The sequence below is a fragment of the Rhizobium sp. FG96 genome, from assembly GCF_057808655.1.
Genome location: NZ_JBMDIL010000015.1, coordinates 1 through 115,343 on the forward strand (window position 1 = coordinate 1; position 115,343 = coordinate 115,343).

At 62.2% G+C, this 115,343-nt stretch carries 94 protein-coding genes, 1 tRNA gene and 1 pseudogene (1 of these 96 running past the window's edge); 49 read left to right on the plus strand and 47 right to left on the minus strand.

From position 1 onward, the window contains the following. Positions 1-387 precede the first annotated feature (387 nt). A tRNA-Val gene (locus ACODR6_RS25415) sits at positions 388-462 on the plus strand. 158 nt (positions 463-620) lie between these two features. Here ACODR6_RS25415 and ACODR6_RS25420 read toward each other — a convergent pair. From ACODR6_RS25420 to ACODR6_RS25430, 3 genes are all read right to left on the minus strand, one after another. Then, positions 621-6,092: a hypothetical protein gene (locus ACODR6_RS25420; RefSeq protein ID WP_203428025.1), complete on the minus strand. Its 5,472-nt coding sequence runs from the start codon at positions 6,090-6,092 to the stop codon at positions 621-623. Between the two features lie 668 nt (positions 6,093-6,760). Continuing rightward, complete coding sequence (locus ACODR6_RS25425; RefSeq protein WP_199628999.1) at positions 6,761-6,898, minus strand: hypothetical protein; 138 nt, start codon at positions 6,896-6,898, stop codon at positions 6,761-6,763. A gap of 142 nt (positions 6,899-7,040) precedes the next feature. Further along, the gene (locus ACODR6_RS25430; RefSeq protein WP_489025094.1) at positions 7,041-8,720 is read right to left on the minus strand and encodes a sulfatase-like hydrolase/transferase; all 1,680 of its coding nucleotides are present in this window, start codon (positions 8,718-8,720) and stop codon (positions 7,041-7,043) included. A 252-nt stretch (positions 8,721-8,972) separates the two neighbouring features. Here ACODR6_RS25430 and ACODR6_RS25435 point away from each other — a divergent pair, with 252 nt between their 5' ends. Both ACODR6_RS25435 and ACODR6_RS25440 read left to right on the plus strand, forming a co-directional pair. Beyond that, positions 8,973-9,170, plus strand: a complete 198-nt coding sequence (locus ACODR6_RS25435; RefSeq protein WP_130282132.1) for a CrpP-related protein — start codon at positions 8,973-8,975, stop codon at positions 9,168-9,170. A gap of 193 nt (positions 9,171-9,363) precedes the next feature. Beyond that, on the plus strand, positions 9,364-9,909 hold the full coding sequence (locus tag ACODR6_RS25440; protein ID WP_489025096.1) for a hypothetical protein: 546 nt from the start codon (positions 9,364-9,366) through the stop codon (positions 9,907-9,909). A 5-nt stretch (positions 9,910-9,914) separates the two neighbouring features. Here ACODR6_RS25440 and ACODR6_RS25445 read toward each other — a convergent pair whose 3' ends face one another. Beyond that, complete coding sequence (locus ACODR6_RS25445) at positions 9,915-10,613, minus strand: hypothetical protein (protein ID WP_112719692.1); 699 nt, start codon at positions 10,611-10,613, stop codon at positions 9,915-9,917. 208 nt (positions 10,614-10,821) lie between these two features. Here ACODR6_RS25445 and ACODR6_RS25450 point away from each other — a divergent pair, with 208 nt between their 5' ends. Further along, positions 10,822-11,379 carry a dual specificity protein phosphatase family protein gene (locus ACODR6_RS25450; RefSeq protein WP_489025098.1) on the plus strand — a complete coding sequence of 186 codons (558 nt, stop codon included), beginning with the start codon at positions 10,822-10,824 and terminating at the stop codon, positions 11,377-11,379. A 65-nt stretch (positions 11,380-11,444) separates the two neighbouring features. Continuing rightward, positions 11,445-11,942 (plus strand): MgtC/SapB family protein, encoded by a 498-nt coding sequence (locus tag ACODR6_RS25455; RefSeq protein WP_112719694.1) that lies wholly within the window; start codon positions 11,445-11,447, stop codon positions 11,940-11,942. Positions 11,943-11,975: 33 nt separating this feature from the next. Here the strand turns inward: ACODR6_RS25455 and ACODR6_RS25460 are convergent, their stop codons facing one another. Both ACODR6_RS25460 and ACODR6_RS25465 read right to left on the minus strand, forming a co-directional pair. After that, positions 11,976-12,155 carry a hypothetical protein gene (locus ACODR6_RS25460; RefSeq protein WP_489025100.1) on the minus strand — a complete coding sequence of 60 codons (180 nt, stop codon included), beginning with the start codon at positions 12,153-12,155 and terminating at the stop codon, positions 11,976-11,978. A 31-nt stretch (positions 12,156-12,186) separates the two neighbouring features. After that, positions 12,187-12,420 carry a hypothetical protein gene (locus ACODR6_RS25465; protein ID WP_199628992.1) on the minus strand — a complete coding sequence of 78 codons (234 nt, stop codon included), beginning with the start codon at positions 12,418-12,420 and terminating at the stop codon, positions 12,187-12,189. A gap of 401 nt (positions 12,421-12,821) precedes the next feature. Between ACODR6_RS25465 and ACODR6_RS25470 the strand changes: the two genes are divergently transcribed. Further along, positions 12,822-13,919, plus strand: coding sequence for a DUF475 domain-containing protein (locus ACODR6_RS25470; protein WP_489025102.1), 1,098 nt, complete (start codon positions 12,822-12,824; stop codon positions 13,917-13,919). Between the two features lie 102 nt (positions 13,920-14,021). Here ACODR6_RS25470 and ACODR6_RS25475 read toward each other — a convergent pair whose 3' ends face one another. From ACODR6_RS25475 to ACODR6_RS25500, 6 genes are all read right to left on the minus strand, one after another. After that, positions 14,022-14,189 (minus strand): hypothetical protein, encoded by a 168-nt coding sequence (locus tag ACODR6_RS25475; protein ID WP_165402725.1) that lies wholly within the window; start codon positions 14,187-14,189, stop codon positions 14,022-14,024. A 173-nt stretch (positions 14,190-14,362) separates the two neighbouring features. Further along, the gene (locus tag ACODR6_RS25480) at positions 14,363-16,255 is read right to left on the minus strand and encodes a HAMP domain-containing methyl-accepting chemotaxis protein (RefSeq protein WP_489025104.1); all 1,893 of its coding nucleotides are present in this window, start codon (positions 16,253-16,255) and stop codon (positions 14,363-14,365) included. 263 nt (positions 16,256-16,518) lie between these two features. Further along, complete coding sequence (locus ACODR6_RS25485; protein WP_112719699.1) at positions 16,519-18,036, minus strand: tripartite tricarboxylate transporter permease; 1,518 nt, start codon at positions 18,034-18,036, stop codon at positions 16,519-16,521. A 12-nt stretch (positions 18,037-18,048) separates the two neighbouring features. Then, on the minus strand, positions 18,049-18,540 hold the full coding sequence (locus ACODR6_RS25490) for a tripartite tricarboxylate transporter TctB family protein (RefSeq protein WP_112719700.1): 492 nt from the start codon (positions 18,538-18,540) through the stop codon (positions 18,049-18,051). Next, the gene (locus ACODR6_RS25495; protein ID WP_112719701.1) at positions 18,537-19,481 is read right to left on the minus strand and encodes a Bug family tripartite tricarboxylate transporter substrate binding protein; all 945 of its coding nucleotides are present in this window, start codon (positions 19,479-19,481) and stop codon (positions 18,537-18,539) included. Before ACODR6_RS25495 ends, ACODR6_RS25490 begins: the two co-directional genes overlap by 4 nt. A 319-nt stretch (positions 19,482-19,800) precedes the next feature. Then, complete coding sequence (locus ACODR6_RS25500; protein WP_489025105.1) at positions 19,801-21,726, minus strand: methyl-accepting chemotaxis protein; 1,926 nt, start codon at positions 21,724-21,726, stop codon at positions 19,801-19,803. Between the two features lie 419 nt (positions 21,727-22,145). On the opposite strand from ACODR6_RS25500, the gene ACODR6_RS25505 reads away from it, so the two are divergent. Further along, positions 22,146-23,105 carry an acetylxylan esterase gene (locus ACODR6_RS25505; protein WP_489025107.1) on the plus strand — a complete coding sequence of 320 codons (960 nt, stop codon included), beginning with the start codon at positions 22,146-22,148 and terminating at the stop codon, positions 23,103-23,105. A 7-nt stretch (positions 23,106-23,112) separates the two neighbouring features. Here the strand turns inward: ACODR6_RS25505 and ACODR6_RS25510 are convergent, their stop codons facing one another. After that, positions 23,113-24,177 (minus strand): ABC transporter substrate-binding protein, encoded by a 1,065-nt coding sequence (locus ACODR6_RS25510; protein WP_112719704.1) that lies wholly within the window; start codon positions 24,175-24,177, stop codon positions 23,113-23,115. A gap of 134 nt (positions 24,178-24,311) precedes the next feature. On the opposite strand from ACODR6_RS25510, the gene ACODR6_RS25515 reads away from it, so the two are divergent. From ACODR6_RS25515 to ACODR6_RS25585, 15 genes are all read left to right on the plus strand, one after another. After that, positions 24,312-26,225, plus strand: a complete 1,914-nt coding sequence (locus ACODR6_RS25515) for an adenylate/guanylate cyclase domain-containing protein (RefSeq protein WP_112719840.1) — start codon at positions 24,312-24,314, stop codon at positions 26,223-26,225. A gap of 26 nt (positions 26,226-26,251) precedes the next feature. Next, positions 26,252-26,929 (plus strand): response regulator transcription factor, encoded by a 678-nt coding sequence (locus ACODR6_RS25520; RefSeq protein WP_199628985.1) that lies wholly within the window; start codon positions 26,252-26,254, stop codon positions 26,927-26,929. Next, positions 26,926-28,308, plus strand: coding sequence for a sensor histidine kinase (locus tag ACODR6_RS25525; protein ID WP_489025110.1), 1,383 nt, complete (start codon positions 26,926-26,928; stop codon positions 28,306-28,308). The genes ACODR6_RS25520 and ACODR6_RS25525 overlap by 4 nt, the downstream gene beginning before the upstream one ends. Positions 28,309-28,417: 109 nt before the next feature. After that, complete coding sequence (locus ACODR6_RS25530; protein WP_489025111.1) at positions 28,418-31,741, plus strand: transglutaminase family protein; 3,324 nt, start codon at positions 28,418-28,420, stop codon at positions 31,739-31,741. Positions 31,742-31,752: 11 nt separating this feature from the next. Next, entirely contained in the window at positions 31,753-34,167 is a 2,415-nt protein-coding gene (locus ACODR6_RS25535) for a circularly permuted type 2 ATP-grasp protein (RefSeq protein ID WP_489025112.1), read from the plus strand. A 4-nt stretch (positions 34,168-34,171) separates the two neighbouring features. Beyond that, a complete protein-coding gene (locus tag ACODR6_RS25540) occupies positions 34,172-35,050 on the plus strand; it encodes a transglutaminase family protein (RefSeq protein ID WP_489025113.1) in 879 nt (292 codons plus the stop codon). 113 nt (positions 35,051-35,163) lie between these two features. Beyond that, positions 35,164-36,126 (plus strand): Tad domain-containing protein, encoded by a 963-nt coding sequence (locus tag ACODR6_RS25545; protein ID WP_489025114.1) that lies wholly within the window; start codon positions 35,164-35,166, stop codon positions 36,124-36,126. 193 nt (positions 36,127-36,319) lie between these two features. Beyond that, positions 36,320-37,546, plus strand: coding sequence for a TadE/TadG family type IV pilus assembly protein (locus tag ACODR6_RS25550; protein WP_489025115.1), 1,227 nt, complete (start codon positions 36,320-36,322; stop codon positions 37,544-37,546). A gap of 276 nt (positions 37,547-37,822) precedes the next feature. Beyond that, the gene (locus tag ACODR6_RS25555; protein ID WP_489025116.1) at positions 37,823-40,285 is read left to right on the plus strand and encodes a glycogen/starch/alpha-glucan phosphorylase; all 2,463 of its coding nucleotides are present in this window, start codon (positions 37,823-37,825) and stop codon (positions 40,283-40,285) included. Further along, complete coding sequence (glgB, locus tag ACODR6_RS25560; protein WP_489025117.1) at positions 40,282-42,489, plus strand: 1,4-alpha-glucan branching protein GlgB; 2,208 nt, start codon at positions 40,282-40,284, stop codon at positions 42,487-42,489. The genes ACODR6_RS25555 and glgB overlap by 4 nt, the downstream gene beginning before the upstream one ends. A gap of 22 nt (positions 42,490-42,511) precedes the next feature. Further along, positions 42,512-43,774 carry a glucose-1-phosphate adenylyltransferase gene (glgC, locus tag ACODR6_RS25565; protein WP_130282166.1) on the plus strand — a complete coding sequence of 421 codons (1,263 nt, stop codon included), beginning with the start codon at positions 42,512-42,514 and terminating at the stop codon, positions 43,772-43,774. A gap of 3 nt (positions 43,775-43,777) precedes the next feature. After that, positions 43,778-45,220, plus strand: coding sequence for a glycogen synthase GlgA (glgA, locus tag ACODR6_RS25570; protein ID WP_489025118.1), 1,443 nt, complete (start codon positions 43,778-43,780; stop codon positions 45,218-45,220). Positions 45,221-45,226: 6 nt separating this feature from the next. After that, positions 45,227-46,858 (plus strand): alpha-D-glucose phosphate-specific phosphoglucomutase, encoded by a 1,632-nt coding sequence (locus tag ACODR6_RS25575; RefSeq protein WP_413710288.1) that lies wholly within the window; start codon positions 45,227-45,229, stop codon positions 46,856-46,858. A 10-nt stretch (positions 46,859-46,868) separates the two neighbouring features. Beyond that, the gene (gene glgX / locus ACODR6_RS25580; RefSeq protein WP_489025119.1) at positions 46,869-48,839 is read left to right on the plus strand and encodes a glycogen debranching protein GlgX; all 1,971 of its coding nucleotides are present in this window, start codon (positions 46,869-46,871) and stop codon (positions 48,837-48,839) included. A 90-nt stretch (positions 48,840-48,929) separates the two neighbouring features. Next, positions 48,930-49,415, plus strand: a complete 486-nt coding sequence (locus ACODR6_RS25585) for a MaoC family dehydratase (RefSeq protein WP_112719715.1) — start codon at positions 48,930-48,932, stop codon at positions 49,413-49,415. Between the two features lie 37 nt (positions 49,416-49,452). Here the strand turns inward: ACODR6_RS25585 and soxG are convergent, their stop codons facing one another. From soxG to ACODR6_RS25610, 5 genes are read right to left on the minus strand one after another with little or no spacing between them, the layout of a single operon-like run. After that, complete coding sequence (gene soxG, locus ACODR6_RS25590) at positions 49,453-50,001, minus strand: sarcosine oxidase subunit gamma family protein (RefSeq protein ID WP_489025120.1); 549 nt, start codon at positions 49,999-50,001, stop codon at positions 49,453-49,455. Then, positions 49,994-52,987 (minus strand): sarcosine oxidase subunit alpha, encoded by a 2,994-nt coding sequence (locus ACODR6_RS25595; protein WP_489025121.1) that lies wholly within the window; start codon positions 52,985-52,987, stop codon positions 49,994-49,996. The genes soxG and ACODR6_RS25595 overlap by 8 nt, the downstream gene beginning before the upstream one ends. Further along, entirely contained in the window at positions 52,984-53,322 is a 339-nt protein-coding gene (locus tag ACODR6_RS25600; protein WP_489025122.1) for a sarcosine oxidase subunit delta, read from the minus strand. The genes ACODR6_RS25595 and ACODR6_RS25600 overlap by 4 nt, the downstream gene beginning before the upstream one ends. A gap of 12 nt (positions 53,323-53,334) precedes the next feature. Further along, positions 53,335-53,736, minus strand: a complete 402-nt coding sequence (locus tag ACODR6_RS25605) for a hypothetical protein (RefSeq protein ID WP_489025123.1) — start codon at positions 53,734-53,736, stop codon at positions 53,335-53,337. Then, a complete protein-coding gene (locus tag ACODR6_RS25610; RefSeq protein WP_489025124.1) occupies positions 53,736-54,989 on the minus strand; it encodes a sarcosine oxidase subunit beta family protein in 1,254 nt (417 codons plus the stop codon). The genes ACODR6_RS25605 and ACODR6_RS25610 overlap by 1 nt, the downstream gene beginning before the upstream one ends. A gap of 181 nt (positions 54,990-55,170) precedes the next feature. Here ACODR6_RS25610 and ACODR6_RS25615 point away from each other — a divergent pair, with 181 nt between their 5' ends. The 4 genes from ACODR6_RS25615 to ACODR6_RS25630 all read left to right on the plus strand — a co-directional run bounded on the left by ACODR6_RS25615 (position 55,171) and on the right by ACODR6_RS25630 (position 58,888). Beyond that, positions 55,171-55,854, plus strand: a complete 684-nt coding sequence (locus tag ACODR6_RS25615; protein WP_112719721.1) for a response regulator transcription factor — start codon at positions 55,171-55,173, stop codon at positions 55,852-55,854. Beyond that, positions 55,851-57,203, plus strand: coding sequence for a sensor histidine kinase (locus ACODR6_RS25620; RefSeq protein WP_489025126.1), 1,353 nt, complete (start codon positions 55,851-55,853; stop codon positions 57,201-57,203). The genes ACODR6_RS25615 and ACODR6_RS25620 overlap by 4 nt, the downstream gene beginning before the upstream one ends. Positions 57,204-57,274: 71 nt before the next feature. Beyond that, entirely contained in the window at positions 57,275-57,835 is a 561-nt protein-coding gene (locus ACODR6_RS25625) for a class I SAM-dependent methyltransferase (RefSeq protein WP_489025128.1), read from the plus strand. 66 nt (positions 57,836-57,901) lie between these two features. Beyond that, positions 57,902-58,888, plus strand: a complete 987-nt coding sequence (locus ACODR6_RS25630) for a FecR family protein (RefSeq protein WP_489025129.1) — start codon at positions 57,902-57,904, stop codon at positions 58,886-58,888. On the opposite strand, the gene ACODR6_RS25635 is transcribed toward ACODR6_RS25630, so the two are convergent. After that, the gene (locus tag ACODR6_RS25635; protein ID WP_489025263.1) at positions 58,885-61,062 is read right to left on the minus strand and encodes a CHASE2 domain-containing protein; all 2,178 of its coding nucleotides are present in this window, start codon (positions 61,060-61,062) and stop codon (positions 58,885-58,887) included. The genes ACODR6_RS25630 and ACODR6_RS25635 overlap by 4 nt on opposite strands. A 268-nt stretch (positions 61,063-61,330) precedes the next feature. Between ACODR6_RS25635 and rpsU the strand changes: the two genes are divergently transcribed. The 5 genes from rpsU to ACODR6_RS25660 all read left to right on the plus strand — a co-directional run bounded on the left by rpsU (position 61,331) and on the right by ACODR6_RS25660 (position 66,055). Further along, the gene (rpsU, locus tag ACODR6_RS25640) at positions 61,331-61,543 is read left to right on the plus strand and encodes a 30S ribosomal protein S21 (RefSeq protein WP_003585885.1); all 213 of its coding nucleotides are present in this window, start codon (positions 61,331-61,333) and stop codon (positions 61,541-61,543) included. A 139-nt stretch (positions 61,544-61,682) separates the two neighbouring features. Next, complete coding sequence (locus tag ACODR6_RS25645; RefSeq protein ID WP_112719725.1) at positions 61,683-62,552, plus strand: tetratricopeptide repeat protein; 870 nt, start codon at positions 61,683-61,685, stop codon at positions 62,550-62,552. 24 nt (positions 62,553-62,576) lie between these two features. Beyond that, the gene (locus tag ACODR6_RS25650) at positions 62,577-63,641 is read left to right on the plus strand and encodes an NAD(P)/FAD-dependent oxidoreductase (protein ID WP_489025130.1); all 1,065 of its coding nucleotides are present in this window, start codon (positions 62,577-62,579) and stop codon (positions 63,639-63,641) included. A gap of 209 nt (positions 63,642-63,850) precedes the next feature. Next, a complete protein-coding gene (locus ACODR6_RS25655) occupies positions 63,851-65,509 on the plus strand; it encodes a sensor histidine kinase (RefSeq protein WP_489025131.1) in 1,659 nt (552 codons plus the stop codon). Positions 65,510-65,572: 63 nt separating this feature from the next. Beyond that, the gene (locus tag ACODR6_RS25660) at positions 65,573-66,055 is read left to right on the plus strand and encodes a DUF992 domain-containing protein (RefSeq protein ID WP_449098032.1); all 483 of its coding nucleotides are present in this window, start codon (positions 65,573-65,575) and stop codon (positions 66,053-66,055) included. A 76-nt stretch (positions 66,056-66,131) separates the two neighbouring features. On the opposite strand, the gene ACODR6_RS25665 is transcribed toward ACODR6_RS25660, so the two are convergent. The 6 genes from ACODR6_RS25665 to ACODR6_RS25690 form a co-directional block, all read right to left on the minus strand. Then, the gene (locus tag ACODR6_RS25665) at positions 66,132-67,526 is read right to left on the minus strand and encodes an NAD(P)(+) transhydrogenase (Re/Si-specific) subunit beta (protein ID WP_489025133.1); all 1,395 of its coding nucleotides are present in this window, start codon (positions 67,524-67,526) and stop codon (positions 66,132-66,134) included. A gap of 10 nt (positions 67,527-67,536) precedes the next feature. Continuing rightward, complete coding sequence (locus tag ACODR6_RS25670; RefSeq protein ID WP_112719730.1) at positions 67,537-67,935, minus strand: proton-translocating transhydrogenase family protein; 399 nt, start codon at positions 67,933-67,935, stop codon at positions 67,537-67,539. Continuing rightward, positions 67,935-69,083 (minus strand): Re/Si-specific NAD(P)(+) transhydrogenase subunit alpha, encoded by a 1,149-nt coding sequence (locus ACODR6_RS25675; protein WP_489025134.1) that lies wholly within the window; start codon positions 69,081-69,083, stop codon positions 67,935-67,937. Before ACODR6_RS25675 ends, ACODR6_RS25670 begins: the two co-directional genes overlap by 1 nt. 97 nt (positions 69,084-69,180) lie before the next feature. Further along, positions 69,181-69,405: an aa3-type cytochrome c oxidase subunit IV gene (locus ACODR6_RS25680; RefSeq protein WP_112719732.1), complete on the minus strand. Its 225-nt coding sequence runs from the start codon at positions 69,403-69,405 to the stop codon at positions 69,181-69,183. A 178-nt stretch (positions 69,406-69,583) separates the two neighbouring features. Beyond that, positions 69,584-70,336: an N-acyl amino acid synthase FeeM domain-containing protein gene (locus ACODR6_RS25685; protein ID WP_112719844.1), complete on the minus strand. Its 753-nt coding sequence runs from the start codon at positions 70,334-70,336 to the stop codon at positions 69,584-69,586. A 144-nt stretch (positions 70,337-70,480) separates the two neighbouring features. Next, on the minus strand, positions 70,481-72,778 hold the full coding sequence (locus ACODR6_RS25690; RefSeq protein WP_489025136.1) for a putative bifunctional diguanylate cyclase/phosphodiesterase: 2,298 nt from the start codon (positions 72,776-72,778) through the stop codon (positions 70,481-70,483). A gap of 323 nt (positions 72,779-73,101) precedes the next feature. Here ACODR6_RS25690 and ACODR6_RS25695 point away from each other — a divergent pair, with 323 nt between their 5' ends. Next, positions 73,102-73,641, plus strand: a complete 540-nt coding sequence (locus ACODR6_RS25695) for a TRAP transporter small permease subunit (RefSeq protein WP_112719734.1) — start codon at positions 73,102-73,104, stop codon at positions 73,639-73,641. Positions 73,642-73,662: 21 nt separating this feature from the next. Further along, complete coding sequence (locus ACODR6_RS25700) at positions 73,663-75,201, plus strand: TRAP transporter large permease (protein ID WP_112719735.1); 1,539 nt, start codon at positions 73,663-73,665, stop codon at positions 75,199-75,201. Between the two features lie 57 nt (positions 75,202-75,258). Here ACODR6_RS25700 and ACODR6_RS25705 read toward each other — a convergent pair whose 3' ends face one another. Then, entirely contained in the window at positions 75,259-76,365 is a 1,107-nt protein-coding gene (locus tag ACODR6_RS25705; protein ID WP_130282204.1) for a TRAP transporter substrate-binding protein, read from the minus strand. Positions 76,366-76,657: 292 nt separating this feature from the next. On the opposite strand from ACODR6_RS25705, the gene ACODR6_RS25710 reads away from it, so the two are divergent. After that, positions 76,658-77,428, plus strand: coding sequence for a gamma-glutamyl-gamma-aminobutyrate hydrolase family protein (locus tag ACODR6_RS25710; protein ID WP_489025137.1), 771 nt, complete (start codon positions 76,658-76,660; stop codon positions 77,426-77,428). Here the strand turns inward: ACODR6_RS25710 and ACODR6_RS25715 are convergent. From ACODR6_RS25715 to ACODR6_RS25725, 3 genes are all read right to left on the minus strand, one after another. After that, positions 77,425-78,387, minus strand: a complete 963-nt coding sequence (locus ACODR6_RS25715; RefSeq protein WP_489025138.1) for a 2-hydroxyacid dehydrogenase — start codon at positions 78,385-78,387, stop codon at positions 77,425-77,427. The genes ACODR6_RS25710 and ACODR6_RS25715 overlap by 4 nt on opposite strands. A 28-nt stretch (positions 78,388-78,415) precedes the next feature. Further along, the gene (locus ACODR6_RS25720) at positions 78,416-79,438 is read right to left on the minus strand and encodes a LacI family DNA-binding transcriptional regulator (protein ID WP_112719739.1); all 1,023 of its coding nucleotides are present in this window, start codon (positions 79,436-79,438) and stop codon (positions 78,416-78,418) included. 121 nt (positions 79,439-79,559) lie between these two features. Further along, entirely contained in the window at positions 79,560-80,072 is a 513-nt protein-coding gene (locus ACODR6_RS25725) for a MarR family winged helix-turn-helix transcriptional regulator (RefSeq protein ID WP_199628958.1), read from the minus strand. Between the two features lie 72 nt (positions 80,073-80,144). Here ACODR6_RS25725 and ACODR6_RS25730 point away from each other — a divergent pair, with 72 nt between their 5' ends. The 3 genes from ACODR6_RS25730 (at position 80,145) to ACODR6_RS25740 (ending at position 83,174) form a co-directional block, all read left to right on the plus strand. After that, positions 80,145-80,936 carry a creatininase family protein gene (locus tag ACODR6_RS25730; RefSeq protein WP_489025140.1) on the plus strand — a complete coding sequence of 264 codons (792 nt, stop codon included), beginning with the start codon at positions 80,145-80,147 and terminating at the stop codon, positions 80,934-80,936. 127 nt (positions 80,937-81,063) lie between these two features. Next, positions 81,064-82,185 (plus strand): CobW family GTP-binding protein, encoded by a 1,122-nt coding sequence (locus tag ACODR6_RS25735; RefSeq protein WP_489025142.1) that lies wholly within the window; start codon positions 81,064-81,066, stop codon positions 82,183-82,185. Then, a complete protein-coding gene (locus ACODR6_RS25740) occupies positions 82,185-83,174 on the plus strand; it encodes a WD40 repeat domain-containing protein (RefSeq protein WP_130282214.1) in 990 nt (329 codons plus the stop codon). Before ACODR6_RS25735 ends, ACODR6_RS25740 begins: the two co-directional genes overlap by 1 nt. 16 nt (positions 83,175-83,190) lie before the next feature. Here ACODR6_RS25740 and ACODR6_RS25745 read toward each other — a convergent pair whose 3' ends face one another. Then, entirely contained in the window at positions 83,191-84,156 is a 966-nt protein-coding gene (locus tag ACODR6_RS25745) for a serine hydrolase domain-containing protein (RefSeq protein WP_489025265.1), read from the minus strand. A 179-nt stretch (positions 84,157-84,335) separates the two neighbouring features. Here ACODR6_RS25745 and ACODR6_RS25750 point away from each other — a divergent pair, with 179 nt between their 5' ends. Beyond that, the gene (locus ACODR6_RS25750) at positions 84,336-85,292 is read left to right on the plus strand and encodes an NAD-dependent epimerase/dehydratase family protein (RefSeq protein ID WP_489025144.1); all 957 of its coding nucleotides are present in this window, start codon (positions 84,336-84,338) and stop codon (positions 85,290-85,292) included. A 45-nt stretch (positions 85,293-85,337) separates the two neighbouring features. Here the strand turns inward: ACODR6_RS25750 and ACODR6_RS25755 are convergent, their stop codons facing one another. Both ACODR6_RS25755 and odc2 read right to left on the minus strand, forming a co-directional pair. Further along, positions 85,338-85,928 carry a GNAT family N-acetyltransferase gene (locus ACODR6_RS25755; RefSeq protein ID WP_112719744.1) on the minus strand — a complete coding sequence of 197 codons (591 nt, stop codon included), beginning with the start codon at positions 85,926-85,928 and terminating at the stop codon, positions 85,338-85,340. Positions 85,929-86,015: 87 nt separating this feature from the next. Next, complete coding sequence (odc2, locus tag ACODR6_RS25760) at positions 86,016-87,149, minus strand: ornithine/lysine decarboxylase (RefSeq protein ID WP_413710305.1); 1,134 nt, start codon at positions 87,147-87,149, stop codon at positions 86,016-86,018. Positions 87,150-87,675: 526 nt separating this feature from the next. Between odc2 and ACODR6_RS25765 the strand changes: the two genes are divergently transcribed. From ACODR6_RS25765 to ACODR6_RS25775, 3 genes are all read left to right on the plus strand, one after another. Then, positions 87,676-88,569, plus strand: coding sequence for a LysR family transcriptional regulator (locus ACODR6_RS25765; RefSeq protein WP_112719746.1), 894 nt, complete (start codon positions 87,676-87,678; stop codon positions 88,567-88,569). Positions 88,570-88,671: 102 nt separating this feature from the next. Next, positions 88,672-89,313 carry a DUF1007 family protein gene (locus ACODR6_RS25770; protein ID WP_489025147.1) on the plus strand — a complete coding sequence of 214 codons (642 nt, stop codon included), beginning with the start codon at positions 88,672-88,674 and terminating at the stop codon, positions 89,311-89,313. Beyond that, entirely contained in the window at positions 89,307-90,386 is a 1,080-nt protein-coding gene (locus ACODR6_RS25775) for a nickel/cobalt transporter (protein WP_199628951.1), read from the plus strand. Before ACODR6_RS25770 ends, ACODR6_RS25775 begins: the two co-directional genes overlap by 7 nt. Positions 90,387-90,389: 3 nt before the next feature. Here ACODR6_RS25775 and ACODR6_RS25780 read toward each other — a convergent pair whose 3' ends face one another. The 4 genes from ACODR6_RS25780 to ACODR6_RS25795 all read right to left on the minus strand — a co-directional run bounded on the left by ACODR6_RS25780 (position 90,390) and on the right by ACODR6_RS25795 (position 92,828). Beyond that, positions 90,390-90,596 (minus strand): hypothetical protein, encoded by a 207-nt coding sequence (locus tag ACODR6_RS25780; RefSeq protein WP_112719749.1) that lies wholly within the window; start codon positions 90,594-90,596, stop codon positions 90,390-90,392. Next, complete coding sequence (locus tag ACODR6_RS25785; protein WP_489025150.1) at positions 90,593-91,282, minus strand: GNAT family N-acetyltransferase; 690 nt, start codon at positions 91,280-91,282, stop codon at positions 90,593-90,595. The genes ACODR6_RS25780 and ACODR6_RS25785 overlap by 4 nt, the downstream gene beginning before the upstream one ends. Positions 91,283-91,362: 80 nt before the next feature. Next, positions 91,363-92,085 carry a tellurite resistance TerB family protein gene (locus ACODR6_RS25790; protein ID WP_489025152.1) on the minus strand — a complete coding sequence of 241 codons (723 nt, stop codon included), beginning with the start codon at positions 92,083-92,085 and terminating at the stop codon, positions 91,363-91,365. A 104-nt stretch (positions 92,086-92,189) separates the two neighbouring features. Next, positions 92,190-92,828 carry a 2-dehydro-3-deoxy-phosphogluconate aldolase gene (locus tag ACODR6_RS25795; protein ID WP_112719751.1) on the minus strand — a complete coding sequence of 213 codons (639 nt, stop codon included), beginning with the start codon at positions 92,826-92,828 and terminating at the stop codon, positions 92,190-92,192. 151 nt (positions 92,829-92,979) lie between these two features. Here ACODR6_RS25795 and ACODR6_RS25800 point away from each other — a divergent pair, with 151 nt between their 5' ends. The 4 genes from ACODR6_RS25800 (at position 92,980) to trhO (ending at position 95,928) form a co-directional block, all read left to right on the plus strand. After that, the gene (locus ACODR6_RS25800) at positions 92,980-93,468 is read left to right on the plus strand and encodes a CYTH domain-containing protein (protein WP_130282226.1); all 489 of its coding nucleotides are present in this window, start codon (positions 92,980-92,982) and stop codon (positions 93,466-93,468) included. Then, positions 93,446-94,354 (plus strand): CHAD domain-containing protein, encoded by a 909-nt coding sequence (locus ACODR6_RS25805; RefSeq protein ID WP_489025155.1) that lies wholly within the window; start codon positions 93,446-93,448, stop codon positions 94,352-94,354. The genes ACODR6_RS25800 and ACODR6_RS25805 overlap by 23 nt, the downstream gene beginning before the upstream one ends. Positions 94,355-94,428: 74 nt before the next feature. Then, positions 94,429-94,923: a VOC family protein gene (locus ACODR6_RS25810; RefSeq protein WP_489025266.1), complete on the plus strand. Its 495-nt coding sequence runs from the start codon at positions 94,429-94,431 to the stop codon at positions 94,921-94,923. 75 nt (positions 94,924-94,998) lie between these two features. Continuing rightward, positions 94,999-95,928, plus strand: coding sequence for an oxygen-dependent tRNA uridine(34) hydroxylase TrhO (trhO, locus tag ACODR6_RS25815; protein WP_112719754.1), 930 nt, complete (start codon positions 94,999-95,001; stop codon positions 95,926-95,928). Between the two features lie 20 nt (positions 95,929-95,948). Here trhO and ACODR6_RS25820 read toward each other — a convergent pair whose 3' ends face one another. The 3 genes and pseudogenes from ACODR6_RS25820 to ACODR6_RS25830 all read right to left on the minus strand — a co-directional run bounded on the left by ACODR6_RS25820 (position 95,949) and on the right by ACODR6_RS25830 (position 101,605). Continuing rightward, complete coding sequence (locus tag ACODR6_RS25820) at positions 95,949-98,156, minus strand: bifunctional diguanylate cyclase/phosphodiesterase (RefSeq protein WP_489025157.1); 2,208 nt, start codon at positions 98,154-98,156, stop codon at positions 95,949-95,951. A 320-nt stretch (positions 98,157-98,476) separates the two neighbouring features. Next, positions 98,477-99,850: a GH1 family beta-glucosidase gene (locus ACODR6_RS25825; protein WP_489025159.1), complete on the minus strand. Its 1,374-nt coding sequence runs from the start codon at positions 99,848-99,850 to the stop codon at positions 98,477-98,479. Positions 99,851-100,008: 158 nt separating this feature from the next. Next, positions 100,009-101,605 (minus strand): annotated as a pseudogene (locus ACODR6_RS25830) (ABC-F family ATP-binding cassette domain-containing protein). Positions 101,606-101,852: 247 nt separating this feature from the next. Here ACODR6_RS25830 and ACODR6_RS25835 point away from each other — a divergent pair. Next, a complete protein-coding gene (locus ACODR6_RS25835; protein WP_489025268.1) occupies positions 101,853-102,260 on the plus strand; it encodes a DoxX family protein in 408 nt (135 codons plus the stop codon). A gap of 45 nt (positions 102,261-102,305) precedes the next feature. Here the strand turns inward: ACODR6_RS25835 and ACODR6_RS25840 are convergent, their stop codons facing one another. From ACODR6_RS25840 to ACODR6_RS25865, 6 genes are all read right to left on the minus strand, one after another. Next, on the minus strand, positions 102,306-102,671 hold the full coding sequence (locus tag ACODR6_RS25840; RefSeq protein ID WP_489025161.1) for a hypothetical protein: 366 nt from the start codon (positions 102,669-102,671) through the stop codon (positions 102,306-102,308). A gap of 115 nt (positions 102,672-102,786) precedes the next feature. Further along, complete coding sequence (locus ACODR6_RS25845) at positions 102,787-103,974, minus strand: Gfo/Idh/MocA family protein (RefSeq protein ID WP_199628942.1); 1,188 nt, start codon at positions 103,972-103,974, stop codon at positions 102,787-102,789. A gap of 172 nt (positions 103,975-104,146) precedes the next feature. Next, on the minus strand, positions 104,147-105,199 hold the full coding sequence (locus tag ACODR6_RS25850) for a sugar phosphate isomerase/epimerase family protein (RefSeq protein WP_489025162.1): 1,053 nt from the start codon (positions 105,197-105,199) through the stop codon (positions 104,147-104,149). Between the two features lie 248 nt (positions 105,200-105,447). After that, complete coding sequence (locus ACODR6_RS25855) at positions 105,448-106,395, minus strand: substrate-binding domain-containing protein (protein ID WP_112385616.1); 948 nt, start codon at positions 106,393-106,395, stop codon at positions 105,448-105,450. An 87-nt stretch (positions 106,396-106,482) separates the two neighbouring features. Then, positions 106,483-107,493, minus strand: a complete 1,011-nt coding sequence (locus ACODR6_RS25860) for an ABC transporter permease (RefSeq protein ID WP_203427975.1) — start codon at positions 107,491-107,493, stop codon at positions 106,483-106,485. Positions 107,494-107,566: 73 nt separating this feature from the next. Then, a complete protein-coding gene (locus ACODR6_RS25865; protein ID WP_489025164.1) occupies positions 107,567-109,090 on the minus strand; it encodes a sugar ABC transporter ATP-binding protein in 1,524 nt (507 codons plus the stop codon). A gap of 168 nt (positions 109,091-109,258) precedes the next feature. On the opposite strand from ACODR6_RS25865, the gene ACODR6_RS25870 reads away from it, so the two are divergent. The 3 genes from ACODR6_RS25870 (at position 109,259) to ACODR6_RS25880 (ending at position 112,916) form a co-directional block, all read left to right on the plus strand. Then, positions 109,259-110,290 carry a LacI family DNA-binding transcriptional regulator gene (locus tag ACODR6_RS25870; protein ID WP_112719763.1) on the plus strand — a complete coding sequence of 344 codons (1,032 nt, stop codon included), beginning with the start codon at positions 109,259-109,261 and terminating at the stop codon, positions 110,288-110,290. A 216-nt stretch (positions 110,291-110,506) separates the two neighbouring features. After that, positions 110,507-112,531 (plus strand): GAF domain-containing protein, encoded by a 2,025-nt coding sequence (locus ACODR6_RS25875; RefSeq protein ID WP_489025166.1) that lies wholly within the window; start codon positions 110,507-110,509, stop codon positions 112,529-112,531. Position 112,532: 1 nt separating this feature from the next. Continuing rightward, complete coding sequence (locus ACODR6_RS25880; RefSeq protein WP_489025168.1) at positions 112,533-112,916, plus strand: response regulator; 384 nt, start codon at positions 112,533-112,535, stop codon at positions 112,914-112,916. A gap of 66 nt (positions 112,917-112,982) precedes the next feature. On the opposite strand, the gene xylA is transcribed toward ACODR6_RS25880, so the two are convergent. Both xylA and xylB read right to left on the minus strand, forming a co-directional pair. After that, positions 112,983-114,293: a xylose isomerase gene (gene xylA / locus ACODR6_RS25885; RefSeq protein WP_130282251.1), complete on the minus strand. Its 1,311-nt coding sequence runs from the start codon at positions 114,291-114,293 to the stop codon at positions 112,983-112,985. A gap of 178 nt (positions 114,294-114,471) precedes the next feature. Then, a protein-coding gene (xylB, locus tag ACODR6_RS25890; RefSeq protein WP_489025169.1) for a xylulokinase crosses the window boundary here: on the minus strand, positions 114,472-115,343 show its 3' portion. It continues 583 nt past the right edge of the window; only the last 872 of its 1,455 coding nucleotides appear in the window; its start codon lies beyond the right edge, outside the window; the stop codon is at positions 114,472-114,474.

The window sequence follows — 115,343 nt, forward strand, 5'->3', positions numbered from 1 at the left end:
CTACGTTGACATCGTAGGGGTCACAGGTTCAATCCCTGTCACGCCCACCATCCGAAATCTCCACAAAGTCAAAGACTTAGAGAAGCGGTTCGCAAAGCGAAGAGCGGTTCGCTTTGTCGCGCGGAGAAGCCTGCCGCACGGCAAGGCTTGGCGATGGCAGCGATCGCCGCTCAGTTTCGCGGCCTCACGGCAGCAAGCTCCGCGGCCCTTCCTCGGCTCCTCAGAACGTTCGATATCGCGCATTTCAGCGTGCCAGGCACAATACCGGGCTCGATCCACAAATTCGATCGCGCCGCATCACATAAGCGCTTGCCAAGGCGCCAAAGGCTCGCTATCAAGCGCGCCGTTAAGGGCATGAATTCGCGACGGATTTATTGCCCATCGGATGGGCGTGTAGCTCAGCGGGAGAGCACTACGTTGACATCGTAGGGGTCACAGGTTCAATCCCTGTCACGCCCACCATCCGATCTCACATCCTCGACAATTCGTTTCGACGCCACGCGATGATCGCCGGTTCGCGCCGCGAATCGAAATCTGACTTCGGAAACGAAAAAGGGCCCGCAAGATTGCGGACCCGATTGCGATCAGCGGTGCTGGCGCACCCCTGCTCTGTCTAGCGCTCAGACGGCATTGTAGGCCGCGATCACTGCCGCCAGCTGGTCGTTGGTCATCGCCTCGACCTGCTGCGTCGTGAACGCATTTGCATGAGCGCTGTCGAGCTTCGAGATGTCATCGACGGAGAGGCCGGCAATGGCGCCGACGCTGATCGCCGAGATTTCGTCGATGGCGAACTTTGCCACATCTTCGGGCGCCATTGCGGCGATCTGCTCGGCGGTCAGCTTCGCCGTCTGCGACAGCGTCAGACCTTCGATCTGGGCAGGCGTCATGGCAGCGATCTGGCTGGGCTTCAGGCCGGTGATGGCGGCATCGCTGAGCTTGCCGATCTGCGCCGGCGTCAGATTGGTGATCTGAGCGGTGGTCAATGCCCCCACCTGCGACGGCAGCAGCGCGCCGAGCTGCGCATCGGTAAACTTGGCGAGCTGGTCCGAGGTGAAGTGCGTCATCTGCAGCGCGGTGACCGCCTTGAGCTGATCGGCGCTGAGCTTGCCGATCTGGCTGTCGTTCAGCGACGCGATGATCTCGTCCTTCAGGCCCATCATCGCCCGGGGGCTAATGGCACCGAAGGCCTCGTCACTCATCTTGGCGATATTGGCAAGCGTGAGACCCGCGACCTGGAGCGCCGTCAGGGCGCCCACCTGCGCCACCGTCAGGCCTGCGACCTGATCAGCGGACATTGCCGTGATCTGGCTCGCCTTCAGGCCGCTCGTGGCCGTGGGGCTGAGCTTGCCGATCTGGGCGGCAGAGAGGCTCGATATCTGCGTATTGGTCAGCGCCCCGGCCTGCGTTGCCGACAGGGCACCGATCTGCTCATCAGTGAAATTGCCAAGCTGCGCCGTCGTGAAGCCCGGCATCTGCGTAGGCTGCAGCCCGGCGATCTGCTCCTTGCTGAGGCTCGCGACCTGCTCGGTGCTGAGAGCCGCGATCGTGGCATTCGTCATGCCGGCGATCGCGGTGGCGCTGATCGCACCGATTTCATCTGCGGAGAACTTGGCGATAGCCTCGGGGCTCAATGCGCCGACCTGGGCCGCCGTCAGTGCCGCCGTCTGGCCCGCGCTCAGACCTTCAAGCTGCGCTGCCGACATGGCGGCGATCACCGAAGGCTTGAGACCGGCAACCGCGGCGCTGCTCAGCTGGCCGATCTGAGCCGCGCTGAGGCTGCCGACCTGCGTCTCGGTCAGACCGGCCGTCTGCGCCGCCGACAGCGCACCGATCTGCTCCTCGGTGAACTTGCCAAGCTGCCCGGCCGTAAAGCCGGCCATCTGCTGGGCGGTCAGTCCCTTGATCTTGTCAGGTCCGAGCGAAGCGAGCTCGTTGTCGCTGAGACCCGCGAGCACTTCAGGCTTGAGCCCGCCGATCGCGCTGGGGCTGATCGCGGCAAATGCCTCGTCGCTCATCTTGGCGATATTGGCGGCCGTGAAACCGGCGACCTGGGCGGCCGTCAGCAGCGCGATCTTGTCGGCGCCGAGAGCATCCACCTGATCGGCCGTCATTGCGGAGATTTGCGCCGCCGTCAGGCCGGCAATCGCCGCGCTGCTGAGCTGGCTGATCTGCGCCGGTGTCAGCGCCCCGATCTGCGCTCCGGTGAGCGCACCCGTCTGCGCCGCCGTCAGCGCGCCGATCTGCGCCTCGCTGAACTGGGCGATCTGCGCAGCGGTAAAGCCCGGGATCTGCTTTGTCGCGACCGCCTTGACCTGGTCCGTGCTGAGCTCGCCGATCTGGCTGCTGGTCAGCGCGGCAACCGCCTCATTCGGCAAGCCGGCGATCGCGGCAGGCGTGAGAGCGGCCACGGCTTCGTCGCTGAGCTTGGCGATATTCGCCGCCGTGAAACCGGCCGTCTGCGCCGCGGTCAGCACAGCCGCCTGGGCGGGCGTGAAGCCTGCCACCTGGTCAGCCGTCATGCCGGTGATCTGCGATGCCTTGAGACCGGCAACGGCCGCATTGCTGAGCTGACCGATCTGACCCGCGGACAGGCCATCGATCTGCGTATCCGTCAGCGCTCCGGCCTGTGCCGCCGACAGCGCGCCGATCTGTTCGTCGGTGAAGCGGGCGACCTGGGCAGGCTTGATGCTGGCAATCTGGGCCGGCAGCAGACCGGCGATCTGCTCCGGCGTCAGGTTGCCGATCTGGCTGTCGCTCAGAGCAGCGATGACTTCGCTCTTAAGGCCGGCAAGTGCCTTGGGGCTGATCGCTGCCAGTTCCTCGTCGGTGAACCGGGCGAGATCCGCCGCCGTCATCGCACCAAGCTGCGCGGCTGTCAGCGCACCGGCCTGAGCAACGCTCAAGCCCTCGAGCTGCGCATCGCTCATCGCGTCGATCTGCGCCGGTTTCAATCCGGCAACGGCCGCGTTGCTGAACTGGCCGATCTGGGCGGCGGAGAGACCGGCGATCTGGTCGTTGGTCAAGGCACCGGCCTGAACGCCCGACAGCGCCGCGATCTGATCGCCGCTGAACTTGCCGAGCTGGGACGGCGTGAAGCTCGCGATCTGCTGCGCGCTGAGGCCCTTGATCTGATCCGGGCTCAAGCTGGCGATCTGGCTGTCGGTGAGCGCCGCGATCGCCTCGCCCTTCAGACCGGCGATCGCCTTGGGGCTGATCGCGGCAATTGCGTCATCCGACAGCTTGGTGACATTAATAGCGGTGAACCCGGCCAGCTGCGCTGCCGTCAGGACGGCAAGCTGAGCCGCGGTCAGGCCCGCAACCTGGGCCGGCGTCATGGCGGCGATCTGCGCGGCCTTCAGACCTGTCACGGCCGAATTGGTAAGCTCTCCGATCTGCTCGCCGGACAGCCCGCCGATCTGCGGGGCCGTCAGCGAACCGGTCTGCGCTGCAGACAGCGCCTTCATCTGCTCGTCGGTGAAGGTGCCGAGCTGCGTGTCGGTGAAGGCGGTGATCTGCGTTGCCGTAAAGGCCTTGAGCTGAGTTGCGCTCAGCATCGAGACCTGATCATTGCTGAGCTTGGCAATCGCCTCATTCTTCAGGCCACTGATGGCCTTGGTGCTGAGGGCTGCGACGGCATCGTCCGCCAACTTGACGATATTGGTCGCGGTAAATCCGGCGGCCTGAGCCGCCGACATTACAGCGGTCTGCGCCGCCGTAAAGCCGGCCACCTGATCCGCCGTCATGCCCGAAATCTGCGTGGCCTTCAGACCGCTGACGGCAACGTTGGTAAGCTCGCCGATCTGGGCTGCGGAAAGCGTGGCGATCTGCGCGCTGGTGAGAGATCCGGCCTGCGCCGCCGTCAGCCCCTTGAGCTGCGTATCGGTGAACTTGCTGAACTGCTCGGGCGTGAAAGCGGCGATCTGCTTGGTTGTGAGAGCCTTGATCTGATCGGCGCTGAGATGGCCGATCTGGCTTTCGCTGAGCTTGGCGATCGCATCATTCGTCAGGCCGCTGATAGCCTTGGTGCTGATGGCCGCAATCTCGTCGTCCGTGAAGGTGGCGATATCCTCCGGCGTCAGCCCGGCGATCTGCGCTGCCGTCATCGCCGCGACCTGCGCCACGCTGAGCCCTTCGAGCTGCGTCGCGCTCATCGATGCGATCTGCGTTGCCTTCAGGCCGGCAATACCCGAGTTGCTGAGCTGGCCGATCTGGGCCGCACTAAGCCCGGCAATCTGCGTGTTGCTCAGCGATCCGACCTGGACCGCCGACAGGGCCTTCATCTGCGTTTCGGAGAACAGGCCGAGCTGTTCCGGCGTGAAGCTCATCATCTGCCTTGAGGTCAGGCCCTTGACCTGGTCGGCGCTGAGCTTGGCAATCTGCGCATCGGTGAGAGCGGCAACCGCCTCACCCTTCAGGCTGCCGATGACCTTTGCAGGAATGGCGGCGAATGCCTCCGGGCTCAGCTTGGCAATGTTGCCGGCACCGAAGCCGGCGATCTGCGAGACAGTGAGAAAGCCGATCTGGCTGGCCGTCAGCCCGGCGATCTGATCGCCGGTCATCGCCGCGATCTGCGTCGCCTTCAGGCCGCTGAAGGCGGCATTGCTCAGCTGGCCGATCTGGGTGGCGCTAAGGCCGCCGATCTGCGCGGTGGTCAGCGCCGCCGCCTGCGCGGCCGACAGGGTCTTAATCTGTGTCTCGGACAGCAATCCGATCTGGGCCGGCGTGAAACCGGCGATCTGCTTCGGTGTCAGCGCCTTGATCTGATCCGTGCTCAACCGGCTCAAGACCGCATCACTAAAGACGGGCATCACCTCGCCCTTCAGGCCGCTAATGGCCTTGGGACCGATAGCCACGACAGCATCATCGGACAGCTTGGCGAAGTTTGCAGCGGTGAAGCCGGCAACCTGGACAGCCGTCAGGACGGCGGTCTGCGCGGCCGAGAAACCGGAGACCTGATCGGCCGTCATCGCGGTGATCTGGGTCGCCTTGAGACCGGCAAGCGCCGTGGTGCTGAGCTGGCCGATCTGCGCGGCGCTGAGGCCGGCGATCTGTGCGTTGGTCAGGGCGCCGACCTGCACAGCCGTCATCGCGCTCATCTGCGCCGGGGAGAAGCCTGCAAGCTTATCGGCCGTGAACATCACGATCTGCTTCGACGCCAGACCCTTGATCTGGTCAGGGCTCAGCTTGGCAATCTGTTCGGCGCTGAGCGCGGCCACGGCTTCCGGCTTCAGACTGCCGATGACTTTGGCACCGATGGCACCGATTTCGTCCGGCGTGAACTTCTCGATATCTGCCGGTGTCAGGGCCGCCACCTGCGCCGCCGTCAACGCGGCCGCCTGAGCCACGTTAAGGCCCTCAAGCTGCGTTTCCGTCATCGCCGCAATCTGCGTTGCCTTGAGGCCGGCGATCGCCGCTGTGCTCAGCTGGCCGATCTGGCTGCCGCTGAAGCCGACGATCTGCAGCGTGCTCAATGCGCCGACCTGCGTCGCCGTCAGGGCGCCCATCTGAACGGCCGAGAAGGTGCCGAGCTGGGCAGCACTGAAACCTGGCATCTGCTGCGCCGTCAGCGCCTTGATCTGGTCGGCGCTCAGCTTGGCGATCTGCTCGTCGCTCAGCGCTGCGATCGTCTCGCGCTTCAGGCCGCTGATCGCCTGAGGCGTGATGGCGGCGACCTCATCAGGCGTGAACTTGATGATATCGTCAGGGCCGATCGACGCGATCTGCGTGGCGCTCAGCCCCTTGATCTGGTCGACCGTTAGGCCTTCGATCTGATCGGGGGTAAGGGATGCAATCTGGGTGGCGCTGAATGCCGCCAGCTGATCCTTGCCGAGGCTTGCGATCTTTGCCGCATCGAGCACGGCGAGCAGTTCCGGCTTCAGCCCGGCGATTGCGCTCGTCGAGATCGCGCCCAGCTGGGTCGAGCTGAGCGCCTGGATATCCTCGGCCTCAAGAGCCGCCACTTGATCCTTGCTGAGGTTCTTGAGCTGCTCGGGCGAAAGCCCTGCAATATCCTCTGCAGAGAGTTCCCGGATCGTCTTCGGCGACAGGGATTTGATCTGGCTGCTGGTAAAGGAGGAGATGATCGACGTCATGAAATTGCCCTGCCCCGGCGTTGGCGATTACATTTCTCTGTCTCTCACATCCCTGAAGCCCGCGCGCTCCAGCCACGACCGGAGCCTTCGCGCACCGCGCGTTGCTACATGAGGGGATGGTTCGACAGACTGCTTTGGAAGACATCGCTCGACGGAGCCGATGCCAGGACAGTGCACATAGAGCCGAGCCACGGTCCCCCAACCACGGCCTCGGCACGGCAATCGCAACATCGTTGCGCTCGAAGCCTCAATTTGCGAACTGCAAATCCAGGCGCACATACAACCAGCAATTACAACTTAATGTGCCGTTGTCCTGCTGGGATATGTGTCGCACTAAGCTTGCGCGAGGATGGAGAAACAACGCCCGATTCGTAGCGGCGAAAAATGCACAACCTAAGCGTACGGCCGACGGCTGTCGTCCAGCTTCTGGCAGCTTGTTTTGTCTTGATTATTAGCGGGATGAGAAACGCGCTGAAACCTAGCCGGCAAAGCTTGGATAAAAATCGGCAGCGCGGTGATGGGAGGGTTTCTCAGCAAAGTCAGGCGGCCCGGCCGCAACTCCTGACACCACGACAAAGCAATAAAAGCTCTGTCACACAGGGAAGCGTATCATTTACGCCACCACCCTGTATAAAGGCTTGCCCCCAAGCCTGCCCTCTTCGCCCAACTCACTTCGTAAGCGATGCGTCTTCGGTTATCGTCGTTGCTGCGGTTTGCAGATACGGGGTCTCAGGAATGGATGCGATGAAGAACATCGTAAACGCATAGACTGAGAACAGCGTCAGAGCCGCGGTCAATCGAATCATGCACTATCTCCTTATTCACAAGGAAGAGTGTGCGCCACTTTGCGTCTTTCCCAAACAGTTTTCTGAACGGCAGATGAACAAAAACTTGTTATGGGCAATTTTAACGATATTTTTACAACATTAGTGATGACGATTTTAGCCGTCAGCTGGCATCCAGAAGCCCTGAATTTGCTAGCTTTTTCAGGTGTTCATCGACAATCCCGCGGTCATTGCAGGTGTGATAGCGCCCGCCACAGGCCTCACTCAGTTCATTCAGGTTTCTGAATTTCGGCGAGATCGGCAGCCCCGTGGCGTTCAGAATTCGGGCCATGACGAAGGCGATGTCCTCCGCCTGATCGAGTTTTGCATAGTCGATAGCGACGCCGTAGCCCCTGACCGCGAAGTAGGTTTCGTAAACGGGCGAGCGGAAATCGGCGAACATGTTCTTCGCGGGATCGAGCGCCAGTGCGTAGCCGAGCGTCGCTTCGGACTGGTGATCGCCGAAATCGACTGCGACGCTGCGCCGCTCCGGCGCCTCCTCGGCACGTCGATCCAGAAACGCCTGCAAATCGGCGCGGGCAAGCGCCACGCGCCTGGCATATTCATTGACCTTCCGGTCATCGGCAAAGGTCTCGGCGGGCACGAGAGCCTGCGGCACCATTTCCTTGTCGTAGGGCGCATGGGCAAACATCGTCTCCATCGCCAGAAACAGCGGCCGCGTGTCGGTCTTGCGGTGCTCGGCAATCAGCTTTTCGGCAAAGTCGAAGTAGAGTTTGTCCCTCACACCCCATTCCGGCAGCGCCAGATCGGCGGCATCGAAGACCTCCTGGAAGCCGATCGAGCGCAGGAACGGTCCTTCGTTTACCGCATTATATTTCATCGGCATGATCGCCACGGTGCGATAGCCGCAGCGCGCCAGCATCTCCGGCAGCGCGCCTTTGATCTTGCCTTCGAGCAACTGGTTCACATAGGGCGCCTGCCAGCTGAAATCGGCGCTGGAAAGTCCCGTGAGCATCGAGAAATTGCTCATCCAGGTGCCGCCGCCAAAGGTTTCGACGAACATCGGCTTGATCGTACCGTCGCCGGAGCGGAACGTGTCGGCGATCTCGGGCGGGAAGCTGATCTCGGGAAACCGCATCGGCGACGCGTGGCTCTCCGACAGCACAAGATAGAGGTCGGCCCTCCCCACCTCCGGCCCGCATTCGACCGTATCGGCAAGCGCACCCTGCGTCTGGACGGCCCGCAGCTTGGCGGCCAGCGGCGGTTCACCGATCAGGCTCGGAAGATGCCAGAAGGACATGAAGAGCGACGAGGCGTTGAAGCCGAAGATGAACGGCGGATCGCCCGGCCGCGCCGTCGGATGTGCACCGATCGAGACGCCGACGGTCAGAAGCAGCGCCGGCAACCGGACGAGCACCGGCGCATTCCATGGCTTCTCAGCACGGAACAGCGCCCAGAGGAATGCGCCGGTCGCAACGAGCGCCAGCACCGCCCCAACCACCAGCGGCGTATAATACTTGATGAGGAACGCGAGGATCGCCGTATCGGTGCTGGTGAAGATGAAATCGAAAACGTGCAGCGAATAGCCCTTGAGCTTGAACTTCACGATCGACGCCGCCGTCTGCAACAGCACGATCGCCGCCGCGCCATAGAACGAGAAGACGGGGCGCCGCGAAAACAGGAAGAAGATCGCCGCGATCGCCAGCGTCACGGCGAATGTATAGGGCAGGAACCGCCAGCGAGTATCGAGGTAACGGATCAGCGCGAAAAACAATATCGCGGCAATGCAAACACATGCCGGATGCAACAATATCCGGATGATCTTCGATACGACCTTGCCCATCACGCCCTCTTACAACCCATAAAAATCTATAGTTGGCGTAACAGCACACATCCATCACAAGATTCTAATAAGGTTAAATTCGCACTGGATTAGACAGATAGAAGTTGCATTGGCGCATCACCGAGTGCGTCAAGGCTTTTTCGTGATTAATCCTGTGAATAACGGGGATGAGTTCGGCTTTTGTGGACATTAGCAAAGGGAAATGTTTCCTTGAACGGGTCGGCTGAGGGGCCGGTGGTTGAGGGCACGCATATGGAAATCGAAGAGCTGCTGAATATGCAGGAGCGGGGCATCCGCGACCGCATCCTGGGATGCCGGCTGAGTGACAACCCTATGTCGCACCCGGAATTCATGCCCATCTGGGACGCTGCAGCCCTCGAAACTTGGTACGCGCGTTATGAGGCATGGCGTTTTGGCTGGTCGATGGAAGACGCCAACCGCCAGCACTGAAGAGATAAAGAGGGCGGCTGCCGCCAAGGCGCCCCCGCTTCCTGGAACGGGCCGCGATCCCCTGTAGCGGCCCGTTTCATTTTTGCCTGCCATCTATCTTTGCGGGTCTCGAAGGCTTGAACAAAGCAAAATTCCGACACACAAACATGCCAGTCACAGATCAGACGAGCAGCATGACAGGATTTGCAACCTTATGAGACGACTGATTACCGCCGCGGCAGCCCTCTCCGCAGCCACCATTTCCGCCTTTGCCTTTGCCGGTTTGGCCTCCGCCCAATCCCAGAACTTTCCGAGCGCAGGCGTCACCACGCTGGCCGGCCGGTGCTCCAAGCTTGTCGTCGGCAAGCTCGATGTTTCCAAGCCCTGCAAGAACGAGATCGCGGCCGTGGCGCTGCCAAACGGCGACGTGACCTTCATCTTCACGGCACAGGGCAAGATGTTGGGCTTCCAGGGTGACGGCAAGGCTATCAAGCCGGCCTCGAACGGTAATGCCCGGATCCCGCTGACGCTGGTGACCACGGGCGTCGGACAGAAGATGACCGGCGAAGTGAAGGTTGCCGGCAGCTGCACCTTCGGCAATCCCTACGGCGGCAAGCCGGTTGCGATCGAATGCACTGCCGAGAGCAAGGACAGCACCTTCGCTGCCAATTTCCAGACTAACGGCAAGGCGCCGGTTCAGCCGAAGGCGCCCGCCGCAGCAGCAGCGCCTGCGCCCGAGGCCAAACCCGCCAAGAAATAATCAGATCAGGCGCACCAGGCGCCGCCGGCGCCTGGCTTGCGTGCCAGCCCCTCGTTCGTGAGCTGCGCCCCAAGCGAACGGCCGTCGCGGGAAATCACCCGCGGGGCGCCGTCATTGCCGCCCTTGCCGGCCGTATTCATGGTGAAGGGTCCGGCATTCAGGAACTTGAAGACACGCGATTTGGCGGCAAAGCCGAGACGCCGCTCGTTTTCGCAGCGCGCATTGGTGACATCTGGCACCAGCGCATCGGCAACGACGATCTTCTCGCCCTTGTACCAGAACACCCCGCCATCACCGACGCAGTTCACATGCTCGCCCTGGCCGCAATAGCCGAAGGCGGCCTTGCCGCTTAGCGTATCGGCCGGCGATGCCTTGACCGGCTGGGCGGCGGGCACGGGCACATCGGCCGGCGGCAGCGGACGCTGCGGCTGAGCGAGTGCAACGGCCGGCTTCGGCTCGGCAGTCCTCGTTTCCGCAGTCTTGGGCGCTGTGGCCTTGGGAGCATCCGGCTTGATTGCAGCCGTGATCGTCGAGACATCGGGTGCGCGGGCCAGCATCGGCTTCACGCTTTTCCAGTTGTCATGCGCATAGATGCCGCCGACCGTCAGAATGCCGATCGCCGCCCAGGGCAGGATGCCGCTGCCGCTGCTCTTGCTGCGTCCCGATGATTTGCGGCTACGGCCGCGAGTCGCTGTCTTCGCCATTGTCCCGAATCCCGTGAGTGGCCGGATTATTGGACGGCAATCCTTTCCGAAAGGTTGGCGAGCGACATGGCTATGCACACGCTTCTGCGGACGCTGGACAATGAAGCGGAACAAGGTCTATCTGAGAATAATATGCGTGCGGTCTGGCATCCGTCACATTGAGCCCCCATTTGGGTGGCTAGTCGCGCGCAAAAGCAACCGGTGTCTGATGCATTATCTGTCCTTCATAGCCTGGCCCGCAGGTGCCATCCTCGGATTGGCGGCCCTTGTCGGCGCGCATGCGGCACTCGGACAGGCGACGGGTAATTTCCATGAAGTGATCGCTGGAGAGCTCTACCGCTCAGCGCAGCCGAGCGGCGCCGATGTCAACGCCTACGCGAAGAACTACGGCATCCGCACCATCCTGAACCTGCGCAATGAAAAGCGCACGGAATGGTACACCGACGAACAGAAGGCGGCGGCCGACAACGGCATCGCCCTGATCGACTTCCCGATGTCTTCGTCGCGCGAACTGTCGATCGTGGAAGCGCAGAAGCTGGCAAAGATCATGGCCGATGCGCCGAAGCCGCTTCTCATCCACTGCGAACACGGCGCCAACCGGACCGGCCTTGCATCTGCAATCTATGTCGGCGCCGTCGAGAAGAAGAGCGAGACAGCCGCCGAGTTCCAGCTCAGCCCCTATTACGGCAACTTCGCCATCAAGGGCCTTGGCCGCTACGCCATGTACAGCTCCTGGGACAAATACGAAGAGACGATCGGTTTCTGAAGCCGAACAAAGGTGACCTGCCGGCGTTAGTCAGGCGAAGAATTCTTCGCTGGAGAACTGAAGCCATGGACCTGGTCTTTGCCGACATGTTTCCCGAGTCGCGCATCCACTATCCTGTTATCTTCGCCCGCCTGATCGGCGCGGTCATCCTTGGCGGCCTGATCGGCATCGAGCGCGAGGCCCGCGATCACCCCGCAGGATTTCGAACGCATATCCTGATCAGCCTTGCCGCCGCCCTCTTCGGCATCATCTCGATAGAGGCCGTGCATATGCCCGGCATTGCCGACGACCAGCAGGTCCGCATCGATCCGCTCCGCGTCATCGAAGCGGTCACGGCAGGCGTGGCATTTCTGGCCGCGGGAATGATCGTCTTTGCCCGCGGCCGGGTGAAGGGACTGACGACAGGGGCAGGCATGTGGCTGTCCGGCGCGATCGGTCTCGCCATGGGCTTCGGCTACTGGCCAATCGCCTTCTTCGCCACCGTGGCGGCTGTCTGCGTACTCTATGCCTTCGGCAAGATGGAAAAGCGCCTCTCTGCTTCCGACGAAAAAGATCACCACTAAAGAAAAAGCCCGGCTGGGCCGGGCCCATCTGCATCAATTGCGGATCGATCTTTCCTGGTCGAGGGATGGCGAAGCCTTCGGTTTCGCCTTGATGCCTTTCCAGGCAACGCTGCCTCTGCGCTCATCCTTGCCGCTGTCTTCGGCCGTGTGGATCATCCGCCATTCTTCTTCATGCTGGAGATAGATGTCCTGCGGCACAAGACGAGTGTCCATTCGCATATCACCTTTCATAGTGGCTACTGGCTTAGCGCTTGTTCTTGATGGCATCGGCGGCAATATCCGGGCCACCCTTGGAAAGATCGCTGCCGGTCACATGCGCGGGGACATGAACATCATGCACCGGCGATTGCGGCAGGGTGAGATCCACCTGATGCGGCGGCAGCACCTGTGCCTTCTGCATGCGGTTCGGGCGTGCCCGCTTCATGCGGTCGGCTGCCTCGGTTCTCTTGTCGGGGGAGTGGGTCGAAGTCTGCATCATCGGCCTCCTTATCATCGCACCCGCGATGCATCGCATCGCTCAACCTCATTCAAACGGCCGGGGCTGCGCAAGGTTCCAAAGAAAATCGTGCTGGGATCAGACGTCTTCCCTCTTGACTGCCTGTATAAGTTGATTACCTAAACGCTGATCTGTCGCCGCAGAGATGTGCGTGGTTGCCCCCCATGCGAAAAACATCGGCGACGGATAAACACTGGTGCCGGGCCCCTCTGGCGAGAGTTTTTACGGCGCTCTCGTGATGTCGGTACCGCCTGCAGAGAGCCGGCGGATTTTCAATCGATGAACAAGTTCACCATGCCTTTCGCGCATGCCCGTTCTGGCATGCCGCGTTCCTTCACGACACCCAATGTCAGAAACGATGTTCGCACCAATGAGGTGCGGCCATGAACCAGGCACAAAGCCATAAGTCGACCCTCGGATATTTCCGCTGGTCCTTCATCATCACCGCAGTCGGCCTGGCGCTCGGCGCCATTCTCGGCTGGCAATCGACTGGCACGATCGGCGGCATGGCGACCGTCTTCTTCATCTGTGCGGTGCTGGCGGTTCTGGAGATCTCGCTCTCCTTCGACAACGCCATCGTCAACGCCAACAAGCTGAAAGAGATGACGCCGGAGTGGCAGCATCGCTTCCTGACTTGGGGTATCGTCATCGCCGTCTTCGGCATGCGTATCGTCTTCCCGCTGGCGATCGTCGTCATCGCCGCCGGTATCGGCCCGATCGACGCGATCATCCTCGCCGCCCGCGAACCGGCCGAATATGCACGCATCATGAACGACGCCCACCTGCCGATCGCAGCCTTCGGCGGCACCTTCCTGATGATGGTCGGCCTCTCCTACTTCTTCAACCACGAGAAGGACATCCACTGGATCTCCTCGCTGGAGCGGATGATGTCGCGCGGTGCGGCCATCAAGGGCATCGAGATCGCCTTCGTTCTCCTGCTTATCCTGCTCTTCTCGTCGCTTCTGGAAGGCGAGGACGCCACCACCTTCGTCTATAGCGCCATCTATGGCCTTGTGACCTTCCTGGCTGTCGAAGTCATCGGCGGCCTGCTGGACGCATCCCAGAGGGCGATGAGCGAAGCCGCCCGCGGCGGCCTCGGCGCCTTCATCTATCTGGAAGTGCTGGATGCCAGCTTCTCGTTCGACGGCGTCATCGGCGCCTTCGCCCTGACGCAGAACCTCTTCATCATCGCCATCGGTCTCGGCATTGGCGCCATGTACGTTCGCTCGATGACGATCATGCTGGTCGAAAAGGGAACGCTGACGGAATACCGTTACCTGGAACACGGCGCCTTCTATGCGATCCTGATCCTTGCGGTGATCATGTATGTCCAGACGCTCTACCACATTCCGGAAGTCATCACCGGTCTCGGCGGCGCGACGCTGATCGGCATCTCGCTCTGGTCCTCGATCCGTCATAACCGTAAGGAAGCGGCCGAAGGCCTGGCGCACGGCCATCACGCCAAGAGCGTGGAAGCCTGATAACGAGACTGCGGCGGGGCATCAGCCGCAGTCACCAAGACAAAAATAAAGCCCGCGACCAACCGGTTGCGGGCTATTTTCATGCGTAGGTTTCAGCGGCGCTTAGCGGCGGATGTGATCGAACACATCGGCGTCGATGCCGAGCGTCTTCAGATGGCGGCCCTGCGGACGGCGGCCTGCATCGACTGCGGCGCTGACTGCATTTGCGGCACCGATGACGGCGAAGGCGCGGCCAAGGAAACCTTCACGGATGGACTTAACGTAGGACATTGTCTTCTCGCTTTAGCTTCATTATTGACTGCTCACACATGGTGCATCGCAACATCTACCACAAGTCGCGGAAATTCAGCGCTGCCATGCAAAAACGCCGATGCGGCGGCCGAAATGCAAAAGCCCGGCCACATGAGAGCCGGGCTTCGATCGCGTTCAGGCTGTGGTGAAACTCAGAATTCCGACCATTCCTGCTTCAGTGCGGCGTTGCCCGAAGTTGCGTAGCGCGCCGTACGCGGAGCCGACCCGCTGACAGCCCTTGCGGCAGGCGCAGCCGCCTGCTGCTGGCCGAGCCTGAACCTGCCGATCAGGTCGCGCAACCGGCCGCTCTCGGTGGCAAGTGTGGCACCGGCCGCACTTGTCTCCTCGACCATCGCGGCATTTTGCTGGGTCACCTGGTCCATCTGGTTGACGGCAGCGTTCACCTCGTTGAGGCCGAGAGACTGCTCGCGCGACGACGTGGCAATTGCCTCCATGTGGCGATTGATGACGGCAACGTGCTCGCCGATCGCCGTCAGCGCATCGCCGGTCTCACGCACCAGCCGCACGCCCGCCTCGACTTCGCCCGTCGAGGCGCCGATCAGCGACTTGATCTCGCGTGCCGCCTGGGCGGACCGCTGCGCCAGCTCGCGCACCTCCTGCGCAACAACGGCAAAGCCTTTACCGGCCTCGCCGGCACGCGCAGCCTCGACACCGGCGTTCAGCGCCAGCAGGTTGGTCTGGAAGGCGATATCGTCGATGACCCCGATGATGTTGGAAATCTGGCTCGACGACTGCTCGATGCGCTCCATCGCCCGGACTGCATCGGAGACGACGGCGCCAGACTTCGCGGCGCTCTCATTCGCCTGAACGGCAACGACCTTCGCCTCTTCGGCACGCTTCGACGAATTGGCAACGTTCGCCGTGATCTCGTCGAGTGCCGCCGCCGTCTCCTCCAGCGAGGAGGCCTGACGCTCGGTGCGCTGCGACAGGTCGTCGGCGCTCTGGCTGATCTCGCGGCTGCCGCTGTCGATCGACGAGGCGCTGGCGGAGACGGAACGCAAAACCTCGGCAAGCTGTGTCACCGAGCCGTTGAAATCGGCACGCAGGGATTCGAAATCTTCCGCGAAAGGCTGGTCGAGCTGGAAGGACAGGTCGCCGGATGCCAGATGCTTGAGACCATTTCCAAGGCCCGACGTCGCCTGCCGCATCTGCTCGGCCCTGATGCGATCGCTTTCGGCCGTGCGAAGCCGCTGCTCTTCGGTGAGATGGCGCTGCTCGGCCCCTTCCCGCTCCAGCCGCTTGTTGGTGACTGAATTGGCACGGAACACCTCCACCGCCGCCGCCATGTCGCCGATCTCGTCGGTACGCCCGGCAAAGGGAATCGCCGCCTCGTCATTGCCGCCGGCAAGTACGCGCATCGATGCCGTGATCGCCTCGATCGGCCGCGCAATACCGGCAATCGCAAAGACCACCGAGGCAATGAGGATGCCAAGGCATCCGGCAATCAGGCTGCAGGCGAATACCAGCGTCGACCGGAACACGTCAGCACCCTGCTGATGGATTTTCTCGGAGCTCGCCGTGTTGAAGTCGAGCAGTTCGTTCAGATGGGCGCTGGCATTGTTCATCGCCGTGCGCATCTCGCCGGAAAGCGAAGCCTTGGCCTCCGCATCCTTGCCTGCCGAGGAAAGCTCGACCATGTGTTCGGACGCCTTGCGATAGGCATCGATGCTGTCTTCGATAGACTTGATCAAGTCTGCGCCCTTCGGCGTCGAGATCAGCGGATGATAGGTCTCCAGCTGCTTCTGAAGCGCGCCGTTCCGCTCGGCAATCAGCGCTTCGGCAGATTTCATCTCCTCAGGCGTCGAAGCCAGGATGTGCTGCGAATAGGCGTTGTCGAGCTGGTAAAAGGCGCTCTCGATGCTTTTGCCCGTCGAGATCTTCGGGATCCAGTTCGTGGCGATCACCTCGGTCTGGCCGTGCAGCATGCTCATGCTGCTGATCGCCATCCATCCAAGCAATGCAAACATGATCGCGACGGCGGCGAAAATGGCAGACAATAACATCTTGATGCGGGGGCGCTTCATCGAATGATCCTAAAATGAAAATATGAAAGTATATGACATCAGCAATAGAAATACGAAGATGCGACATCATATACGATTCTTATGAAAGTAATGGCTGAGGGATTAAAACAGAATTAACTCTAAGAGGTCACCAATACCGCAAATTTCACTAGCGAAATTTATGGAATACAAAGCGGTCCATCCAATCATCTTGCAGTCAAAACGAAAAAACCGGCCCGCTTGCGCGGGCCGGTTGGCAGGTAGGGGTTAGTGGCGTCTTTTTGTTAGTCTTCGTTTGCAGCGAGCTGGGAAAGGACCTGCCCGCGCCCGCGCAACCGAAGGATCAGCGGAATGATGAAGGCCGCTGCCGCAACGAGCAGAAGGCCTGCCGCGATCGGCGACATCACCAGCGTCGTCAGGTCGCCCTGGCTGATCGACAGCGCACGGCGCAGCTGCTGTTCTGCCAGCGGCCCAAGGATCAGGCCGACGACGACAGGCGCGATCGGATAGCCGAAGAGACGCATGATGTAGCCGAGCACGCCGAAGGCGAGCAGCATGCCGAGTTCGAAGACCGACGGGTTGGCGCCGATGGTGCCGAGCGTCGCAAACAGCAGGATGCCGGCGTAGAGCCACGGCTTCGGGATGGTCAGCAGACGCACCCAGAGGCCGATCAGCGGCAGGTTCAGAACCAGCAGCATAGCGTTGGCGAGCAGCAGCGAGGCGATCAGGCCCCAGACGAGCTGCGGATTGGTCGCAAACAACAGCGGACCGGGCTGCAGGCCGTATTGCTGGAAGCCGGCGAGCATGATCGCAGCCGTCGCCGAGGTCGGCAGGCCGAGCGTCAGCAGCGGCACGAGCGTACCGGCAGCCGATGCATTGTTGGCAGCCTCGGGACCGGCAACGCCTTCGATCGCGCCCTTGCCGAACTCTTCCGGGTTCTTCGACAGGCGCTTCTCGGTGGCATAGGAGAGGAACGTGCCGATTTCGGCACCACCGGCCGGCATCGCGCCGATCGGGAAACCGATGACCGTTCCGCGCAGCCACGCCTTCCAGGAGCGGCTCCAGTCCTGCGCCGTCATCCAGAGCGAACCCTTCACGGCCTCGATCTTGTCGGCAACCAAATTGCCCTGGGCAGCGATGTAAAGCGTCTCGCCGATCGCGAACATCGCAACGGCAAGCGTCGTCACCTCGATGCCGTCGAGCAGATCGGGAATGCCGAAAGAGAGACGCGCCTGACCGGTCTGCTGGTCGATACCGACCATGGCCAGCGCAAAGCCGATGAACAGCGACGTCAGACCGCGCAGCGCCGAGTCGCCGAAGGCAGACGATACCGTGACGAAGGCAAGGATCATCAGCGCGAAATATTCGCGCGGACCGAAGACCAGCGCCAGCTTGACGATGTAGGGCGCGATGAAGGCGAGGCCGAGCGTCGCGATCAGCCCCGCGACGAAGGAGCCGATGGCAGCCGTCGCAAGTGCGGGTCCGCCGCGTCCGGCGCGGGCCATCTTGTTGCCCTCGAGCGCGGTGACGATCGACGAGCTTTCGCCCGGCGTGTTCAAGAGGATCGAGGTCGTCGACCCGCCATACATGCCGCCGTAGTAGATGCCCGCGAACATGATCAGCGAGCCGCCCGGGTCGAGCTTGTAGGTGGCGGGCAGCAGCAGCGCGACGGTCAGTGCCGGGCCGATGCCCGGGAGAACGCCGACAGCGGTGCCGAGCATGACGCCGATGAAGGCGAAGAGTAGGTTCATCGGCTGGAATGCAACCGCGAGACCCTGAAGAAGGAATTCGAAAGTGCTCATGGGGGCTGCACCTTAGAAGAACAGATGTTCAAGCCAGCCGGCAGGCAGCGTCAGCTGCAGCAGCTTGGAGAAGATCATCCAGACAATGAAACTGAAGACGATACCAACAGGGATCGAGATCCACAGCTGGCGCTTGCCGAAGCCGCGCGCCGTCAGGCCGAAGAGCAGGCCGGTAGCGATCGAGAAACCTGCGGTGCGCAGGAAGATCATCTGACAGGCCAGACCAGCGACCACCCAGAGAACCGGCGGAACTTCCTGGCGCTCGCGCTCCGGGAACTCGCCACGCCAGGCTTCCGCGACGGTCCACAGACCGAGAGCGGCAAGACCGAAGGCAACGAACTCCGGCACGGTCGCCGGACCGACGCGGTCATACTGCGCAATCGCGCTCAGATGAGACGCATCCCAGAATATCACGCCCGAGATTGCGAACAGAAAGACGGCAATAGCCAGCGCCGCCCAATCAGGGCGGCGCTTCGTTGCCGAGGGGGTGTTACCCTCGCTCATTTTACCAGTCCAATCTCTTTGAGAATGCCTTCGGTCGCCGAAACGTCCTTCTCGAGCTGAGCCTTGAACTCGTCGCCCGCGAGATAGGTGTCAGCCCAGCCCTTGGTCTTCAGCGTTTCCTGCCAGCCGGCAGACTTGTGCAGCTTTTCGACGTCGGCAGCGATAACCTTGACTTCCTCGTCCGTCAGGCCGGGAGCGGCTGCAACCATGCGCCAGTTCTGGATCGAGACGTCGGTGCCGGCTTCCTTCAGGGTCGGTGCGTCGATGCCTTCGAGGCGAGCGTCGCTCGAAACGGCGAGAAGGCGCAGCGTGCCGGCCTTAACCTGCGATTCGAACTCGCTGTAGCTGGAGATACCGGCCGTGACCTGGCCGCCGAGAATAGCGGCAAGTGCTTCGCCGCCACCGGAGAAGGCGATGTAGTTGACCTTCGTCGGGTCGACGCCCGAAGCCTTGGCGATCAGGCCGGCCGTGATGTGGTCGGTACCGCCGGCAGAGCCGCCGCCCCAGGAGACCGAGCCCGGATCGGACTTCAGCTTGGCGACAAGATCGGCCATGGTCTTGATGTCGGACGATGCGGGAACGACGACCGCTTCGTATTCGCCGGTGAGGCGGGCGATCGGCGTAACGTTGGCGAGCGTGATCGGCGCCTTGTTGGTCAGGATCGCGCCGACCATGACGTAGCCGCCGACGATCAGCGTGTTCGGGTTGCCGGCGCTCTGGTTGGCGAACTGTGCGAGGCCGATGGTGCCGCCAGCGCCCGGTACGTTCTGAACCTGAACGTTGCTGGAAATGCCTTCCTGCTGCATCACCGACTGCAGCGAACGGGCCGTCTGGTCCCAGCCGCCGCCCGGCGCTGCCGGAGCGATGATGGTGTAATCGGCCGCAACGGCCGGCAGCGCGATGGCGGCTGCAAAGAGAGTGGCGATAAATGTATGTTTCAAGACGTTTCCTCCTTGAGCGCGGGCTTAATGCCGCGTCATTGCTGTCAGGGATCGGGGGAAGCACGGCCGCCGGCGAAAGAGCGATCGATCGCAAATGAACGGCAAGTCCTCCCGAAACTTCCTCCGCCTCCACGGAGAAGAAGTGTCCGAAAGCACCACAAGAAGCTGTCATTTAGCTGACATCGCCCACCTATCCAGTGTCCGTTGACACTTTTTTGCCGCAATTCTTTCGCCCGGGCACCGAAACGGTAACGGCCGGCCCGCCTTTCAGCGGACCGGCCGTTCGATCGAATTGCGATCTGTTTTCAGACAGTTGGAATTAGAATTCCGACCATTCCTGCTGCACGGCGGCGTTGCCGTGGCTTCGATAGACCGGTGCAGCGGCCTTCGGTGCACTGCGGGCCATTGCAGAGGCCGTGCGGCGCAGAGCCTCGGCATCGGAAGCACCCTGATGGTGATCGCCGGCCAGCTTGAAGTTGGCGATCAGGTCGCGCAGGCGGACTGCTTCGGAGGCGAGCGTCGCGCTGGCGGCATTGGTTTCTTCCACCATCGCGGCGTTCTGCTGGGTTACCTGGTCCATCTGATTGACAGCGCTGTTGACCTCGGAGAGACCGGTCGACTGCTCACGGGACGACGTGGCGATCGCATCCATGTGCTGGTTGATCGAGACGATCAGCCCCTCGATGGTCTTCAGCGCATCGCCGGTCTCACGCACCAGCTGGACGCCGCCCTGCACTTCGACGGACGAGTTGCGGATCAGGTCCTTGATCTGTTTGGCGGCTTCCGCCGAGCGCTGAGCAAGCTCACGCACTTCCTGGGCGACGACGGCAAAGCCCTTACCGGCTTCACCGGCGCGCGCCGCTTCGACACCGGCATTGAGAGCCAGGAGGTTGGTCTGGAAGGCGATTTCGTCGATGACGCCGATAATGCTGGAGATCTGGTTCGACGACTGCTCGATCTTCTGCATCGCGTTGACGGCGTTGGAGACGACCTGGCCGGAGCGGGCAGCGCTTTCATTTGCCTGGATCGCCACCTGGCGGGCCTCGTCGGCACGCTTGGAAGAGTTCGAGACGTTGACGGTGATCTCATCGAGCGCGGCTGCCGTTTCCTCGAGCGAAGCGGCCTGCTGTTCCGTGCGCTTGGAGAGATCGTCCGCACCGCTGCCGATTTCGCGGGTACCGGTGCCGATCGCGCCTGCCGAAGAGGAGATCGCCTTCATCGTGTTGGCAAGCTGCATGACGGCGCCGTTCAGGTCCTGGCGCAGCGGCTCGAAATCAGGCGCGAAGGCTTCGTTGAGCTGGAAGCTGAGATCGCCATTGGCAAGGCGCTTCAGGCCAGCCGCAAGACCGGCGGTCGCTTCGCTGAGGCGTGCCTGGGCAGCGCTTTCGGCGTCACGCGTCAGCCGTTCGCGGTCGGCCTCGGCCTGGGCGCGGTTGGCTTCCGCATCGGCCTGCAGGCGCTGATTGTCGATCGCAGCCTGGCGAAACACTTCGACGGCCTTTGCCATCTCGCCGATCTCGTCGCCGCGATGGGCATCGGCAACCGTCATATGCGTATCGCCATTGGCGAGGGCGCGCATCGAACCGGTGATCCGGCCGATCGCATTGGCAATGCCGGCAATGCCGAAATAGGCTGCACCGCAGACGAGCAGCGCGCTCATGCCGAGAATGACGCTGAGCAGCAGCAGTGTGCGGCTGAATTCCGAACGGTTTTCGGCAGCGGCACTGGCGGCCAGTGCCTGGTTCGACTTCACGACCTTGTCGACGCTGGCGGCCAGCTCGTCGGCGATCGGGCCGAGATCCTTGTCGAAGGCATCGATTGCCTTCTGCTTTTCGCCGGCCTGGACGAGCGCAATCAGGTTGTCGCCCGCGGAGACATATTTGGAGGACGTATCGTCGATCGAGGCGAAGGCCTCACGCTCGGCGTCGGTATCGACCTGATCCTTGAAGTCGGCAACGGCCTTCAGCAGCGCTGCCTGCTTCGACTTGATCTTCTTCACGAAGCCATCCGGACCGCCTTCGGTGCGGCCCATGACGTAGTCACCGTAGGAGCCGCGCAGCGAGTAGCGCGCCAGCTGGATATCGGTCGCCTTCGAAACGCCCGGCAGATAGCTGGTCGCGAAGTCGTCGGCATTCTCGTTGAACGTGTTGAGGCTGCGCAGCGAAATAAAGCCGGTCAGGCCGAACAAGATTGCGATGACCGCGAATATCGCCACCATCGATGTTTTTACGTTTGGACGCTTCATGAAAAAGAACCTCTGAAAAAGGGGGCCCCGCGCTCTCGCGCTCCCCCGCCCCGTCATTGTGGAGAGATATGATTTGCAGCTTCATGCCGCCCGCACGGACATTCTGACGGCCCCGCGCAAGCCGTTTCATATCGAGAATAACCACCGGTTTTCGATTAATTTTCGCTAAATGCGACACAGAAAAAATAGTAATAAAAACAAAGAACTTGTAAAATCAGATGTAAAAAAGCGGCATTTTCGGCGACACTCGGCCAAAGTAAGTTTTTCTTAATTTCAGAGTAAAATTTTCTTTTGCGGGATCCGCATAAATATTATCACTTGAGAATATGCGTAAGTATAAATTCCCGCTCTCACCCAGCTTCAAAATAGCTGGATCAAAGCCGCTTGCGCACATCAGACTTTCGGGAAATGAATGTGCCATGAGCATCCCGAAGCAACATCCGTTTCCCTTCGATCCCACCTACGGCGCCACCCTGTCGGCGCTGCAATCGATCCGTCCGCCGGAAGCGCCCGATGGCTTCGATGCTTTCTGGGAAGAGCGCTACTCCCGGGCACTCACCATCGACCCGAAACCTGCCGTTTCGCGCAACGAGACCGGGCATGCCCGCTGGCACGTGCTGGATATCACCTACGCCTCGACGGACGGCGTGACGATCGGCGGATGGCTGCTTTTGCCGAAGCACGGACAGGTGCGCCGCGGCCTCGTCGTCGGTCATGGCTATGGCGGCCGCGATCAGCCGGATCTCGACATGCCCGTCGAAGACACCGCTGTACTGTTCTTCTGCGCCCGCGGCATGTCGCGAAGCGCCCATCCACCGATCCCGAATGAGGCCAGCGGCCATGTGCTGCATGGCATCGAGAGCCGCGACAGCTATGTCATCGGCGGCTGCGTCGAGGATATCTGGCTTGGCGTCTCGGCGCTGATCGCACTCTACCCTTGGCTCGATGGCGCAATCGGCTATTCCGGCGTCAGTTTCGGCGGCGGGCTGGGCGCCCTGGCGATCCCCTTCGACCGGCGTATCGACCGCGGCTTCCTGACTGTGCCGACCTTCGGAAACCGGCCGCTCTGGCTGCGCCTACCGACCGTCGGCAGCGCCGATTCCGTGCAGCAATATCAGCGCAAGCACGGCAGCGTTCTGGAAACCCTGCGCTTCTTCGATGCCGCAACGGCCGCAACGCGCATCCGCGTGCCGATGCTCGTCGCACCCGCCCGGTTCGATCCTGCCGTGGCACCCCCTTGCCAGTTTTCCGTCGCCAATGCTCTGCCGGGCGAGAAGGAGGTCTTCATCCTCGATGCCGGCCATTTCGACTATGACAGCGCGGCCGAACAGAATGACGAGCTGAGGGGCCGGACCGCCGCCTTCTTCAAGGGACGCTGAGCCGGACTTACTGTCGGCGCAGCACTTCGTTCCAATGGGCGATCAGCCGTGCCCGCTTCACCTGATCGAGATAGACCATCAAACCGGGACTGACCGGCACCGGCTTCAGCTGCGCGCCGAGCAGCTCCTGCATGGTGTTGGCAGTATTGTCGCCCGCCACCTCAGGGCTGACGGCAGGTATCTGCAGCTCGCGCGCCATGATCGTCTGCCCCTCCTTCGACATGAAGAACGAGAGGTATTGCCGCCCAAGCTCCGGGTCGGCTGCTGCCTGCGGCACCAGCCCGATGCGCGACATCACCACCGTGTAGTCCTTCGGCAGCACGATCCCGACATCCGGATGCCGGGCCGCCCAGTCAGCGGCATAGGAGCCGAGGATGTTGTAGCCGAGCACGAAACGCCCATCGGCAACGCGCTCAAGGATCGCCGAGCTCGTCGAGTAAAGCTTGACGCCCGCCGCGCCCATGGCGCCGATCACCGACCAGATATCGCCGAACTGCTCCTGGTCGCGCGCCATGAACAGGAAGCCGACGCCCGACCGCTCGATGTCATAGGTGCCGATACGGCCATAAACGGCGTTGCCCTTGCGCGTGAGGTAATCGACGAATTCGGCACGCGACGACGGCACCGCCTCATGCTTGAAGCTCGGCTTGTGATAGACGAAGACGGCGGGTTCGAAGGTCAGTGCATAGGCGGTGTTGCGCCAGTTCGCCCATTTTGGCCAGCGCCCGCTCATCGGCAGGTTGCTGACCTGCGCGTAACCGTCGTTGGACAGCTTCACCTGCAGGTCCATGGCCGATGAAAAGGCGAAATCCGCCGTCTTCTTGCCGGCATCGGTTTCCCGCACGATCCGGTCGTAGATCTCCCCGGTCAGCATATCCTCATAGCGGATCGCCACATCGGGATTGGCATGCTGGAACCCCGTTATCATCGGCTTGGCAAGCGGCTCGTCCAGCGATGAATAGACCGTCAGCACCCTGGCATCCGCCTTGCCCGATTTTGCCGGGTAGAAGGTCTGGTTGCCGTAAGCAAAGCCCGGACAGAGCATTAGTAAAAGAATGAAAAGTCTCCTCATGCCCCAAGGATTGCATGCGTGCAAAACGGGAGCAAGCGCCGATACTCTAGTCAAAGCGGCAAAATCGCAGTCGCCCCGCGACAAGAACTTCAAAAGAAGTTAAGCTAAATTAGACCGTTTTCATGGAGGGGATGTTGGAACGACGGCTGAGTGCAATACTCGCTGCCGACGTCGTGGGTTATAGCCGCCTGATGGGTATCGACGAGTCCGGCACCCTCCAGGCTCTCAACCGTCACCGCTGCGAACTGATCGATGTCAGGATCTCCGACTACAAGGGCCGGACATTCAAGCTGACAGGCGATGGAATGTTTGTCGAGTTCCAGAGCGTCGTGAATGCCGTTGCCTGCGCGGTCGAAATCCAGCGAAACATGGCGGCGCGCAACGAGGGCGTACCGAAGGAACAACGCATCGAATTCCGCATCGGCATCAATCTTGGCGACGTCGTCGTCCAAGATGGTGACGTGTTCGGCGATGGCGTCAACGTGGCGGCGCGGCTGGAAAAGCTCGCACAGCCCGGCGGCATCTGCGTGTCCGGCTCGGTGCGCGATCAGGTCGGCACCCGGCTGAATGTCGGCTTCGAGCTGCAGGGCGAGCATGCGCTGAAAAACATCAAGCAGCCGGTGCAGGTCTATACCATCGATATCACCAAGGGTTCCGGCAGCAGCCGCAGCGCCACCCAACGCCGCAACACCTGCTTCATAGCCGTCCTGCCCTTTACGAACATGAGCGGCGATACCGAGCAGGACTACTTCTCCGACGGCATCACCGAGGACATCATCACCGATCTCTCCAAGGTCTCCAGCCTGCATGTCGTGCCGCGCCACACAGTCTTCACCTACAAGGGCACTTCGGTGCGCATCAAGCAGGTCGCCCAGGAACTCGGCGTCCGCTATGTGCTGGAGGGCAGCGTGCGCATGGCGGGCACCCGCGTGCGCATCTCCAGCCACCTGATCGACACCACCAATGGCGACCACCTCTGGGCCGACCGCTATGACCGGAACCTGACCGACATCTTCGCCATCCAGGACGAGATCGCCAATTCGATCGTCGGCCAGCTGAAGATCCGCCTACTGCCGGAGGAGCGCAAGGCGATCGCCGAAGAGCCGACCGCCAATGTCGAGGCCTATACCTATTATCTCCGCGGCCGCCAGCTCTCCCATACCTGGACGAAATCCTATCTCGTCCTTGCCCGCCGCATGTTCGAAAAGGCCGTCGAGCTCGATCCCGAATATGGCCGCGCCTATGCCGGTATTGCCGATTGTGACGCCGCCATCCGCGACTGGGATCCGGATCAGGTCTCCGTCGAGCAGATTCTCAAGGCGAGCGCCCGGGCGCTGGAACTCAACCCTGATCTTGCTGAAGCCCATGCCTCGCACGGCTTGGCGCTGCATCAGAACGGCGAGGAGCAGCAGGCGATCGAATCATTCGAGCGCGCGCTGGCCCTCGACCCGAACCTCTATGAAGCGAATTTCCACTACGGCCGCTTCTTCTTCATGCGCGGCGACTATGCGAATTCGGTGCATTATTTCACCCGCGCCGCCCATATCCGCACCGACGATTACGTATCGCCGATCCATCTGATGAGCGCCTACCGCTCGCTCGGGCGCGCCGCCGACACCGAAAACTGGGCAAAGCTCGGGCTTCTGCGCGCCGAGCGCGCCCTCAATCTCAACCCGGAAAATTCCGGGCCGGCGCATCGCGGCGCGCTGGCGCTCGCCCATCTCGGCGATGCCGGCCGAGCCCGCAACTGGGCGGCCCGCGCCATCGCCATCGACCCGGATGATATCGTCGCGCAGTACAATCTCGCCTGCGTCTATTCCGTCCTCGGCGATGTGGACGAGGCGATGGTGCTCCTAGAAAGGCTGCTGGTGCGCAGCTCGATCTACCATATCAAATGGTTCGACAACGATTCCGACCTGGACAACGTCCGTACCCACCCGCGCTTCATCAGGCTGCGCGAGATTGCGCAGCAGGAAGAGGCAGCTCACCCCCGCATCAGCAAAAACACCGACAGCACGGCTGATGACAGCGGCACACCTGCCCTGTAATCTCCTTTCCAAAAAAGGAAACATCCGTGCGCATCCTGCTGACCGAAGACAATGTCGCGCTTGCCGATGGCCTGTCCGCGATCTTGCGCGGTACGGGGCATGCGGTCGATGTCGTGCATGACGGAGCCTCCGCCAATGCCGTTATCGCCGCCGAGAATTTCGATCTCGTCATCCTTGATCTCAACCTGCCGGAAATGGACGGCCTGGAAGTGCTGCGCAACATGCGCGCCCGCCAGAGCAAGGCCGCCGTTCTGATCCTGACCGCCCGCGGCACGCCGGAAGAGCGCGTCCGCGGCCTCGATCTCGGCGCCGACGACTACCTGATCAAGCCCTTCGATATCGCCGAATTCGAAGCGCGCGTGCGCGTTCTCCTGCGCCGCCAGGCCGGGCTGCATTCGGCGACCGTCATGTATGGTCCGGTTTCCTTCGATCTCAATTCCCGCACCTTCTCGGCAGCCGGCGTGCAAATCGATATCCCCGCCCGCGAACTCGGCCTGCTCGAAATCCTCTTCATGCGCGCCGGAAAGGTCGTCGCCAAGGAAGCCATCATCCAGTCGCTGACGGCCTTCGACGACGACATATCGGCCAATGCGATCGAGCAATATGTCAGCCGCCTGCGCAAGCGCCTCGCGCCCTATGGCCTGACGGTCAAGACGGCCCGCGGCATCGGCTACTATCTTGACAAACTGACCGAGGCCGCATGAGCGCTGCCTATTCGCTGCGCCGCAGACTGCTGTTCTGGCTGCTGATCTCCACCGCCATCATCGGAACGCTGGCGCTCGCCGATACCTATCGCGAGGCGATCCAGACATCGAACATCGTCTCGGACCGCGTGCTCGCCGGCTCGGCGCTGGCCATAGCCGAGCGTGTCGTCGTTGCCGAAGACGGAACGCTCGAGGTCGACATTCCCTATGTCGCACTGGAAATGCTGACCTCGGCCGCCCAGGACCGCGTCTTCTACCGCGTCGACGGCCCGCCCGGCGAATTCATCACCGGCTACCAGAACCTGCCGACGCTTGCCGATACATCCGGCGAGGTCGCGGGCTTCGCCGACGATACCTTCCGCGGCGAGCCGATCCGCGTCGCCACGCTCCGGCGCTCGGCCTCGACAGGCATCCGCTCCGTGCCCTTCGCCGTCACCGTTGCCGAGACCACCATCGCCCGCCGCCAGCTCGCCCGCGCCATCCTGCTGCGCTCGGCGCTGCGCCTGCTGTTCATGATCGCCGGTGCCGCCGTCATCGTCTGGATCTCGGTCACTGTGGCGCTCCGCCCGCTCTACAAGCTCCGTGACGCCATCGGCGAGCGCAGCCCAGACGACCTGCACCCGATCCGCCAGTCGGTCCCGACCGAGGTCGAGCCGCTCGTCGATACTGTCAACAGCTTCATGGTCCGCCTGCAATCGGCGCTCGAGGCGCTACGCAACTTCACAGGCAATGCCAGCCACCAGCTGCGCACGCCGCTGGCGATCATCCGCACTCAGCTTGCGCTCTCCGCCCGCTCCGCGACCTTGGACGAAGCCCATCAATCCGCGCTGAAAGGCGATCAGGCGGTCGCTCACGCCGAGCGCATCCTTGCCCAGCTGCTGCTGATGGCGAAGATCGATGCCGCCACCGCCAAGGAAGCGCTGACGGCAACGGCGATCGATCTCACCCCGATCGCCCAGGAAATCACCGGCGAGCTGATCCCGACCGCCGCCGAGGCGGGGATCGATCTCGGTTTCGAAGGCGAAGGGGCCGCGATGATCCGCGCCGAACCGTTGCTGATCGGTGAACTCCTGCGCAATCTCGCCGGCAACGCCATCGCCTATGCCGGAAAGGGCGCCGAGGTGACCGTCCGCGTTTGCCGCAACGGCGAGACGGTGGCGCTCGAAGTTGAGGACAACGGCCCCGGCATTCCCCCGGAAAAACTGGAAGCGGTGCGCCAGCGTTTCTCGCGCGGCAACGATTCGGGTGCCCCCGGCGCCGGTCTCGGCCTGCCGATCGTCGAGGAGATCGCCAATCTCTTCAATGCCAGCCTGACGCTTGCCAATGGTCCGGATGGAAAGGGCCTCAAGGCTTCGGTCACCTTCGCAAAACTGTCGTAAAGCCTTCCAGCCGTTAACCTTTGTGCCTTGCATTCTTTCGCTGCATTGCACACTATCGCCTTGGGAACAGCTAAGCCGCACAACGATGCGGCGCCGGATAAGGCGAAATATGTCGATCAAGGCCAGCATCTATCATCTGACGCACTACACCTACGACAAGCCGGTCCGCCTCGGGCCGCAGGTCATCCGCCTGAAACCCGCCTCGCATTCGAAGACCCGCGTTCTCAGCCATTCGCTGAAAGTGACGCCGTCGAACCATTTCGTGAACCTGCAGCAGGATCCCTACGGCAACTATCTCGCCCGCTTCGTCTTTCCGGAGCCGGTCACCGAATTCAAGATCGAGGTCGATCTGGTCGCAGACATGACCGTCTACAACCCATTCGACTTCTTCGTCGAAGAGGAAGCGACGAAATGGCCGTTCGATTATCCCGAGACCATCCGCGAAGACCTGTCGATCTACGTGAAGCCCGAGGAGCCCGGCCCGCGGCTCAAGGCGCTTCTGGAAACGCTCGACTACACGCCGGGCCAGCCGACCGTCGATATGGTCGTCGGCCTCAATGCCCGGCTGCAGCAGCAGATCGGCTACGTCATCCGCATGGAAGCCGGCGTCCAGACGCCGGAGCAGACGCTGGAAACCGCCAAGGGCTCCTGCCGCGACACCAGCTGGCTGCTGGTGCAGATCCTGCGCCATCTCGGCCTCGCCGCCCGCTTTGTCTCGGGCTACCTGATCCAGCTGACGCCTGATCTGAAGGCGCTTGACGGCCCCTCCGGCACCGAAGTCGATTTCACCGACCTGCATGCCTGGGCCGAAGTCTATCTGCCGGGCGCCGGCTGGATCGGCCTCGACCCCACCTCCGGCCTGCTCACCGGCGAAAGCCATATCCCGCTCGCCGCCACCCCGCATTTCCGCAATGCGGCGCCGATTTCCGGCGGCTATTTCGGCGAAGCGAATACCGAATTCGCCTTCGACATGAAGGTCGCCCGCGTCGCCGAGCATCCGCGCATCACCAAGCCCTTCTCCGACGAGAGCTGGGACGAGCTGAACGAACTCGGCGAGAAGATCGACCGCATTCTCGAAGCCGAGGATGTCCGGCTCACAATGGGCGGCGAGCCGACCTTCGTGTCGATCGACGACTTCGAATCCGCCGAATGGAACACCGCCGCCGTCGGCCCGACTAAGCGCGAAAAGGCCGACAGCCTGATCCGCAAGCTGCGGGAACGCTTCGCGCCCGGCGGCTTCCTGCATTACGGCCAGGGCAAGTGGTACCCAGGCGAAAGCCTGCCGCGCTGGACCTTCTCGCTCTACTGGCGCAAGGACGGCATGCCGATCTGGCAGGACCCGAACCTGATTGCTGCCGAAGGCACGGATACCGGCGTGACACCGGCCGATGCCGAACGGCTGATGACCGGCATCGCCCGCGAACTGGCAATCTCGCCGGACATGGTGCTGCCCGCCTATGAGGATCCCGCCGAGTGGATCGTCAAGGAAGGCAATCTGCCGGAGAATGTGGATCCCTCGAATTCGAAGCTCAAGGATCCCGAAGAGCGCAACCGCATCGCCCGCGTCTTCGAACGCGGCCTAACGGTTCCGACCGGCTACATCCTCCCCGTCCAGGCCTGGAACGCCCAGGCCGCCGGCCGCCGCTGGATGAGCGAGAAGTGGCAGACACGCCGCGGCAAGATCTTCCTCGTGCCCGGCGACAGCCCCGTCGGCTACCGCCTGCCGCTCGGCACCCTGCCCTATATCTCGCCCGCGCAATTTCCCTATATCCACACCGCCGACCCTTCGATCCCGCGTGAAGCGCTGCCGAAGGTGATGACGCCGCCCGGCCGCGCCATGCTGGAAGCCTCGCGCCACGCCGAAGAGGGCGGCCAGACCCGTGTCGAGCAGACGATCGGCGAGATCGGCGGCTCGGTGCGCACCGCCATGTCCGTCGAGCCGCGTGACGGCCGGCTCTGCATCTTCATGCCGCCGGTCGAGCGCATCGAGGACTATCTCGAGCTGATCGCCGCTGCCGAGCATGCCGCCCGCGATCTCGGTCTTCCCGTCCATATCGAAGGCTACTCGCCGCCGCAGGATGAGCGCATCAACGTCATCCGCGTTGCACCCGATCCGGGGGTCATCGAGGTCAACATCCACCCTGCCTCGAACTGGCAGGACTGCATCGACATCACCACCACCATCTACGAGGAAGCCCGCGAGACACGCCTCGGCGCCGACAAGTTCATGATCGACGGCCGCCATACCGGCACCGGCGGCGGCAACCACGTCGTCGTCGGCGGCGCCAATCCCGGCGACAGCCCGTTCCTGCGCCGCCCGGATCTCTTGAAGAGCCTGGTGCTGCAATGGCAGCGGCATCCCTCGCTCTCCTACATGTTCTCCGGCATGTTCATCGGCCCGACCAGCCAGGCCCCGCGCATCGACGAAGCCCGCCACGACAGCCTCTACGAGCTCGAAATCGCCATGGCGCAGGTACCGATGCCCGGCCGCGGCGTCGCGCCGCTTCCCTGGCTCGTCGACCGGCTCTTCCGCAACTTGCTGACCGACGTCACCGGCAATACACACCGCGCCGAGATCTGCATCGACAAGCTGTTCTCGCCCGATGGGCCAACCGGCCGCCTCGGCCTCGTTGAGTTCCGCGGTTTCGAGATGCCGCCGAATGCCCGCATGTCGCTTGCCCAGCAGCTCCTGGTGCGCGCGCTGATCGCCCGTTTCTGGATCAACCCTGCCGATGGCAAGTTCGTGCGCTGGGGCACCTCCCTGCACGACCGGTTCATGCTGCCGCATTTTGTCTGGGCCGATTTCCTCGATGTCCTCAACGATCTCCGCGAAAACGGCTTCGACCTCAGCCCCGAATGGTTCAAGGCGCAGCTGGAGTTCCGCTTCCCCTTCTGCGGCGAAGTCGAATACGAGGGTTCGAAGCTCGAACTGCGACAGGCGCTGGAGCCTTGGCATGTGATGGGCGAGGAAGGCGCGATCGGCGGCACGGTGCGTTACGTCGACAGTTCCGTCGAGCGCCTGCAGGTGCGGTTGGAGACCAACAACGCCTCGCGCTACACCGTCACCTGCAATGGCCGGACGGTGCCGCTGACGCCGACCGGCACATCGGGTGTCTCGGTCGCCGGCGTGCGCTACAAGGCGTGGCAGCCTTCGTCAGGCCTGCACCCAGTCCTGCCGGTCAACACCCCGCTCACCTTTGACATTTATGATACATGGTCGAAGCGTTCGATCGGCGGCTGCATCTATCATGTTGCCCATCCGGGCGGCCGCAACTATGACACCTTCCCGGTCAACGGAAACGAAGCGGAAGCCCGGCGGCTGGCGCGATTCGAACCGTGGGGACATACGGCAGGCGGCTTCATTCCGCGCGCCGAAACAGGTTCGCAGGAATTCCCGCTGACGCTCGATCTCAGGCGCCCGGCAGGACTTTAGGCTAGGTTTTAATGGGCAAGAAACCGGCAACAGAACGCAAGGCAGTCGAGAACCGCAGCGGCAACGATGCGATCCTCGATTATTCGCCATTGCCCGGCGTTGCCGACGAGATGGTCGACAACAACGGCGCCATCCGCCCGGTCTGGCAGCGCTTCCTCTCCGCCTTCGGCCGCGTGCCGAAACCCGAGCTTGCCGAACGCTTTGCCCGCGCCGACCGCTATCTGCGCGACGCCGGCGTCTTTTACCGCGCCTATGGCAACAAGGGCACCGGCGAGCGCTCTTGGCCGCTCTCGCACATCCCGGTCCTGATCGACGAGCGCGAATGGCAGCAGCTGTCGGCCGGTCTCGTGCAGCGCGCCGATCTCCTGGAAGCGATCGTCGCCGATATCTATGGCAACAATTCCCTCGTCCAGGAAGGTTTCGTGCCGCCCGGCCTGATCGCTTCCAACCCGGAATTCCAGCGCCCGCTCGTCGGCGTCAAACCGGCGAACGGCCACTACCTGCATTTCTGCGCCTTCGAAATCGGCCGCGGTCCCGACGGAAACTGGTGGGTGCTCGCGGACAGGACGCAGGCGCCGTCCGGAGCCGGCTTCGCGCTGGAAAACCGTGTCGCCACCACCCGCGCCTTCTCGGATGTCTATGCCGAGACGCCGGTGCACCGCCTCGCCTCCTTCTTCGGCGCCTTCCGCGATACGCTGCAGACGATGAAGCATTCGGGCGACGACCGCATCGCGGTTCTGACCCCGGGCCCGGCCAACGAGACCTATTACGAACACGCCTATATCGCCCGCTATCTCGGCTTCATGCTGCTTGAGGGCGAGGATCTAACCGTCGTCAACGGCCGGATCATGGTGCGCACCGTCGCCGGCCTGAAGCCGATCGGCGTGCTCTGGCGCCGTCTCGATTCCGCCTATGCCGACCCGCTGGAACTGAACCAGAATTCGCATATCGGCACGCCCGGCCTGCTCGACGCGCTCCGCGCCGAAACGGTGACCATCGTCAACGGCCTCGGCACCGGCATTCTGGAAACCCGCGCGCTGCTCGCCTTCATGCCGACCATCTGTCGCCGCCTGCTCGGCGAAGACCTGCGCCTGCCCTCGATCGCCACCTGGTGGTGCGGCCAGAAGGGCGAGCAGGAACATGTGGCGGGCAATATCGAAAAGATGGTGATCGGCCCCGCCTTCTCTCGCGCCCCGTTCTTCGACGACAACGGCGAATCCGTGCTCGGCTCCTCGCTGCGCGCCACCGCAAAGGATTCGATTTCCGACTGGTTGGGCAGCGACGGCCCGAAGCTCGTCGGCCAGGAAGTCGTGACGCTTTCCACCACGCCCGCCTGGGTGGACGGCAAGCTCACGCCGCGGCCGATGTCGCTGCGCGTCTTCGCCGCCCGCACCGCGAACGGCTGGCAGATCATGCCCGGTGGTTTCGCCCGCATAGGCGCCAGCGACGACGTCGAGGCGATCGCCATGCAATCCGGCGGTGCCGCCGCCGACGTCTGGATTGTCAGCGACAAGCCGGTCGAGCGCCACACACTTCTGCCGGCCGAAGGCAGCTTCACCCGCAACATGCCGGGCAGCCTGCCGAGCCGCGCGGCGGACAATCTCTTCTGGCTCGGCCGTTACATCGAGCGGGCCGAAGGAGCGCTGCGCATTCTGCGCGCCTGGCACGCCCGCTATGCCGAGGCCGCCGACCCGAACCAGCCGCTGCTCGCCGACGTCTCGGAATATCTGGCAGCCCTCGATATCGATACCGAGGAACCGGTGCCGGAAACGCTGCTGCGCAATATCGACAGCGCCGTCTATTCCGCCAGCAACATCCGCGACCGCTTCTCGCCCGATGGCTGGCTGGCGCTGAACGATCTCGCCAAGACCGCCCGCCGCTTCCGCATGACGGTGGCCGCAGGCGACGACGCCAGCCATGCGATGACCATACTGCTCCGCAAGCTTGCGGGCTTTGCCGGTCTCGTGCACGAAAACATGTATCGCTTCACCGGCTGGCGCTTCCTGTCGCTCGGCCGCTATATCGAGCGTGGCCTGCATCTGACACGGCTGCTCAGCCACATGTCCGGACCCGATGCGCCCGACGGCGCGCTCGACATGCTGCTCGAGATTGGCGACAGCGTCATGACCCACCGCCGCCGCTACAACGTCAACACCGCCCGGCTGACGGTGACCGACCTTCTGGCACTCGATCCGCTGAACCCGCGCTCCATCCTCTTCCAGGTGAACGAGATCCATCGCGAGGTGGAGCAACTGCCGAACGCTTTTATCAACGGCCAGATGTCACCCTTCTACCGCGAGGCGATGCGCCTGCATTCCGGCCTCGCCGTGATGACGCCGGAAACGATGAGCGTCGAGGTCTACAAGAAGCTGGAGCGCGAACTCGAAGCGCTCTCCGATCTGCTCGCACAGACCTATCTGGGGTGACGCCGTGCTCTACGACCTCTCGCTCCATATGGGTTACATCTATGACAGCCCGGCCTCCGGCGCCCGCCACATCATGCGGCTGATGCCGATTTCGCTGCCCGACCGGCAGCGCCTGATCGCCGGCTCGATCACCATTTCGCCGTCACCCGACGAGCAGTCGCATTTCACCGATTTCTTCCGCCACCCCTCCACATCCTTCCTGCTGCGCTCGCCGCACGAGACGCTGGATATCCGCATGCAGGCCCGCGTGCAGGTGGAAAGCCATTCGATCGCCGCCGACTTCTCGCCGATGCTGGCGGGCTTGCCGGGGGAAGTCGCAGCCATCTGGTCGCTCGACCCGGAATCGCCGCACCATTTTCTAGGCGACAGCCCGCGCCTCAACGAGACCAGGGCGATCTCGGATTACGCCCGCGAAAGCGCCGATGCATCGCGCACCGTGCTGCAGATCGCCACCGCCGTCTGCGCCCGCATCAACAAGGATTTCACCTACGACACCGAGGCGACCTCGGTGGACTCGACGCCGCTCGATGCCTTCGAGCTCAAACGCGGCGTCTGCCAGGATTTCTCCCATGTGATGATCCTGGCGCTGCGCAGCCTCGGCATCCCCGCCGGCTACGTCTCCGGCTTCCTGCGCACCATCCCCCCGCCCGGCAAGGAACGCCTCGAAGGCGCCGATGCCATGCATGCCTGGGTCCGCGTCTGGTGCGGCAAGACGCTCGGCTGGGTCGAGCTTGACCCCACCAACAACATCCCCGCCAGCACCGACCATATCGTCGTCGCCTACGGCCGCGACTACAGCGATGTGGCGCCGGTGATCGGCGTACTCAAGAGCTACGGCGGCCAGCGGGCGGTGCAGGCCGTGGATGTGGTGCCGCTGAAATAGACGCCCTGACAAAAATAGGACGCTTCGCTCTATTTTTACCGATCCCGTAAGGCAATTAACAACTTAATTGATGCAGAGATTGCTACTACAACCAGTTGGCGAGGTAGCAAAAAATGAAGCCGTCATCTTTCAAGCATTCGAAGCTTGCCGAATTAGTGAACGACCGCAGCGGCAATTTCGCGATGATGACCGGCTTGCTCGCCGTACCGCTTCTGCTCGCGGCCGGCATGGCCGTCGACTATTCCATGGCCGCTTCCGAGCGCACGAACCTCCAGCAGATCGCGGACGGCGCCGCGCTCGCTGGCGGAAAGATCTTTGACGGAACCAACCTCAGTGATGCAACCGCAGTCGCCAATGCATTCATCACCTCCTATTCGAGCAAGATGCCGAAGGATGTCGCTTTCAATATCACCGCGAACGGCCGCATTCTTCAGGTCAGCATAACCGGAACGGCCGCGACGTCCTTGATGAACGTCGGTGGTTTCAGCTCCACGAAGGTTGGCGTAACCTCGGCCGCGATCAGCCCATTGAAACCCGAGAAAGTCACCTTCACACCGACGAAGGCTCAGGGTTATTGGTATAAGCAGGTCTCGGTGCGCGTCGTCCGCGAAGGCAGCACCGCTGAATCCGTTCTGGCCACTGTGGAATATACCACGACGACCCATTCCAATAGCGGTATGGGCACGATGGTCGTGAAGCCGTCGTCGCAGATCGATCTGGGGAAATATACCAAGCTTGTCCTGCAGATGGACATCAAGAAGGACGGCTGCCCGTTGAAGCAGCGCGCCGTGGTCAACGGCAACGACGTTAAATGCGTCAACGACAGCGCCCAGACCTACAACAAATACGATGCGACGATGCGCACGGACAATCCGCAGACGACCAATTACCTCTTCGTCGATGGCAAACAGCTTCAGCAGGGTGTGACGCAACCCCTGGAAGCCTATTTCGGCTGCTCCAAGCCGCAGAGCCACGCCTGGGAAGATGGCGGCGGCTGGGATCGCCAGGACTTCTTCTACACGGTTTCCTCGGAATGCACCGCCGCCGATGGGGAATATGTCAGGCTTACTCAGTAACGAAGGCCATATATGTTAACGCGGCAATATCTCGATTGCCGCGAAGACAGTCCCGGCAAATGCTTTCGCAAGTAGTCTCTGTATCGAAATCTTGATACCGTTAAAATTCTAATAATTATCTTAGGACCTGTGGTAACAAGTCGTCTGTAAGTTTGAGGTCAGCATAAGTTTTCCTCTTGCTTCAGGTGACATGATGTCTACCATTTCCTCGCTGTGCTCTAGCGCAATGCATATACTGCGCGACCGATCCGGCAATTTCGGCATGATGACCGCCATTCTGGTCCCTGTAGCTCTTGGTGCTGCCGGTGTGGCAGTCGATATATCCAATACCGTTATCGCCCAGCGCCAACTCCAGGAATCCTCGGACTCCGCGGCGCTGGCCACGGCCGCGGCTCTTGCAGACGGAACGCTCACCATCTCGGGCGCGAGCGCTTTCGCGAAGGATTTCGTTGCCGGTCAGATGTCAAACTATCTTCTGAATAACAGTATCGCATCGACCGGCATCAAGGATGGCGTCACCGTTACCGTCAACCAGGCGACTTCCGGCAAATCGACGACTTACAATGTCAATATAACGACCGCATACAGCCAGCCGCTAAGCGGCCTTGCGAATTTCGTAGGCTACAAGTCGACAAGCGTCGGAGCGGCTAGCTCTGCTCAGAGCGGCTCGGGCCCGGATCAGAATGCCAGGAACGCGCTCTCCATGGTGCTGGCGCTTGATGAGTCGGGGTCCATGGCTCAAGACACCGACACGGTGGAAAGCAAAACCTGCACACGCACAAATAAAAAAGGCGAATGCAAGGAATACACCACAACCTATGTGTCCAAGATTGCCGCTCTCAAATCGGCTGCCGGGGCGCTGTTCGACGCCCTCGATGGAGCCGACAAGGACGGTGATCTGGTCCGGACAGGTGCGGTCTCCTATACCCACGTCGTGATGGGGCAAACCTCGCCGATCATGGCATGGGGCACGACCGCCGCTCGCAAATACGTAAACGGCATGCCGTCAAATCCAGCAGGCGGAACGGATGCCAATGGCGCGATGGTTATCGCTGATAATGCCGTAAAGAAAGCCACGGACGGCAGTGACGCTGAGACCAAGGCCCATGTTGCGAAGAAGAACATGACATCAGACAGGTATCTCGTGCTGATGAGCGACGGCGAGATGACGGGCTATAGCAACGTCTGGAACTCGTCTCTCGATCAGAAAGTTCGAGAAAAGTGCAACACGGCAAAGGCAGACGGCATCACGATCTTCAGCGTCGCCTTCATGGCGCCGGACAACGGCAAGAAGCTTCTTCAATATTGCGCATCGTCAGCTGGCAGCTACTACGAACCGAACACGATGGAAAATCTCGTCAAGGATTTCCAGAACATCGCTCAGACCGCCATGAAGACAACTACGCGTCTCACCAACTAACCCGCCCAAATCCTCCCAAAACAAAAGCCGCTCCGGAACAAACCGGGGCGGCTTTTCGTTGTCTGCTAATCCTCTGTATCAAATCGGGAAAATCGATTGAAATCAAGTCCCGGGGCGGAGGGGAATGTGAAGGTTTCGCAAATTTTTGCTTTGGTTAAATCGGCTGTTGCAAGTGCTTGGTAACGGTGCATAAACTGGCAGTATTCGTGTGTGTGACAAAGCGATTACCTCAGGCATAACATACTGAAATCCAATCAAAATTGGCGAGACCTGACGATGAACACAGCTTCCAAGCCGACCATCCCCTCCCCCGCTCCTCGCAGCTCCCGGCCTGAAATTCTTGCAGAAGAAATTATTGAGCGCCTCACATACCGCATCGGCAAGGATGCCAAAGTCGCCAAGCCGCATGACTGGCTGACCGCCACGATTCTCGTGGTCCGCGACCGCATCATCGACAAGTGGATGGACTCCACGCGCAAGGTTTACGCCACGGGCGACAAGCGCGTTTACTATCTATCCCTCGAGTTCCTGATCGGCCGCCTGATGCGCGATGCCGTCTCCAATCTCGGCCTGATGGAAGAGGTGCGCGATGCGCTGACCTCTCTCGGCGTCGATATCAACGTCATTGCCGGCCTTGAGCCGGATGCCGCGCTCGGCAATGGCGGCCTCGGCCGTCTCGCCGCCTGCTTCATGGAATCGATGGCAACGGTTGATGTCCCCGCCTATGGCTATGGCATCCGCTATGTCCACGGCCTGTTCCGCCAGCAGCTGGCCGACGGCTGGCAGGTCGAGCTGCCGGAAAGCTGGCTCGCCCACGGCAATCCCTGGGAATTCGAGCGCCGCGAAAGCGCCTATGAAATCGGCTTCGGCGGCGCCGTCGAAGTGGTCGGCGATCACGATGGCGAACCGCGCTACGTCTGGAAGCCCGCCGAGCGCGTCATCGCCGCCGCCTTCGATACGCCGGTGGTCGGCTGGCGCGGCAAGCGCGTCAATACGCTCCGTCTCTGGTCGGCCCAGCCGATCGACCCGATCCTGCTCGACGCCTTCAATGCCGGCGACCATATCGGCGCGCTGCGCGAGAGCAACAAGGCCGAAAGCCTGACCCGCGTTCTCTACCCGGCTGACGCGACGCCCGCCGGCCAGGAGCTGCGCCTGCGCCAGGAATTCTTCTTCTCGTCCGCTTCGCTGCAGGACATTCTGCGCCGCCACCTGCAGCAATATGAGGATTTCACCTCGCTGCCCGACAAGGTCGCTATCCAGCTGAACGACACACACCCGGCGGTCTCGGTGGCCGAGCTCACCCGCCTGCTCTGCGACGTCCACGGCCTCGATTTCGAGACCGCCTTCGATATCGTCCGCCGCACGATCTCCTACACCAACCACACGCTGCTGCCGGAAGCGCTGGAAACCTGGCCGATCCCGCTCTTTGAGCGCCTGCTGCCGCGCCACATGCAGCTGATCTATGCGATCAATGCCAAGGTTCTGGTCGAGGCGCGCCGCGAGAAGAACTTCTCCGACACCGAAATCCGCTCGATCTCGCTGATCGACGAAAGCGGCGACCGCCGCGTGCGCATGGGCAACCTCGCCTTCGTCGGCTCGCATTCGATCAACGGCGTCTCGGCGCTGCATACCGAGCTGATGAAGGTCACGGTCTTCGCCGACCTGCACAAGCTCTATCCTGACCGCATCAACAACAAGACCAACGGCATCACGCCGCGCCGCTGGCTGCAGCAGTGCAATCCGGGGCTGACGGGCCTGATCCGCGAAGCGATCGGCGACGAGTTCATGGACGACGCCGAGAAGCTGAAGCCGCTCGATAGATTCGCGAGCGACCCGGCCTTCCAGCAGAAGTTCGCCGCCGTGAAGCGCGCCAACAAGGTGGCGCTTTCCAATCTCGTTGCCAGCCGCATGGGCGTGAAGCTCGATCCGTCGGCGATGTTCGACATCCAGATCAAGCGCATCCACGAATACAAGCGCCAGCTGCTCAACGTCATCGAAGCCGTGGCGCTCTACGACCAGATCCGCTCGCATCCGGAGATGGACTGGACGCCTCGGGTAAAACTCTTCGCCGGCAAGGCGGCGCCGAGCTATCATAATGCCAAGCTGATCATCAAGCTGATCAACGACGTTGCCCGCACGGTCAACAATGACCCGGCCGTCCGTGGCCTGCTGAAGGTCGTGTTCGTGCCGAACTACAACGTCTCGCTGGCCGAGGTCATGGTTCCCGCAGCCGACCTTTCCGAGCAGATCTCGACGGCCGGCATGGAAGCCTCCGGCACCGGCAACATGAAGTTTGCGCTGAACGGCGCGCTGACGATCGGCACGCTCGATGGCGCCAATGTCGAGATGCGCGACAATGTCGGCGACGACAACATCGTCATCTTCGGTCTGCAGGCCGATGAGGTTGCCAAGGTGCGCAGCGACGGCCACAATCCGCGAGAAATCATCGAGAGGTCGCGCGAACTGTCTCAGGCGCTCGCCTCGATCGCCGGTGGCGTCTTCTCGCCGGATGACCGCAACCGCTACACCCAGCTGATCGACGGCATCTATTCGCACGACTGGTTCATGGTCGCCGCCGATTTCGACGCCTACGCCGCGGCCCAGCGCGAGGTCGACCAGATCTGGAATAACCAGTCGTCCTGGTACACCAAGACGATCAACAACACGGCACGGATGGGCTGGTTCTCGTCTGACCGCACGATCCGGCAATATGCCGACGAGATCTGGAGAGCCGGATGAAAACGCCGAAAGCCACCCCTGAGGTAAAGCGTCCCTGGGAAATTTCGGCAGACGAAATCGCGGCGATTCTCGCTGGCTCGCATGCAAATCCTTTTGCCGCGCTCGGCGTGCATCAGGCGGGTGAAAGCTATGCCGCCCGCTGCTTCATTCCGGGTGCGGAAGAAGTCACCGCCATGTCGCTCGACGGCACGGTCATCGGCGAACTGACACAGCTTCACCCGGACGGTTTCTTCGCCGGCCCGGTGAAGCTCACCAAGCAGCAGCCGGTCCGCTATCGCGCCCGCAAGGGCGATGCGGAATGGGCGGTCACCGATCCTTACAGCTTCGGCCCCGTCCTCGGCCCGATGGACGATTATTACGTCCGCGAAGGCTCGCATCTGCGCCTTTTCGACAAGATGGGTGCCCACTGGATCAAGCATGAGGGGGCACAGGGCATCCACTTCGCCGTCTGGGCGCCGAACGCGCAGCGTGTCTCCGTCGTCGGCGATTTCAACAATTGGGATGGCCGCCGCCACGTCATGCGCTTCCGCTCCGGCGCTGGCATCTGGGAAATCTTCGCCCCTGATGTGCCGACCGGCGTGCCCTACAAGTTCGAGATCCGCGGCAATGACGGCGTGCTCCTGCCGCTGAAGGCCGACCCCTTTGCCCGCCGCAGCGAGCTGCGCCCGAAGACCGCCTCGGTTACCGCGCCGGAGCTTCTGCAGGAATGGGAGGATGCCGCCCATCTCAAGCACTGGCGCGAGACCGACAAGCGCCGCCAGCCGATCTCCGTCTACGAGGTCCATGCTGGCTCCTGGCAGCGGCGCCAGGACGGCACGTTCCTGTCCTGGGACGAGCTCGCCAATACGCTGATCCCCTATGTCACGGACATGGGCTTCACCCATATCGAATTCCTGCCGATCACCGAACATCCCTACGATCCGTCCTGGGGCTACCAGACGACGGGGCTGTATTCACCGAGCGCCCGCTTCGGCGAGCCGGAAGGGTTCGCGCGCTTCGTCAACGGCTGCCACAAGGTTGGCATTGGCGTCATCCTCGACTGGGTGCCGGCGCATTTCCCGACCGACGAGCACGGCCTCGGCTGGTTCGACGGCACGGCGCTTTACGAGCATGAGGATCCCCGCAAGGGCTTCCATCCGGACTGGAACACGGCGATCTACAATTTCGGCCGCACCGAAGTCCTCTCCTATCTGGTCAACAACGCGCTCTACTGGGCCGAGAAATTCCATCTCGACGGCCTGCGCGTCGATGCCGTCGCCTCGATGCTCTATCTCGACTATTCGCGCAAACACGGCGAATGGATCCCGAACGAATATGGCGGCAACGAAAACCTCGAGGCCGTGCGCTTCCTGCAGGACATGAACATGCGCATCTACGGGGAACACCCCGGCGTCATGACCATTGCCGAGGAGTCGACGTCCTGGCCCAAGGTCTCGCAGCCCGTCCATGAGGGCGGCCTCGGCTTCGGCTTCAAGTGGAACATGGGCTTCATGCACGACACGCTGAGCTACATGAAGCGCGATCCCATTCATCGCCGCCACCATCACAACGAGCTCACTTTCGGTCTGCTCTATGCCTATTCCGAAAATTTCGTCCTGCCGCTCTCGCATGACGAGGTCGTGCACGGCAAGGGATCGCTGATCGCCAAGATGCCGGGCGACGACTGGCAGAAATTCGCAAACCTGCGCGCATATTACGCCTTTATGTGGGGCTATCCCGGCAAGAAGCTGCTGTTCATGGGCCAGGAATTCGCCCAGTGGAGCGAATGGAGCGAGGCCACCTCACTCGACTGGAACCTGCTGCAATACCGCATGCATGAAGGGATGCGCCGCTTGGTGCGCGATCTCAACCTCACCTACCGCTCGAAGCCTGCACTTCATGCCCGCGATTGCGAGGGCGAAGGCTTTGAATGGCTGATCGCCGACGATCACGAGAACTCGGTCTTCGCCTGGCTGCGCAAGGCGCCGGATCAGAAGCCGGTAGCAGTCATCACCAATTTCACCCCTGTTTACCGCGAGAACTACTCGATCCGCCTGCCTTTCGAGGGGCGCTGGCGCGAAATCCTCAATACCGATGCCGATATCTATGGCGGCAGCGGCAAGGGCAATGGCGGGCGCGTGCAAGCCGTCAATGCCGGTGGCACCATCGCCGCCACGATCACTTTGCCGCCGCTGGCGACGATCATGCTTGAACCCGAGACTTGAAGACTGGTGGGAGGAGTAGACTATGGTAGAGAAGCGCATTCAGCCACTTGCCCGCGATGCAATGGCTTACGTTCTGGCCGGTGGTAGGGGAAGCCGCCTGAAGGAACTCACCGACCGCCGAGCCAAGCCCGCGGTCTATTTCGGCGGCAAGGCGCGCATCATCGACTTCGCGCTGTCCAACGCGCTGAATTCCGGTATCCGCCGCATCGGCGTTGCCACCCAGTACAAGGCGCACTCGCTGATCCGCCACATGCAGCGCGGCTGGAACTTCTTCCGCCCGGAACGTAACGAAAGCTTCGACATCCTGCCGGCCTCCCAGCGCGTTTCCGAAACGCAGTGGTATGAAGGCACCGCCGACGCGGTCTATCAGAACATCGACATCATCCAGGACTATGGCGTCGAGTATATGGTCATCCTGGCCGGCGACCACGTCTACAAGATGGACTACGAATACATGCTGCAGCAGCATGTCGATTCCGGCGCCGACGTCACTATCGGCTGCCTGGAAGTGCCGCGCATGGAAGCGACCGGCTTCGGCGTCGTCCATGTCGACGAGACCGACCGGATCATCGACTTCGTCGAGAAGCCCGCCGATCCGCCATCGATCCCCGGCAAGCCGGAAAGCTCCTTCGCTTCGATGGGCATTTATGTCTTCCACACGAAGTTCCTGATCGATGCCTTGCGGCGTGATGCCGCCGATCCGAATTCCAGCAAGGACTTCGGCAAGGACATCATCCCCTATATCGTCAAGAACGGTAAGGCCGTCGCCCACCGCTTCGCCCAGTCCTGCGTCCGTTCCGATTTCGAGAACGAGCCCTACTGGCGTGACGTCGGCACGATCGAAGCCTACTGGCAGGCCAATATCGACCTGACGGCGATCGTTCCCGATCTCGATATCTACGACAAGTCCTGGCCGATCTGGACCTATGCCGAGATCACCCCTCCGGCGAAATTCGTCCACGACGACGAGAACCGCCGCGGCTCGGCAACGTCCTCGGTCGTCGCCGGCGATTGCATCATTTCCGGCGCCAGCCTCAACAAGAGCCTTCTCTTCACCGGCGTTCGCGCTAATTCCTATTCGAAACTGGAAGGCGCGGTCGTTCTGCCGAGTGTCAAGATCGGCCGCCGCGCCCAGCTGAAGAACGTCGTGATCGATCATGGTGTCGTCATTCCGGAAGGCCTCATCGTCGGTGAGGATCCCATATTGGATGCCAAGCGCTTCCGGCGCACGGAGAGCGGCATTTGCCTGATTACGCAGCCCATGATCGATAAGCTGGATCTTTAACATATGAAAGTTCTTTCGGTTTCGTCCGAAGTCTTCCCTTTGATCAAAACAGGGGGGCTCGCCGATGTGGCGGGCGCCCTGCCCATCGCTCTCAAGCGGTTCGGTATCGAGACGAAGACCCTCATGCCCGGCTATCCCGCCGTCATGCGGGCCATTCGCAATCCGGTCGCCCGCCTTCAGTTCGATGATCTCCTGGGAGAGCCTGCGACGGTTCTGGAAGTGCAGCACGAGGGTCTCGATATCCTCGTGCTCGATGCCCCCGCCTATTACGATCGCCCGGGCGGTCCCTATCTTGACCAGACCGGCAAGGACTATCCCGACAACTGGCGCCGCTTCGCCGCCCTGTCTCTGGCAGGCGCCGAGATCGCCGCGGGCCTGATGCCCGACTGGCGTCCTGATCTCGTCCACGCCCATGACTGGCAGGCGGCACTCACCCCCGTCTACATGCGCTACTACCCGACGCCGGAACTGCCGAGCGTTCTCACCGTCCACAACATCGCCTTCCAGGGCCAGTTCGGCGCCGAGATCTTCCCCGGTCTTCGCCTGCCGCCGCATGCCTTCTCCACGGAGAGCATCGAATATTACGGCCATATCGGCTATCTCAAGGGCGGCCTGCAGACTTCCTGGGCGATCACGACGGTCAGCCCTTCCTATGCGGACGAAATCCTGACGCCGGAATTCGGCATGGGTCTTGAGGGCGTCATCGCCAGCCGCCGCGACGCGCTGCACGGCATCGTCAACGGTATCGACGCCGATATCTGGAACCCGGCGACCGACCCCGTCGTCCACACCCATTACGGCCCGGCGACGCTGAAGAACCGCGCCGAGAATCGCAAGTCGATCTCCGAATTCTTCCGCCTGCACGACGACGACGCACCGATCTTCTGCATCATCAGCCGCCTCACCTGGCAGAAGGGCATGGACCTGATCGCCGCGACGGCCGATCAGATTGTCGCGCTCGGCGGCAAGCTCGCCATTCTCGGCTCCGGCGATCCGGCGCTCGAAGGCTCGCTGCTCGCCGCTGCCGCGCGTCACCCCGGCCGCATCGGCATCTCGATCGGCTATAATGAGCCGATGTCCCACCTGATGCAGGCAGGCTGCGACGCGATCATCATCCCGTCGCGATTCGAGCCTTGCGGCCTGACGCAGCTCTACGGCCTGCGCTACGGCTGCCTGCCGATCGTCGCCCGCACCGGTGGCCTCAACGACACGGTAATCGATGCTAACCATGCCGCGCTTGCGGCTAAAGTTGCGACAGGAATACAGTTTTCTCCCGTCACGGCTGAGGGTATGCTACAGGCCATCCGCCGCGCGATGACGCTCTATGCGGATCAAAAAGTCTGGACCCAACTGCAAAAGCAGGGCATGAAATCGGATGTCTCGTGGGAGAAGAGCGCCGAACGCTACGCTGCCCTGTATTCAAGCCTCGCCCCGAAAGGCAAGTGACAGAAAATGAACAAGTCCGTATCCACCACGCCCTACCAGGATCAGAAACCCGGCACCTCGGGTCTCCGCAAGAAGGTCCCGGTCTTCCAGCAGCCGAACTATGCTGAGAACTTCATCCAGTCGATCTTTGATTCGCTGGAAGGCTACCAGGGCAAGAGCCTCGTCATCGGTGGTGACGGACGCTACTACAACCGCGAAGTCATCCAGAAGGCGATCAAGCTCGCCGCCGCAAACGGCTTCGGCAAGGTCATCGTCGGCAAGGGCGGCATTCTCTCGACGCCCGCCGCTTCCCACATCATCCGCAAGTACAAGGCGTTCGGCGGCATCATCCTGTCTGCCAGCCACAATCCCGGCGGCCCCACCGAAGATTTCGGCATCAAATACAATGTCAGCAATGGCGGCCCGGCCCCTGAAAAGATCACCGACGCGATCTATGCGCGCACCAAGGTGATCGACAGCTACAAGATCGCAGACTTCTCCGACGTCAATATCGACCGCATCGGCAAGGAAGAGCTGCCGGGCGGCATGATCCTCTCGGTCATCGACTCGGTCGAAGACTATGCCGCGATGATGGAAGAGCTGTTCGATTTCGGCGCCATCCGCAACCTGATCAGCCTCGGCTTCCGCATCGCCTTCGATGCGATGAGCGCCGTCACCGGCCCCTATGCCAAGGAAATCTTCGAAAACCGTCTCGGCGCGCCGCTCGGCTCCGTCCGCAATTTCATGCCGCTGCCCGATTTCGGCGGCCACCATCCCGACCCGAACCCGGTTCACTGCAAAGAGCTCTACGACGAGATGATGGGCGACGACGCCCCTGATTTCGGCGCAGCCTCCGACGGCGACGGCGACCGCAACCTGATCGTCGGCCGCGGCATCTTCGTCACCCCGTCCGATAGCCTTGCGATCCTTGCTGCCAACGCCAACCTGGCGCCCGGCTATTCCGGCGGCCTCGCCGGCATCGCCCGCTCCATGCCGACCTCGGGCGCCGCCGACCGCGTCGCCGAAAAGCGCGGCATCGGCATCTACGAAACGCCGACCGGCTGGAAGTTCTTCGGCAACCTGCTCGACGCCGGCATGGCGACGATCTGCGGTGAGGAAAGTGCCGGCACCGGTTCGAACCACGTCCGTGAAAAGGACGGCCTCTGGGCCGTGCTGCTGTGGCTGAACATCCTCGCCGTGCGCGGCGAGAGCGTTCAGGACGTCGTCACCCAGCATTGGCAGACCTACGGCCGCAACTACTATTCGCGCCACGACTACGAAGGCGTCGATACCGATGCCGCAAACGGCCTGATCGACAATCTGCGCGCCCAGCTTCCGACGCTGCCGGGCAAGACCATCGGCAGCCTGACGGTCGAGAAGGCGGACGATTTTGCCTATCACGATCCGGTCGACAAGTCGGTCAGCGAGCACCAGGGCATCCGCATCCTCTTCAAGGGCGGCTCGCGCGTCGTCTTCCGTCTTTCCGGCACTGGCACGTCTGGCGCAACCCTGCGCGTCTATATCGAGCGTTACGAGCCGGATTCGAGCCGGCACAATATCGAAACGCAGGAGGCGCTGGCCGACCTGATCGCCGCCGCGGAGGCCATCGCCGACATCCGCAAGCGCACGGGCCGGGACGCACCTTCCGTCATCACCTGACCGGGGGCACATGCGGGCAGACAACAGGGCACAAGGCGGCGCCGTTCTTTTCGAAACCGGCGTCGAGTTCACAGTCTGGTCGCACCACGCCGCAGAGATCCAGCTCTGCCTTTTCGACAAGAGCGGCAACAAGGAAGTCGCGCGCCTGCCCATGGCGCGCGAGGACGGCCATTTCCATCGCCTCTTCGTCGACAACCTGAAGGAAGGCGCTCGCTACGGCCTGCGCGCCGATGGGATCTATTCGCCTGACAACGGCCTCTGGTTCGACCCGTCGAAACTCCTCGTCGACCCCTATGCCAAGGAGCTGGACCGGCCGTTCAAGCACGATCCGCGCCTGGGCATCTTGGGCGAAGACACCCAGGACCTGATGCCGAAAGCGATCGTCACCCGCGATCAGAAGGCAAAGCCCGGCAAGCCGCTCTTCCGCCCCGGTGGCTTCATCTACGAAGTGGCCGTCAAACCCTTCACGATCCTGCATCCCGATGTACCCGAAAAGCTGCGGGGCACTGTGGCGGCGCTGGCCCATCCCTCGATCATCGCGCACCTGAAGCGGATCGGCGTCGATGCGGTCGAGCTGATGCCGATCACCGCCTGGATCGACGAGCGCCATCTGCCGCCGCTCAATCTCACAAATGGCTGGGGCTACAACCCCGTCGCCTTCATGGCGCTCGATCCACGCCTCTGCCCCGGTGGTATGGCCGAGCTCAGGGATACGGTCGCCAAGCTGCATGCCGAAGGCATCGCCGTCATCCTCGACCTCGTCTTCAACCATACCGGCGAGAGCGACCGCTACGGCACGACGCTGTCGCTGCGCGGTCTGGACAACCTCTCCTTCTACCACCACCTGCCCGGCCGCAACGGCGAACTCGTCAACGACACCGGAACCGGCAACACCGTCGCCTGCGACCATCCCTATGTCCGCCAGCTGATCATCGACAGCCTCCGCCATTTCGCACTCGGCGCCGGAATCGATGGCTTCCGCTTCGATCTGGCGCCGGTCCTCGGCCGGACCGCCAACGGCTTCGAAGGCCGCGGCCAGACGCTGACCGCGCTCCTCGCCGACGAGGTCCTTGCCGACCGCGTCATGATCGCCGAACCCTGGGATATCGGCCCCGGCGGCTACCAGCTCGGCAACTTCCCCGCGCCCTTCCTGGAATGGAACGACCGCGTCCGCGACGACATCCGCTGCTACTGGCGCGGCGACGACTGGAAGACCGGGCCGCTCGCAACGGCGCTCGCCGGCTCCTCCGACATTTTCGGCCGCGATGGCCGGCAGGCGACCCGCAGCGTCAATTTCCTCGCCGCCCATGACGGCTTCACGCTGAAAGACCTCGTCTCCTATAACGGCAAGCACAACGAGGCGAATGGCGAGGCCAACCGCGACGGCCACAACGAAAACCATTCGTGGAACAACGGCGTCGAGGGCGAGACCAAATATCCCGACATCAACGCCAGACGCCGCGCCGACCTGATGGCGCTGATCGCAACGCTCTTCGCCAGCCGCGGCAGCATCATGCTGACGGCAGGCGACGAAGGCGGCCGCACCCAGCGCGGCAACAACAATGCCTATTGCCAGGACAACGAGATCACCTGGGTCGACTGGAAGGCGCTGGACGACGAGCTGATCGCCCACACGGCCTTCGTCTCCGGTCTCAGAAAGCGCTTCTCCGTCTTCTCCGAAAGCAACTTCTTCACCGGCAACGGCGATGTCGCCTGGCTCTCTCCGTCCGGTCAGCCGATGACGACGGGCGAATGGGAAACACCGAACCTTGCCTCCTTCGGCATGATACTCGCGACCCGGGACGGAACCGCGCGCAAGATCGTCCGGCTCGCCATCGTCTTCAACCGGTCGAACGATCCGCTTCCCTTCACACTACCGGCCGGATCCGGATGGCGCGAGCTCAGCCGCTCGGGTAGCAAAAAAGTGGCGGCGGCAGTAACCCTTCCCGCCCGCAGCGCTATGTTCTATCTGGAAAATTAGGCTTCCCGGCCATCCCCGGCGAATCCTTGTCGCAAACGTCATAAAGGCGCGATAAGGCTTCACGCCTGCGGCCGTTTTGACGAGGACTGAATGGGTAAGGAAATAGCACTCGCCGACGTGATGGGTCTCGTCGGCACCGAGACCGGCGTGTCCGACTGGATCACGGTAGACCAGACGATGATCGACGCCTTCGCCGGCGCCACCAACGATCATCAGTTCATCCATACAGATCCCGAACGTGCCGCCGCCGAAAGCCCCTATGGCGGAACGATCGCCCACGGCTTCCTGACGCTTTCGCTGCTCTCGGCGATGAATTTCGACGCCCTGCCGAAGATCCGCGAACAGACGATGGGCATCAACTACGGCTTCGACAAGATCCGCTTCATGTCCCCGGTCAAATGCGGCGCCCGCATCCGCGCCCGCTTCACCCTCGCCGACGCCCGCCTGCGCGGCGCAGCGATGATGATGACGACCTACGAAGTGACGGTGGAAATCGAAAACGAGAAAAAGCCGGCGCTGACGGCGACGTGGATTACCATCGCACAGTTTGATCCGAAGGACCGGCCGGAGGTCTAAGAAGGAGCCGCCGGATCACTCCGGCGGCAATAGCAATTTAATGCGCCGCGTCTTCCGCGCCGTCGGCGAGCAGGCCGAAGACGAAGTCGGCGAAGGAGCGCCAGCACTCGACGCGGAACGTATCGTCCTCGGTGCGGAGGATGACGATCTCGGCCTTGCCGAAGATGGTGCGCGAGCAGGCGCCGACAGGGAAAGCGGCAAGCGACAGGTCCTGCGGGCAGCCGGAGGCGAGAGCCAGTTCGGCGCCCGGGCCAGAGACGATGATGCCGACATTGCGATGCGAGACGTCGGTTGCCGAATGCAAGACGCCGGCACCGGCAAGCGCGCCCATCAGGTCGCCGCCATTCTCGTCGATTACGAGCCATTCGTCCGGCCCGATCCAGAGAACCGAGCGACCACTGGCACGGCCGGAGGTCTTCGGTGCGTTCGGGATGGTGACGCCGAGCGCCGAAGACAGGGCCGAAAGCGAAGCCTGCGGCGCACGCAGCGCAACGCGGGTGGCGTTTGCCGCGGGTGTCAGGCGCACGGCCCATGAGCCGCCCTGACGGCCGGCGAGAACGGATCTGCGGGTTGCGGTCTCAGCCATTGATCCGGCCTCCTTCCTTGTCAAAGAACACCATGTCAGTCACCTCGACGGCGATCGTCTTGTCCGGCATCGGGATATAGAGCGTCTCGCCCATGCGCGCGCGGCCACCGGCGACAAGCGCGAAGGCGATCGACCGGCCGCAATTTTCCGACCAGTAGGATGAGGTCACGTGGCCGAGCATCGTCATCGGCTTCGGCTCGTTCGGATTGGCGACGACCTGCGCGCCTTCTTCCAGAACGACCTTCGGATCCTTGGTGACGAGACCGACCAGCTGCTTGCGGCCTTCCTTCGTCAGGTCGATGCGCTTCAGGCCGCGGATACCGACGAAATCGGTCTTCTTCTTGGACACAGCCCAGGAGAGACCGGCATCGTCAGGTGTCACCGTGCCATCGGTGTCCTGACCGACGATGATGTAGCCCTTTTCGGCGCGCAGCACGTGCATCGTCTCGGTACCGTAGGCGCAGGCGCCGAGCGGCTCGGCATTGGCCCAGACAGCTTCGAGAACGGCCTGGCCGTAATCGGCAGGCACGTTGATTTCGAAACCGGCTTCACCGGTGAACGAGACGCGGAACAAACGGGCCGGAACACCCATGACCTTGCACTCGGCAACGCTCATGTGCGGGAAGGCTTCGTTGGAAATATCGACGCCTTCAACGAGCGGAGCGATGATCTCGCGCGCCTTCGGACCCTGAACCGCGATAACCGCCCATTGTTCGGTGACCGAGGTCAGCCAGACGTTCAAATTCGGGAACTCAGTCTGCAGGTAGTCTTCCATGTGGTTGAGAACGCGCGGCGCACCGCCGGTCGTCGTCGTCACGTGGAAGCGATCCTCGCTGAGGCGGCCGACGACGCCGTCGTCGTAAACGAAGCCGTCTTCACGGGTCATGATGCCGTAGCGGCACTTGCCGGGCTTCAGTGTGTCCCAGGCGTTGGTGTACATCAGGTTCATGAACTGGGCCGCATCGGGACCGACCACCTCGATCTTGCCGAGGGTCGAAGCGTCGAAGACACCAGCGACGTCACGCGCCGTCTTGCACTCCCGCGCAACGGCCTGATGCATGGTTTCGCCCGCACGCGGATAGAACCAGGCACGCTTCCAGTTGCCGACGTCCTCGAACACCGCGCCATGGGCCTCTTCCCACTGGTGGAGCGGCGTCTTGCGCGTAGGATCGAACAGCTCGCCGCGCGAATGCGCAATCAGCGTGCCGTAGGTAACCGGAGTGTACGGTGCGCGGAAGGTCGTGAGACCCACCTGCGGAATGTCCTTGCCGAGCATTTCGGCGGCGATCGCCAGGCCGTGCATGTTCGACAGCTTGCCCTGGTCGGAGGCCATGCCGTTTGTCGTGAAGCGCTTGATGTGCTCGATCGAATGCATGCCTTCGCGAACCGCGAGGCGGATATCCTTGGCGCAAACATCGTGCTGGAAGTCGATGAAGGCCTTGGCGCTGGTCTCCGGACCCGCACCTTCGGCAGCGCCGATCATGCCGCCCGTCCACTGGAAGGCTTGCTCGGCCGACATGCTGATCTTGCCGCTCGCCTGCTTCCCCGAAGCCTGTGCCATCAGTTCACCGGCAGCCAGCGATTCCTCGATCGTCTGCTGCAGATCGTCCGTACCGTTGCAGGCGCCGACGGAGAGGCACTCCTGGGCATAGGTGCCGGGCAGGAAACGCTCGGTTTCCGGCTCGAACTTCACCTTGCCGCGCGACTGCGAGAACAGGTGCACCGAAGGCGTCCAGCCGGCCGAAACCAGCAGCGCATCGATAGCAATCTTGCGCGGTGAACCGCCGCCATTGCGCACGACGCTCATCGAGGAGACGCGCAGCTTGCCTGCCGTGTCGATGACGGCATGGCCGGTCAGCACTTCGATGCCGAGCGAACGTGCCTCGGCAAGCACAGCGGCACCTGGCTGCGGGCGGCAATCGACGATCGCGGCGATCGCCACACCGGCGCGCTTCAGATCGAAGGCCGCTTCATATGCCGAGTCATGCGCCGTATAGACGCCAACCTTGGCGCCGACGGCGACGCCGTACTGGTTGAGATACATGCGGGCGGCGGAGGCCAGCATGATGCCCGGACGGTCGTTGTTGGCGAACACCATGTGGCGCTCGATCGAGCCGTTGGCGAGGATGACGCGCTTGGCACGCACCTGCCACAGACGCTCGCGCGGCAGGTCCCGGCCGGGCTTGGCCATATGGTCGGTCACGCGCTCGGCAAGCGCGATGAAATTGTGGTTGTAGTAGCCGAAGGCAGTCGTGCGCGTCAGCACCTGGACATTGTCCATCGCGCGCAACTTGGCGGCCGTCTGCTGCGCCCAGGTGTAACCGTCGACGCCGTCGATCTTCACGCCGCTGTCGTAGCGCAGCGCACCGCCGACATCGGCCTGCTCGTCGCAGATGATGACGCTGGCACCGGCTTCCGCAGCCGCAAGAGCCGCCGAAAGACCGGCAACGCCGGCACCGGCAACCAGCACGTCGCAATGCGCATAGCGGCTGGCATAGTGATCGGGATCGGCTTCGGTTGGCGCAACGCCGAGACCGGCCGCACGGCGGATCATCGGCTCATAGATGTGCTTCCACGCAGCCTTCGGCCACATGAAAGTCTTGTAGTAGAATCCGGCAGCGAAGAAAGGCGACATCAGATTGTTGACGCCGCCGATGTCGAAGGCGAGCGACGGGAAGCGGTTCTGCGACTTGACGATCATGCCGTCGAAGACTTCCTGAACCGTGGCGCGCACGTTCGGCTGTTTGCGGGCGCTGTCGCGGGCAACGTCGATCAGCGCATTCGGCTCTTCCGCACCGGCCGACAGGATGCCGCGCGGACGGTGATACTTGAACGAGCGGCCGACGAGGTGAATGCCATTGGCAATCAGCGCCGAGGCGACGGTATCGCCTTCGAGCGCGGTATAGCTCTTGCCGTCGAAAGTGAAACGAGCGGTCTTGGCAGGTGTCAGGCGGCCCTTGCCGGCAATACGGTTTGCGCCGCTCATTTCGCGTCTCCCTCGGTCGCTTGGGTTTCGACGGGGGCGTGCGGGATGGTGGCCGAGCCAATATCCGGCTTCGGCTCGCCTGCCTTGTACGTCTTGATGAATTTGTCGCTGATCGTGTCGCGCGCCGCATTGAAGAAGCGGCCGCAGCCATGCATGTGGCGCCAGCGCTCGAAGATCAGGCCCTTCGGGTTGTCGCGCAGGAAGAAATATTCCTCGAAAGCCTCATCGGAGATCGAGGCGATATCGGTAGGGCGGGCGATATGCGCATCGCCGGCGCCGCGGAATTCGAGCTCGGAGCGCTCTTCCTGACAATATGGGCAGTAGATCAGTAGCATTTGATACCCGTCTTAGAGTTCCGATCCGGACACGATGGTTCCGGGAGGTTGATTGCAAAGCCGCCTGCCAAGCGCGACATAGGGGCCGATCCGTTTGAGCAGCTGCTCGAAATTGTCATAGGGCTTCAGCACATCCGTCATTCCGACATTTGCGAAAGCCATTCCGTATAAGTCCGTATCGATCACGTAGGCCCGGTCTTTGGAACCACCCTCCGACGGCAGGAAATAGACCGCCGGCTGGTGGAAAACGAAGGCGCAGGCAAGCATTCCGCTATCAGCAACAAAGGGCCAATCCTTCTCGCCCCCTGCCCTCTCGATCTTCTGAAGCCGGAAGTCCTGGGCTTCCGGCACGACATTGCCAGCGGGCACCGCCCCCATGACAAGTCCTGCCGAAAGGAGGACCTCCGCAATCATCAATGCGCAACGGCGGCAGCCGCTGCCTCGTCGATCAGGCGGCCGGTGCGGAAGCGGTCCAGTGTCAGCCCGGCATTGAACTTGTGCGGCTCATCGCGGGCGATGAGATGCGCAAACAGGTTCGCAGACCCCGGTGTCGCCTTGAAGCCGCCGGTGCCCCAGCCGCAGTTGACATAAAGACCCGGAACCGGCGTCTTCGACTGGATCGCCGAACGATCCGGCGTATTGTCGACGATACCGCCCCACTGGCGCATCATCTTGACGCGGCGGAACATCGGGAAAAGCTCGCAGATCGCGTCGAGCGTATGCGTGATGATCTGCAGGCCGCCGGTCTGCGAGTAGGAATTATACTGGTCCGTACCGGCACCGATGACGAGCTCGCCCTTGTCCGACTGCGAAATGTAGGCGTGCACCGTGTTCGACATGACAACGCAGGGGAAGATCGGCTTCAGCGGCTCGGAAACCAGCGCCTGAAGCGGGCTCGACTGCAGCGGCACGCGGACATCGGCCATGTTCATGACGACGGTCGAGTGACCGGCAGCGGAAACGCCGATCTTCTTCGCGCCGATATAACCGCGATTGGTCTCGACACCGGTAACGCGCCCGTCCGGGCCGCGGCGGATGCCGGTGACTTCACAATTCTGGATGATGTGAACGCCGCGATCGGAGGCAGCGCGGGCATAGCCCCAGGCAACCGCATCGTGACGCGCCGTGCCACCGCGGCGCTGCAGGGCGGCGCCATTGATCGGATAACGCGCCGTCGCCGAGATATCGACCGGCGGGCAATAGGCCTTGGCCTGCTCCGGCGTCAGCCACTCATTGTCGATGCCGTAGAGGCGGTTCGCATGGATGTGGCGCTTGAAGGACTGCTGGTCGTGCACATTGTGCGAGAGCATCATCACGCCGCGCGGCGAGTACATGACATTGTAGTTGAGGTCCTGGGAGAGGTTCTCCCAGAGCTTCATCGAATGCTCGTAGATGTGCATGCTCTCTTCATAGAGATAGTTCGAGCGGATGATGGTCGTGTTGCGGCCGGTGTTGCCACCGCCGAGCCAGCCCTTCTCGAGCACCGCGACATTGGTGATGCCGTGCTCCTTGGCGAGGTAATAGGCAGCGCCCAGACCATGGCCGCCGCCGCCGACGATGATGACGTCATATTCCGCGCGCGGTTCCGGAGAGGTCCACTGCTTCTCCCAGCCCTTGTGGGCTCGGAGGGCTTCTCTCGCAACGGCAAAGACCGAGTATTTCCGCATCCGCCATCATCTCCTTCAGGGACAGGCATTCTTCTTCGTGGCAATACAAATCGCAAATCCAAATGCGGCACAACGTTTCTTTTGCGACGTGGACGGGCTTTTGTTTGACATGCGCGAAATCGCTGACCGCGCGTCATGTTCACGCAATGTTGGGCAGGCAAGCCGCTGCAGGGAGATTACCATGCGGTTGCTGCTAGCCGAAGACGAAGCCGAGCTTGCTGCCGTTTTGTCGGCGGCGCTGCAGAGCCACGACCTCGTCGTCGATCATGTCGCGACACTGGCCGATGCTGCCGAAGCACTGAAATCCAACCGCTACGATGCCTTGCTGCTCGATCGCAGCCTGCCGGATGGAGACGGCCTGTCACTGCTCGGCCAGGGCCGCAGCGCCACCCTCAACGCCAGCACGCCGGCAATCATGCTAACGGCCCGCGGCGATCTCGCCGACCGGATCGAAGGGCTGGACAAGGGCGCCGACGACTATCTCGCCAAACCGTTTGCGACCGCCGAACTGATGGCACGGTTGCGCGCCGTGCTTCGCCGGCCGGGTACGTTGGAAACCGCACCGCTGAAGCTCGGCGCGCTGACATTCGATATCCTCAACCGCGAGGCCAGTGTCCGCGGCATTCCGCTCGTTCTGCCACGCCGGGAACTCCTGGTGCTGGAAGCGCTGATGCGCCGTGCCGGTCGGACCGTCGAGCGCTCGGTGCTGGAAAATGCCGTCTACGGCATCGACGACGAGATCCAGTCGAACGCGCTCGATACGCATGTCTCCCGCCTTCGCCGCCGGCTGGAGGCCGCCGAAGCCGGTGTTGATATCCACACGATCCGCGGTGTCGGTCACCTTCTCAGGCAGACGCATCCATGAACCGCCGTTTCCCATCGCTGAAATGGCGGCTGATCCGGCGCCTCGTCGCACTACAGGCCCTGACCATCCTGTCGCTGGCAACGGCCTTTGTTCTCGGCCTCTGGAGCATGGGCTTCGTCGGTATCATTGCGCCGGATGAAGACGCCATCGCCAATGTCGCTTCGTCGATCGGATGGTCCGAGAAGGGCGAGCTCACGATCCGGAGCACGGCGGAGCTGGAGAAGGAGCGGACGGCGCCCGGCTTCTGGTTCATCGCCCGCAACGCTGCGGGAAGCACCGTTTCCGAAGGCGCAGTTCCTGATGAGTTCAGGACGATCGCCGCCATGGGCGCCGGCATTGCGGAAGCGCGTTTCAATGGAGACGAACGGAAAGCCGATTCCATTGCTGCCAGAATGCAGGTCCTCGACACCCCTCACGGTCCGCTGACGGTGATCCTGGGACGCCAGGGCATCCTGCCGCCCGGTCGGCTGCTGCTGACACTGACCGCCCTGGCCTCAAGCGCGGTCTTTCCCGCGATCCTGCTGACCGGATTGATCACCATGGCCGTGACGCTGCTTGTGATGCGTGGCATCCCGCGCGATCTGGAAACCCTGGCAGCCGCTGCCGGGCGGATTACCGCGGAGCAGCGCGATTACCGCCTGCCGCTCGACGCAGTTCCAGCGGAGATCGCGCCGCTGGTCACCGCCATGAACGAGACCCTGACGCGTCTGGAACAGGCCTATACGCGGCAGAAGCGCTTCATGCTCTCCGCCGCCCATGAGCTGCGCACGCCGATCGCCATTCTGCAGACGCGGATCGAAACGATGGAGCGGAGCGCCGCCACCGAAAAGCTCCTCGAAGACCTCGCCCGGCTCGCGACCCTCACCGAGCAGCTGCTCGACCTGCAAAGGCTGAACAGCGAACCGGCGCAGCTGAAACCGGTCGATCTTGCCGCGCTCGCCAGACGCCAGGTGGCGGACCTCGCGCCGCTGATCGTCGCAGCCGGATACGAAGCGGACTTCGACATCCGGTCGCAGCCGCAGACGATCATGGCCGATCCATCCTCTATCGAGCGCGCCATCGCCAACCTTGTGCAGAATGCCATCCGCCATGGCGGGCGGCGCGGCATGATCAGCATCCGCGTCTCGGCACCGGCGGAAATCTCGGTAACGGACGATGGCCCGGGTATCGCGCCTGCCGATCGCGAGCGGATTTTCGAGCCCTTCCAACGGCTGTCAGCCGATCGCGCCGGCATCGGTCTCGGCCTGCATCTCGTCCGCGAGATCGTGGAATTCCACGGTGGCGAAGTGCGCGCCGGGGAAGCGCCCGGTGGCGGCGCGCGTTTCACCATGAGTTTTCCGGTGGTCTGAGGCCGCACGCAATGTCCACATCACGTGAGCTCTCCAAGACGGGCGTCAGCAAAAGCCCCGGAGAGCTCACGATGACCAAAACCTTCCTTGCAACATTTCTGAAGACGCTGTTCGCGGCACCGAAAACCGTCGGAGCGATCGCGCCATCGAGCTCCGGCCTCGCGCGTCTGATGACCTCGGAGATCGATCCCGCCGCGGGTCCCGTCCTCGAGCTCGGGCCGGGAACAGGCATCTTCACCCGGGCCCTGATCGCCCGCGGCATGTCGCCAAGAAACCTGACGCTGGTCGAGGTCGAAACCAGCTTCGTCAATCTACTGCGCCGCCGCTTCCCGCAGGCAACCGTCCTGCAGCACGACGCCCGGCGGCTGCATCAGCTGGACCGCGAGGATTTCGCAGCCGTCGTCAGCGGCCTGCCGCTGCGTAATATGAGCGAGGAGACAATCCATGCGATCGTCTCCGGCGCCTTCTCGCTGATGCCGCGGGGCGGCCGCTTCTATCAGTTCACCTACGGCCAGCGATGCTCGGTCCCGGCCCCCGTTCTGCGTTCGCTCGGGCTGCAGGCGCGCAGGCTCGGCCGCGTCCAGCTGAACCTGCCGCCCGCCTCGGTCTACTGCCTTTCCAGACAGGGTTAGCCCAAGAGGGCAGGCAGACCGCCCAATACCGCACATGCTAATATCCATATGTGTGAGGGGTATTTCATGTTGCGTTTGCGTTGCGCCATCGTCGTGGCGCTCGGTCTGTTGTTGCTCAATGCCTGGACGGCCGCCGCTGCGGAGCCTGTCGGCGAAGCTGTGCAGATCAAGACGGAAGTCACCGGCGAGCAGGGCCCCCTCATCGTCAGCTCCTCCGTCTATCGCGACGAGCGCATCCGCACCTCGCAATCCGGCCTCGGCCAGTTCGTTTTCCGCGACGGCACCAAGCTTGCCGTCGGCTGGGGTTCGTCGGTGGTCATCGACCGCTACGTCTTCGACGATTCCGATTCTGTGAAACGCCTCAGCATCAAGGCGGCCAAAGGCACGTTCCGCTGGATCAGCGGCAGCTCGAAATCATCGGCCTACCAGATTCTGACACCGGCCGGCACGATCGGCGTGCGCGGTACCGCCTTCGACTTCTATGTCGGCCCCGACGGGACGACGGCGGTAGTGCTGTTGAATGGCGCCGCGCAATTCTGCGGTCCCGGCGGCTGCCGCCAGCTGACACAGCGCTGCGATTGCGTGGTCGCCAAGCGCAATGGTGCAATGACGGACGTAAGGCCTGTCGACCGCAACGTGCTCGACACCCTGGGTACAGCACGCGCCCTGCCGTTTCTCTCCGGCAACCAGCGTCTTTCCGGAATGATGGGAACGAGCTGCGGCATGACCGCGGCTCTCCGCGACCGGCGCGATCCGGTCGCCCCGGCGCCCCGCGTCGCGCCACCACCACCTCCGCCCCCGGAAAAGCCACCGAAACCGCACAAGCCGGATAAGCCGCACAAGCCTCATAAGCCCGACAAGCCGCACAAGCCTGACCGGCCGGACAGACCGGATAGGCCAGACAGGCCTGATCGTCCCGACCGCGATCACCACGGCGATCACGACCGCGGCGACGATGACCACGGAAGAGGCGATCGCGACGGCGACCGGGGCAATGACAGGGATCGTGGCGGCTGGGGCGGCAAGGGCCGCGGCTGGAGCAACAACCGCTAGGTCGCCGCCCGCGGCTGCTCCTCCGCCTCCGTATCCGCGTGGCGGAAGTGATCGGCGCGCCGCGCCAGCTTGCGATAGAAATCCGGCAATTGCGGCGAGACGATCTTGGCCCGCAGACGCACCGCGCTTGCAAGCCGCCGGAGCTTCGACGAGCGGATGCGAAGCGCCGCCAGCAATTCACTGTGCAGGCTGCGTAATTCCTCAAACTCCGCAGAGGCGGCAAGCTCGGCATCGCCGACGACGGCAAAGAGCTCGGTGCGTGTACTCTTGCCCTTCAGCCCCACGGCCCCGGCTTCGAGCAGGGCGATCTCCGGCTGGCGCCGCGCTGTCTCCTCGGAGATCAGAATATCGAAGCCGACCTCCTTGCAGGAGGATTCGATGCGTGCCGCGACATTCACGGCATCCCCAACGGCAGAGTAATTGAAGCGCGTTTCCGCCCCCATATTGCCGACGCAGGCAATGCCGGTGTGGATGCCGATGCCGATCCCGACCGGATTGTCCGTTCCGAAACCGAAGGCATCCGTCGCGTTCAGCCGCTCCAGCGTCTCGCGCATTGCCAGCGCCGCGCGCACCGCCTTGGCCTCATGATCGGCGACATCAACGGGCGCATTCCAGAACGCCATGATCGAGTCGCCGATGAATTTGTCGAGCGTCCCCTCGTTCTCGATCACATGGCGGCTCAATGCATCGAGCAGCGTGTTGAGGAAGCCGACGACGGCGGTCGGCGCCAGCCGCTCGCTGATCGCCGTGAAATGCCGGACGTCGACGAACATCACGGTGAGCTCACGATCATCGCCACCGAGCCGCAGCGCATCGCGGTTATGCTCGATCCGGTAGAGCAACGACGGCGAGAGATAATGACCGAAGGCACGCCGCACCTCGCGCCGCTCGCGGTCGATGACCAGGATGCGGAAGGAGGTCGCGGCGAAATGGGTGATCGAGCCGCCGACGATCGGCGCCAGCGGATCGAAGAGCAGGCCGAGCGCCGAGAAGCAGAACCAGGAAGCCGCAAGCGCCAGCGCCGTAATCGCCAGACCGCAGACGAGCGCGACGGCCGGGCTGACGAAGGTGGTGACGAAGACCAGCAGCGTACCGAGCACCGCGATCGACAGGATCTCCAGACCATCGGCCCAATCCGGCCGCGACAGGAAGTGACCGGAAAGGATCTGCTCGGCCGTCTGCGCATGCAGGGAAACACCCGGCACGTTCTCGCCGAGCGCCGTGGTGCGGATATCCTGAAGTCCCGCGGCCGAAGTGCCGATGAAGATGATGCTGCCATTGATCGCCTCGCCGACCGCAGGCGGCGGATCGGCCGCTCCGAGGATCAGCCGGGCGGAGATATAGCGCTCGGCCCGATCAGGCGTCACGTAAAGCCAGAGCTCACCGGCAGAGGTGACGGGGACAACGAAATCGCCGATCTTGGCCGAGGTCATGATACCAGCAATTCCAGGTGCGCCGGCGAGCACATAGGTTGACGCCCCCTGCGCGACGCGCAGCGCCTCCATCGCAAGATTGGGATAGAACTGATTGCCGTCGCTGACGAAGAGCGGAACGGCGCGTACGACGGGCGAAGGATTGCCGGGATTGAGGCTGATATGCCCGATCCCCGCGGCATTCTCAGCCAAACCCGGACGCAACGGCGTCGCGGCGGAGAGATGCGGCAGGGCCGAGGCCGGATCCTCGCCGGTGAAGGCGAAGCCTGCCTTGACCGGTGGCCGGTAATCGCCCTCGTTGGAAAGACCGAAGCCCAGCACCACGGGCTTGCCGGCAATCGCATCGGCAAAGATCTGATCGTTATCGGGGAGCCTGGCGATGACGTCAGGCGCGATCCCCTCGATCCCCGCGGCCAGCGAGCGCGGCGACAGCCGGTCCGGCTCGGCAAACAGCATGTCGAAGGCGATCGCCGCCGCACCCAGGTCCGAGAGCCGCTCAACAAGTAGCGCCAGCCGGTCGCGCGGCCAGGGCCACTGGCCGAATTCCTTCAGCGATGCCTCGTCGATATCGATGACATGAACCGGCACCGGCTCGAAGGGCCGCGGCGCAATCCGCTGATACTCGTCGAAAGTGACATCCCGCGCCTGCTGCAGCAGCGGCGGATCGCTCGCCCGAACGGCGGTCAGCGCCACAACGATCAACAGACCGATAAAGACGCCGATTTGCTGCGTACGCGTCATAAACATGCAGCGCCCTTGAGCTTGAGCCGCAAATCTACGATGCTTTCCGGGGAAAGACCATTCGCCCGTATGGATGGGTTTCGGTCTTGCAACCTCGGCGCCAATCCCCATTTTTTCCGTGAAAGCCGCTATCCCGGCTGGACTTCACCAATCTGATCTGCTATCCCGCATCACCAATCGCAAGGCTCTCGCCGCGCGAACGTTATGTTTTTGCCTCTGGCGCCGTGTCGCCTCATGGCGCAACCAAAACCAAAGGAACGTGATTCTCGTGCAGGTACTCGTCCGCGATAACAATGTTGACCAGGCTCTCCGCGCTCTCAAGAAGAAGATGCAGCGCGAAGGTATTTTCCGCGAAATGAAGATGCGCGACTATTACGAGAAGCCGTCGCAGAAGCGCGCTCGCGAAAAGGCTGAAGCCGTTCGCCGCGTTCGCAAGCTGGCTCGCAAGCGGGCACAGCGCGAAGGTCTGGTTGCACGCTAAGGCGTTGCCGTCGTTATTTCGACGTTTTCAGATGCATGTTGGCGGGGGCGATTGGTGTCGCCGCCGCCTTTTTAATTTTTGCCGCTGAAAGATCGCATATCCGGCTGCCGCGGATATGACGCATGGGGAAAGCGCACGAATGGCTGATTTCTTGTTCTCTTCGTCCCGGTCCTTGCGCGCGCCCAAGGCGCGGCTGCTGCCGATGCTCGCGGTTCTCGCCGCGGCCGGTCTCGCAGGTTGCCAGACCGACAACACCTCCGATGCCGTGATCCGCATCGACAAGGCCCAGGGCTCGGAAGGGAACATCGCCTCGCTGACCTCGGTGATCAACGCCAATCCGCGCGATCCCGAAGGCTACAACGTTCGTGGCTCCGCCTATGGCCGCGCCGGCCAGTTCAAGGCTGCGCTCAACGACTTCAACACCGCGCTGCAGATCAACCCGCGCTTCTATCAGGCCTATGCCAACCGCGCGCTGGTCTACCGCAATATGGGTCAGCAGCAGCAGGCGATCGGCGACTATAATGCCGCCCTGCAGATCAACCCGAACTACGACGTCGCTTATATCGGCCGCGGTAACGTTTACCGTCAGGCTGGTCAGGACGACGCTGCCTTCAACGACTTCTCCAAGGCGATCCAGCTCGGAACGACGGACGGGCGCGCCTATCACAATCGCGGCCTGATCTTCCAGAAGCGCAATCAGCAGGACAAGGCGATCGACGACTTCTCGAAGGCGATCTCGCTCTCTCCGAATTCGCCCGAGCCCTATAACGGCCGCGGCATTTCCTATATCGCGCTGAACGACGACGACAACGCCTTCGCCGATTTCAACCACGCGATCGAGCTCAACGGCAATGTCGCCGAATCCTGGGCCAACCAGGCGCTGGTCTATGAGCGCCGCGGCGACAAGGACAAGGCGATGCGCTCCTATCGCCACGCTGTCGGCCTCGACCCGAAATACCAGCCGGCCCGCGACGGCATGGCTCGACTCGGCGCACCCAGCAACGGCTGATCCTGAAGCATCGGAGACGGCACCATGGCGGCGAAACAACGTGTGATCGTCGCCGGTGCCGGTATCATCGGCGCCTCCATCGCCTGGCACCTGACCCGCGATGGCGCCGATGTCACTGTGATCGCCGAAGATACCGGCGGCGTTGCGACACCCAATTCCTTTGCCTGGATCAATGCCAGCTGGGGCAATCCCGAATTCTATTTCCGCTTCCGCCGCCGCTCGATGGCCGAGTGGAAACGTCTGGCTGCGGAATTGCCCGGCCTGCCGCTTTCCTGGTGCGGCGGCATCTGCTGGGATCTGCCAGAGGCTGAACTGCTCGCCTATCAGAAAGAGCATGCGAGCTGGGGCTATGACATCCGCCGCATCGGCAAGACCGATATCGCCGCCCGCGAACCTTTCCTGACACAACTCCCCGATTTTGCCCTCGATGCCGCCGAAGAAGGCGCCGTCGAACCGGTGGCCGCCGCCCGGTTGATGCTCGCCGATGCCGAAGCCCGCGGCGCCAAGTTCGTCACTGCTGCGGTGCGTGGATTGCTGCGCAGTGGCGAGCGCATTACCGGCATCGTCACCTCCGAGGGGATTTTCGAGGCTGACCATGTCGTGCTTGCGGCCGGCGCAGGATCTGTTCCGATCGCCGCCTCTGCCGGCGTCACTCTGCCGCTCGAAGCACCGGCCGGGCTGATCGTCCATTCCCGTCCTTTCGAAAAGCGCCTGAACGGCCTGGTGATTGCGATGGAACTTCACATGCGCCAGACCGCCGAAGGCCGCATCATTGCCGGAAGCGATTTCGGTGGCAGCGATCCCGGCGAAGATCATCGGGTCACAGCGGCAGCGCTGTTTGCCAAGGTGAAGGCCAACCTTGCCGAGAGCGACAGACTGTCGATGGATTTCTTCACCGTCGGCTACCGGCCGACACCGAAGGATGGTTTCCCGATCATCGGCAATGGCGGCGTTGACGGCCTCTACATCGCCGTCATGCATTCCGGCGTGACGCTGGCGCCGGTTGCCGGCCTGCTCGCATCCAAGGAAATTCTTTCCAGTGAACGCGACGCCATGCTGAAGCCTTTCGGGCTTACCCGGTTCAGCTGAACCTGTGTACGGAATCCGACAGAGCGCCTGCGTGCATTTAGTATGTTGCAACCCCTTCCCCCACCCCCTAACATGACGGGGCATCGATAGCAGGCTATCGGGAATCAGGACGCGTTGAGGGCAATGGCGGCAATGCAGTTTTCTGCTTTCGTAACTGTTGGCAAGAATTTCGCGTGCCTTGCCGCCCGGCATCCGGGAAGACCCTGCCGATGAGCCTGCGTTCCCGCATGTTTCCCAAGGCCTCGATCGGCACTTATCTGGTCGCCATGGCGGTTGCGATCGCCGTCCCGATCTTCGCCTTCGTGACCCTTCTCCTGCTGCAGCTGGAAGACAATCAGCGCGATACGCTGCGCCGCGAGACGGCGCAGGATGCGCTCGCCCTTTCCCGGTCCGTCGACCGGCAGCTGCAGGACATGGCGACGACCCTGCGCCTGCTCGCCACCTCGCCGGAGCTCGAGCACGAGGACTACGCTTCCTTCCACGCCCGCACCGAGACGGCCTTGCGCGGCGATACGCTCTTCGTCATCGCCACCGACAAGGAAGGCCAGCAGTTCCTCAACACCCGCCGCGATTTCGGCACCCAGCTCGGCAAGATGAGCAACCTGACGGCGCTGAAATATGCTCTCGACAGCGGCCGTATCGAAGCGTCCAACGTCTTCAAGGGATCGGTCAGCAACGAGTGGGTCTATAACGTCACGATGCCCGTCGATATCGGCAAGACGGCCGCGCTGATCATTACGCAGAATGCCAGCGACCTCGCCAAGATCCTGCAGCCGGAAGGCCTCGCACCCGGGTGGTCCGCCGCCGTCATCGACCAGTCGGGCCATGTGGTCGCTTCCAGCGGACCCTTTGCGATTGCGCCCGGCACCGCCTTCGATTCCCGTATCCTGCCGTCGCTGATCGCCTCGCGCGGCGTCTTCGAGGACACGGCAATTCTGCCGGACCAACTGCTCGGCTACGCGCAGATCCCCGGCTGGTCATGGAAGACGGTCATCTGGGGACCGATCTCGACGGCGCAGGCCTCGATCCTGACGACCTGGCGCTTCCTGATCATCGGCGGCATCGCGCTCCTTGCCGTCGCCGTCTTTGCCGCCTATGCCGTCGCCCGCCAGGTGCGCACGACGATCCGCGACATCGCCGAGATGGCAAACCGCATGGGCGAAGGCCATATCGTCGCCCCCATCGATACCAGCGTCATCGAAGCGAACCAGGTGGCGGTGGCGCTGTCGAACGCCTCCTTCGACCGCAGCCAGACCGAAGACCGGCTGCATTTCGTCATGCACGAGCTCGTTCATCGCACCAAGAACCTGCTGACGCTGGCGCAGGCGATGATGCGCCAGCTCGCCAAGCAGGCAGACAGCGTAGAGGGTTTCCAGGCGGCCGTCGCCGAGCGCCTCGATGGCCTCATCCGCTCGATCGAGCTCCTGACCAGCGAGCAATGGGCAGGCGCCTCACTGCGCCGCGTCATCGACATCCATCTCGATGCCTTCCCGCAGGCCGTCGATCAGATCGAGATATCAGGCAAGGATTTCATGCTGAAGCCGGAAGCGGTTCAGAACCTCGGCCTGACTCTGCATGAGCTTGCCACCAACTCTGTGAAATACGGCGCGTTCTCCGTTCCCGAGGGACGGGTGGCGCTCTCCTGGGAAGATGCCGAGGAAGAAAGCCAGACCGAGCCGATGCTGCGTTTCGTCTGGCGCGAGTCGCAGGGGCCGGAGGTCAGGAGCCCCGACCGTTCGGGCTTCGGCACGACCGTGATCAAGACCCATGCCGCCGCCGCATTTCGCGGCACGGTGCAGGTCGATTATCTGCCGGAAGGCCTTCTCTGGGTGCTGACCGCGCCGCGCAGCACGCTTGCCCGCGACTAGCCGGCAAAGGGAACAATCAAAAGCATCGCCCGTTTCGAACAGGTCATTCAAAGGAGAAGGACCATGTTCAAGCACACGATGATCGCAGCCGCCGCGCTGACCGCTGCAGCCTGCGCCACACCGGCGGCAGCTGCGGACTATGTCACTCTCGGCCGGCTGGTCTGCGGATCGGATGGAGGCCAGGGGCTCATCATCAAGTCCGAGAAGAACCTGATCTGCACCTACACCCCGGCCTCCGGTGGCATGAAGGCCGTCTATGCCGGCAAGATCGAGAAATTCGGTATCGATATCGGCGAGACCGGCAAGAGCGTGATGATCTGGCAGGTGCTCGCCAAGACCGGCACCGACTTCCCGCAATTTGCGCTGGCCGGCGAATATTACGGCGTCGGCGCCGATGCGAGCCTCGGTGCCGGTGCAGGCGCCAAGGTGATTGCCGGTGGCACCAACCAATCCTTCATGCTGCAGCCGCTGAACGTCCAGGCCCAGGAAGGCCTCAACCTGGCGGTTGGCGTGGAGAAGATGACGCTGGCGCCCGCCGCGACCTGAGAGGGTCCGGCGGCAATGGAAAAGGCCCGCTCTCCGGCGGGCCTTTTCGTATTCGGCATTATCGATACGGGCGGCGTCAGTGGCCGATCGACTTGTTGATCTCTTCCGTGACCTTCTTGGCATCGCCGAGCAGCATCATCGTGCCGTCCTTGTAGAACAGCGTGTTGTCGATGCCGGCGTAACCCGAGCCGAGTGAGCGCTTGACGAAGATGCAGGTCTTCGCCTTGTCGACATCGAGGATTGGCATGCCATAGATCGGCGAGGTCTTGTCGTCGCGCGCCGCCGGGTTGGTCACGTCGTTGGCGCCGATGACATAGGCGACGTCGGCCTGCGCGAATTCCGAGTTGATATCCTCAAGCTCGAAGACTTCGTCATAGGGCACATTCGCTTCGGCAAGCAGCACGTTCATATGGCCCGGCATACGGCCGGCGACCGGATGGATCGCGTATTTGACCTCGACGCCGGCCTTCTTGAGGTTATCGGCGAGTTCGCGCAGCGCATGCTGCGCCTGGGCGACCGCCATGCCGTAGCCCGGCACGATGATCACCTTGGAGGCATTGGCCATCAGATAGGCGGCGTCCTCGGCCGAGCCGAGCTTGACCGTCTTGTCGGAATTGTCGGCAGCCCCACCCGACACCTCGCCGCCGAAGCCGCCGAGAATGACCGAGACGAAGGAGCGGTTCATGCCCTTGCACATGATGTAGGACAGAATCGCACCCGACGAGCCGACCAGCGCACCGGTGATGATAAGCGCCAGATTGCCGAGCGTGAAGCCGATGCCGGCCGCCGCCCAGCCCGAATAGGAATTCAGCATCGAGACGACGACGGGCATGTCCGCGCCACCGATCGGCACGATCAGCAGCACGCCGAGCGCCAGCGCCAGCACGATGATTGCCCAGAAATCGAAATGGCTTTCGGTGACCGCAAGGCCGATGATGAAGAAGACGATCAGCACGAGCAGCGCGATATTGATGATGTGCCGGAAGGGCAGCATGATCGGCTTGCCGGACATGCGCCCGTCGAGCTTCAGGAAGGCGATGATCGAGCCGGTGAAGGTCAGCGCGCCGATCGCCGCGCCGATCGCCATCTCGACACGGGCTTCCGTATGGATCGAGCCGATATCGCCGATGCCGAAGGAGAGCGGCGTATAGAGCGCCGAGGCCGCAACAAGCACGGCGGCAAGGCCGACCAGCGAGTGGAAGCCGGCAACGAGCTGCGGCATCGAGGTCATCGGGATAACACGGGCGATATAGGCGCCTGCACCGCCGCCGATCGCGAGGCCAAGAACGATCAGCACGAAGCCGATGAAGGACGGCGTTGCCAGCACCAGCGTCGTGAGGATGGCGATCCCCATGCCGATCATGCCGTAGAGATTGCCCTTGCGGCTGGTGGCCGGATGCGAGAGGCCGCGAAGCGCCAGGATGAAGAGGACGCCGGAGACCAGATAGAGAAAAGCTGCGATGTTGGTCATGCGCCCGGCCTCACTTGTCCTTCTTGCGGTACATCGCCAGCATGCGCTGCGTGACGAGGAAGCCGCCGAAGATGTTGACCGAGACGAGGACCAGCGCCACGAAGCCGAAGCCGGTCGCAAGGCCGCTGGCCGAAATGCCGACCGCAAGCAGCGCGCCGACGACGATGACCGAGGAGATGGCGTTGGTAACCGCCATCAGCGGCGTATGCAGCGCCGGCGTCACCGACCAGACGACGTAATAGCCGACGAAGATCGCCAGCACGAAGATCGCCAGCTGGAAGACGAAGGGATCGATCATTCCGCCCGTTGCGGCGCTTGCCGCTTCAGGCGCATGGGCGGCGGCGGTCGCGACGGCCGTTACGGCGTCGTTCAGCTGCTGCAGCGCCTTGTCCATTTGTTCGCCGGCCATCAGTTGTCCCCCTTCTTCGCACCGCCGAATGCCGGATGCACGACATCGCCTGCATAGGTCAGCATCGTCGCCTTGATCAGCTCGTCTTCGAGGTTGATGACGACAGTCCTGGTGTCCTTGTTGACCATGGTCTCCAGGAAGGTGACGAGGTTCTTGGCGTAGAGCGCCGAGGCGCTGGCCGCGACGCGGCCGGCCATATTGGCAAAGCCGATGACCTTCACGCCTTCGACCTCGGCCACCTGATCAGCCACGGCACCTTCGATATTGCCGCCGCGTTCGACGGCCAGATCGACCGCGACCGCACCCGGCTTCATCGAGGTCAGCATCTCGCGCGAAACGAGGCGCGGTGCAGGACGGCCGGGGATCAGAGCGGTGGTGATGACGATGTCCTGCTTGGCGATATGCTCGGCAACCAGCGCCGCCTGCTTCGCCTGATACTCCTTGGACATTTCCTTGGCGTAGCCGCCGGCCGTTTCCGCTGCCTTGAACTCTTCGTCCTCGACGGCGATGAACTTGGCGCCGAGCGACGCAACCTGTTCCTTGGCAGCCGGGCGAACGTCGGTTGCAGAAACCGCAGCCCCGAGACGGCGTGCGGTGGCGATCGCCTGCAGACCGGCGACACCGGCGCCCATGACAAAGACCTTGGCCGCAGGCACCGTGCCAGCCGCCGTCATCATCATCGGCATGGCCCGGTCATAGACCGCAGCCGCCTCGATGACCGCCTGGTAACCGGCAAGATTGGCCTGTGAGGAGAGAACGTCCATCGACTGGGCGCGGGTGATGCGCGGCATCAGTTCCATCGCGAAGGTCGAGAGCCCGGCCTTCGCCATGCCGGCGATCGCTTCGTCGTTGCCGTAGGGATCCATGATGGCGATGACCACGGCACCGCTTTTGTAGCCGGCAATCTCGGCTTCCGCCGGACGCCGCACCTTGAGCACGACATCGGCCGTCGCCGCATCGGCAATCGTTCCGATCCGCGCACCCGCCGCTTCGAACTCCCTGTCAGGGATGCGGGACAACGCGCCGGCCCCAGCCTCGACGACGACGTCGAAACCGAGGTTCTTCATCTTCTTGACGGTCTCGGCAGACGCGGATACGCGCGTTTCCAAGTCCGCCGCTTCCTTTGCGACGAAAACGATATTGCCCAACTGCCCCCTCCTCCGGGTCAGCCAGACCGCCGCGGGTCTCCCCGCTTATGGCCCAAGCGTCAGCTTACGTTCTGGGAATGCCCTCCCCCTGCCGCGCTCAACGCAGCAGGACGATACCGGCAACGAGAATGATGAGGAAAACCAGGATGCCGCCGAGCAGGCCGCCACCGGTGAAGAAACCAGCCGTCATGCCGAGCAGCAGGGCAACGAGGAACATCGTGCCGTATTTCGCGCCAGCGATGAACAGGTTGTAAGTGGACTCATGTTCCTTGTAGTCCATCGGTGCGCCAACTTCGGCGGGTCCGGTGTGATGTTCGGCCATGAATTTCGTCTCCCTCAAATGCCCGGCCCGCACAGTGCGGCAGACCGCCTGAATGCCATGATTCCGCAGCACTTGCGGCGGAACAATCCCTGTTCAGGGCTTACACAAAGCCTTGAGAAAGCGCAATGCATGAGAATGCCGCATGCAGTACGGCCAAAGGCTTTCTTGCGACACGCAATCAGAGTGGCAGATCGGTGCCCAATTGCCCATCCGGAACGAAACGCGCCGTCGGCACGATCGTCAGCGCCGGAGCGCCCTTGCCCGGCGCCCTGCCATACATCATCCGCTGCTCGCTGGCGCTTGAGATGAAGAACGGATAGCGGGTCAGCAGCTTGCGCCCGACCTCCAGCACATTGGTCGCCATCAGCGTCAGGTCGAAGCCGTACATCTCGGTCATGCGCGAGGCGACGACCGTATCGGCATAGAAGACGCGCTTGTAGAAAGCCGCGTGCGCCGGACGCACATGCTGCAGCACCCGGTCAGCCCGGAAATGCGCAGCCGCGACGATGTTCGGCCGCAGCGTCAGATAGGGAAGCCAGGGAAGCTCGGCCGCCGCCTGCGGATCGGCGGCAAACCGCGCCGGATCGATCAGCGTCATCCCCGCATCGAGAAAGGCATCCATCTCGGCGGGAAAGATCCCGCCCGACTGCGAGACCCGATGATCGGGCGTCACATGGTGGATGCGGATCGTGCTGACAAGCTCTTCATAGTAGTAGAGGCCGAAGACATAGGCCTGGCTGTCGAAGTCGACATCGTCGATCAGGGTCTTGGCGGCGACAGGCAGAACCTCACGCGCCTTATAGGCGCGGAAGCGCAGACGCTCGACATCCTCCATGTCCTCGGTGCTCTCGATACGCCGGTATTCGACGTGATCGAGAACCTCCATGAGCTTCATGCTGAAATCGCTGACTGTCGAAAACCCGTCCGCCATCACGCCCACCGTTTGTTAACGGACTATTAAGCATACGGTTTCTTCTCGCGCAATAATTGCAAACAATCTTAATCACATTTGAATCAATAAGGTTAATGGCGCCCGGAAAAGGCGCCGAGAAAAATACCGATCAGGTGGTGGGGTTCAGGCGGCTCCGGCCTTGCGGCGCGATGCCGGGCGGAGATTTCCGGAGAGGATGCCGATGTTCTGCGAGGGTACCGGCGGAGAGAACACATAGCCCTGGATGAGGTCAGCGCTGCGTTCCTTGTTGATGATCGCCAGCTGATCCGTCGTCTCGACGCCTTCGATGACGATCTTCAGGCCAAGCTCGCGGGCAAGGTTGACCGTGCCGCGCAGCAGCTTCAGCCGCCGGGTATCCTGGGCGATGTTGCGCACGAAGGAACGGTCGATCTTGACGATATCGAGCGGCAGCGTGTCGAGATAGCTGAGGCTGGAGAAGCCGGTGCCGAAATCGTCGATGGCAATGGTGATGCCGCGCGAGCGTAGTTCCGCAAGGATCGCGCGCACCGCGGCCGGTTCGTCGATCAGGCAGCTCTCGGTGATCTCAAGATGCAGGCGCGAGGCCGGCAGGCCGGTCTTGGCGAGCGCCTCGGAGACGAGCAACAGGATATCGTTGTCGCGCAGGTCGCGCGCCGACAGGTTGACCGAGACGGCAATATGCTCCGGCCAGGTCATGCAGTCGCTGCAGGCCTGCACGAGGATGAAGCGGGTGATGTCGGAGATGATACCCATCTCCTCGGCCAGCCGGATGAAGACATCGGGCGGGATCGAGCCGCGCTCCGGGTGCACCCAGCGCGCCAGCGCCTCGGCACAGTCGATCCGCGAGCCATCGGCGCGATACATCGGCTGGTAGACGGCGTTCAGCGCACCGGCGGTAACGGCGTCGCGAAGATCGGCCTTCAGTTTCTGCTGCTCGACATAGCGGCCATCCATTTCGCGCTCGAAACCGGCAATGCCGCCGCGGCCGCGCGACTTGCTTTCGAAGAGCGCCAGATCCGTCTTGATACTCCACTCGTCCATCGCGAAGGCATTGCCCTCGAGCACGGCATAGCCGGCGCTGAGCGAGATCAGGAACGTCACCTCATCGGCCTCGTAATGGCCCTGGATGGCGGTATGCACGGTGCGGATCTCCGCCTCCAGCGTTTCCCGGTTCTTCGCATGTGGGAAGAAGATCACGAACTGGTCGCCCATCAGGCGCCCGACGATCGCGCTTCCGGCCTTTTCCTTGACCCGTTCGGCAATGGCGCAGAGCAGCTTGTCGCCGGTGATATGGCCGCGCATGTCGTTGACATGCTTGAACTCGTCGATGTCGATGACCATGAAGCCGAGCGGGCCTTTGCGGCGCGGATGACGGTTCAGATAGTCCTGGACCAGCTGGCCGAAATATTCACGGTTCGGCAGGCCGCTCAGCGCATCGAAACGGACCATGTGGAGGATCTTCTGCTCGGCCTTCACGCGGCTGGAGACGTCTTCGAAGATCAGCACCGCCCCGCCATCGATACGGCGCTTGGCGGAGAACTCAAGCGACAGGTCCTCGGGCAGATGGATCAGCACGCGCGACATACTGCCTTCGGCCACCTGCGACAGCTGCCGCAGGATCAGGTCCGGCTGCGAGGCATCAACGAAGCTGTAGCGCGCCCCATAGCGCAGCACCGCGCCGAGATCGCGATCCTTCAGCCTGTCGGGGTCGCCGATCTTCAGGAGTTCGCAGGCCTTGCGGTTGATCACCTGAATCCGGTTGCCGGGATCCACCATCACGAGGCCATGCGGCATGTTGTTGAGCGCGGTATCGAAACGGTCGGCGATCAGCGAAATCTGCCGGTGAGCGATGACATTCTCATAGAGGAATTCGCGAACGCCATTGGCCATCGCCCGCGTCGTCAGCCCGAAGGGAATGAGGAAGGCCGAAAGAATGGCACGATAGAAATCGAGCGCCATCAGGCTGCAGACGATCATCGGCAGGCAGCAGGCAAGAGTCTGCAGGTCGATCGCCCGCTGCGAACCGTAATTGCGGCCGACGACCGACACCATCGACGCCATCGTCACCGCGATACAGGCGAGCTCGGCGAAGGGATCGCGCAGAATGAAGATCGCATAACCGCTGCCGATACCGAGGATTGCCGCGGTCGAGGTTGCGCCGATCACATAGAATGTCTCCCAACGCTCGATATCGGCGCGCGTCAGCGACTGCTTCTCCACCTTGTCGAACTGGCGGAAGGTCAGCATGCGGCCGACGAAGGTCAGCAGGAAGGCGAGAGCGAGGAGATAGTAGAGCGGCGCATCCGCCTTGGCGGCGACGGCAACGAAGGCAACGACATGGACGATAACGCCGGCCACGAGCGTCATGCGGTTCCCGAAGAGGGAACTCACGAATGACAGATACACATCCTTAGGGACCCTGTTCGGGTTATGTGGCTTCATCCATATTTTCCCTGTGCGCGGGCAAGATACTCAGAACCTTTTAAAAATTGATTGCATGAACCCTATGTATTTGGCCGGTTTTTCTAAAACTTTGAGACGAAATCCAAAATATTGACGCGTTATATGCAGCCGCGGGATGTATTATTTCCGACTGATATTCCGCTCATAGGTTGCCGCCGCCGGGACGGCCGGATGCGGGCGCCGGGCGCCGCGCCTACGACTAAACTCCTAGACGGCCCATTTAATCTTTCATTTTAGAAACCCTTCGTTTACACAAATTTCAACGAGGAGAACTTGCCGTAAAGGCAAACATGGGGAGAGGAATGGCGGCTCTGCTGAGTGTCAGCCGGCTGATCGATCGATTCAGCCAAGTTATCGGTAAGATTGCAGACTACATGGTGCTCTTCTGCTGCCTGATCAGCGCAGCCAATGCCATCGTCCGCTATACCTTCAATTACAGCTCGAATGGCTGGCTTGAGATCCAGTGGTATCTCTTTGCCTATGTCGTCGTGCTCGGCGCCGCTCACACGCTGCGCAACAACGAGCATGTGCGCGTCGACCTGATCTACGGATCGGTCTCCGATCGCGCCCGGCTCTGGATCGACGCGATCGGCCTGATCGTCTTCCTGATCCCGGCCTGCATCTTCCTGTCGATCCTCTGCTGGCCCTATTTCATGCACTCCTTCCAGCAGGGCGAAGTCTCGGCCAATGCCGGCGGTCTGATCCGCTGGCCGGTCAAGTTCATGCTGTTTGCCGGTTTCGCGCTTCTCACCCTTCAGGGCATTTCGGAGCTGATCAAGAGGATCGCGGCGCTCGTCGGCGATATCCAGATCGACACAAAATACGAAAAGCCGCTGCAATAAGACGACTGGGGGAGAAAGCACGTGTTCGATTACGGTATTATTCCGCCCGCCATGTTCGTCGGCATGATCATCTTCATGCTCTATGGCTTCCCTGTCGCCTTTTCGCTCGCAGCCGTCGGCCTGTTCTTCGGCCTGATCGGCATCGCGACCGGCCACTTTGGCGAAGTGTTCCTGCAGGCCCTGCCACTGCGCTTCTTCGGCATCGTCTCCAACGACCTGCTGCTTGCCATCCCCTTCTTCACGCTGATGGGCGCGGTGCTCGAGCGATGCGGATTGGCGGAAGACCTGCTTGAGGGCACCGGCAAGCTGTTCGGCGCCATCCCCGGCGGCCTGGCCTACGCCGTCATCCTCGTCGGCGCCGTGCTTGGCGCCATCACCGGAACGGTGGCGGCCTCGGTCATCACCATGGGCGTCATCTCGCTGCCGATCATGCTGCGCTACGGCTACAGCCCGCGACTTGCCACCGGCGTCATCGCCGCCTCCGGCACCATCACCCAGGTCATCCCGCCGTCGCTGGTTCTCGTCGTTCTCGCCGACCAGCTCGGCCGCTCCGTCGGCGACATGTATCTCGGCGCCATCGGTCCATCGATCCTGCAGGTGGCGATCTTCGTCGGCTACATCCTGATCCTGTCGATCATCAATCCGAAGTCGATGCCACCGCTGCCGAAGGAAGTGCGCGGCGATTTCGACTGGAAGCTGCTAGCCACAGTCCTCTGGGGCATGATCCCCTCGATTGTGCTCATCTTCCTGGTGCTCGGCACCATCTTCATGGGCCTGGCGACGCCGACCGAAGCCGGCGCACTCGGCGTCGTCGGCGCCATCGCGCTTGCCGCCCTGCACCGCCGCCTCACCTGGCCGCTGATCCGCGAGGCGATGACCTCGACCATGCACATTACATCCATGGTGGTGATGATCCTGATCGGCTCGACCTGCTTCAGCCTCGTCTTCCAGGGCATGGACGGCTCGCGCTGGATCGAGCACATGCTCTCGGGCATTCCGGGCGGTCCTGTCGGCTTCCTGATCTTCGTCAACATCTTCATCTTCATCCTCGCCTTCTTCCTGGATTTCTTCGAGATCGCCTTCATCGTCATCCCGATGCTGGCCCCGGTGGCCCACAGCCTCGGCATCGACCTGATCTGGTTCGGCGTACTGATCTGCGTGAACATGCAGACGAGCTTCATGCACCCGCCCTTCGGCTTCGCGCTCTTCTACCTGCGCTCGATCGCCAGCCGCGACGTGAAGACGAAGGACATTTACATGGGCGCGATACCTTGGGTCGGCATGCAGCTGATCCTCGTCGCGATCATCATCTTCTGGCCGCAGTCCGTCACCTACTGGCTGGACAAGGGTCCGCAGGTCGATCCGAACACCATCAAGATCGAGGTGCCCGGCTTCGGCGGCCAGCTCGGCCTGCCGCCGATGGGCGCTCCGGGTGGTGCATCGCCGCAGATCCCGGGCCTCACCCTGCCGCCGCTCGGCACGCCCGGCCAGCCGCCGGCAGCCCCCGCCCCGGCAGCGCCGGCGCAGCCCGACCTCAGCCAGCCGCCGGTTATCAAGTAGGCAGCAAAAAGCCCCGGATTTCTCCGGGGCTTTTTGTTGGCGGGTAGCTTTCTAAGCTCAGAGCTTCCCAGCGCGCTGCTGGATCATCATGAACGTATCGAAGGTGTATTCCGACAGCTGCATCCAGAGATAGGCGTCGCGCTTGAAGGCGGCCTGGTCCTCGTAGATCTTCTTGAAATAGGGATTCTTCGAGGAGATGTCCTTGTAGAGGTCCATCGATGCCTGGAAGCAGGCTTCCATGATTTCCTGGCTGAAGGGACGCAGCGTCGCGCCTTCGGCGACGAGCTGCTTCAGCGAGCCCGGGTTCTTCATGTCGTACTTCGCCATCATGTTGGTGTTGGCGTAAGCGCAGGCGTCGGTGAGTGCCGCCTGATAATGCTTCGGCAGGCTGTTCCACTTTTCGAGGTTGAAGAAGGCGTGGACCGTCGGGCCACCTTCCCACCAACCCGGATAATAGTAATACTTTGCAACCTTGTGCAGACCGAGCTTCAAGTCGTCATAGGGACCGACGAATTCGGCCGCATCGATCGTGCCCTTTTCGAGCGCCGGATAGATGTCGCCGCCGCCGATCTGCTGCGGGATGACGCCGACCTTCGACATGACTTGACCGGCAATGCCGGCGATACGCATCTTGACGCCCTTGAGGTCGTCGAGCGTGTTGATCTCCTTGCGGAACCAGCCGCCCATCTGCGCGCCGGTGTTACCGGCCGGCATCGCGTAGATGCCCTGCGTCGCGTAGAATTCGTTCATCAGCGCATTGCCGTTGCCTTCGTAGAACCAGGCATTGGTCAGGCGGCCGTTGAGACCGAACGGAATGGCGGTGCCGATCGCGTAGGTCGGGTCCTTGCCGACGAAGTAATAGGAGCAGGTGTGAGCAGCTTCGACGGTTCCGGAACTGACGGCATCGGCCGCTTCGAGAGCCGGCACGATTTCGGCCGCGGCAAAGGTCTGGATCTGGAAGTTGCCGTCGGTCGCCGCGGCAACATGCTTGGCAACGTCATCGGCGCCGCCATAGATCGTGTCGAGGCTCTTCGGGAACGACGACGTCATGCGCCACGAGATCTTCGGATTTTCCTGCGCGATCGCAGGTGCAGCCAATGCGCCAGCCGCGACGGCGCCTGCCCCCGTTGCACCCGCCTTCTTGATAAATGAACGACGATCCATCAAAAACCTCCCGTATAGATGGCAATGCGCGGCTAAACTCTTCCCTACCCGTCGCAATGGCGACGAGCTAAGCATGCAGCCGTTCGCGTTTCAAGCGTTAGTCTATGAGACTTTGGCATCACGGCAGCAATGCGGCACAGGCGGGCTTTCCATCAAAATCAGCAGTTTAGCCGATTTTCGGGAGGGACGGAGAACATTGCCGCAATTTGGCCAGCCATTGCGCCGAGAAGTTGACTTTGCAGCCGTTCTCGGCTCTCAAATAGCGATCACCAAGAGATTTTCCGGATAGACCATGACCAAGCCGATCGTTGCCGTTCCCGCCGATATCCGCACCCTCGATGGCGCCGTCTGGCACGCCGCCCAGCACCAGTATGTCCGCGCAGCACTGAATGCCGCCGAAGTCATGTCGCTGATCGTGCCGGCTTTCGAGAAGGGCTATGACATCGACGCTATCCTCGATCGCGTCGATGGCGTGCTCGTCTCCGGTTCGGCTAGCAACGTTCACCCTTCGCTTTATGGCGTCGAGGCCCGGGACAGCGACGGCCCCTTCGATCCGGCGCGTGACGCGACCAGCCTGCCGCTGATCCGCCGTGCCATCGACCGCGGTATCCCGCTGCTCGCCATCTGCCGCGGCATCCAGGAGCTGAATGTTGCGCTCGGCGGCTCGCTCGCCAGCGAAATCCAGGAACAGCCGGGTATCTGGGACCACCGCAGACCCGAAGGCGTCGACCGCGACGGCATGTATGCCATCCGCCAGAGCGTCTTCGTCAAGGAAGGCTCCTGCATCGCCGGGATCATCGGCTCTGGCGAAATACAGGTGAACTCGCTGCACCGCCAGGCGATCGCCAAGACCGCGCCGCGCCTGCAGGTCGAGGCACTTGCCGAAGACGGTACGGTCGAAGCCGTTTCCGTGATCGACGCCAAGGCCTTCGCCGTCGGCGTCCAGTGGCATCCGGAATATTGGGCCGAGACCGACAAGCCCTCGAACCAGCTCTTCGAGGCCTTTGGCAATGCTGTTCGCGATTATGTGGCGAAGAAGGCCGGTTCGAAGGCGATCGCCTAAGCCTTGACGGGCGTTTCCGGCACCGGCGTCAGTGGCTTGCCCTGCTGGAACCAGCTGATCAGATTGTCCACGACCAGATCGGCCATGGCATTGCGCGTCGGCACCGAGCCGGATGCAAGATGCGGCAGCAACACGGCGTTCGGCAGGTCGAGCAGACCGGCAGGCACATTCGGCTCGTCATAGAAGACATCGAGACCGGCGGCGCCGATGACGCCGTTCTTCAGTGCTGCGATCAGCGCATCCTCATCGACACTCCAGCCGCGCCCGACATTGATGAAGATGCCGTCGGATCCGAGTGCCGAGAGGATATCGGCATCGACGACCTTGTGAGTCTGCGGCGTCTTCGGAACGATGGCGATCAGCGTATCGACGGCTGCGGCCAGTTCCTTCAGCGACGAATAGTAGTCGTAGGCGACATCCGGGTTGCGGCTGCGCGTGTGGTAGCTGATCTTGACCTTGAATGGCTCCAGGCGCGCGGCGATTTCCTGGCCGATACGGCCAAGGCCGAACATGCCGACATGCCGTCCCTTCAGCGAAAAGCGCGACAGCGGATAATTGACGCCCGGCTTCCAGTTGCCGTCGCGCAGCCAGTTTTCGGCACGCGGGAATTCGCGGGCGGTGTTGAGAAGCAGCGCCAGCGCCGTGTCGGCGACCTCGTCGTTCAGCACATCGGGCGTATTGGTGACGACGATGTTCTTAGAGGCCGCATGCTTCACATCGACACCGTCATAGCCGACGCCGAAGCTCGAGATCATCTCGACCGCGGGAAGCCCGTCGATATCGGCTGCATTGATCGTGCCCGAAACCGCCACGCCGCGGATGCGCTTCGCCGTTTCCGCATCGATTGCCAGCCTGCCATTTGCATCGCGCGCCGCCGGAACCAGCTCGAAATGCTCCTGCAGTCTGGCAGGAACGCGATCGTGTATCTTCCCGGGAACGAGAATGGCAATGCGGGACATGGCTTTTCCTCTTGGCTGTGGGCTGGGGCTATGAGCGGGAGTTAACAGGACTCGTCGACTGACGGATGCGCATCTCCGGCTTGATCAGGTGGATACCATCGGGCTCGTGACTGCCGGCAAGGCGATCGAGCAGCGCGCGCGCCGCAAGCCGGCCAACTTCCGCCTGGCCGTTCCAGACGGTGGTCAGCGCCGGTGTCGCGATCGATGCTTCCTCAAGGTCGTCGTAGCCGGTGACCGAGATGTCGCGGCCGGGAACAAGACCGGCGCGGGAAATACCGTTCATCAGGCCGATGGCGACGAGATCGTTCCAGCAGACGGCGGCCGTCGGCTTCTGCGGCAGAGACAGGAAGTGGACGGCGGCTTCGAAACCGCCCTGCTTCGAGCGCGGCCCGGGAATGCGCAGGTTCGGATCGACTTCGATGCCGGCCTTGCGCAGCGCGTTGACATAGCCCTGGTAGCGGTCGCGGCCGGTCGAGGTCTGGTCGGTGCCGCCGATCATTGCGATCGAGCGATGGCCAAGGCCGATCAGGTGATTGGTGGCAAGCGAAATGCCGTAGCTGTCATCGCCGCGATAGGTCGGCAGGTCCATGACATCCATCGAACGGGCAACAAGGATCGCCGGCATGCCGTTATCCTCGGTCAGCTGCAGGTCCTCGGGCGGCGTGCCGATCGCCGGCGACATGATCACGCCGTCGCCGCCGAGCTGCAGCAGCGTCTCGATGAAGGTGCGCTGCTTTTCGACGGAGTCGTAATGGTTCGACAGAATGAAGGTGTGGCGGCTGCGGTCGAGTTCACTCTCGATCGCCTTCAGGATTTCCCCGTAGAACGGGTTCATGATGTCATGCACCACGACGCCGATGATGCCGGAGCGCGAGGTGCGCAGGCTGGCGGCGCGGCGGTTATAGATATAGCCCAGCGCCCGGGCCTGTTCCTTGATCTTGTCGCGAGTGCTGCCAGCCACAAGCGGGCTATCGCGTAGGGCAAGAGAGACGGTTGCCGTTGAAATACCGAGTGTTTCGGCAATCGTCGAAAGCTTGATCTTCTGAGCCACGCATCCTCCCCAGGCAACGCGCAAGATGATGGAGCGCGATATGAGACCGGATGACGACGCCCCTTAAAATGTTTAATTAAAAGATTAAACGCAGAGAGGCAAACCTAAATTTCAGCCAGGTTTAATTTTCGTCCGGCTCTTCGAAATGCTGCACCTCGGCCTGGAGATTGCTGTCGATCGCTTTCAGCAGACGAACGAGATTGCGGATTTCCTTGTCGGAAAAATCGAGGGTCGCCAGCTTGTCGCAGGAGGATCCGGCCATTTCGATCGCCTGCACGCTACCGCGGCCGAGCTCCGTCAGATAGACCTTGGTGAGGCGCGCATCTTCGGCATCCGGCTTGCGCTCGAGGAAGCCCTGCGCCTCCATGCGGCCGATCGTGCGGGTCATCGTCGGCGCCTTGACGCCGAGCCGCTGGGCAAGGCCGCCCGCCGTCATGCCGTCGCTTTCGGCAAGCGACAGGATCACGCCGTCCTGTCCGGCATAGAGGCCGCTTTCGAGAAGATTGCGCGACAGCACGGTGCGCATCGAGCGCGCCGCCTGCGTCAGGGCGGGCGAGAGATCGGCGACCGTATATTCGGTCTGGTCCTTCTTCTTGGACTTGTTCTTCTTGCCGTCCTTGTTCTTCTTGCCCATCGCCATCCCTTTGATTTACTGCAATATGACATTGCGCAGCTTCACGTCATAAACAAGGGGCATTGAAACCGGATGACAGTCCCCTCACTAAACTTTGCGGACAACGATCCGTCGCTGACGCCTGACGAAAGAAGCCGCTGGATTGCCATCTTACCACTTGGCGCACATGAGCAGCATGGTCCCCACCTGCCCTTCGATACTGACACCCTGATCGCCGAAGGCATTGTCGAGCGCCTCAAGGCAGCACTCCCTCCTTCCCTGCCCGTCACATTCCTGCCGGCCGAGCCGATCGGCTATTCGATCGAGCATATGGATGCGGAGGGAACGAAGACGCTGACCTATGGCGAGGCCATCCATCGCTGGCTCGGCATCGCCGGAATGCTGCACGATCTTGGCATCCGCAAGCTGGTGCTCCTCAACGCCCATGGCGGCAACTCGCCGTTGACGGCGATCGTCTCGACCGAGGCGCGCGTCCACTTCAACATGCTGGCGGTCGCCACCAGCTGGACCCGCTTCGGCGTCCCCGATGGCGTCATTTCGCCGGAAGCAAAGGCGATCGATATCCATGGCGGCGATATCGAGACATCGGTGATGCTAGCGCTGCATCCATCTAGGGTGAACATGCCGAAGGCCGCCGACTTCCCCTCGCGCCAGAGTGAATTTGCCAAGCGCTTCAAGCATCTGCGCGCCTACGGCCCGCATGCTTTCGGCTGGAAGATGTCCGATCTCAGCGAGACCGGCGTCGCCGGCAATGCTTCGGTCGCAACGGCCGAGAAAGGCGAAGTTCTGATAGCGCATTCAGTCAAAGGATTGGTCGAGCTGCTGCAGGATGTCGATGCATTCGACGCATCCGAACTAGCCTGAGACGCAGCACCGGCAGAATGTGATCTTATAACATTATAAAACCCTTTGAACTGCCGCTCCCAACTCCTTATATGAAACCGACCGTTTAAAGCCCCATCGGCGGTATACCAATTTCTTCGAGGTTCTCATGACCGACGCAATTTCCACGCAGCAGAAGCCCATTCCCGTCACTGTGCTCACCGGCTATCTCGGTGCCGGCAAGACGACGCTGCTGAACCGCATTCTTTCGGAAAACCACGGCAAGAAATACGCTGTCATCGTCAACGAGTTCGGCGAGATCGGTATCGACAACGACCTGATCGTCGAGTCCGACGAAGAAATCTACGAAATGAACAACGGCTGCGTCTGTTGCACCGTGCGCGGTGACCTGATCCGCGTCGTCGAAGGCCTGATGCGTCGCCCCGGCCGTTTCGATGGCATCATCGTGGAGACCACCGGCCTTGCCGATCCGGTTCCGGTTGCCCAGACCTTCTTCATGGATGACGATGTCCGCGCCAAGACCGAGCTCGATGCCGTCATCGCCCTCGTCGATGCCAAGCACCTGCCGCTTCGCCTGAAGGACAGCCGTGAAGCCGAAGACCAGATCGCTTTCGCCGACGTCGTGCTCATCAACAAGACCGACCTCGTGACCCCGGAAGAACTGGCGCAGATCGAAGACATCGTCCACGCCATCAACCCGTCGGCCCGCGTCTACAAGACCAGCCGCTCCGGTGTCGATCTCGCCCGCGTTCTCGATCAGGGCGCCTTCAACCTCGAGCGTGCGCTGGAAAACGATCCGCACTTCCTCGAGCATGGCCATGACGATCACGTGTGCGGCCCGGATTGCGATCACGATCACCATCATCACGCGCATGGTCATGACCATGGCCACGATCATCACCACCATGATCATGATCATGATCATGATCACGACCACCATCACCATGGCGCGGTATCGCCGATCCATGACGTGACGGTTCAGTCCGTTTCGCTGCGCGGCGGCGAGATGATCGCCGAACGCTTCTTCCCCTGGATCCAGAAGATCACCCAGACTCAGGGCCCGAACATCCTGCGCCTCAAGGGCATCATCGCCTTCAAGGACGATGCCGAGCGTTACGTCGTTCAGGGCGTGCACATGATCGTCGAAGGCGATCACCAGCGCCCCTGGAAGGACGGCGAGAAGCATGAGACCCGTCTCGTCTTCATCGGCCGCGAACTCGACCGCGAAAAGCTCGAAGCCTCCTTCAAGGCGTGCGAGGCTGCGGCCTGATGCCAACAGTTGCTCCGCTTGATCTCGACGGCCATATCCTGGCCGTCGAATTTTTAGGTGATACCCCCTTCTTCGCCAATGCCAACGGCACCTTCCATCGCCTGGAAGGCAGCGAGAAGGTGACCGAAGCCCATCAGGGCATGCTCACCTGCATCCGCGATCCCTATAGCGAAAGCCTGATTTCAGGCGGCGAAGACGGCAAGGTCTTGCGCATCAATGCCGATGCCAGCGTCACCGAACTCGCCAGCGCGCCGCGCAAGTGGATTTCCCAGGTTGCCGCCGGCCCGCAGGGCGCCATCGCCTATTCCTATGGCAAGAGCGCCTTCGTGCGCCTGTCGAACGGCGAGACCAAGGAATTCACCGAAGAGCGCACCGTCGAAGGCCTCGCCTTCGCGCCGAAGGGCCTGCGCCTCGCCGCTGCCCGCTATAATGGCGTGTCGCTGCATTGGGTGACGATGAGCGCCAAGCCGGTCGATCTCGAATGGAAGGGCGCGCACACGGGCGTCACCTTCTCGCCCGACGGCAACTTCCTCGTCACCTCGATGCAGGAAAACGCCCTGCATGGCTGGAAGCTCGATATCAAGCCGGGCTCTGAAGCCCGCCACATGCGCATGACCGGCTATCCGGCCAAGGTGAAGTCGCTCTCCTGGTCCGCCAAGGGCAAATGGCTGGCATCGTCTGGCGCACCGGCCGCCATCGTCTGGCCCTTCCAGGGCAAGGACGGCCCGATGGGCAAGTCGCCGCTGGAGCTCGGCACCCGCGCCAACATCATGGCGACGTCAGTGAAATTCCATCCGGCCGAGGATATCCTGGCAATCGGCTTCATCGACGGCATGATCCTCGCCGTGCGCCTTGCCGACAGCAAGGAAGCGCTGATCCGCCGCCCCGGCAAGGGCGCCATCACCGCCATGAGCTGGAGCAAGAACGGCAAGCTGCTGGCCTTCGCCTCGGAAGCCGGCGATTGCGGCGTGGTCGATATCTCGGCCTGATCCTTCAGGCGCGGCTTCAGGAAAGCCGCGCCGCCTGGATGATTTCTCCAAGAACATTATGCAGCGCATCGCGATAGCCGTTGCGCGCCGAGGGACCGCTCTCGGCCGAAGTCATGGCGACCGTCAGGTTCAATGACGGGATGATGTAGAGCATCTGACCGCCATAACCCCAGGCGAAATGCACCGCCTCGCCGCTGATCTGCCGCTCGAACCAGCCGTAGCCATAGCCATCGCCGGAGAAACGTGAATTGGTGCGCTGCTGCCATGACTGCATGATCCAGTCGGCAGGCACGACCTGCACGCCATCGGCCGTCTTGCCGCCATTGCGGTAAAGCTCGCCGAAGGCCAGCAGCGACCGGGCGCTCATCGCCATCTGGTTGCCGCCGAGATAGATGCCCTGCGGATCACGCTCCCATGCACCGATGCGGAAACCTTCCACCGGCTCGAACCAGTTCCGCGCCAGAGCCAGCGTCGACTTGCCGCCGACCTTGGTCAGGATCGCCGACAGCAGATGCGTCGAGGCCGTCGAATAGAGCATCTGCCCGCCTGGCTCGTCGTCGAAAGGCTGGGCAAGTGCGAAACGAACCCAATTGCGGCTCGACACCCACCGCCCGTAGTTCGGTCCCGACATGCGCCCGAGCCCGGCCTGCATGGAGAGCAGATTGCCGATGGTGATCTCGCTCAGCCGCGGATCGGGATTGTCAGGCAGATCGGCCCGCAGGATCGGTGCGATCTTCTGGTCAGGTCCTTCGAGCAAGCCCTTGGAAATCGCGATGCCGACCATCGCCGAAATGATAGACTTCGAGGCCGATTTGATATTGGCGGATTCGGAGGTCGTGTGGCCACGATACCCTTGCTCGGCAACGATCTGGCCATCACGCGCGATAACCACTGATTTCAGCGGTGTCAGATCCTGACGGGTGCGCAGACTTTCGAGCAAGTCGCTCAGGCGCTGGTCTTCCGCAAAGGCGGAGAGCGGCATGGTGACGACGACGATGAGGGCGGCGAGAAATCTTTGCATGCCCGCAAGGTAGTGCCCTGCCTGCGACAAATCATCCGCCGGGCTCGGCATCTCACGCGCTCGTGAAAACCTATTAAGCCCCTTGCCGCAGGACACAACGGCACGACATAGTCTCCGCCGGATGGATGGAGGAGATATCTATGGCACGCGTCGCCGTTATCGGAGCAACAGGTCACGTCGGCACCTATCTGGTGCCGCGGCTGCTCGAGGCCGGGCATGAGGTCGTCGCGATCAGCCGCGGCCGGTCGGAGCCCTATACGCCGCATGCCGCCTGGAAGAGCGTCGAATGGAAGGAAATGGACCGCGCCACTCTCGAACGCGACGGCAGCTTCGGCCGCGCCATCCGGGCGCTGAATGCCGATATCGTCATCGACAAGATCTGCTTCACGCTTGATAGCGCCCGCCAGCTCGGCGAAGCCCTGAACGGCCATGTCGGCCATCTGCTTCATACCGGCACGATCTGGACCCACGGCCATTCGCTTGCCGTACCGACCCGCGAGGACGCTGCAAAGGTGCCCTTCGGCGACTACGGCATCCAGAAGAAGGCGATCGAGGATTACTTCCTGCAGGAAGCCAGGCTCCGCGGCCTGCCGGTGACGCTCATTCATCCCGGCCATATCGTCGGCCGCGGCTGGGCGCCGCTCAATCCGGCCGGTCATTTCAATCTCTCGGCCTTCGAGACTATCGCCCGCGGCGACCAGCTGACGCTGCCGAACTTCGGCCTGGAAACCGTCCATCACGTCCATGCCGATGATATCGCCGCTCTGTTCATGGCCGCGATAGGCAACTGGCGCGCCTCGACCGGCGAAAGCTTCCACGCCGTCTCCGAACAGGCGCTGACACTGCGTGGCTATGCCGAGGCGATGTATCGCTGGTTCGGCCACGAACCGAAGCTCGCCTTCAAACCCTTTGACGAATGGAAGAAAGAGCAGCCGCCAGTCGACGCATCGGCGACATGGGAGCATATCGCCCGCAGCCCGAATTGCTCTATGGAGAAGGCCCGCAATCTTCTGAATTTCCGGCCGCGCTACAGCTCGCTGGAAGCGGTGCAGGATTCCGTCGGCTGGCTGATCGAGAACGGCAAGATCGCTGGCTGAAAACAAAAAAGCCCCTCTCCTTTCGGGAGAGAGGCTTGTTGCCGGTCAGGCCGCCTTCCGGACCGGCGCGCTCGTCAGCATGCGGCCCGTGGGCACGATCATGCCGGCAGCGCCGTCAAGCCAGCCCTCGACCAGCTCCAGCGCCAGGAAGCGCGAGCGTTCGAACGGACCGGGCATGACGAGATGGCGAGCACCCTCGGCAAAGAAGCCGAAACGCTCGTAGTAAGCCGCATCGCCGACAAGCAGGATAGCACCGTGGCCGCGGTTCTTCGCCTCCAGGATCGCCGCACGCATCAGCGCGCCACCGATGCCCTTGCCTTCATAGGCGGAATCGACGGCAAGCGGGCCGAGCAGCAGCGCCGTGATCGGCGTGCCCTCACTGTTGACGCCGGCTTCAACGTTCCAGAGACGTACGGTACCGATCAGATGAGCGTCGCCATCGCGGGCGACGAGTGCCAGACCTTCGGCAGGAACGCGGCCGCGGCGGATCTTTTCCGACGACTTCTTGCGGCGGTTCGGGCCCATGGCGCGGTCGAGAAGATTCTCGCGTGCCACGACATCCGAAGGGTTCTCGGCATCGATGGTGAAAATGGAAGGCGCAAAGAATGCGCGGACAGAATCAAGAACAGCGGCCATCGTGGCCTCCCGTACCCAATACCGTAGTTAGCGGCGATGAAAGGAATTGTGAGTTTGCCGCCCCGGCTGGCTACGGGGCTGGCATCATCAGATGATGTAGGCCTTCAGCGGCTCAAAGCCGTTGAAAGCGACCGCCGAATAGGTGGTCGTGTAGGCGCCGGTGCCTTCGATCAGGATCTCGTCGCCGATCGAGAGAGTGAGCGGCAGCGGATAGAGATTCTTTTCGTACAGCACGTCTGCGGAGTCGCAGGTCGGGCCGGCGATGACGCAGGGCTCCATCTCGTCCTGATCGCGCTCGGTGCGGATCGGGTAGCGAATGGCTTCGTCCATCGTTTCGGCGAGACCGCCGAACTTGCCGATGTCGAGGAATACCCAGCGGGCTGCATCGTTGTCCGACTTCTTCGAGATCAGCACGACTTCCGTCTTGATGACGCCTGCATTGCCGACCATGCCGCGGCCCGGCTCGATGATCGTCTTCGGCAGGTTGTTGCCGAAGTGGTCACGGAGGCTCTGGTAGATCGCACGGCCGTAGGCTTCCGCCGACGGAACGTCACGCAGGTACTTGGTCGGGAAGCCGCCGCCCATGTTGACCATCTGCAGGTGGATGCCCTGCTTGGCCAGCTGAACGAAGACGCGCTTGGCATCGGCAAGAGCCGAATCCCAGGCATCGACCTTGGTCATCTGCGAACCGACATGGAAGGAAACGCCGTAGGATTCCAGACCCAGCTGATGAGCATAGACGAGAACGTCGACGGCCATCTGCGGGACGCAGCCGAACTTGCGCGACAGCGGCCATTCGGCGCCTTCGCCATCGGTCAGAACGCGGCAGAACACACGGGCGCCGGGAGCGGCACGCGAGATCTTCTCGACTTCCTCGTGGCTGTCGACCGCAAAGAGGCTGACGCCGAGCGCATGTGCGCGGGCAACGTCGCGTTCCTTCTTGATCGTGTTGCCGTAGGAGATACGGGCAGCGGTCGCACCGGCATTCAGCGCCATTTCGATTTCGGCGACGGACGCGCAATCGAAATTGGAGCCCATGTCGGCAAGCAGCTTCAGAACTTCCGGAGCCGGGTTTGCCTTGACGGCATAGTAGATCGAGCTGTCCGGCATGGCGTGGCGGAAAGCGGAGAAATTGTCACGAACGACGTCGAGGTCGACCACGAGGCAGGGACCGTCGGGACGTCGGGTTGCGAGAAAGTCGCGGATGCGCTGAGTGGTCATATCAATCCCTTTTCAATTCCAGAGCTCCGGCAAAAACCGGAGGACAAAGGGCATACGATTGCTCGCATTGGAACCAGCCGGTGGAGACCCCGGAACCATAGCAAGCGCTCGATGCGCGAATGTTGAATCGACGCCGCATACGCGACATGGACTCGGCTTTGTCTGCCATGGATTGGAGGGTGTTCCCTACCGCACTTCCGGCAATGAAGGTGTGCCTCTAAAGGACTCCAGCTGTTGGAAAGCTGAAAGACACTAGAAAGGCCCGCACCGTCGTTGCTTCAGGCGTCCTCGCATTTTCCGGTTGGCCGGAATAGCGACTGGAGGGGTTAGTTCCAGGTACCTTACCGATTTCCTCACCAATTCGAGGGTTCGGCGGACACCCATGGGCACGTGCGACTTTGGGCTGAGGACGAGATAAGAATATTCGGCGTCATAATCAAGAATTTTTTTGCCCCCGGGCCTAAAAAATAAATTGAACGAAGACCCGCAATTTGTTCAATCTTCCGCAACGAAGCAGGGGGTCGCCATGGACACGCTTACCCGCATACGCGCCTTTATCGATGTCGTTGAAGCGGAAGGCTTTTCCGCCGCGGCGCGCAGGACAGGCCGCTCGAAAGCGCTGCTCTCCAAATATGTGCGCGAACTGGAAGACGAGCTCGGCGCCCTGCTGCTCAATCGCACCACCCGCCAGTTCTCGATGACCGAGGCCGGGCACACCTATTATCGCACCGCTTCCGACATCCTGAAGGAGATCGACAACCTGGCCGATCTGGTGCGCGAGAATAACGCGCAGCTCAAGGGCCGGCTGAAGATTTCGGTGCCGCGCACCTTCGTCGATGCCGAAGTCGGCCAGTGCCTGATCGACTTCGCCAAGGAGAACCCTGACCTGCAGCTCGAGATCGCCGCCGACGACCGTTTCGTCGACCTGATCGAGGAAGGCTTCGATCTCGCGATCCGCGTCACCAAGCTCGAAGACTCCGGCATGATCGCCCGCAAGATCTCGGATTTCCGCGTCCACATCTGCGCCACGCCGGAATTCCTGGAACGCCATCCAAATATCGAGCATCCGTCCGACCTCTCGAACGTCCCGTTCATCGTCGACACCAATGCCCGCACCCAGGCGAGCATCCGCTTCTACAATCCTGACAGTAGCTCCTTTGCTGTCGCCGTTGCCGGTCCGATGGAGGTCAACAGCCCGCATGCGACATTGCGCGCGGCCCTTTCAGGTCTTGGCATCGCGCTGATCCCGGATTTCATCGCCCGCAAGCCGATCGAGGACGGGCGTCTGGTGACCCTGTTCAACGATTATCTCCCCACGGACCGCGGAATCTACGCGGTTTATCCGCACCGCCGCTACCTGCCGGCCAAGGTGCGCATCTTCGTGGACTATCTCCACGGCTGGTTCCGCAAGCACAGCTGAAACCGGCCTGATTCACTTTGCCGCCTTGAGACCGGTCCCAATTCCGTCCCATTGTCAGGCAAGAAAACACCAACCGATTTGGGCAGAGCGGTAAGCCGACGCATGAAGAAATCCACGTTCCTGATCGCCGGGCTGCTGGCACTCGCACCGGTCGCGGCCATGGCGCATCCGCATATTTTCGTGGAGGCCCGGCTGGAAGTGGTGGCCGGCCCGGATGGCAACATCCGGGAGCTCAGAAACATCTGGCGCTTCGACGAAGTCTTCTCGTCCTCCGTCGTCATGGATTTCGACAAGAACACCGATCTGAAGCTGGAGCCGAACGAGCTCGCGGAAGTCGGCAAGACAGTGCGCGATTCCCTTGCCGACTACGATTACTACATGAACCTGACGGTCGACGATAAGAACGTGACGGTAGAGAAGCCGGACATCATCCATGTCGACTACAAGGAAGGGCAGCTCCTGATGTTCTTCGCGGTCAAGCCGTCGCAGCCGATGCCGCTGAAGAGCAGGCTGACCTTCGGCGTCTATGACCCGACGCTCTACACGTCCATCGACTTTCCGAGCGACAAGGAGCTCGTCCTCGTCGGCGATGGCTTCAAGGGCTGCAAGCATGATGTCCTGCGCCCCGATCCGGATCAGGTGATCTCGCAGAACAAGCAATCGCTGACCGACGCCTTCTTCAATGACCCGACGGGCACTAACATGTCGAAGCTCTTCGCCACGAGGCTGGAAATCTCATGCTGAAGCACGGCAGGCCGCTTATCCTTTCCGCCGTGGTTCTGATGCTGGTTGCCGCCGCTGGCAGCGCCTATGCTCAGTCGCCGCTCGGTATCGGAACGGCGGAACCGAGCTTTCAGCCGATCGGCGGGCCGCTGGCGCCGCTCTTTGCCTATGTCAACTACGAGCAGCAGGCCTTCTATCGCGCGCTGACCGGCGCGCTGAAGGCGATGCGGGATGATCCCTGGCAGCTCACCTCGCTGATCGGCCTCTCCTTCGCCTACGGCATCTTCCATGCGGCAGGTCCCGGACACGGCAAGGCCGTCATCTCCTCCTATATGATCGCCAACGAGGTCGAGCTTCGCCGCGGCGTCGTCATCTCCTTCATTTCTGCCTTCATCCAGGGCATCGTTGCCGTGGCGCTCGTCGGCGCCGCCTGGCTTGTCCTGCGCGGCAGCGGCATCACCCTGACACAGGCGACGCACGCGATGGAGATCGCAAGCTTCGTGATGGTCATCGCCTTCGGCGGCTGGCTGCTGTTCCGCAAGCTGCGCTCGATGATCTCAGGCCTGCCGAAGCGCGAAGTGGTGGCAACGGCCGAAGGCCCGGTCAGCATGATGCTGGACTGGAAGGACAATGACAGCGCGCAGCAATCTGGTGTCTACGCCTTCGGCGAGACCAAGGCCCGCAAGGCCGGCCACAACTTCATTTCCGGCATGGCCTGCGAGACCTGCGGCCAGTCGCATATGCCCGATCCCTCGCTGCTCGGCTCGGATACGTTCAGCATCCGCGAGGCCTGGTCGGCGATCATCGCCGTCGGCCTTCGCCCCTGCTCCGGCGCGCTGCTGGTGATGACCTTCTCGCTGCTGAACGGTCTCTATCTCGGCGGCGTGCTTTCGGTTCTCGCCATGTCGCTCGGCACGGCGATCACCGTCGCCATCCTGGCGACCCTTGCGGTCACTGCGAAGGGCACCGCCGTGCGCATCGCCGGATATGGCTCGAAATCCTCGGTCTGGATCGGCAACACGATCGAGATCCTCGGCGCAGTCCTGGTCATCTGCTTCGGCGCCCTGCTTCTCGGCGCCTCGCTGCAGGGCTGAGGCTCAGCGGCCCTTATTGCGCTGATAGCGGGCGCGCAGCCAGAAGATCACGAAGAACCCGAGGAGCAGCACGGCGCCCACGGCAAAAGCCAGTGGCGGAGAATACTTGCCAATCCAGAGCACCAGGCTCGGCAGAAAATAGATGACGAGCCCCGCGCCAAGCAGAATGACGGCGGCGGCAATCGCCTGAGAACGGCTCTCCGGGCTCATACAAGCCTTTCCTTTTCAAGATCGGCACGGATGTCCTCGAGGCGGCGCTTCTGCTTGCCGTCGGATCCGAAATTCTCAGGGGCGAGCCATGCCTCAAACGCGTCGTTGATACTAGGCCATTCGCTGTCGATCATCGAGAACCAGGCGGTGTCGCGGTTCTTGCGCTTGGAGATCATGTGCTGGCGGAAAACGCCCTCGAAAGTGAAGCCGTAGCGGGCGGCCGTGACCTTGCTCGGCTCATTGTTGTTGTCGCACTTCCATTCGTAGCGGCGATAGCCGAGATCTTCGAAGACGTGCTTGGCCATCAGATAATGCGCTTCAGTCGACAGCGGCGAGCGCTTCATATCGGCGCCATGCGCCACACCGCCGACTTCGACGACGCCGTTCGCCGCATCGGCGCGCATATAATTCGCCATGCCGACGATCTTGCCGGTGGCGTTGTCGCGGAAGATATGCGTCAGCCAGCCGCCCTTCTTGGCGTTGTCGAGCCAGGCGCCGAAATCCTCGATGCCACCGAAATCGTCCTGCGAGAAATAGAGAAGCAGAGGATTGATGCCCATGCCGCCAAGTCCGTCCCAGAGCGCCTGCAGATGCTCATCGCGCACGAAGGGCTCGACCGTCACATAACGGCCCTTGAGCGTCACATAGCCGGGGGCGGAAACCTTGTAGGTGGAAAGATCGCGCATCGTCACTCCTCTCATCGAAGAGTGGATAGGCCAGCCGCCCCGGAAAGGCAACCGGCCCTATTGTCACTGAGGCAAAGCCATCACTGCGAGAGCGTGACCTTGGCCGACGACACAGTCGCCTCGATATGATCGACGAGCGCATCGGGAAGACCGAGACGTCCGGCAAGCAGATCGAGATAGCCACGCTCGGCACGCGAATCCGGCTCGATCGTCAGGCGCGAGGCGGTGTAGAGCTCCACCTTCTGCTCTTCGGTCCTTGCAGCTGCAATCAGCGAGTCGAGATCGGTCGGAGACGCCAGCTCCTTCTCGATGAAGGCGACCGCCTCGCCGCTGACATCAGCGGCCTTCATCTTGTCCATGATCAGCGCCCGCTCGCCATCATCGATATGGCCGTCGGCCTTGGCGGCGGCGATCATTGCCCGGATCAGCACCAGCACGAATTCGTTGCTGCCCGCCGGCGACTGCGGACCAAAACCGGAATCGACAGGAGGCGGCAGAACGAGCGGTGTGGATGGCTGTCGGGCGGGCTCGGCAGGAGCGGCGGGCGCCTGTCCCGCCTGATAATTCTTGTAGGCCTGGTAGCCGAGGCCGGCGATCGCGGCCAGTCCGCCGATCGTCAGCGCATTGCCGGCAATGCTGCGCCCGGTCTTGGTGCCGAGCAGCACGGTCGCCAGCGCTCCGGCCTTCCAAGGATTGTCCTTGGCCATCTGCACGGCGCCGCCTGCGCGGTCGCGAACCGAACCGCCGACACCTGGAATCTGCGATCCCAGGAACTGGTCAAGAAGCTTCTTTGCATCGAACATTCCCCGTCTTCTCCCTGTTTTGAGGCTGGGATGAAGATAGGAACTGCAACTGTAAATACAAATGCAGGCGGAAACCGCCTGCATCAATAGCGATCAATAAAATGTCAAGCCTTGAGCGCTGCGGCTTCGGCGGCAAGCTTGGTAATGCCTGCCCAGTCGCCTGCGGCGACCAGTTCCTTCGGCGCGACCCACGAGCCGCCGACACAGACGACGTTCGGCAGCGAAAGGTAGTCGTTGGCGTTCTTCAGCGAAATACCGCCGGTCGGGCAGAAGATCATGCCGGCGAGCGGCGAGGAAAGCGCCTTCAGGTAAGCGGCGCCACCAGCCTGTTCGGCCGGGAAGAACTTCAGGACCTGGTAGCCTTCTTCGCGAAGCGCCATGACTTCGCTGACGGTGGCAGCACCCGGAAGCAGCGGAACGTGGGAGTCGGCAGCCGCATCGAGCAGCTCCTGCGTTGCGCCCGGGCTGACGATGAACTTGGAACCGGCAGCGACGGCAGCTTCCCAATGCGCAGCGTTGAGGATCGTGCCCGCGCCGACTTCGGCACCTTCGACTTCTTCAGCAACGGCACGGACGGCATCGAGAGCAACCGGCGTGCGCATGGTGATCTCGATCGCCTTCAGGCCGCCCGCGACCAGCGCGCGGGCCAGCGAAACACCGGCCTTCACGTCGTCGATGATCAGCACCGGAACGACAGGCTGCAGTTTGAGGATGGAAAGGAGCTTTTGTGTTTTTTCGCCCATGGCCACGGTCCTTTGAAACGATTGAAATTCGGGTTCGGCATACGCCCAAGGGTACACTTTGTCGAGACTAAAGCGATCTTTGGCATAAATGGGTTTGAACGATTATTTTTTTGCGCTAGCTTAGCCCCGTCGTCACAAAAGGTTCACTGTAATGGCGAAGGAAATCGAGCGGAAGTTTCTGGTACGCACCGATGGATGGCGCGCCAAAGCCGTATCGAAAGCAATCCTCAAACAGGCCTATGTCGCCTCGATGGACGACCGCTCGGTGCGGGTACGCGTCCTCGACGGAGAGAGTGCGCGGCTGACGATGAAGATCGGCCGCAGCTCCATGACCCGCGACGAATTCGAATACGACATCCCCGTTGCAGATGCCGAAGAACTGATGGAAAGCGCCATCGGCATCGTCATCGAGAAGACCCGCTACCGCGTGCCCCACGAAGGCTTCGTCTGGGAAGTGGATGTCTTCGGCGGGCCGCATCGCGGCCTCATCATCGCTGAAGTCGAGATGAAATCCGAAAGCGACGCCCCGCCCCTTCCGGCCTGGCTCGGTCGCGAGGTGACGGGCGATTTCCGCTATTCGAACCAGGCGCTGGCGACCGAATACCAGTACGACCGGCATGCCCTTCCGCATTCGGCCTGACGCGGATTTCACCAAGAGTTTCAGAGAAGCCGCCGCCGGCGAGTTGCAGGCTGCGCGCGATGTCGTCGAGCAGCGGCCCGAGGGCACGCACCAGGCAATCCACGCCTTCCGCAAGAACCTGAAGAAGGTGCGCTCGCTCTACCGCCTGGTTGCGGCGGATGCGCGGAAACTCCAGAAGCACGAGAATGCGAGGCTGCGCGAGATGGCACGATCGCTATCCGCCATCCGCGATGCCGAAGCACTGATCGAAACCGTTCGCTATCTCAAGTCGCACGCACCGGACCCGGAAGAGGCAAGCTCGCTGGATCGGATCGCAGCCATTCTGGAAACGCGGCGGAACTGGATGACCGAGGCCGAAGCCGGCATTGAGGCGAAGCTCCGGGAAACATCGGAAGCCCTCAAGCACGCCCTCTGGGCCCTCGACGACATATCCTTTCCGTCAAGCCCAAGTAAAGCCGCCAAACTCGTCGCCAACGGCTGGAAGCGCACGGCAGCAAAGGCGCATGAGGCGCTCGACGCCTGCCATGGCGAAGCCTCGGACGGCGCATTCCACGAACTCCGCAAGCGCACGCAGGATTACCGCGCCCATCACGGGCTGCTCTCTCCGCTCTGGCCATCCGCGATGAAGGCGAAGCGCGCCGCCGCCAAGGAGCTCGTCGACCGCCTCGGCCACGTCCATGACCTCTCCGTCCTCAGCGATCTCGTCGAAGCCGAACCGCAGCTGTTCACCCGCAGCGACGACCTCGCCCATCTCCTCGACGCCATCATCCGCAGGCAGCAGGAAGACCGGCGCCTGGCGCTTGCACGGGCCGAAGAGATCTTCGCCGACAGTCCTGACGAGGAAGCCAGGCGCGTCGGGCTGCTCTGGAGCTCACTGAGAAAATGAAGCTGCGCTGTTGACCTCAATATTACTTGAGGTCCTAGCTTGGGTCGGTCAAAGAAATCGTGACCGAGGACATCATGCCTGCCAACAATGCGACAGTCCCGCAAATCCAGGGCATCTACGAAACGCATCTCAGTGTTGCCGACCTGAGAATCTCCATTCCCTTCTATCGCGATATCCTGGGCCTTGAACTCGCGGCCGAATTCCCCGAACGGCGGATCGCCTTCTTCTGGGTCAACGGCAAAGAGAACGCCATGCTTGGCCTTTGGGAAACCGGCACAGCGCCAATAAGGATGCGCCTGCACATCGCCTTTCGGTTATCACAGGAGGAGATGTTTCAAGCACCCGCTCTGCTGAAGAGCAAAGGTATTGACGTTCGCGGCTTCCATGGCGAGCCGGTCTCCGAGCCAATCGTCATCGGCTGGGTGCCCGCGCTCTCGCTGTATTTTGACGATCCGGACAAGCATTCCATCGAATTGCTGAGCGTGCTCGACGATGAGCCGGATCCTGCCTTCGGTATGCGTTCCTATGAAGAATGGAAGACGCGTCTTTCGAAGCATGCAACCCCGTGACCAGGGTCATGAGGGCGCCGCGCTCCCGCGTAATGTCATTGCGCAGGAGCGCCATATTCTATATTTCCACCGCCCATGACCGACAGCATCACTACATCCAGCCCGTTCCTGGTGGCGGCGCTCTATCATTTCGTTTCCGTGCCGCGCTTCGAAAGCCTGCGCGACCCCTTGCAGGCGCTCTGCGAGGAAAACGGCGTGAAGGGAACGCTCCTGCTTGCCCATGAAGGCATCAACGGCACGATCGGCGGTCCGGACGACGGTGTCAGGACGGTGCTTGCCTATCTGCGCGCCCAGCCGGAATTCGCCGGCCTGGAGCACAAGGAAAGCCGTGCATCGAAGATGCCTTTCCTGCGCATGAAGGTGAAGCTGAAGAAAGAGATCGTCACCATGGGCGTCGAGAATATCGACCCCAACAAGGTCGTCGGCACCTATGTGGCGCCGCAGGACTGGAATGCGCTGATCTCCGATCCCGACACGATCGTCATCGACACCCGCAACGACTACGAGACGGCAATCGGCGTCTTCCGAGGCGCGGTCGACCCGAAGACCAAGACTTTCCGCGAATTTCCGGAATGGGTGCGCAACAATACCGGCCTGCACAACAAGCCGAAGATCGCCATGTACTGCACCGGCGGCATCCGCTGCGAAAAGGCCACCGCCTTCATGAAGGAGCAGGGCTTCGACGAGGTCTACCACCTCAAGGGCGGCATCCTGAAGTATCTCGAGGAAGTGCCGCAGGAAGAGAGCCTGTGGGAGGGCGCCTGCTTCGTCTTCGACGAGCGCGTCTCGGTCGAGCACGGATTGAAGGAAGGCGAGCACAAGCTCTGCCACGCCTGTCGCAACCCGATCACCGCCGAGGAGATCACCTCGCCGCACTATGAGGAAGGCGTTTCCTGCAGCAACTGCTACGGCACGCGCACCGAGGAAGACCGTCTCCGCTACCGCCAGCGACAGCACCAGATCGCGCTTGCCAAGAAGCGCGGCCAGAAGCATATCGGCACGTAAACTTTAGCTGCGAAGAGCTTTTAGGCCGCGCTGGTCCGGCGCGGCTTGCTGTTTTCTTCCCGCCGCGTCTCCAGCATGTCGGTGATCTTGTCGGCCGGAACCGGCTTGCTGAAATAGTAGCCCTGCAGGCTGTCGCAGCCGAAGAGCCTGACGGCAACCGCCTGGGCCTCGGTCTCGATGCCTTCTGCCGTAACAGGAATGTTGAGCGAGCGAGCAAGCGCCACGGTCGCCTGCAGCATTTCGCGCTGGCTTTCACTCTCCGTCACGCCATCGACCAGCGAGCGGTCGATCTTGATGCGGTCGAAGCCGAACTGGCGGAGATAGCCGATCGACGAGAAGCCGGACCCGAAATCGTCGAGCGCCACCTTCACGCCGAGCGTCTTCAAGCGCTCGATCGACTGGCGGGTGCGCTGTGGGTTCTGGATCATGTAGCCTTCGGTGATCTCCAGCGTCACGCGCGACGCCTCGATCTCCGTCTGCTTCAGCACATATCGGACATAATCGGTGAAGGCCGGATTGCGGAACTGGCCAGGCGAGACGTTGACCGATATGCGCAGCTCCGGCCATTGCTTGGCGGTCTCGCAGGCCTTCCGGAGCACGAAGAGGCCGAGTGCCTCAATGAGGCCGCTGGTTTCGGCAACCGGAATGAAAACGTCAGGCGAGATCGGCCCGAAGCCCGGACGGTTCCAGCGCACCAGCGCCTCCACACCGTTCATCTCATAGGTCTCGGCATCGATCAGCGGCTGATAGGCCAGCGTCAGGTCGCCGCTTTCGATGGCGGCGCGAAGATCGATTTCAAGCGCATTGCGCTCCTCGCGGTCTGCATCCATCGCCGGATCGTAGAGCATCATCCGGGCGCGGCCGGCTTCCTTGGCCTTGTACATCGCGAGATCGGCGCGGCGGACGAATTCCTCGCGGCCGACGGCACCCTCAGGCGACATCGCGATGCCTATGCTGGCGCCGATGACGACGACGCGGCGGCCGATTTCCAGCGGCTCCGCCAGGAAATCGAGGATCTGCTCGGAAAGCTGCAACGCTTCAGCATTGCCGCCATCGGTGTGGAAGGCGATGGCGAACTCGTCGCCGCCGATGCGGGCGAGAACGGCATGAGGCGGGATCAGCACCTTGAGACCCGCAGCGACGGCGCGGATCAGCTGGTCGCCAGTACCATGGCCATAGCTGTCGTTGACTTCCTTGAAGCCATCGAGATCGAGATAGAGAATAAGGATGTTTTTCTTGGCCTGCTGCGCTTCCTCGACCATCGCGTCGATGGCAACACCGAGACCGTCACGGTTCCAGAGGCCGCTGAGCCGGTCGCGCAGCGCTTCCTCGCGCGCGCCGATCTCCTCGGCCTTGATGCGCCGCCCGGCCATCCAGCCGATGACGAGCAGCACGGCGAAGAACAGGCCGACCAGACCGAGCGCCTTGACCACCGTCGGGCGCACCTGATCGTAGCCGATATCGCCGGGCGAACGCGACGTCCAGACGAGCTTGCCGAGCGTCACGCCCGAGGCATCGTCGATATTGACGGAATACTTAGCCGGCGTATCCGCAGGCACCAGCTTCATGCCATGGATCACATAGGTCTCGCCGAGACCCTTTACCTTCTCGTCGTCGAGATGGCGGGCAAAGATAAGATAGCGGCGCTGATCGGCAGACTTTTCCAGCGCGCCGGATTTTTCGCGCACGAGCGCGATACCGGCTGCGGCAATGCCGCTCTTCGTACCGACGAAACCGACGGCTTCCGGCTTGTCCGCTCCGGCGGCACGCGCCTTGTCGAACAGCGCCCACAGCGACGGCGCGAAAAAGTCGTCAAGCTTGCCCTCCATCGGCTGGCCGTTGCGGTAGACCATCAGCGGCTTGCGGTCGCCATCGATGACGATCGCCATGTCGAACAGCGAGCTGTTGACGGACATCTCGCCGTAGTTGCTCACCGTCCAGGCCATGCCATCCTTGGCATAGACATTGGTGGCGGCATCATCCCATGCGGCATAATCGTTGAGTGTCGCGCCGAGCTGTTCCTCGAAGGTCTTCAGCGCACCGGCAGTCGTTTCGCGTGATCGCTCGTCGTCGAGCACATTGGCATTGTCTGCAACGCGCGAAATGGCAGTCAGGATCATCACAGTGACGATCGCGACGATGACGGCGAAGGTCAGCAGCACGCCCGTGACGGTCGTGTGCCGGCCTATCCCCAAGGCCTGATTTTTTTGCCCGATTAACTTAGGCATTCATTGCTCCCCGATGGCAGGGACTGTGACAGTCAAGCCTTCAAGAAACTGTTAAAAATCACGGCAAAACGATTAATCAGTACGTGTTTTACGAATAAATTTCGCTATCTATGCAAAAGCCGCCCCCAGAACACCGGAAGCGGCTGACTTTACTGCACATTTTGTAGTCATGGCATGCCGCTTGATCGGCGCTTCGAAGCGGAAAAACCGGCATCAGAAACCGATTTCCGGCCCTCGTTCGGGAGGCCAAAACCACCCCTGAAACCCAGGGGTGATTTCAGCGATTTTCGATAAACCCCAGAGTGGAACGGAAGCTCCGCTCAGGCCGTCTTGTGATTGCCCTTCGGGAACTGGCCGGCGAGCTCGCGATACCACTTGCCGCTCTTCTTCACGGTCCGGACCTGGGTGTTGTAATCGACATGGACGAGGCCGAAGCGCATCTTGTAGCCTTCCGCCCATTCGAAATTGTCCATCAGGCTCCAGGCAAAATAGCCGCGCATCGGATAGCCGTCCTTGATCAGGTTGGCGACGACATCGAGGTGGTCGCCGACATAGTCGAGGCGCATCGTGTCATTCACCTCGCCATTGACGACATCGGTGTTGTCGCAGGCGCCGTTCTCGGTGATGTAGCATTCCGGCAGCTCGTAGCGGCGGTAGAGGTCCTCGACCAGATGCTTGAGGCCCGGCGCATAGACTTCCCAGCCGATATCGGTCTTCACATCGCTTGCGGGTGCAGCTTCCGTGGTCCAGGGGAAATCGCCCTTCTTCGACGCGTCGTCATGAACGCGGTCCGGCTTGTAATAGTTGAGACCCCACCAATCGAGCTTCTGGTTGATGATCTTGAGATCGCCGTCCTCGACGACGGGCATGCGGTCGCCGAGCGCCTCGACGAACTCCTTCGGATATTCGCCCTTGAAGACCGGATCGAAGAAGGCGCCGTTGTGAAACTGATGGGCGCGCTCTGCAGCGGCAAGATCAGCCGGGCTGTCGGAACCCGGAATGATCGACGAGGCGTTGAGCACCAGGCCAACGGGAACATTCGGCGCTTCCGACCGGATCGCCTCGACGCCGAGACCGTGGGCAAGGTTCATGTAGTGCATGGCGTGCAGCGCCGCCTGCATGTTGCGCTCGCCCGGCGCGTGGATGCCGTAGAGGTGGCTGAGCCAGACGATGCACCAGGGCTCGTTGAAGGTCGCAACCGAATCCAGGCGATCGCCGAGGCGGGCCATGACGGTCTTGGCATAGCGCTGGAAGGCGTAGGCCGTCGAGCGCGCCGTCCAGCCACCATCACCGGCGAGCAGCAGCGGCAGGTCCCAGTGATAGAGCGTCGCGAAGGTCTTTATGCCACGCGCCTTGCAGCCGTCGACGAGCCGATCGTAGAAATCGAGGCCGGCCTCGTTCACCGGGCCGGTGCCGTCAGGGATGATGCGCGGCCAGGCGATCGAGAAACGGTAGGCCGAAACGCCCATATCCTTGATCAGGTCGAGGTCTTCCTCGAGGCGGTTATAGTGATCGCAGGCGATGTCGCCATTATCCCGGTTATAGACGCGACCGGGCATGTTGCAGAAGGCATCCCAGATGGACGGCTTGCGGCCGTCAGCCTTGGAGGCACCCTCGATCTGGAAGGCGGCGGTCGCCACACCGAAGGTGAAATCGCCCGGGAAGCGGGCCGCGAGAAGCTTCGGATCGATCATGTTGTTTTCCGTCTCTATGCTGTTCAGGTCGGCCGGTGCGGCCATCGTTGGCGGCGGTTTAGCCAAGCCGGAATGCCTTGTACAGGCCTTGAATGTCAAAACTGCAACGTTACAGATAGATTCTTCGCCAGCTTCGACACGAAGAGCCACTTCGTCGGTCACAGCAGCTCTTTTCCATCAGGCAGGAGCAGACGGCGGGAAATGCCGATATTGTCGAGAAACACCTCGTCATGGCTGACGACGAGCAGCGCGCCGTCATATGCCGCCAGCCCGGCTTCGACGGCGGTGACGGAATCGATGTCCAGATGGTTGGTCGGCTCGTCCAGGATCAGCAGCGGCGGCGGCTTCGGTCCGCCGAGCACGCAGGCAAGACCAGCGCGCAGCAACTGTCCACCGCTCAATGTCGAGACCTGCTGCAATGCCGCGTCTGCCCGGAACATGAACCGCGCCAGCGCCGCCCGGCAGGCATTCTCATCCGCACCGGGATTGAGATTGCGAAAATTCTCGCGGACACTGAGTTTTGGATCGAGCAGGCTGACGCTCTGATCGAAGAAGGCATGCCCGGCAGGAACGGAGACTGTCCCCGCCCAAGGCTTCAGCGTGCCAGTGATCAGCGCCAGGAGCGTCGTCTTGCCAGAGCCGTTCGGCCCGGAGATCGCCACGCGCTCCGGCCCGGTCAGCGCAAGCGAGAGATTGCGAATGACGGGCCGCTCCGGCTCATAGCCAGCCGTCACGTCATCGAGACGCAACACCACGCGAGACGACGGAAGCCCCGTCGGCTCGAGTTTGACGGCAAAGAGCTGGAGTATTTCGATCTTGCCGCGCGCCGCCGAGACATCGCCGAGCGCCTGATCGCGGCGCTTCTCGCCGAGGCGAACCCGGTCTCCACGCGTATTCTCGGCCTTGCGCTTCAATCCGCCGGCCAGGATCCGGGGCATGTCACCCCGCGCCGCCTTCACCCGCCCGGCACGGTCGCTCCTGGCCTGGCGTTCGGCGGCCAGCTGCGCGCTGCGATCGACTTCGTCGACCCGCTTCTCCGCATCCGCCATCATGTTCGGCAGCAGCAAGCTCGATCGCCTTGCGCTCCTGAAAAGCGCTCCAGTTGCCGCCATAGCGTTTAGCACCGAGAGTCGTCAGCTCCACGATCACATCCATCGTGTCGAGCAGTTCGCGGTCATGGCTGACGACCAGCGCCCCGCCGCGCCAGTCGCGTAAGAGGCCGATTACCGCCTCCCGGCCCTCGCGGTCGAGATTGTTGGTGGGCTCGTCCAGGATCAGAAAGTCCGGCTCGGCAAAGACCAATGCCGCAAGCCCCGCGCGCGTGCGCTGCCCGCCGGAGAGCGAAGAGAGGCCGGTCTCCGGCACAGCATCGAGCCCGACGCGTTCGAGCGCCGAGGCCATGCGGGCTTCCAGCGTCCAGTCGGCGTTGGCAAGCTCGTCACCGGTCGCCTCCCCACGCTCGGCGCGGGCGAGGATGGCGAGCGTCTCCCGCACACCGAAGAGATCGGCGATCGCCGCCCCCGCCTCGACCTGAACCGCCTGGCGGAGAATGCCGAAACGTCCGGTAAAGGCTATGCTTCCCGACAGCGGCTGCAGCTCGCCGGCCACCAGTTTCAACAGCGTCGTCTTGCCGGTGCCGTTGCGGCCGACAAGCCCAGTGCGCTCGGCACCGAAACTCAGATCGAGATGGGAAAGAAGCGGTCTGCCGTCAGGCGTCGACCACGAAAGATTGGAAATGGTGATGGAGGCAGGCATGGATAGAGAACTCCCGGATGGCAAGGCGAGACGGCATTGCGATCTGGGTGAAATCCATGGTGGCACACATCCTGTTGGTATTGCGGATGGCGACAATCTAGACGGGCAAATGGGTCAAATCAAGGCGTGTGCCGGTCGAAGGCCCGCGCTGCTCGCAACGCGATAACGCTGATGTCAGAAGACGTGACTTGAGATCGGCGGTGTGCCGGGTGAGAGCGGAATGGGAGATTATAACGAAAGGAACCCGATGCTCGCCTCCATCCACCTGCTGCAGCCCCACCTTCTCAGCCTGCTGCGCATCATCTCGTCGCTCGTACTCTTCAGCTATGGAACGCAGAAGATCCTGCATTTTCCGGCCGCCGCGAGCGTGCCGCCCGTCGGCTCGATGTCCTGGATCGCCGGCATGCTGGAGCTCGTTCTCGGCTTCCTGGTGCTGATCGGCTTCAAGACGCGCGCCGCAGCCTTTGTTCTCTCGGGACTGATGGCCTTTGCCTATTTCATCGCCCATGCGCCGAAGAGCTTCTATCCGGCGCAGAACGGCGGCGTTGCCGCGATCCTGTTCTGCTTCGTCATGCTGTATTTCGTCGCTGCCGGCGCCGGTCCCTACAGCGTCGATGCGCTCTTGAAGCGCAAGCAGGCTGCCATCGCAGCCTGACCGGCAATCCTGTCAGGCTGAGGCGCGCGCTTCAGCCAACAGAGATCACGGCTTCTGCGCGCTGTTCTTCAGCTTGACCGCCATCGTGACCGTGCCGCGCACACTGATGAAGCTACCGCCGGAACGGTTCAAATCCGCATTATTGGTGAGATTGGTGACCTGGCAGGTCTCGCCGAGAGTATCGAGCACCAGCTGGCACTGGCGCTGCGCCATCGCATAGAAAGCCTTCTGCGCCACCTCGATCTGCTCTGCCGGGTTCATGCTCATATCGGCCGGAACGGTCATCGACAGGCTGGACTGGATGTTGATGGTGCCGGGCACTCTTACACCGGGCATGAAAGCCTGCTGCGCCGAAGCAGGAAGCGCGGCAAGCACCAGAATGCACGTCAGATAGCGGACAGAGAATGTCATCGGGCCTCCCCAAATGGTTGCGCCCTTCTTCTTTCATAATCCTCTTAAACGCGAATGAGCGCATTCCCTCCAATCTTAGGGAATGCGCTCAAATGATCAGCGATCGGGCCTGCGATCAAACCTTGACCCAGCCGCCGTTCTTCTTCGACGATGCAACGCAGGCTTCGACGAAGGCCACGCCCTTAACGCCATCATCGACGGTGGGGTAAACCACGGCCTTGTCGACCGGCTTGCCCTTCTTGGCAGCGTTGATAGCAAGCGCTGCCTCGGTATAGATCGTCGCGAAGGCTTCGAGATAGCCCTCGGGATGGCCCGATGGCACGCGCGAAACGCGCGCCGCTGCCGCGCCCGAACCGGCGCCATTGCGGGTGATCAGCCGCTTCGGCTCGCCGAAGGGCGTGAACCACAGATAGTTCGGATCGGCCTGAACCCACTCGAGACCGCCCTTGGTACCGTAGACGCGAACCTTCAGACCATTCTCGTGGCCCGGCGCCACCTGGCTGCACCAGAGCATGCCCTTAGCCGGCTTTTCCTTGCCCTTCGCCTTGTAGCGCAGCATCACATGCGCGTTGTCATCGAGACGGCGCCCTTCGACGAAGCTGTCGAGATCGGCGGCGAGGCTGTCGAGCTCCAGGCCGGAAACGAAGCAGCCGAGATTATAGGCATGCGTGCCGATATCGCCCGTCGAGCCACCTGCACCCGACTGCGCCGGATCGGTGCGCCAGACGGCCTGCTTGGCGCCCTGCTGTTCGACGGCCTCGGTCAGCCAGTCCTGCGGATACTCCGCCTGAACCAGCCTGATATCGCCGAGCTCGCCATTGGCGACCATTTCGCGCGCCTGGCGGACCATCGGATAGCCGGTGTAATTATGCGTCAGGATGAAGAGCGCACCGCTTTCGTCGGCGATCTTCTTCAGCTTCTTGGCATCGGCCAGGTTCGAGGTCAGCGGCTTGTCGCAGATGACGTGGATGCCCCGGCGCAGGAATTCCTTGGCAGCGTCGTAATGCACATGGTTCGGCGTGACGATCGAGACGGCCTCGATGCCGTTCTTCAGCTTCGCTTCGCGAATCGCCATCTCGCGATAGCTGGAATAGGTACGCGACGGATCGAGACCGAGGTCGCGGCCCGAGGCCTGCGCCTTTTCCGGCGTCGACGACAAGGCGCCGGCGATCAGTTCATATTGATCGTCGAGACGGGCGGCCATGCGGTGTACCGCGCCGATGAATGCGCCAGCCCCGCCGCCGACCATGCCGAGCCGGATGCGCGGCTCGCGGGTCTGTTCGTTTGATGCTTCGATTGCCATTGTGTCCTCCTCAATCGGTGCTCCTCCCTTCTCCCCAGCGGGGAGAAGATGTCCGAAGGACAGATGAGGGGGTGAGCGTAGCGAGCGCCTGAGCGGCAAGCGAAGGCGTCACTGGCCCCCTCATCCGACCCTACGGGCCACCTTCTCCCCGCGGGGGAGAAGGGGAGAAAAATTAAATCCCCAGCATGCGCCGGTTGGCTGCCTGGTCGGTGCCGCTGCCGGCGAAGTCGTCGAACGCCTTCTCGGTGACGCGGATGATATGCGCCTTGACGAATTCGGCGCCTTCACGGGCACCGTCTTCTGGATGCTTCAGCGCGCATTCCCATTCGACCACGGCCCAGCCGTCGAAATTGTTGGCGGTCATCTTCGAGAAGACGGCGCCGAAATCGACCTGGCCGTCGCCGAGCGAGCGGAAGCGGCCGGCGCGCTCGACCCAGCCCTGATAGCCGCCATAGACGCCTTGGCGGCCGGTCGGGTTGAACTCGGCATCCTTGACGTGGAACATCTTGATGCGGTCTTTGTAGATGTCGATGTTGTCGAGATAATCCAGGCACTGCAGGACATAGTGCGACGGGTCATAGAGCATGTTGGCGCGCGGATGGTTCTTCACGCGCTCCAAGAACATCTCGAAGGTGACGCCGTCATGCAGGTCTTCCCCCGGATGGATTTCGTAGCAGACGTCGACGCCGCAATCTTCGGCGTGGTTGAGGATCGGCGTCCAGCGCTTGGCGAGCTCGTCGAAGGCGGTCTCGACGAGACCGGCCGGGCGCTGCGGCCAGGGATAGATGAACGGCCAGGCGAGCGCGCCCGAGAAGGTCGCATGCGCCTTGATGCCGAGATGCTTCGACGCCGTCAGCGCCATCTTGACCTGCTCGACAGCCCATTCCTGACGTGCCTTCGGATTGCCGCGCACTTCGGGTGCCGCAAAGCCGTCGAAGGCTTCGTCATAAGCCGGATGAACGGCAACGAGCTGGCCCTGCAGGTGTGTTGAAAGCTCGGTGATCTCGACGCCGTTTTCACGCGCCTTGCCGGCGAACTCGTCGCAATAATCCTTGGAACTTGCGGCCTTCTTCAGGTCGATGAGCTGGCTTGCCCAGGTCGGAACCTGCACGCCCTTGTAGCCGATGTCGGCCGCCCATTTGGTGATTGCATCCCATGAGTTGAAAGGCGCGGTATCGCCTGCGAACTGGCCGAGGAACAGGCCTGGCCCCTTGATCGTCTTCATGTCAGAAATCCTCCCTGATTAGCGACCGTAAACGTTTATGGTAGTCTTCAACACGCTTTTGGCGGAAGCAAGGCGCCTCCACGCACTTGCGGCAGATGTGGCTGGAAAGCCGGAAGTCAAACGGTAGGCGAACTAAACACGCCTCACCGGCAGCTGCAAGAGGTACGTGCCGCAAATTCGTCCGCATGCAACCTGAAGACATGAAAAATGCGCCCATCCTTTCGAATGGGCGCATCCGATACGAATGATCAGAACGGAGAATCCGGGAAGTAGAAGTCCTTGGCATTGTCCTTGGTGACGAGCGTCGCATCAAGAACGAAGGTGCCGCGAACCGGTACCTGGTCGTAGAGACCGGCAGCCGTCAGTTCCATAGCCGTACCGACCATTGCCGGCGGATAGAGAACGTCGACCGGGATCATCTTGTCGCCGTCCATGACCTTCTTGATCATGTCCTTGGAGCCTGCACCGGCGACGACATACTTGATGTCGGTGCGCTTGGCCTGCTCGATGGCCTGGAGAACGCCGACAGCCATGTCGTCGTCCTGGCACCATACGACGTCGATCTTCTGGTACTTCGTCAGGTAGTCCTGCATGACCTTGAAGGCGTCGTCGCGGTTCCAGTTGCCGTACTGGCGGTCGAGAACCTTGACGTTGGAGCCCGCAATGCCCTTATCGAAGCCGTCCTGGCGCTGCTGATCGATCGGGATCGGCAGACCGCGGATAACGACGACCTGTGCATCCGGCGTCTGAGCGGCAATGTACTTGCCGGCGACTTCGCCGAGCGCCGGGTTGTTACCGGCAACGTAGAGGTCACGAACCGAGTCGTCGTTGGTGGACGGTGCACGGTCGACGAGAGCGACATACTTGCCCTTGCCCTTGACTTCCTTGATGGCGTTGACCAGCGGATCCGGATCCGACGGCAGGATGACGAGGGCGTCGATACCCTGCGTATCGAGGTCCTGCACGGCGTTTGCCTGGCTTGCGGCATCCGGCGAGGTCTTGACGATGACGTTCAGGCCCGGATGTTCTTCCATCAGCTTCTTGGCGACACGTTCGGCATGGAAGACCACACCAGAGGTCCAGCCATGGTCAGCGGCCGGAATGGACACGCCGATGGTGAACTTCTTGTCCTGTGCGTATGCGGAACCCGCCACAGCGACGGCCGCAACGGCAAGACCCAACATGAGTTTGCGCATGCTATTCTCCTCCCAACATAACTTCAGGGACTTTCCTACCCGTGAACCGGACGCCCTGTGAGCCCGGCCAATTCCTGTTGAGGTCCGTTATCCCTTCCGGACCAGAGAGCGCTGCACCAGCATGGCGATGATGATGATCGCACCCTGGATCGCACCGATGAGATATTCGCTGATGAAGTTCGACAGCAGCATGATGTTGCCGACGAGCTCAAGAATGAAGGCACCGCAGATCGTGCCCCAGACGCGCCCTGCCCCGCCCTTCAGCGCCGTGCCGCCGACGACGACGGCCGTGATCGCCTGCAGCTCCCAGAGGATGCCTGTTGTCGCAGAGGTCGAGCCGAGACGCGGCACGTAGAGCAGCACGGCAATCGCCACGCAGAGACCCTGGATGACGAAGGCGATAGTGCGAACGCGATTGACGGCAATGCCGGAATAGCGCGCCACATCGCTGTTCGAACCGACGGCGACGACATGGCGGCCATAGCGCGTGCGATAGAGAATGAAGGCGGCAACGGCGGTAACCGCGAGGATCACGACGATCGGAACCGGCACGCCGAGAATGCTGCCGAAATATGCCGGACGGTAGAGCGTCTGGATCTCCGGCGAGCGCAGCGTGATGGCGCCGCCCTGCGACAGCCAGGTGGTCAGGCCACGATAGATGCCCATGGTGCCGAGCGTCGCGATGAACGGTTCGATCTTGCCGACCGTGGTGATAAGGCCGTTTGCAAGACCACAGAGCGCACCGGCAACGATCGCGAAGACGACGGCGACGACGAGCATCATGGTCGGGTCGGCGATCACGCCCGAATTGAGCAGCAGGATCATCAGGCTGGCGACGAAAGCCACCATCGAGCCGACCGAGAGATCGAGATCGCCCGCCGAAATGACGAAGGTTGCGCCAACCGCGATGATGGCGATGAACGCACAGCGGGTCGCGACATTGGCGAGATTGGTGATGCCGATGAAGTTCGGGTTGACGAGCGCGCCGACGATCAAAAGCAGGATCAAGGCTGCGAACGGCGCCACTGCGCGCAGATCGACATCCCGCCAGGAGCGGCGCCGGATCTGCCTGGTCTCCTCGTTGATATCAGTAGTCAAAACCAACCTCCCGACCCAAACCCTGTGGGTATCTTATCGTTGAAACCGCGAAGCGATGCGGCGCCTGAAACTGTCAGGCGGCCTTCCTCTTCAGCCCCGCGGCATAGCGCATGATTTCCTGTTCCGAGATCTCGTCGCCCTCGAGCACGCCGACAATGCGCCCCTCGCGCATGACACAGACCCGCGTGCAGAGGCCGATGACCTCAGGCATTTCCGACGAGACGACGATGATCGACCGGCCATCGCGGGCCAGCGCCGAAATGAAATGATAGATCTGCTGCTTGGTGCCGACATCGATGCCGCGCGTCGGCTCGTCGATGATGATGATATCGGGCTCGGTCTCCATCACCTTGGCGAGCAGCAGCTTCTGCTGGTTGCCGCCGGACATGCGGCCGGCAACGATATTGGCATCGCGCACGCGGATGTCGAAGCGGCGCTTCGCCTTGGCAAGCGCGGCAGCCTCGCTGTTCGGGCTGAGATAGCCGTGCGCCACATGCTGTCCGAGCGATTGCAGCGTCAGGTTCGTGACCATGTTTGAGCGCAGCAGCAGTCCCTTCGACTTGCGGTCCTTGGTCATATAGGCAAGACCGGCGCGATTGGCGGCGTGAACGTCGCCGGAGGCAATGGTATCGCCCTTGATCACCACCTCACCGGCCGTGCGTGACCGCAGCCCGGCAATCGCTTCCATCAGCTCCGTGCGACCGGAACCGATCAGGCCCGAGAAGCCGATCACTTCGCCCTTGCGCACTTCGAAGCTCGCATCCTGGACATAACCGGTCGAAACGCCGGTGACCCGCAGGACGACTTCTTCATCTACATTCGGCTCGACCTTCGCCGGATAGAGGCTGGAAAGCTCGCGCCCGACCATCAGCTGGGCGATCGACTCGCCGTCAAGGATCGAGGTCGGTGCCGTCTTCACCCACTGGCCGTCGCGCAGTACGGTGACCCGGTCGGTCAGTTCCATGACTTCATCGAGCTTGTGCGAGACGAAGACGAAGCTGGTGCCTTTGTCGCGCAGCTTGCGGACCTGTTCGAAGAGGATGTTGGTTTCCTCGCGCGACAGAACAGCGGTCGGCTCGTCCATGAAGACGACGCGCGCATCACGGCTGATTGCCTTGGCGATCTCGACCATCTGCTTGTCGGCGATCGACAGCGTGCTGATCAGCGCGTCTTCATCGACATGCGAGCCGAGCATGTCGAGCACGCGACGCGTTTCCTTGCGCATATAGCGCCGGTCGAGAATGCCGAAATGCGTCACTTCGCGGCCGAGAAACAGGCTCTCGGTGACGGTCAGATGTTCGGCGAGATTGAATTCCTGGTGGATGATGACGATGCCGAGCGCCTCGGCGCCGCCGTTCGGCGGCAGCACGATCGGCTTGCCGTCGAGAAGGATTTCGCCGGAGGTCGGCTGCTCGAAACCGGAGAGAACTTTGACGAGAGTGGATTTTCCGGCACCATTCTCGCCCATCAGGGCATGAACTTCACCGGCGCGGAGGTCGAAATTGACACTGAAGAGGACCTGTACCCCATTGAAGGACTTACAGATTCGCTTTGCGGACAGCACCACGGGTGCGGTCTCGGCCGTCTCCAGATTCATCATTTCCTCCCTGCGGCTCCCGACCGCTTGAGCATTTGTGTAAACCTTTACATCGGCCATGTAAAGGTTTACATCATGGATATGCACAAATCTGGCGAAAGCCCGCTTTGACGGATTAGCAAGTCTGTGTAGTGTCGCGGCGAAGACAGCCCCATGGCAGAGCCCCCAGTGTCGAATTCCACGCCTGCAACGATCGAAGACGTCGCCCGGATCGCCGAGGTTTCCATCGCGACTGTGTCCCGTGCGATCCATACGCCGGAGAAAGTTGCGAACTCGACGCGGCTGAAGGTCAATCAGGCGATCGCCATTACTGGCTATACGACCAACGCCATGGCACGCAGCCTGCGGCTTGGCCGTTCCAATATGATCCTGGTCGTGGCACCCGATATCGGTGACCCGAATTTCTCCAACATTCTCGTCGGCCTGGAGAACGAAGCCCGGGCCCATGGCTACGGCATCCTGATCGGCCACACCCAGAACGACGCCCAGCGCGGCCTCGAATATCTGAAGTTCTTCAACTCGAACCAGGCGGCCGGCCTGATCCTTTTCACCGGCATCCTGCCCTTCGGCCACCAGACGATGACGGCGCGGTTGCCGCCGAGCGTCGGCGTCTTCGAACCGGTTTTCAACGGCGGCATCCCCTATGTCGGCGTCGACGATACCGAGGGTGCCCGCAAGGCGGTCGACCTGCTGCTTGCCGAAGGCCACCGCAAGATCGCCTTCATCGGCGATTCGCGCACCCGCCTTGCCTATACCCGCCGTCGTGAGGGTTACGAGGCTGGGCTCGATGCAGCCGGTGTGCCGAAGGAAACGCGGATCGTTCTCGAAGGCGACGGCACGATCGAGAGCGGCCGCCACGCCGTCGAGCAGCTCTTCATGCGCGATACGCTGCCGACTGCCTTCATGTGCGTCAACGACCAGACGGCGATCGGTGTGATGATCGGCCTCAACGCCCGCGGCTACGATATCCCGCGCGACTTCTCGGTGACCGGCTTCGACGACGTGCCGCAGGCCGTGTTCATGAGCCCGTCGCTGACCACCATCCGCCAGCCGCGCACGGCGATCGGCAAGCAGGCGATGGCGCTGTTGCTGGAGCTTCTCGGCGATGGCCGGCCGGCCGAAACGGAAATCCTGCTGCGCCCCGATCTCGTCGTTCGCAATTCCGTCTCCGCGCCGCCGAAAAACTGGCAAAGACGCTAACCCGGGCGGAACAATTCCCGCCCCAGGCCGTTGCCTTGCCGGACGCCGGCTGCACAATCTGAGATTTGTGGTTTGCACCGGCAGCTGGCGTCCAGCTCAGCTGAAAAGTCCGCGTTTGCGGCAGCTTCATTCTATCCCGGACTTATTTTGGTCATCGGCGTTTCCGTCGCTGGAAAAATCAACCGACCGCCTACATCATTGATCGCTAAGATGAACATGGGACCCATAGATTCAGTGTCGCCGACGTCCGATCCAGCCGTCATCGAGGAGCAGAAACGCCTTGAGGCGCTCGAGGCATTCGACATTCTCGACACCGCTCCCGAGCCCGAATTCGACGATATCGTCTTCGTCGCCTCCTCGGCCTGCCGCACGCCGGTTGCCCTGATCAGCCTTGTCGGCGCCGACAGGCAATGGTTCAAGGCAAAGGTCGGCTTCGAAGCCTGCGAGACCCCCATCGATCAATCCGTCTGCGCCCACGCACTCTCCAGCCCGCAACCGCTCGTCATCCCCGATCTCACGAAAGACGAACGGACCCGGACGAACGCGCTGGTCACCGCGCCACCCAATATCCGCTTCTACGCCGGCGCACCGCTCGTCACCTACGACGGCACGATCATCGGCACGCTCTGCGTCATCGACACCGTCCCGCGCCCCGAAGGCTTGACGCCTGACCAGCTGAAGATCCTCCAGGCCCTGTCGCGACAGGTGGCCGCCCTTCTGGAGGCCCGCCGCATATCGAGCCGCAAGGACGAGCTCTTCCGCCGCCAGAAGCATATTAGCTCGACGATGCGCTCCACGGCACAACAGAGCATGGCAGCCCAGGAGGCTGGCCGCGTCGGCACGTTCGAACTCGATATTGCCAGCGGCCAGATGCGCGTCTCCCCGGAATTCTGCCGCATCTTCGACGTGCCGGTGGCCGACAGCTACCCGGCCTCGATCTTCGAAGACATGGTCGTTCCGGACGATCAGGGCATCCGCTCCTCCGCATCGACCCGGGCGGACGGCAGTGCCGCCCTCGATGTCGAATACCGTATCAACACCGAGCATCGCGGCACCCGCTGGATCTCGCGTCATGCCGCTTTCATGGCAACGACGGATGGCCGGCCGGCGCTTCTGCGCGGCACGGTACAGGACGTGACCATCGAGCGGCGCGCCGCTGCCCGCGTTCAGGCGCTGCTTGATCTCGGCGACCGGCTGCGCGATCTCGACGACGTGGAATCGATGGCGATCGCCGCGGCCGATCTGATGGCCAAGGCGCTCGATGCCAGCCGCGCCGGCTTTGGCGTCGTCGATGCCGGCAGCGAAACCGTACTGATGCAGCCGGAATGGTGTGCGCCGGGCGTCACGTCGCTTGCCGGCCTCCACCATTTCCGCGACTACGGCAGCTTCATCGACGATCTGAAACTCGGCGAAACCGTCATCATCGAGGATGTCAGCAACGATCCGCGCACCGATGGCAATGCCGAGCAGCTGCTTGCGATCGATATCCGCGTGCTCGTCAACGTGCCGATCTTCGATCACGGCCGCTTCAGCCTCGTCGTCTTCGTGCATCACGATCATCCCTACGAGTGGACGGGCGAGGAAGTGTCCTTCGTGCGCAGCTTCGGCGACCGTATCCAGATCGCCATTGCCCGGGTGCGCGCCGAGGCCGAACAGGACCTCTTGAACCGCGAGATCAACCACCGGCTCAAGAACACCTTTGCCATGATCCAGGCGATCGCCACGCAAACGCTACGCCCAGTGGCCGAACGCGAGCATGTCGAGAATTTCGAGCGGCGGCTGCATGCGCTGAGCAGCGCCCACGACATACTCCTGCAGGATAACTGGCTGAGTGCCAGTGTCCACGATCTCGCCGCCCGGGCCGTCGAACCGCTCGGCGTCGGCGAGCAGGTTTCGATGGAAGGACCAAGCCTGGCGCTCGGCGCCAAGGGCTCCCTTTCGCTCTCGCTGTTGCTGCACGAACTGGCGACCAACGCCATCAAATACGGATCGCTCTCCACCGAAGGCGGCAAAGTTTATGTGCGCTGGACCATTGAAGGCCGCGGCGAGGCGGCTACCTTCCACCTCACCTGGCGTGAAGAGGGCGGCCCTGCTGTCGGCGAACCGACCAAAAAGGGCTTCGGCTCCAAACTGATCAAGATGGGACTGATCGGCTCCGGCGGAACGGAAAGCCGCTACGGCCCCGATGGCTTCTCGGTCAGCATGTCCGCGTCGCTCTCGCAGATGCAAAGGACCGAATGACATGAGGGAAGGTTATGCAGACCAAAGGCCTGCTGTCCTCGTGGTCGAAGATGAACCGCTGCAGCGGATGATGGCAGTCGATCTCGTCGAGGAGGCCGGTTTCGAGGCGATCGAGGCTGCGGATGCGGATGAGGCGGTACGCATCCTGGAGGCACGGGCCGATATCCGCATCGTCTTCACCGATATCGATATGCCGGGCAGCATGGATGGCATGATGCTGGCCGCAGCGATCCGCGACCGCTGGCCGCCGATCGAGATCATCATCACCTCCGGCCATATCCGCGAGCAGGAAGTGGAGATGCCGATCCGCGGCGTGTTCTTCCCCAAACCTTACGACACCCGCCGCCTCAGCCAGCAGCTCGTCGCCTTCGGACTGCCTCAGTGACAAAATCCACGCGTGAAAAAGCCGGGAAGCTTGCGCTCCCCGGCCTGTATTTCGATAAGCCGTCGATCAGACGTAACGGTTGACGACGTTTTCGAGATGTTCCTGCTTGCCCGAGCGCGGCTGCGGATTGACGTCCTTGCCTTCGACCCAGCTGGTGATTTCACCGAGCGAATACTCGCCGCGGAAGAGCTTCTGCCCTTCGGCCGAATCCCAACCTGCGTAGCGGTCTGCGAGCGGCTGCGAGAGAGCCTTGTCCTCGACCATCTTTGCAGCAGCCTTGAGACCGCGGGCGCAGCAATCCATGCCGCCGATATGGCCGATCAGCAGGTCTGCCGGATCGAGCGACTGACGGCGCAGCTTCGCGTCGAAGTTCGTGCCGCCGGTGGTGAAGCCGCCTGCCTGCAGAACCTGATAATAGGCGAGCGCCATTTCCGGAACGTTGTTCGGGAACTGGTCGGTATCCCAGCCGGACTGGTAGTCATTGCGGTTCATGTCGATCGAACCGAAGATGCCGAGCGCATTGGCAAGCGCCAGTTCGTGCTCGAAGGAATGGCCGGCGAGGATCGCATGGCCCTGCTCGATGTTGAGCTTCACTTCGTTTTCGAGGCCGTGCTTCTTGAGGAAGCCGTAGACCGTCGCGACGTCGTAGTCGTACTGGTGCTTGGTCGGCTCCTGCGGTTTCGGCTCGATCAGGATCGTGCCCTTGAAGCCGATCTTGTGCTTATACTCGACGACGAGATTGAGGAAGCGGCCGAGCTGATCGAGCTCGCGCTTCAGGTCGGTGTTGAGCAGCGTCTCGTAGCCTTCACGGCCGCCCCAGAGAACGTAGTTCTCGCCACCGAGCTTCTGCGTCGCATCGATGCAGGTCTTCACGGTTGCCGCAGCGAAAGCGAAGACATCCGGATCCGGATTGGTCGCAGCGCCGGACATGTAGCGGCGGTTGGAAAACAGGTTTGCCGTACCCCAGAGCAGCTTGGTACCGGTCGCAGCCTGCTTTTCGGCGAAGTAATCGACGATCTCGTTCAGGTTCTTGGTGTTTTCGGCAAAGTTCTGGCCTTCGGGACGCACGTCGGCGTCGTGGAAGCAGTAATAGGGCGCGTCGAGCAGCGAGAAGAATTCGAAGGCCACATCAGCCTTCAGCTTCGCAGCCTTCATCGTGTCCTCGAACCACGGGCGCAGGAAGGTCTGGCCGCCGAAGGGGTCGCCGCCCGGCCAAGTGAAGGTGTGCCAATAGGCGATTGCAAAGCGCAGATGGTCTTCCATGCGCTTGCCGAGAACGACTTCGTCCTTGTTGTAATGACGGAAGGCGAGCGGATTGGTGCTCTCCGGGCCTTCATACTTGATCTTCTGAATATCGCCGAAAAATCCGGTGCTCATGTTGGTCCTCCTTGGGTTGGTCAGTCTTGTTCGTTGTAGCGTGCGGCCCCTCATCCGACCCTTCGGGCCACCTTCTCCCCGAGGGGAGAAGGGAAATGAGGCGGCTGTTGCAAATCCCCTTCTCCCCAGCGGGGAGAAGGTGCCGGCAGGCGGATGAGGGGGCCGCCGGCTCAGGTTCTCAATGCGCCAGCGACTTGATCGCCGGATAGAGCGCGCGGTAGCGCTTGTAGGCATCCTCATAAGCGCCGCTCAGCTCGGCAACCGGCTCGATCGTCCCATCCGTCTCCGGCGGCGTGCAGACTGCGACCGGATCCGCACCGGTTGCAGCAATCAGGCCGAGACGGGCAGCGCCAAACGCCGCGCCGAAATCGCCGTCAGCCGGCAGATCGACGGGAACGCCGAGCGCCGTGGCGATCGAGGCCAACCAGTAGCGCGAGCGCGAGCCGCCGCCGATCGCGGTGACGCGGGCGATATCGGTACCGGCCGAACGCAGCGCTTCGAGATTGTCGCGGATAGCAAAGGACACACCTTCGAGAACCGCCTGGGTCAGAACGGCGCGGCTGCTCTCATGCTCGAGGCCGATGAAGGCGCCACGGATGACCGCGTCGTTATGCGGTGTGCGTTCACCGGAGAGATAGGGAAGGAAGGTGACGCCCGACGGCGCCTTCAGGGTCTCGCCGAGTTCGCCGGTCAGATCGGCGGCCGACTTGCCCGTCACATGCGAATGCCAGTTCAGCGCATCGGTGGCCGAGAGGATGACGCCCATCTGGTGCCAGGTGTTCGGCAACGCGTGGCAGAAGGCATGGACGGCGCTTTCCGGCTTCGGCAGGTAAGAGCCGTTAGCGGCGAAGAGCACGCCTGAAGTGCCGAGCGAAACGAAGGCCGCACCGTGGCTGACCGTGCCCATGCCGCAGGCCGAAGCCGCATTGTCCCCTGCCCCGCCGGCAACGACGACATCACCAGTAATGCCCCACTTGGACGACAGCTCGCCGCGCAGCTTGCCCGCCTGCTCGGTGCCTTCGACAAGCGACGGCATCTGCTTTTCATCGA

Bases quoted from the DNA above. Each gene is read 5' to 3' on its own strand.
- ACODR6_RS25420 (WP_203428025.1), bottom strand. From the start codon at position 6,092: ATGACGTCGATCATCTCCTCCTTTACCAGCAGCCAGATCAAATCCCTG.
- ACODR6_RS25425 (WP_199628999.1), bottom strand. From the start codon at position 6,898: ATGATTCGATTGACCGCGGCTCTGACGCTGTTCTCAGTCTATGCGTTT.
- ACODR6_RS25430 (WP_489025094.1), bottom strand. From the start codon at position 8,720: ATGGGCAAGGTCGTATCGAAGATCATCCGGATATTGTTGCATCCGGCA.
- ACODR6_RS25435 (WP_130282132.1), top strand. From the start codon at position 8,973: ATGGAAATCGAAGAGCTGCTGAATATGCAGGAGCGGGGCATCCGCGAC.
- ACODR6_RS25440 (WP_489025096.1), top strand. From the start codon at position 9,364: ATGAGACGACTGATTACCGCCGCGGCAGCCCTCTCCGCAGCCACCATT.
- ACODR6_RS25445 (WP_112719692.1), bottom strand. From the start codon at position 10,613: ATGGCGAAGACAGCGACTCGCGGCCGTAGCCGCAAATCATCGGGACGC.
- ACODR6_RS25450 (WP_489025098.1), top strand. From the start codon at position 10,822: ATGCATTATCTGTCCTTCATAGCCTGGCCCGCAGGTGCCATCCTCGGA.
- ACODR6_RS25455 (WP_112719694.1), top strand. From the start codon at position 11,445: ATGGACCTGGTCTTTGCCGACATGTTTCCCGAGTCGCGCATCCACTAT.
- ACODR6_RS25460 (WP_489025100.1), bottom strand. From the start codon at position 12,155: ATGGACACTCGTCTTGTGCCGCAGGACATCTATCTCCAGCATGAAGAA.
- ACODR6_RS25465 (WP_199628992.1), bottom strand. From the start codon at position 12,420: ATGATGCAGACTTCGACCCACTCCCCCGACAAGAGAACCGAGGCAGCC.
- ACODR6_RS25470 (WP_489025102.1), top strand. From the start codon at position 12,822: ATGAACCAGGCACAAAGCCATAAGTCGACCCTCGGATATTTCCGCTGG.
- ACODR6_RS25475 (WP_165402725.1), bottom strand. From the start codon at position 14,189: ATGTCCTACGTTAAGTCCATCCGTGAAGGTTTCCTTGGCCGCGCCTTC.
- ACODR6_RS25480 (WP_489025104.1), bottom strand. From the start codon at position 16,255: ATGAAGCGCCCCCGCATCAAGATGTTATTGTCTGCCATTTTCGCCGCC.
- ACODR6_RS25485 (WP_112719699.1), bottom strand. From the start codon at position 18,036: ATGAGCACTTTCGAATTCCTTCTTCAGGGTCTCGCGGTTGCATTCCAG.
- ACODR6_RS25490 (WP_112719700.1), bottom strand. From the start codon at position 18,540: ATGAGCGAGGGTAACACCCCCTCGGCAACGAAGCGCCGCCCTGATTGG.
- ACODR6_RS25500 (WP_489025105.1), bottom strand. From the start codon at position 21,726: ATGAAGCGTCCAAACGTAAAAACATCGATGGTGGCGATATTCGCGGTC.
- ACODR6_RS25505 (WP_489025107.1), top strand. From the start codon at position 22,146: ATGAGCATCCCGAAGCAACATCCGTTTCCCTTCGATCCCACCTACGGC.
- ACODR6_RS25510 (WP_112719704.1), bottom strand. From the start codon at position 24,177: ATGAGGAGACTTTTCATTCTTTTACTAATGCTCTGTCCGGGCTTTGCT.
- ACODR6_RS25525 (WP_489025110.1), top strand. From the start codon at position 26,926: ATGAGCGCTGCCTATTCGCTGCGCCGCAGACTGCTGTTCTGGCTGCTG.
- ACODR6_RS25530 (WP_489025111.1), top strand. From the start codon at position 28,418: ATGTCGATCAAGGCCAGCATCTATCATCTGACGCACTACACCTACGAC.
- ACODR6_RS25535 (WP_489025112.1), top strand. From the start codon at position 31,753: ATGGGCAAGAAACCGGCAACAGAACGCAAGGCAGTCGAGAACCGCAGC.
- ACODR6_RS25545 (WP_489025114.1), top strand. From the start codon at position 35,164: ATGAAGCCGTCATCTTTCAAGCATTCGAAGCTTGCCGAATTAGTGAAC.
- ACODR6_RS25550 (WP_489025115.1), top strand. From the start codon at position 36,320: ATGTCTACCATTTCCTCGCTGTGCTCTAGCGCAATGCATATACTGCGC.
- ACODR6_RS25555 (WP_489025116.1), top strand. From the start codon at position 37,823: ATGAACACAGCTTCCAAGCCGACCATCCCCTCCCCCGCTCCTCGCAGC.
- glgB (WP_489025117.1), top strand. From the start codon at position 40,282: ATGAAAACGCCGAAAGCCACCCCTGAGGTAAAGCGTCCCTGGGAAATT.
- glgC (WP_130282166.1), top strand. From the start codon at position 42,512: ATGGTAGAGAAGCGCATTCAGCCACTTGCCCGCGATGCAATGGCTTAC.
- glgA (WP_489025118.1), top strand. From the start codon at position 43,778: ATGAAAGTTCTTTCGGTTTCGTCCGAAGTCTTCCCTTTGATCAAAACA.
- ACODR6_RS25575 (WP_413710288.1), top strand. From the start codon at position 45,227: ATGAACAAGTCCGTATCCACCACGCCCTACCAGGATCAGAAACCCGGC.
- glgX (WP_489025119.1), top strand. From the start codon at position 46,869: ATGCGGGCAGACAACAGGGCACAAGGCGGCGCCGTTCTTTTCGAAACC.
- ACODR6_RS25585 (WP_112719715.1), top strand. From the start codon at position 48,930: ATGGGTAAGGAAATAGCACTCGCCGACGTGATGGGTCTCGTCGGCACC.
- soxG (WP_489025120.1), bottom strand. From the start codon at position 50,001: ATGGCTGAGACCGCAACCCGCAGATCCGTTCTCGCCGGCCGTCAGGGC.
- ACODR6_RS25595 (WP_489025121.1), bottom strand. From the start codon at position 52,987: ATGAGCGGCGCAAACCGTATTGCCGGCAAGGGCCGCCTGACACCTGCC.
- ACODR6_RS25600 (WP_489025122.1), bottom strand. From the start codon at position 53,322: ATGCTACTGATCTACTGCCCATATTGTCAGGAAGAGCGCTCCGAGCTC.
- ACODR6_RS25605 (WP_489025123.1), bottom strand. From the start codon at position 53,736: ATGATTGCGGAGGTCCTCCTTTCGGCAGGACTTGTCATGGGGGCGGTG.
- ACODR6_RS25610 (WP_489025124.1), bottom strand. From the start codon at position 54,989: ATGCGGAAATACTCGGTCTTTGCCGTTGCGAGAGAAGCCCTCCGAGCC.
- ACODR6_RS25615 (WP_112719721.1), top strand. From the start codon at position 55,171: ATGCGGTTGCTGCTAGCCGAAGACGAAGCCGAGCTTGCTGCCGTTTTG.
- ACODR6_RS25620 (WP_489025126.1), top strand. From the start codon at position 55,851: ATGAACCGCCGTTTCCCATCGCTGAAATGGCGGCTGATCCGGCGCCTC.
- ACODR6_RS25625 (WP_489025128.1), top strand. From the start codon at position 57,275: ATGACCAAAACCTTCCTTGCAACATTTCTGAAGACGCTGTTCGCGGCA.
- ACODR6_RS25630 (WP_489025129.1), top strand. From the start codon at position 57,902: ATGTTGCGTTTGCGTTGCGCCATCGTCGTGGCGCTCGGTCTGTTGTTG.
- ACODR6_RS25635 (WP_489025263.1), bottom strand. From the start codon at position 61,062: ATGACGCGTACGCAGCAAATCGGCGTCTTTATCGGTCTGTTGATCGTT.
- ACODR6_RS25645 (WP_112719725.1), top strand. From the start codon at position 61,683: ATGGCTGATTTCTTGTTCTCTTCGTCCCGGTCCTTGCGCGCGCCCAAG.
- ACODR6_RS25650 (WP_489025130.1), top strand. From the start codon at position 62,577: ATGGCGGCGAAACAACGTGTGATCGTCGCCGGTGCCGGTATCATCGGC.
- ACODR6_RS25655 (WP_489025131.1), top strand. From the start codon at position 63,851: ATGAGCCTGCGTTCCCGCATGTTTCCCAAGGCCTCGATCGGCACTTAT.
- ACODR6_RS25660 (WP_449098032.1), top strand. From the start codon at position 65,573: ATGTTCAAGCACACGATGATCGCAGCCGCCGCGCTGACCGCTGCAGCC.
- ACODR6_RS25665 (WP_489025133.1), bottom strand. From the start codon at position 67,526: ATGACCAACATCGCAGCTTTTCTCTATCTGGTCTCCGGCGTCCTCTTC.
- ACODR6_RS25670 (WP_112719730.1), bottom strand. From the start codon at position 67,935: ATGGCCGGCGAACAAATGGACAAGGCGCTGCAGCAGCTGAACGACGCC.
- ACODR6_RS25680 (WP_112719732.1), bottom strand. From the start codon at position 69,405: ATGGCCGAACATCACACCGGACCCGCCGAAGTTGGCGCACCGATGGAC.
- ACODR6_RS25685 (WP_112719844.1), bottom strand. From the start codon at position 70,336: ATGGCGGACGGGTTTTCGACAGTCAGCGATTTCAGCATGAAGCTCATG.
- ACODR6_RS25690 (WP_489025136.1), bottom strand. From the start codon at position 72,778: ATGAAGCCACATAACCCGAACAGGGTCCCTAAGGATGTGTATCTGTCA.
- ACODR6_RS25695 (WP_112719734.1), top strand. From the start codon at position 73,102: ATGGCGGCTCTGCTGAGTGTCAGCCGGCTGATCGATCGATTCAGCCAA.
- ACODR6_RS25705 (WP_130282204.1), bottom strand. From the start codon at position 76,365: ATGGATCGTCGTTCATTTATCAAGAAGGCGGGTGCAACGGGGGCAGGC.
- ACODR6_RS25710 (WP_489025137.1), top strand. From the start codon at position 76,658: ATGACCAAGCCGATCGTTGCCGTTCCCGCCGATATCCGCACCCTCGAT.
- ACODR6_RS25715 (WP_489025138.1), bottom strand. From the start codon at position 78,387: ATGTCCCGCATTGCCATTCTCGTTCCCGGGAAGATACACGATCGCGTT.
- ACODR6_RS25725 (WP_199628958.1), bottom strand. From the start codon at position 80,072: ATGGGCAAGAAGAACAAGGACGGCAAGAAGAACAAGTCCAAGAAGAAG.
- ACODR6_RS25730 (WP_489025140.1), top strand. From the start codon at position 80,145: ATGACAGTCCCCTCACTAAACTTTGCGGACAACGATCCGTCGCTGACG.
- ACODR6_RS25735 (WP_489025142.1), top strand. From the start codon at position 81,064: ATGACCGACGCAATTTCCACGCAGCAGAAGCCCATTCCCGTCACTGTG.
- ACODR6_RS25740 (WP_130282214.1), top strand. From the start codon at position 82,185: ATGCCAACAGTTGCTCCGCTTGATCTCGACGGCCATATCCTGGCCGTC.
- ACODR6_RS25745 (WP_489025265.1), bottom strand. From the start codon at position 84,156: ATGCCGCTCTCCGCCTTTGCGGAAGACCAGCGCCTGAGCGACTTGCTC.
- ACODR6_RS25750 (WP_489025144.1), top strand. From the start codon at position 84,336: ATGGCACGCGTCGCCGTTATCGGAGCAACAGGTCACGTCGGCACCTAT.
- ACODR6_RS25755 (WP_112719744.1), bottom strand. From the start codon at position 85,928: ATGGCCGCTGTTCTTGATTCTGTCCGCGCATTCTTTGCGCCTTCCATT.
- odc2 (WP_413710305.1), bottom strand. From the start codon at position 87,149: ATGACCACTCAGCGCATCCGCGACTTTCTCGCAACCCGACGTCCCGAC.
- ACODR6_RS25765 (WP_112719746.1), top strand. From the start codon at position 87,676: ATGGACACGCTTACCCGCATACGCGCCTTTATCGATGTCGTTGAAGCG.
- ACODR6_RS25770 (WP_489025147.1), top strand. From the start codon at position 88,672: ATGAAGAAATCCACGTTCCTGATCGCCGGGCTGCTGGCACTCGCACCG.
- ACODR6_RS25775 (WP_199628951.1), top strand. From the start codon at position 89,307: ATGCTGAAGCACGGCAGGCCGCTTATCCTTTCCGCCGTGGTTCTGATG.
- ACODR6_RS25780 (WP_112719749.1), bottom strand. From the start codon at position 90,596: ATGAGCCCGGAGAGCCGTTCTCAGGCGATTGCCGCCGCCGTCATTCTG.
- ACODR6_RS25785 (WP_489025150.1), bottom strand. From the start codon at position 91,282: ATGCGCGATCTTTCCACCTACAAGGTTTCCGCCCCCGGCTATGTGACG.
- ACODR6_RS25790 (WP_489025152.1), bottom strand. From the start codon at position 92,085: ATGTTCGATGCAAAGAAGCTTCTTGACCAGTTCCTGGGATCGCAGATT.
- ACODR6_RS25795 (WP_112719751.1), bottom strand. From the start codon at position 92,828: ATGGGCGAAAAAACACAAAAGCTCCTTTCCATCCTCAAACTGCAGCCT.
- ACODR6_RS25800 (WP_130282226.1), top strand. From the start codon at position 92,980: ATGGCGAAGGAAATCGAGCGGAAGTTTCTGGTACGCACCGATGGATGG.
- ACODR6_RS25805 (WP_489025155.1), top strand. From the start codon at position 93,446: ATGCCCTTCCGCATTCGGCCTGACGCGGATTTCACCAAGAGTTTCAGA.
- ACODR6_RS25810 (WP_489025266.1), top strand. From the start codon at position 94,429: ATGCCTGCCAACAATGCGACAGTCCCGCAAATCCAGGGCATCTACGAA.
- trhO (WP_112719754.1), top strand. From the start codon at position 94,999: ATGACCGACAGCATCACTACATCCAGCCCGTTCCTGGTGGCGGCGCTC.
- ACODR6_RS25820 (WP_489025157.1), bottom strand. From the start codon at position 98,156: ATGCCTAAGTTAATCGGGCAAAAAAATCAGGCCTTGGGGATAGGCCGG.
- ACODR6_RS25825 (WP_489025159.1), bottom strand. From the start codon at position 99,850: ATGATCGATCCGAAGCTTCTCGCGGCCCGCTTCCCGGGCGATTTCACC.
- ACODR6_RS25835 (WP_489025268.1), top strand. From the start codon at position 101,853: ATGCTCGCCTCCATCCACCTGCTGCAGCCCCACCTTCTCAGCCTGCTG.
- ACODR6_RS25840 (WP_489025161.1), bottom strand. From the start codon at position 102,671: ATGACATTCTCTGTCCGCTATCTGACGTGCATTCTGGTGCTTGCCGCG.
- ACODR6_RS25845 (WP_199628942.1), bottom strand. From the start codon at position 103,974: ATGGCAATCGAAGCATCAAACGAACAGACCCGCGAGCCGCGCATCCGG.
- ACODR6_RS25850 (WP_489025162.1), bottom strand. From the start codon at position 105,199: ATGAAGACGATCAAGGGGCCAGGCCTGTTCCTCGGCCAGTTCGCAGGC.
- ACODR6_RS25855 (WP_112385616.1), bottom strand. From the start codon at position 106,395: ATGCGCAAACTCATGTTGGGTCTTGCCGTTGCGGCCGTCGCTGTGGCG.
- ACODR6_RS25865 (WP_489025164.1), bottom strand. From the start codon at position 109,090: ATGAATCTGGAGACGGCCGAGACCGCACCCGTGGTGCTGTCCGCAAAG.
- ACODR6_RS25875 (WP_489025166.1), top strand. From the start codon at position 110,507: ATGGGACCCATAGATTCAGTGTCGCCGACGTCCGATCCAGCCGTCATC.
- ACODR6_RS25880 (WP_489025168.1), top strand. From the start codon at position 112,533: ATGAGGGAAGGTTATGCAGACCAAAGGCCTGCTGTCCTCGTGGTCGAA.
- xylA (WP_130282251.1), bottom strand. From the start codon at position 114,293: ATGAGCACCGGATTTTTCGGCGATATTCAGAAGATCAAGTATGAAGGC.